Here is a 115,343-nt window from a genome sequence, read left to right on the forward strand (position 1 = left end):
GCTGCGATAAATTTATCAAGATGGGTAAAATAAATGCTTGATAATAGGAGGTAACGATACTGCCTCGTGTGGAGTGTTATACCCCTCGTCCCTTCGGGGTTGCGAGAACACGATGAAGCACTAACTTGTGTAAATTTGATTGAATTGTATAGATTTAGTTAAGTTTATCGTATCGGATTAGCCTTTTAGGAATAGATTCAGTTCAATGTCCAGTAGATATGAGAAGAGAAGTGTGGGCATTGCTAGCAGGTGAGTGGAAAAATTCAGAGCTATTATCTTATACAGAAGAATGTACATTAAAAGAATTAGATGAGAAGTTTGCACTTATACTGCAAGGAAAGTTAAAAGGAAGAACGGTTGTAAAGATGAAATGAAAAAAGAGACGCTTAAATTAGCGTCTCTTTCCTATTATAATGATTGTTTTAAATTTACTTTTCCTTGTTCGCCTAAAACACCATCAGCGATATTTACAGCGTGATCACCGATACGCTCTAAGTTACTTACCATATCAACGTAGATGATGCTTGCATCACCTGAACAGCTACGTTCGTTCAGACGTAACACATGGCGTTTACGTAAAACACGTTCCATTTGGTCAATTTTACGTTCTTTTGCAATAACAGTTTGAGCTAGTTCAGTGTCAAAGTTTGTTAAAGCATTGATTGCATCTTGTAATGTTGAAATTGTTAATTCAAGCATTTCATTTAATTCAGCTAGTGCTTCATCTGATAGTGAAACGCGGTTTGAAATTTGGAAATCTACAAGTTCTACAAGGTTTTCTACATGATCACCGACACGTTCAATATCTCCAACAACACCTGCTAAAACGGAATGTTTTTCAGAGTCTGTAGGTGAAAGTGGTTTTTCTGATAGTAAAACTAAATACTCAATAATTTTTTTATCTAAATTGTTAATAGCTCCTTCTAATTGAGTAGCCATGTCAGCATGTTTTTTATCTTGTGTATTTAAAAATTGGTTTGCTTCTTTTAATCCATGTAATGAAAACTCAGCCATACGAATGATTTCTTTTTGAGCTTCTGTTAAAGCGATAGCTGGAGATTGCTCAATAAAGATTGGATTTAAATGTTGCGGTTTGAAGTTAATAGATGCATCTTCACCACGAATAATTTTTGTTACAATCCAGGCTAATACTGCAATGAATGGGAACTGAATGATTGTATTCGTTACGTTAAACGTCCCGTGTGCAAATGCAATTGTCATTTCTGGATTTAAGTTTAATGACGTTTGGAAATATTGAATTAAACTTGTAAATGGTATTAATATAATCGTAAAGATAATGGTACCGATAATATTAAAGATAACGTGAACTAATGCTGCACGTCTTGCTGCAATTGAAGTACCGATTGCTGCTAATACAGCTGTAATTGTCGTACCGATGTTATCACCGAACAATACAGGAAGAGCAGCTTGTAAATCGATTGCACCTTGACCGAATAGTTCTTGCAAAATACCGATTGTCGCACTTGAACTTTGTACAATTAAAGTGAAGACTGTACCAACAACAATTCCTAAAATTGGATTATCACTCATGCTAACCATTAATTCTTGGAATGACTCTAAAGAACGAAGAGGTTTCATACCTGCGCTCATTAATTCTAAACCGAAGAATAACATACCAAAACCGAATACAACTTGACCTACAGAATGTACTTTTTTATTTTTAAAGAAGAATAGTAAGATTGCTCCAACTGCCATAACTGGGAGAGCGTATTCTCCGATTTTAATCCCGATAATAAATGCAGTAACTGTCGTACCGATGTTCGCACCCATAATAACACCAATTGCTTGTCTTAATGTCATAAATCCGGCACTTACAAGTCCGACTGTTAAAGCGGTTGTTCCTGAACTTGATTGAATTAATACTGTAACTAACATACCTGCTAGTACACCCATAAGAGGGTTTGTTGTAAAACGATCTAGAATATCGCGAAGACGATCTCCAGCTGCTTGTTGCAGTCCATCGCCCATGTATTTAATCCCGAATAAGAAAATACCTAATCCACCAATGAACTGGAAGATCATATCTTGAATATTGTATTCCACGCATTCCACTCCTTAAATTTCATGTACGATGTAATTATTAACTAAACCTTGAGGCACTGTAAACGGTTTATCAGTAAAATTTACACTAAATTTACAAAGGGATAAAAAGTTTACAAATCTTTAAAGAAACACCTGGATTTAATTGGTTTTTTAGATGATATATCTGATCGATTTGTAAAGAAGTCACATTTATCACACTATTTGCGGATAGTAAAAATAGGAGAGGCAAACTATCCAAATTGGATGCGCTAAGTAAAGTGTCACCTTATTTATAATAATGGTTCTTTGTATATTTTTTGATTAAAGTTAGAAAAATATGTAGGGGAAATGAGGAGGTTTGAAATGAATGTATTGAGTGAAAATGAAAAAAGCAGTGTGATTTTTTTAGGAATCCACTGCTTTTTACAAATGTGTATACATGATTTTTTGGTCTAAGTACTTCGAAAAAGAACCAATTAGCATTACCCAACGGCTTTTTCTTTTGTTTTATCCCCCTGTTTTTGCTTCCGTAAGCTTGTGATGTAAATGAAAAGAAAAGCGATAAGTAATAGAGAGGAATATCGATATACAGTTGCATAGTTGGTAAAGTGTGCAATGAATCCAAAAATAATCGCTCCAGCACCAATTCCAAGATCAAATGCTGAGAAGAATGTTGCTGTTGCTACTCCTCTCCGGTGCGGTGCTACTCGGTCAATCATCCATGCTTGTAGTGCCGGTTGAATTGCTCCGAAACCACTGCCGTAGCACGCTGCGGCAATAATTAAACTCGGAATTGTAGTTGTATACGACAGCAAGATAATACCTGTAAACGTAATAATAACTCCTGGAATGATGACGAATGTATGGCCTTTCGTATCATATAATCTTCCAGAAAACGGGCGAGTTACAGCGATTGCAAGTGCGTTAAATAAAAAGAAGAGACTGATATCAACAATCCCGACTTCTGTAGCAAATAATGTGATAAAGCTCCCAATTCCCCCGTACATTAATGTAATACATAATATTAATAATGAAGGAAGTAAAGCTTTACGCTCAATAAATCCATCGAGAAAGGTACCAGATGTTTGCTGTGGTGGTTGCGGCGATTTTTTGATTTGAAGTAGTTTCGTTAATATTAATGAAACTATTGTGCATGAAAGTGCACATAAAAAAAGAATCGTGAAGTTATATGCTTGCATAAGCCAAAGTCCGATAAGCGGACCGAGCGCCATGGCGATAGTTCCAGAAAGACCGAAATATCCCATGCCTTCACCGCGGCGAGCTTGCGGAATTAAATCTGAAACGACAGTTCCGTATGTAGTCGTTGTAATACCAAAACCAGCTCCGTGTAAAATTCGAACGGCAAGCAATAGGAAAACGGTTGAAGCGAAAAGATAACTGCCCATAGCGAGTAAACAAATAGCGGTACCGATCATTAAAATGATTTTTTTGTTGAATTTCTGCAAGGCATTTCCAGTTAGCGGCCTAATAAAAAGTGCTGCAACGGTAAACATGCCGACAACGAATCCGATATTTGAACTTGTGCCTCCAATTTCTTTCACATAAACAGGTAAAGTTGGAATTAACATTTGAAATCCTAAAAACATACATAAGTTTGCTAGAATTAGCGCAATAAACTCTTTCGTCCATAACGGTTCTCGTTTTACGAGTACTGCCTCTCCCATATATTCATCCCCTATATAAAAGTTTTCTCTATTCTTTCGAGTATATGTATTGGTCAACGTAACAGTCAAGGAAGGTGCCTTGAAAACGTATAACAATTTTCGAGGCGAAAAAACTGACAAATTTGTGTAAAAGCTACACAACTATGAAAAAAAGATGTAAAGTATAGATGTATAGACTAGATGTATAGACTAGTAGTTGTTATGAATGATAGAAATTGTTTTTTCTTTAAAGAAAGCGGATTCAAATTGTAGTAGAAGAAAAGGGGATACATACTTTTTCGCTACATATATTTGAAAAGGTTTACAATATGATGAAGAAAGAGGCGTGTACATATGAGACGATTAGGTATTTCTATTTATCCAGAACATTCGACAGTAGAGAAAGATAAAGAGTATGTAACATTAGCGAGTAAATACGGATTTACACGTGTATTCACATGTTTACTATCTGTGGATGGAGAAAAAGAGAAAATTATCGAAGAGTTTAAAGAAACGATCTCTCATGCAAATGCATTAGGGTTCCAAGTATTAGTTGATATTAGTCCGTCTGTCTTTACACAACTAGGTATTTCGTATAACGATTTATCGTTCTTCCATGAACTAGGTGCTTACGGTATTCGTTTAGATGTCGGTTTCTCAGGATTAGAAGAATCGATTATGACGTACAATCCATACGGTTTAAAAATTGAGATTAATATGAGTAACGGTACGAAGTATGTAGATAACATTATGAGTCATAGACCAAATCGTGAAAATTTAATTGGCTGTCATAATTTCTATCCGCATCGTTATTCAGGATTATCATACGATCATTTCATTAAATGCTCGAAACAATTTAAAGATTACGGTATGAGAACAGCTGCTTTTATTTCATCATTCGATGCAACATATGGGCCTTGGCCAGTAACGGAAGGCTTATGTACGTTAGAGCAGCACCGTGAATTACCGATGACAACACAAGCGAAGCATCTATTTGCGACAGAATTAATTGATGATGTTATTATTGCGAACGCGTATGCATCAGAAGAAGAATTACAAGCACTAGGTGCATTAAATAAAGAGAAACAAACATTTGATATAGAGTTATATGATACAACAACAGAATTAGAAAAAATTATCGTATTAGACGAGCCTCATTTTTACCGCGGAGATGTATCTGAATATATGATTCGTTCGACACAAAGTCGTGTGAAATATAAAAAAGAAGAGTTCAAACCGCATAATACACGCGAAATTAAACGCGGTGATCTTTTAATTGATAATGAACAGTATGGTCAATATAAAGGTGAATTACAAATTGCTTTAAAAGATATGGTGAATACAGGAAAAACAAATGTAGTTGGCCGAATTATAGAGGAAGAAATCTTCTTATTAGATTATTTACAAGCTTGGGATAAGTTTGGATTTACGCTAAAGAAATAATGAACGCGGGATAAAAGGGAAAAAACTACTGATTTCAGTGGCTTTTTCCCTTTTATATAAAGAGCGAGAGGAAGAGCTATGACAAAAGTGCATCAGCGATTAATTTCTATTTTAGAGGAGTTTTTAGAAGAGAAATCGATGTTAAATCGAGCTTTTTTAGCGAACCGTTTACATGTATCAACGAAGACGATTCAAAAAGATATAAAATTATTAAATGATATATTGGAAGAAAACGGAGCGAAAATTGAATCGCAAAGAGGGAATGGGTACGAACTAGAAATTATACAAACTAAGAAGTTTGAAGATTTTTGCGTAAATGTATTTCAAAAACAGACAGAAAAGATTCCAACTTCTTATGAAGAAAGAGTAGCCTATATTTTACACCGTATTTTAACGACAGATGGGTATGTGAAGCTTTCACAGCTAGCGGAAGAGATTTATGTGAGTAAATCTACTGTAAACTTAATTATGAAAGATGTTACGGATATTTGTAGTCGCTGTGAGTTACAAATTGAAAAAAGACCATATTATGGTATGCGTATTGTAGGAGAAGAATTTAATATTCGTTCTTGTTTATCACAATATGGTTTGCCACGTTATGACCATACTCCGTTTCATGAGAACTATGAGCAGACGGACACATATTTATCGTTACCCCATATTTCTCTCATCCGCTCAGTTATACTAAAGTATATCGAGGGAGGAACGATATATTTATCAGATATAGAAATTGATAATTTATCAATTCATATTGCGATTGCTTTAAAGAGATGCAGGGATGATCATTACATTCAAGCACTACATGTAGAGGAATCTGAACTTATAATAAAGAAAGAATATAAAATTGCGAAACAGATATTAGGGAATTTAGGGGAAGAGCTAAAACTTCAATTTCCAGAAGAAGAAATTTTATATGTGACGATGCATTTATTAAGTACTGCTGTTACAGCGAGAGATCGCTATGAAAATGTAGAAGAGCTATTAGGGAAAGACGTATATGCATTCATGCAGCATATTCTTTTCAAAGTAGCGGAAGAACGGAATCTTACTTTTTATTACGATGAAGAATTATTATTTGGTTTTGGTGTTCATTTAAAAACGTTATTAAATCGTTTGAGATATAAGTTAAATACGAGAAATCCTCTTTTGGCAGAAGTGAAAAAAAATTATCCATATGCTTTTGAAATTGCAGTTCTCGTTGGAGATATAATTGGTGAATATACGGGTGAATCCATTCCAGAGAGTGAGATTGGTTATATTGCCATTCACTTTGGTGGGGCGATGAGCCGCTTGCAGGAAAATAATCAAAAGAAAAGATGTTTATTAGTTTGTGCAACTGGTCAAGGGAGTGCACAACTACTGAAATATAAAATTCTATCACATTTCCGAGATAAACTAGAGATTGTAGGTATTACAGGGTACTATCAATTGAAAGTGGAAGATCTTTATAAAGATAAAATAGATTGTATTATTAGTACGATTCATATACCGAGTGGTTTGCCTGTTCCGGTTATAAAGGTAAACTCAATATTTGATGATAAAGAGATTAAATCAATTGGTAAGCAGTTATTTACACATGTGAATGATAGTATGCAACAATATATTAAGGAAGATTTGATCTTCTTAAATCGTAGTGCTTCTACGAAAGAAGAGGTTATTCAGTTTTTATGTGAGAAAGCTGCTGAGAAAAACTATGTACCCGCAAACTTTTATGCTTCTGTTATGGAGAGAGAGAACACATCTCTTACAGCGGTTGGAAACTTAGTGGCAATTCCGCATCCGATGCAATTATTAAGCGATACGACATTTTTGATGTTTTGTACACTCGATAAGGCGATTGACTGGGGAGATAAAAAAGTACAAGTTATTATTTTATTTAGTGTGAAGCGCAATAATAATGAAGATTTACAAAAGCTTTATGATTTTTTATATGATATTATGTCTAATCAAACTATAATAGAAAAATTGCATCAGGCTCAAGCTGTTGATGATTTTCAAGAAATCTTACTATCATTATGAAAAAGTATATTAAAACTTCCGTTACATAACGGAAGTTTTTTATGTTTAATTGTATGCGTTTTCATAATAAGATGAAAATATAGAAAAAACATAGCTTGGAGGAATTTAAAATGACTGATATGCAAACTCCATTTGCGTTAATTTTACATGGCGGCAACGCGAGAAGCGCGGCACTTGAAGCAATCGCTTTTGCAAGACAAGGAGATTTTGAGAATGCGAGTGAAAAGATGACACTTGCTAGTGAGGAAATATCATCCGCTCATCGTATTCAAACGGATTTAATTCAAGAAGAAGCAAGAGGCAATCATGCAGAGATAAGTTTATTATTAGTGCATGCACAAGATCATTTAATGAATGCCATTACAGTGAAAGAACTTGCTGAGGAATTTATTACTCTTCATAAACGAGTGGAAGAGAAAGTGACAGTATAATATGTACATTTTATTATGTTGTGCAGCAGGTATGTCAACGAGTATGGTTGTAAGAAAAATGCAAGAAGAGGCAAAGAAACAAGGAAAGGATTATAAAATTAAAGCAGTTGATTCGGAACTTGTGAAACTGGAAATGAAAAATGCTGATGTTGTTTTAATTGGACCACAGGTGAAGTATTTGTTTCCAGCGGTAGAGTTTCTTGCGAAATCATACGATATACCAGTTGCAATTATAGAACAACGAGATTATGGCATGTGTGATGGTGTAAAAGTGCTTAAGCAAGCTGAACAATTAGTTTTAATGTAATTATATTTTTTTAAACATAAACATTATAATGTTATAACTTTTGTTTTCGACAGATTGAACATAGGGAGGGTTATCGATGAATGGTTTTATGAGTTTTATGGAACAGAAGATTATGCCAACAACGCAAAAGATTGCGGGGCAACGACATTTATTAGCAATTCGAAATGGAGTTATTTCTACATTACCGTTAACGATTGTCGGGTCATTTTTCGTTATCTTTTTAAACTTACCAATTGATGCATATATGGAGTGGATTGCACCGTTTCGCCATATTTTAGATATTCCATTCCGATTTACAGTAGGCTTAATGGCGTTATACGCAGCATTCGGGGTAGGGGCTTCACTCGCGAACTTTTATCAGCTCAATCAATTAAGTGCAGGATTATTATCTGTACTCGCCTTTTTACTAGCATCAGTTGAACCAATTCAAATAACAAAAGCTGTACCAGGTGTTATTGATGCAGGTAGATATATTTCAGTAGGAACATTAAGTGCAACTTCTTTATTCGGAGCAATTATGACAGCATTAATTGCAGTAGAAATTTATCACTTTATGATTAAGCATAATATCTCGATTAAATTACCAGATAGTGTACCACCAGCAGTTGCAAACTCGTTTGCAGCATTAATTCCAACTTTAGTAGTTATTCTTTTATTCTGGGGTATTCGTTACGGTTTGAAATTTGATGTAAATACAACGATCACATATTTAATTGCACCATTAAAGTCAGTGTTAGTAGGTAATAATTTATTCGGTGGTTTATTAACAGTATTCCTAATCGTGTTCTTCTGGTCGTTCGGTATACATGGCCCAGCGATTTTAGGACCAATCATCCGTCCGATGTGGGATTCAGCAATTCTTGAAAATATGGAAGTGTTCACGGCTACAGGAAATGCACATCAGTTACCAAACTTATTTACAGAGCAATTTATTCAATGGTTCGTATGGATCGGTGGATCAGGCTCAACGTTAGCTTTAGTAATTATGTTTATGTTCTCTAAATCTAAGTTCTTAAAAGAGTTAGGTAGATTATCATTCGTACCAGGATTATTCAATATTAACGAGCCAATTATTTTCGGGGCACCAATTGTAATGAACCCGATCTTAATTATTCCATTCGTTATTACACCGTTAGTTACAACGACAGTATCATATTTCGCAGTTGTTTCAGGTGTGATTCCGCTCATGATGGCGAAGCTGCCATTTACGATGTTAGCGCCAATTGCAGCGATTATTAGTACGGACTGGACAATTATGGCTGGTGTACTTGTACTTGTTAACTTTGTTATCTCATTCGTTATTTACTATCCATTCTTCAAAATGTATGAGAAGCAACAATTAGCAGGAGAGGAGAAAACAGAATGCTCGGAGCAATTATCATCTTAATTACATTCGTGGCGGGGCAGTGTATTGCACATTATTCAAAGTGGGTACAAAGTAAATCGCTATTAGTTTTACTACTTGTGTCGATATTATTTATTGGATGTTCAATGGGAGCTTATGTGGTATTTAGTTTAGAATCACCGTACTTTATCATCGTACCAACGATTTTATGTGCAACATGTTTATCTGCAAAATATAGATTTACGAGCATGGCATTAATACAACGTGTGAAGGAGATGCAAAAGCATGGAGCGTAAATTAGGAATTTCACTTTATCCAGAGCATTCAACGAAAGAACAAGATATGGCATACATTTCGGCAGCGGCACGCCACGGTTTTTCAAGAATATTTACATGTCTATTATCTGTGAATCGTCCGAAAGAAGAAATTGTAGCTGAATTTAAAGAAATTATTAATCATGCAAAAGATAACAATATGGAAGTTATTTTAGATGTAGCTCCAGCTGTATTCGATCAACTTGGTGTTAGTTATAGTGATCTATCGTTCTTTGCAGAGTTAGGCGCGGATGGAATTCGTTTAGATGTAGGGTTTGACGGGTTAACAGAAGCGAAAATGACGAATAATCCATATGGCTTAAAAATTGAGCTGAATGTAAGTAATGATATTGCCTATTTAGAAAATATCCTTTCGCATCAAGCGAATAAATCAGCTTTAATTGGTTGTCACAATTTTTATCCGCAAAAATTCACTGGTCTTCCGTATGATTATTTCATTCGCTGTAGTGAACGCTTCAAAAAGCATGGTATTCGCAGTGCAGCCTTTATTACATCGCATGCAGCTGACATCGGTCCATGGGATATTAATGACGGATTATGTACGTTAGAACAACATCGTAACTTACCAATTGAAGTACAAGCGAAACATTTATGGGCAACAGGGCTTATTGATGATGTTATTATCGGAAATGCTTATGCGAGTGAAGAAGAGTTAGAGAAACTAGGAAACTTAAATCGTTACATGTTACAGCTAAAGGTACAATTTGTAGACGAAGCGACTGAAGTAGAGAAGAGAGCGACACTGCAAGAATTACACGTAAGACGCGGTGACATAACAGAGTATATGGTACGTTCTACAGAAGTACGTAAAAAGTACAAAGACTATGACTTCCCAGTGCGCGAAAGTGTACGACAGGAAAGAGGGCAAGTTGTAATTGGTAATAACCTATTCGGAAAGTATAAAGGTGAACTACAAATCATTCTGAAAGAAATGCCAATAGATGAACGGAAAAATATTGTCGGTACAATTGCAGAAGAAGAGTTATTCTTACTAGATTATGTAGGAGCTTGGACACAGTTTACTTGTGTGGAATAGGGAAGGTAAGAGAGGATGCTATAGCATCCTCTTTTTTCTGTTGAAATAGTAGTCTATCGTATATAGAATTCAAAGAGATAGATTTAACTTGGACGGGGGAGAAGGAGAAGGAGAAAGAATGTAAGAATCATAAAAAAAGAGTCAGTCTCAACGTTGAGACTGACTCTTTTTTATATAGTAATTAGTTTAAAACTTTCACTGTAACTGTTTTACGTCCCCAGTTACTTGATGTACCTTTATCTGGCATTAAAACATCGATTTTATTTCCTTTAATAGCTCCACCAGTATCACCAGCGATTGCTACTCCGTAACCTTCAACCCATACTTTTGAACCTAATGGAATGACACTTGGATCAACTGCAATTAGTTTCATGTTTGGATTAGCTGTTAAGTTATGACCCATAGCTGATTTTACTTGGTCTCCTGCTTTGTAACCATTTTCAAGTGGATCCGCTGTGTAAGCTGTTGCTTGAACTCTTAATTCACGAGAAGAAGATGGTGCACTTGTTTCAGTTTCTTTTGCAACAGGTTGTTGTGTAGCTGGTTTTTGAGCTTTAGCCGCTTCACGAGCTTTAGCTGCCTCTTGAGCCTTAGCTGCTTCACGAGCTTCAGCTGCTTCTTGAGCCTTAGCTTCAGCTTGAGCTTTAGCCGCTTCACGAGCCTTAGCTGCTTCTTGAGCCTTAGCTTCTGCTTGAGCTTCAGCTTCTGCCTGAGCTTTAGCTTCTGCTTGAGCTGAAGCTGCTTCTTGAGCCTTAGCTTCTGCTTGAGCTTTAGCTGCTTCAGTTGCTTCTTGAGCTTTAGCTGCTTCACGAGCTTTAGCCGCTTCTTGAGCCTTAGCTTCAGCTTGAGTTTCAGCTGCTTCACGAGCTTTAGTTGCTTCTTGAGCCTTAGCTTTTGCTTGAGTTTCAGCTACTTCACGAGCTTTAGTTGCTTCTTGAGCCTTAGCTTTTGCTTGAGTTTCAGCTACTTCCCCGGCTTTAACTGCTTCACGAACTTTAGCTGTATCTTGAACGTTAGTTACTTTTTCAGCTTTAACTACTGGCTGAACTTTAACTGGTGCTTTTCCTGTTAAGTAAGGAATGTGTACATAAGCTGTTTGGCCGTTATATTCAAATTGGATCCAATCATTTTGTACTTGGTGTGTTGTTTCGATTACATCATCTTTTTTCAATTTACCAAGAATCGCTGAATCTGTATTTGCTCCAGCACGTACGTTTAATACGTTTGCTGTTACGTAGTAAGTATCTTTTGTGTAGTCAGCGCTTATGAAAGCCTCTTTACCACTATTTAATTTAACTTTTGACCATCCGTTTTCTGTATGTAAAACGTTAACTTTATATCCATCTAATAACTTTCCGACAACTTGTGATTCAGTAGTTGGGTTTTCTCGTACATTTAGTACATCAGTCGTTACGATTGTTTCTGCTTTAGCAGATGTTGTGAAAATCCCAAGACCAAAAACCGCTGCTGTTGCTATACCCATAAATTTTTTCATAATAGCCTCCATTGCATTTGTTTTCGTTGACCTCATTATAGCAACCATTATTTTCTTATTTGCGGAAAACACAAAACTACAAAGCATTCGTAACGAGGCATTAATATTCTGTAATAATTCCATTAATATCCTGATAGCGTTTTCTTTGCGTTTTTGAGGGGATTAGAACATACGATTCATAAAATCAACACTTTTTTAATTACTAATAGATTAATGATGTATCAGTAGTGTTACTCAAATGTTTCTGTAACGTTACAAAAAAGGGATATTTAACTATTTGAATCGTAATGTAGTTATGAAAATATAATCTTCTTGTGTGTGAAGTCGTATATATAGGGGTGATTTTAATGAAATAGAGATATAATTGTTACAAAATAAGTTGTAGTATGGAAAAAATTACGCCTTGAATTTGTTCTTTTACATATTATTTTTGCAATAATAGGATTGCTTGATAGCTTTCGTGAGAAATGAAAGTTTAAATGATAAAAAGATAATCGCAACATGAAACATATATAATAGAAGAAACATGATTTAAAGGGATGATATCGTTATGAATTGGTTCGCGAGTTGCATTAGAATTATCCCGCTATTTGTGGGCAGTAAAACCCTCACCTCAAAATTCGGCTGAAGCAAAGAAGTTAGGTGGGAGATTAACTGCCCGTAAAAGACCGATTGGTGAAGGCTAATAATCAGTGGGGGATGAACAAAACCCCCACTGATTATAGTTTCACTTTATATAATAGAAGTTAGAGGTTCTTATTTTTGTCAAAACGTCGATGAAATTACATTTGCCTTCAACAAAATAAAAAACGTAGGAGTGTAAACTCCTACGTTTTTTATTTACTCATATCGTAAACATTCAATTGGATCAAGTTTAGCAGCTTTGTTTGCTGGTAGTAAACCGAATGCAATACCGATTAGCATTGAGATACCTACTGAAAGAAGTCCAAGTTCTTTTGAGATAACGAGTGGCCATCCGGCAAAGATTGAGACGATCCAAGCGAAGAAAATACCAAGCATGAATCCGATGAAACCACCGAGTCCTGTTAAAATACAAGATTCAATTAAGAATTGTGTTAATACTTTACCGCGCGTTGCACCAAGTGCTTTACGAATACCGATCTCACGTGTACGTTCTGTTACAGATACAAGCATGATGTTCATTACACCGATACCACCAACAAGTAAGGAGATAGCGGCAATGCCACCGAATACCATTTTCATCATACCGATGGATTCGTCTAATTGCTTCGTAAATTCACCTAAGTCCTGTGCTTCGAATTTGTGCTCGAATTTAGGAGCTTTCATGTCGTTTAAAACAGAAACAGCTTGTTTTTCTACACTTTTACGTTCTGTTGGAGAGGTCATTGTTAATTTTACAGAGTCATACTCATTTACTCCTGAAATGACAGGCGCGTTTTCAAGAGATGTATAACCTTCAGGCATAGCCATTCCAAATTCGTTTTTCGTTTCGTATACACCGACTATTTTATACGGCTTTCCTTTTACATCTGTGTATAGATTTGATTCCCAACCACTAAATAATTTGTTGAAAGCTTCTTCATTTAATATAACAGCAGGAATTGCTTGGTTTAATTCGCTGTCGTTTAATTCACGACCGTGAACTAATTTTATTTTCGAATCTGTCATAAAGGCGCCTGTTCCACCTTTTAAATCAAGAGAGACATCTTTTGAACCAGAAGATGCTTTTACTTTCATACTTACATCTGGATAAACATCTTTAACGCCTGGTACAGTTTGAAGACGTTTTAGCATATCAGGTGTGATTTTGGCACTATCAGTTCCATAATCAGGGTTGTTGTAGTAAATCGTTACTTCAGTATCTTTTCCTTGGCCTAACTCTTTTTTAAACTTTGCATTTGTACCATCACCCATTGAAATGATAGTAATAATGGCGCTAATACCGATAATAATACCTAGCATTGTTAATATAGAACGCATTTTATGAGCAAAGATAGAGGAAAGGGCCATGCGTATATTTTCACTCGTGTTCAAAATTAACCTCTCCAATCTTGGACGATATTTCCGTCACGAATTACAATTTGACGTGCTGCCGCTTCCCCAATTTCACGATCGTGGGTAATCATAATGATTGTTGAGCCTTGTTTGTTTAATTCGTAAAAGAGATCCATAATTTGTGTACTTGTTTTCGTATCAAGTGCACCCGTCGGTTCATCTGCTAAGAGAAATTTCGGGTTATTTACGATTGCACGTGCGACTGCGACACGCTGCTTTTGTCCACCTGACAATTCATTTGGTAAGTGAGTAGCACGATCAGCTAAACTGACTTTTGTTAAAGCTGCTAATGAGCGCTCACGTCTTTCTTTTTTATCGACTCCAGCGTAAATAAGAGGTAGTTCTACATTTTGAAGTGCTGTAAGTCTCGGTAATAACATAAAGTTTTGGAATATGAATCCGATCTCTTTATTACGAACATGTGCAAGTTCTGTTTCAGACATGTTTGAAATGTTTTGACCAGCTAGTTCGTACGCACCTGTCGTTGGTTTATCTAAGCAACCGATAATGTTCATTAATGTTGATTTACCAGAACCAGATGGTCCCATAATAGAAGTGAATTCTCCTTGGTTTAGTGTTACATCAATTCCATGTAATATTTGAACGGACTCTGCACCATTTTGGAAAGATTTCGTGATGCCTTTTAAGTTAATCATTGAGTGACAACCTCCATACCGTCTTTTAAGTCTTTTTCAGGTTTAGAGATAATTTCCTCTCCTTTTTTCACTCCAGAAACTTTTGCTTCGCTATCTGTCTCAAATTCAACAGTAACTGCTTGTTCTTTCGCTTTACCGTCTTTTACAACGAAGACAACATTTTTGTCACCTTTTTTCACAATGCTGCTTTTCGGAACAATCGTACCAGTTGCTTCGCCAGATTTACTTGTTACGTAAACATGGAAGCCGTTTTGTAATTCTTCACTATTATCTAATGTGACAGTGAATTGATAATTAGAAACAGTTTTATTTTCGTCCATGCTCTTTAATGGTGTAGAACCGATTTCTGTTACTTTTCCTGTCCAAGTCTTACCAGCGACAGTTTTTGATGAAACAGTTACTTCTTGCCCAACTTTCATACTAGCAAGTTCATATTCAGAAAGTTGACCTTTTACTTTAAATTGACCAGCGTGACGAAGTGTAATGCCACTCATACCTGTTTTTTCATCAGCAGTTTTTACGATATCATCAATTACACCGTCGGTTGGACTCGTTACAGAAAGTGTGTTTACTTTCTCTTTTGCTGCTTTAATCATTTCATCAGCTTTTTCTACTTCAAACTTTTTCATTTCAAGTTGTGATTCTAATTGTTGCACTTCGACTTCCGATGCCTTTAATGCTTCCTGAGGAAGACCTGCATTTTTATCTTTTTGTAATTTTTGTTTCGCTGCATCAATTTGTTTTTGATATAATGTCACTTCTTTTTGTGCAATTTTCTTTTGCATTTCTGCTTCTGTTACACCTTGTTTAGCAGTAGGGTCATTATATTTAAATAGAAGCTGACCTTTTTTCACTTCATCACCTTTTTTAACAGCTAATTCATACGTACCTTTTGTTGGATCGAATGAAATTGTTTCAATACCATTTGGAATAACTTCGCCGCCAAATTTTTGTGCATTTTCAATTTGTTTTTCCGTAATTTTATAACCGCTATATGCCATCGCTACTTCTGAACTACCGCCAGCAAATGCAAAATATGATCCAGCTGCAATTCCGATCGCTACTACACTAGTAATTAACACTTTATTTTTCTTCTTCATCTATTTATCACCTTTTCGTTCGTTTTAGTATCTACATTAAGTATAAAAGAGGTGAAGAATCTGACAAATCGTTTTAGCTTACAATAACCTTACAGTTTTGTAAGGTATCAATATGTAAATGTAAGGTAGAGGTTGTCCTAGTTTAAGCAAATGAATTGACTCGTTGTTTCTTTCTAACAATAATATTGTATGAAGGAGAGGAGGAAGGAAGATGGAAGCTTATTTTAGTGCGCATCCATTAAAACCATTTATTCCGTACTCGAGGCAACATGTCATTATATTATTTATTATGTTGGTGGGGATATTTTTTCTGTATCAATACCAAGATTTATTGCGTCAAAGTGAGTGGAATATAACGGTTCGATATGCGATTGCATTTCTATTTATAGGAAGTGAGATTGGACTTCATATGTGGGAATGGAAAGCCGGTATTTTTGAGCTAGGCACTTCATTACCATTTGAGTTATGTACGATTAGTTTATTGTTAGCATCGATTATGATTGTAACGAAAAGCTATCGAATATATGAGATTGTGTTTTTTACAGGAATTATCGGTGCATCGCAAGCCATTTTAACGCCGAACGTGCAATACGCTTTTCCGCATTTTCGCTTTATAGAATTCTTCATTGCACATGTATTACTCATTTGGGCACCGCTCTTTATGACGTGGGTAGAAGGATATAGACCTACCTTGCAATCGATTAAGCGTACGATGATATTTTTAAACATAGTAATTCCAATCGTTTCATTTGTTAATTATAAAACGGGTGGCAATTATATGTTTTTAGCTCATAAGCCAGAAACTGCTTCATTACTCGATATGTTAGGGCCGCATCCTTACTATATTATTTCATTAGAGCTAGCTGCGCTTATTGGATGTTTTATTTTGTATATGCCATTTGCGAAAAGAGAAGGGCATGCGCATAAAGAATCACTAGGATCATAACCTAGTGATTTTTTTATCATAAATATTTACAATTCAGAAAATTAAGAATAAAATTAAATAGTAAGTTATATAGAGAGAAGGGGGAAAATGGTAAAGAAAGTTTTTTTGAATGGGATGGAAATGACAATTCAATTTATCATTTCAATTTTGGGTATTATTTTTTTAGGGGCACTGCCGAAATTATTTTATGGATTTGAGCTGAATGTATCAGCGTACATAAAGAGTTTAAAAGAAGTATTTGCGAAATTAATGGATATTTCCAATATGCAATATGCAAGTGATAAATTTTTATTTCCACAGTTGTTTGTTCATTATAAAGAAACAATGGTTATTTTCTTGTCTGCATTTTGCATTTCATTATTTGTAGCATTTTGTATCGTTTATATGATTATGAGTAGTTCACCGCGTATACAACATCGAATTAAATCATTTCTCATCTTCCTAGAATCCATTCCAGACATTCTTCTTATTTTGGGATCACAAATTTTAGTTATATGGTTTTTTAAACAGACAGGTTTTTTACCCTTTCAAATTGCGTCAATCGGAGGCGAGTCTATTAGAGGATTGCCAATATTTTGTTTGAGTATACCGACTACGATTCTGTTTGTAAAACTGTTAGTGCTTCGTTTTGAAAATGAGCTAGAAAAAGATTATGTACTATTTGCTAAGGCGAAAGGGCTGAATCGTTTTCACATTTTAAATCGTCATATTTTACGAAATGTGTTGCTTAGTACACTGTTCTTTGCGAAAACGAATATTTTTTTTATGTTATCTAATTTATATATTATAGAATGGATTTTTAATACGAGAGGTATTTTTATGTTTTTGAAATCATATCCGGATATTAGGGTTGAGGTTTTCATCGTTAGTGTGCTGCTTATTTATATTCCGATTTTTATTTTGTTTAAATTGTTTCATTATCTCATTCCAGCTGCGATGAAGGAGAGGCTATAATATGTGGACGTATATAAAACACGATAAAAGATTTTGGATAAGCATTGGGTTTCTTCTCATATTAGTTCTTTTGAGCATCGGAAATACGATATGGAATGATGGACATATTAGACAAGTTACATTGCAATATGATGCGGATGAAAATCCACAAGTACCACCGTTCTCACCTTCATTACAATTTTTACTTGGGACAGACCGGAAAGGATATGACCTTTTACATTTAGTAATTGAGGGAGCAAAGTGGACGATTGGAATATCGTTTTTAATCGCATTACTTAGAATGGTAATGGGTGTGTTTTTCGGTGTTTTGCTCGGAACATACATAAAAAAAGGCTTTTCAAAGATTGAGGCTTTCTTTGATAGTTTTACAGTCATTCCAACAGTTATGATTGCGTATTTCTTGCTTCGCTCTGTGAATACCTTTGGAAATGGAGAGGAAACAACAACTTTTTTTGAAAGAGCTTCGTTTCAAGTGGTATTACTTGTAATGCTTGCGATGCCGGTTATTGCACTGTATGTTGCGAAGGAAGTTCGTAAATTACAAACGGAAGAATTTATTGATGCCGCGCGCATATTAGGTGGATCGAGAAGACATATTGTTATAAAGCATCTTTTTCCGCATCTTTATATGACGTTTATACTCGTATTTCTTCAACAGTTTACGCAAACTCTTACTATTTTACTGCACTTAGGGCTACTGGAAGTATTCTTTGGCGGAACTGTTAAGTTTTTCGGACCGGTAGAAGAAGTAGACTCTTACACGCATGAATGGTCAGGTTTAATTGGAGTATACTTTAGGTCATTAACAGTGCATCCATGGATTCCTCTCGTCCCAATTACATTTTTCGGGCTTACTATTTTTTCAGGAAATATGATTGTGAAAAGTATAGAAGAAGCGATGACAAAAGTTCGATTAGGGGGAGAGATAAAGAAGACGGATGTAGAAGAGGAACAATCTGCTGTGCAGTCAAAAGAAGAGTTATTTACTTTTAAACATACGATGTGAAGAACCTAGGAAACTAGGTTCTTTTATTTTGTTATATTACAATATCGTAAGAGAGATGTAATGAAAATCGATAGGGGAGAAATACAATTTCGTATACACTTCATGTATAGAGAAATGCGAGAGCAGGTGAAGGTATACGATGGATTTTTTAGAAGTATCAAAACGTAGTATAAAACGAAATATGAAAGATTATTTTCTATACTTTATTTCATTAGTAGGCAGCATTATTATTTATTTTACATTCGTATCGATTAAACGAAATGAAAGTGTAGTAGCTCTTTTAAAAGAATCGGATAAGGTGGAAACGACATTTACGTTTGCACAAATATTGTTGATTATCTTTTTAACGATATTTGTTTTTTATTGTAATAGCTTCTTTTTGCGAAAGAAGAAAAAAGAAATTGCGCTATACAGTTTATTAGGTATCCGTAAAGAAGAAATTGCGAAGTTACTCTTTTATGAAACGTTATTAGTTGGTGGTGCGGCAAGTGTGTTAGGTATTCTTGCTGGTTTATTTATAGCGAATATATGCGCAGGGCTTCTTGTGAAGTTAATGGGAAGTGCGTTTACTTTTACATTTACGATTTCATTTTTATCTATAGTAGAAGTTCTTATAACGATAGGCGCAATTTTCTTTATTGCATCATGGAAAAGTAAAAAGTTAATTTATGAGCATCGTTTAGTTGAATTATTATATGGTGAAAATCAGAGAGAAGAGGCACCCACGTATTCAAGTAAGAAGGCAAAACGAGCGATTGTTTTATTAATTACAGGTTATATCATTGCGCTACTTACACAAGTTTTTGGGTTTGGAGCCATTTTTATTACAGGTCTACTTATTTTTGGTTGTATTGTAAAAGGTACGTTTTTACTATTTGAGCAATATACAGTGAAATCACTCCATAAAATAAAGGGAGATAAAACGAAATATTGGAATGGAACGAACATTTTATCCATTTCTTCATTGTTCTTTAGAATAAAAGGAAACGTAAAGATGCTGGCGCTATTATCTTTATTAAGTGCGGTAACGTTATGTACGATTGGAATTAGTTCTAGTATGTATTATGGAGCGCAGAAGACAGCGGCATTAATGAATCCAGTTAGTTATGAATATGTAACAACTGGAAAAGGATTAGATAAGAAAGTTAGAGAAGAAATTCAAAAGCATGAGTTAGCAATCAAACATGAAACGTCTGTAGTTATGCTCTCTATGCAAGGGAAGATAGATGGAGAACAAATATTAACTGGGTACTTAATAGGTAATGGCAATGTACAAATTATAAAAGTGACAGATTATAATAAATCGGCTTCTATGTTAGGTAATAAACAAGTTATTCTCGGTTCGGAAAAGGAAGCAATTTTATTAGATCCGTATAAATCATATAACATTGAAAAGAATTCGCTTGAAGGAAACAACGTGTCCTTTGAAGGGATGAAGAATGGTATAACAATTGTTGAGCATCGTGAGGAAACAATTGTTAGTGCGAAACTTGCGCCAGTTGGACTTGTTGTTCAAGACTCGTTATTTAATAAGTTGCAGCAAGGAAATGCTGTTTCAACAGTTAGCGGATTTATCGTTGAAGGAAACGGTAGTAGAGAGCTAACGAAAGAGTTAGGGACTATCCTATCTAAGGAAGAAAAATTCCAATCATTTGAACAGGCGAGTCAAGCTGAGTTGCAAGATGGTGCAGTGTTGTTATTTGCAAGTGTATTTTTAGGGATTGTTTTTATTCTTGCTACTGGCTGTATTTTATACTTTAAACAAATAACAGAAGCGCTGGCAGAGCGACCAGCATACGGAATGTTAAAGAAAATCGGACTAACGAAAAGAGAAGCAACAGAGTCTGTAAGAAAACAAGTAGGAGCGATTTTCGTAGTACCATTACTGCTTGCGATTTGTCATACATTCTTTGCATTTTTAAGTTTGATGGGCTTTACAGGAATGTTTGAATATAGTCTTCCGTTACTAGGTAGTATAGGAGTGTATATCATGATTTACTTAGGCTACTATATGTTAACTGTTCGCTCATATACAAATACTGTATTCAGCGATAGAAAATAAAAAGAAGCAAGCATGGATTTCATGCTTGCTTCTTTTCTTTATTTTGTAGAAACTTCACCTGCAGCTTCTGTTTGTGGAATACAGTATCCGATTATACCACCGATTATTGCTGGAACGATCCAGCCGATTCCTAAGTTATAAAAAGGAATTGTGTGTACGATATTAGCGATAAAACTTGGTATCATTCCCACATTATCAAGTGCATGAATACAGCTAATAAGGAATGCCGCAATCATTGCTCCGATATAGACAGAAGGTTTACGTTTCGTATATTTATCAATAAAGGATACGAAAATTAAAATGATTGTAATTGGATATAAAATAATTAATACAGGTAATGTAATTTTGATTAATAAACTTAAACCTAAGTTTGAAATAACGAAACTAAAAATACAAACGTATAGTACAAGCTTCTTGTATGAAACATTTGTTAATACTGTTGTGAAATAGTTGGCGAATGCACTTACAACACCGATTGCAGTCGTTAAACAAGCAAAGATAATTGCGATACTTAATAAAACATTACCGCTTGTCCCAAAAAATTGATACATAATAGTTGCTAATAGTTGACCGCCATTTTCAAATTGTCCTAAGTTTCCGTTTGAAGCGCCGATATAACCTAGTAAGAAGTAAACAATTGTTAAGAAAAGAGCCGCAATGCTTCCGCAAATAATTGTATATTTCGCAATGGATTTCTTATCTTGTATCCCGTTTTGACGAATTGCATTTACAACAATCGTTGATAATACGAGTGCTCCGATTGCATCTAATGTTAAAAAGCCTTCAAGAAATCCTTTGAAAAATGGAATTTCTTTATAGTCACCAACAGGTTCTGCAAATGATCCTGGTGAAAGAATCGCTTTTGTTGCCATAATTGCAATAATTCCAAGCAAAATTGGCGTTAATATTTTTCCGATATGATCTACTAATTTGGATGGATTTAACGATAAGAAGTAGACGACTATAAAGAAAATCGCACTAAAAACTAACATAGAGTACCATTGATCTGGGAAAAGTGGTGCAATCCCAATTTCATAAGATACAGTTCCAGTTCGTGGAATAACAAATAGTGGGCCGATGGAAAGATAAATAATGATAGCGAATACTGCTGCGAATTTTGGGTGAACACGGCTCGCTAAAGTATTAAAACTACCACCAGCAAGGGCAACAGCGACGATAGCTAGTAAAGATAAACCGACATCTGTAATAATAAATCCTGTAATGGAAACCCACATATTTTCTCCGGAAGAAAGACCGAGAAGAGGCGGGAAAATCATATTACCAGCACCGAAGAAAACTGCGAATAGTAATAAACTAATCGAAAGTATTTGCGCTGGTTTTAAAGTTGTACGCATATAAAGAAAAGCCTCCTAATGAGCGTTTTTTTGTCGAAAATTCAAATAATTTGTCGATTGACTGTTATTATTTTAAAGGTCTGATGACTAGAAAGCAAGAGGGAATTTTAAAAATATTTTAAAATAATGCGTAAAATTGAATAAATATACTATTTATATGTTAATGCAGGAAGAATTTCACTTTTAACGTAAAAAAACACATATCGCTAGGATATGTGTATTAAAAATAAATTTGCCTATCACGTTCTTCTTTTAAAATTTCTACAGCCTCTCGGAAACGTTGAGAATGGACAATTTCTCGTTCGCGTAAAAAGCGTAAGCTATCATTTATATCGGGATCGTCTGATAAATCAATTAGCCATTGATAAGTCGCTCGTGCTTTTTCTTCAGCTGCAATATCCTCGTATAAATCTGCGATAGGATCTCCTTTCGCTTGAATGTAAGTGGCAGTAAAAGGAACACCACCTGCATTATGGTAAAACAAGGCGCTATCATGATTCGCATAATGCGCGTCTAATCCGGCAGCTTTCATTTGTTCAGGTGTTGCATCTTTTGTTAATTTATAAATCATTGTAGCAATCATTTCTAAATGTGCGAACTCTTCTGTACCAATATCAGTTAGTAAGCCAACGACTTTATCAGGAATTGTATAACGTTGATTTAAGTAGCGAAGAGCAGCAGCCAGTTCGCCGTCCGCACCGCCATATTGTTCAACTAATAATTTGGCGAGTGCTGGATTACAAGTACTCACTTTAACTGGATATTGTAATTTTTTTTCATAAATCCACATAGTTTCTCTCCTTTATCCCGCTATTTGCTGCCCGTAAACTCCACTTGATTAAAGTTTCATTTTATATTTGCCATGGCCACGGTCCTTGGCTCCATTGCCATGGAGCGTTAGAATAACTATTTCCAAACTGCTGAAGTGGCCCGTATTTTTCTTCAATTTTTTGTTGTAATACTCTTCGTTTATAGGAGAAATCATTGAATTGATTTATAGCTGCAGTATCGTCGGGGTGCGTATCTAAATAGAGGGTAAGTTCAACTAATACAAAGTCTAGTTCTTGTAGTTCTTCAATCCATTTGTAATATTCATCAGGCAATGTTTGTGTCACGTTTTTATTCACCGTCCTTTTTTGTGAGGATTTTCATAAAAATCATAAAAAGCAGGCCATAAAGTCCCTTTTCTTAAAGCTTCGTTTGGTGGGAATTGGGGTAAGTTAGGTGGTTGAAAGCCCATAAATAGGTGTGGGGGAGTTGAGTAGTATTTCTTTCCAATTGGAGGGCAAGGATCATTTGGACCGTGATAAGGTATGTAAGATTTCATGAATTTATCCATGTTACACGCCTCCTTTATAAATGAAATATTCATCACTATGTATTGTATTCGTACATAATTGCAAATTATGACTCATATAGAAAACTAAAAGGGGCAGGGGGAGTGCGGATGGAAAGTGTTACAACATGTATTGTCTTAGAATCTAAAAACTTAAAGGAAACATTATATTTTTATGAAGGAATTCTAGGGTTTAGACCGAGCGAGGAGAGGCCACAAATACGTGTAACAGGTGTGTGGTATGATATTGGTTTAACGAGAATTTGTTTTGTTGTAAACAGGGGACTGGGAGAGTATAGAGAAACTGTAACCTCATCAGTGAAGGAACTATTGTTAAAAACTACAAATATCGAGCGGTTAAAGAAAAAGTTAGCGTTTTATCAAATATCATTTGTAGAAAAGCGCCGCGGTGAAGAAGTTAAAATAATATTTCTTGATCCAGATGGTTATACACTCCAATTTATTTCAATAGAGAACGTGAAAGAGAGCTTTTTGCAATGTAATAATCTGAATGGTGAATGAAAAAAATATTGACAAGCTTAGGTAAATATTTTAATGTGATTGTATAAAACTGTGTATATAAAGGGGAGTAACTTATTACAGTAAAGTCGTCATTACAGGGAGAAACCCTCGGCTTTATTGGCAACGATTCGTTGTTAGTGAGACCTTTACCAGCAATGGTAAAGGCCCCTTATTGTCTTTTTAGGACCCTTACCATATTTGGTAGGGTCCTTTTTGTATACAAAGAGAGGAGCTAGAAAATGAAAAAACTTATTAGTAGATTAAGAGTTGTATTTCATGTCCGCCGTTTTGTTCCATTTCTATTTGACTTTTTTACTTCAAAAGAGGTTTCCATAAAGAAGAAAATCTTATCTATTGCTTTTTTAGTTGGTTATGTAGCGATGCCGCTCGATTTAATTCCAGACTTCTTACCGTTTATCGGTATTTTAGATGATATTGGAATTGTGTTATTTATTTTAAATCGAATTGTAAAAATGGCGCCAGTGCAGTTGCAAGAAAAGCATAACGTAAACGTAGGATAGGAGTTGAAAATATGGAGCAAATTATTTTAGATATAATCGAGTTTTTAAAGCAGTTTTCTTATTTTGGAGTTGTGTTAGCTTTAACTTTTGAGTTTATTCCAGCAGAGGTAGTTTTGCCTATGGTTGGATATTGGGTATACGAGGGTGATATGAATTTTTGGCTAGCTGTATTAGCTGGAACACTAGGGGGAACGACAGGACCATTAACGTTATACGCACTAGGTTATTACGGTGGTCGTCCTCTATTAATAAAATACGGGAAATACTTCTTTATTAAAGAAGAACAAATTCAAAAAGCAGATGATTTCTTTGAGAAATATGGGCCGGTTGTAGCATTTTTAGGACGCTTCATCCCGGGAGTTCGAACGCTTATTTCCGTTCCATGTGGTATGGCGAAAATGAACATATGGAAATTTAGCATATATACATTTGTAGCAATGTTCCCGTTAACGACTTTGTATATTTATTTTGGAATGAAATTAGGTCCGCATTGGGAAAAAGCAGCGGGTGTTGTTGGACAATATATGCTACCGATATTAGCGGTCGTTCTTATTATCGTAGGTGGTATTTTAATCTATAAATTTATGAAAAAACGAAACAGATCGGAATCTATCTAGTCATTGGTAATGGAATTTGCATATTTTTTGAAAATAGATGAATAGTACAGGCAAAAGACTCTGAGGGACATACACATATAGGGAATATAAAAGAGAGAGGGGAAACAACTATGTCTTGTGATTGCTCAGGGTCAGCATTAACTTGCTGTCCAGATAAAAATTATGTGCAAGATAAAGTGTGTAGTCCGTGGTCTGCTACTGTAGTTGCAACAGCAATTGATAATGTTCTTTATACAAATAATATTAACCAAAATGTAGTTGGAACTGGTTTTGTTAAATATGATGTTGGTCCAGGTCCAATTACTGTAGAAGCGCTTGATTCTGCTGGGGCTACAATTGATACACAAACATTAAACCCAGGAACGAGTATCGCTTTTACGTATCGCCGCTTTGCTAGTATACAAGTTGTGTTACCTGCAACACCTGGTGGAACGTATCAGGGAGAATTTTGTATTACAACACGTTATCCACTTTCATAGTAGAATAGGAGAGGATCGAAATGGGAATGAGAAGTTCCGGTTTGTCTTGTTGTTCTAATAAAACACTTGTGCAAGATCAAGTATGTACAGACTGGTCTATTACAGGTGCTGGTACTCAAATTGTATATACGAATAATATTACACAAGAAGTATATGGTTCAGGTTATGTGAAATATGATGTAGGCGCGAATCCCATTACAGTTGATTTTTTAGTCGGTGCTACAGTAGTTGATACAATTACTGTACAACCACAAAGTAGTGGTACTTTCACTGTACGATATTTTACTACTGTCCGAATTACTACGACAGGAACAACTGTTAATCAAGGCGAGTTTTGTATTACAGTACGTTATCCAATTTCATAAAAAAAGCATACCGTAAATGGTATGCTTTTTTAAAATTGAGGAAGTAATAAAATTGGTATTCTATAAGCAACATGTAAATTGGCAACAGTACTTGCCTTCTAAATATAGTGAAGGATTATTTTGTATATTAATAATACTAACGGATTTTAAATCTTTACCTGTGTAAGATATTGTATTGCCAGGAAACACAGTGAAAATATTGGTTACTGCTCCAATGATTTGAATTGTAATTGCTTCAGTGCTGCTAGTACTATTGTAAACCGAGACAGTACCTGATATAAGCAGTATCTCATCACTTTGCCACAGTATCATTGATTGTAGTGCATCTTTGGTAGAGGGAATGGTGTTGTTAGTTATGAGGAAATTCCCTGCAAATTCATTTGTTACTCGCTCACAACTTGGATTTGGAGGAGGGGGCGGTGGACAAGGGTCTGGACAAATGATAGATAAAGGAGCGAAACAGCCAATATTTTTTTTGTTCTTCAATACAACCCCTCCTTTTTAAGTTATCTTTTACTACTATTAAATGTAGAAGCATGGCCGATGTGTTAAGAAAAGAAGAAAATTTTTAAAATTAAGATTGTCTAATAGGCTTACAGCTTAACTTATCATTAATGTTATAGAAAAGATTATATGTGAATAGACATGGGAAAAGAATGATCAGACTCTTTTAGACAAAAGGTGGTTGTATACAATAGTACGAGTAATGTTGGACTTAACGCTTAATTAACTGTATATTTACAAAAATCTAATAAAATTCATTTGTTATTTAAACGATATTAATATGTTTAAGATAAAATAGCCCTTGTAATGAATCAATTATTATGAGGAGGATTCACGTGGAAAGAACTGCTTTACGAAAAGTAAAAGGTCTTATTGGATTATTAATGGTGTTTGTATTGGCATTTGTATCATTACCGTGGAGTACGTCGGTTAAAGCGGAAGAGAAAAAGCAAGAAAAGGCACCAAGTGAGAAGAAAATCGTTTTCCCAGTTGTAAGTGATGTGCATATTAAAGATAGTGGAACAGATGATACGTTCCGCTGGAAAAGAGCGATTGAGCAATTTAATACGCTTGCACCAAAGCAAGATGCGTTTGTCATTGTAGGTGATTTTACTGATTCGGGTTCAGTAAAGCAATATGATCGTTTCATGCAAGTGTATAACGAAAATGCAAATAAAGATGCGGTACGAATGAATTCTCTAGGTAATCATGATTATTGGAACGGCTTATCTGTAGAGGGAGCACAGAAGCGTTTCTTAGAAAAGACAGGAATGGAATCGGTTTATTATCATAAGGTGGTAAAAGGGTATCATTTCCTTGTTATGTCTCCAGAGGATGGGACAACACATGGCTATTATTCGGACAAGCAAATTAATTGGTTAAAAGAAGAAATGGCAAAGGCACAAAAAGATGATCCGGAAAAACCGATTTTTGTGTTTTTACATCAGCATATCAAAGATACAGTGTACGGTAGTCAAGAATGGGGAACGAAAGATAGTGCGAAAATTAATGCGGTATTAAAAGAATATCCACAAGTAATTACGTTTTCAGGTCATTCACATTATCCGTTAGATGATCCAAGATCGATTCATCAAAAAGATTTTACGTCTGTTGGAACATCTTCTGTAAGCTATATGGAAGTTGAAGGCGGTAAAGTACAAGGGAATATCCCGCCAGGAGCTAGCACATTAAGCCAAGGGTTATTAGTAGAAGTGGATGATAAAGAAGTAACGATTAATCGCCGTGATTTCCATACAAATTCTTGGACAGGCGAGCCATGGAAAATTCAGTTGCCATCAAAGAAAGAAACATTTACGCATGTAGAAGATCGTGATAAAGAAAAGCCATCTTTTGCGAAAGATGCGAAATTGTCAGTATCAAATGTAACGGAAAATGCGGCAACAGTAACATTCCCGCAAGCATTGGACAACCTTCTTGTTCATTCTTATCGCTTGCAAGCAAAGGATAAACAAACAGGTGAGATTAAAAATAAGCTATTAGCATTCTCAGAGTTTTATCGAGATCCAGTGCCGAAAGAACTGACATTTACACTTGCAGGACTAGATGGCGGGAAAACATATACACTTGACGTTGTTGCGATTGATTCATTCGGCAATGAAAGTGTACAACCATTAACGGCAGAAATTACTACGAAAAAAGATAATATTGACCCGAATGTGAAAGTACCAAAGGCAGATGTTTTTGATGTAAACTTTGCAGATGGTACATTTAAAGACAGTTCATCATTTGGTACAAAAGGTGATGTTAAGGGCAATGTGACTATTGAATATGATAAAGCATTGAAAAAGAATGTTATGAAGTTAAACGGAAAAGCAAATACATTTGGATACCTTCCATTTTCAGCAGCACAAAAAGAAAAAGTAGCAAATTCATTTACGTTAGAAACTGTATTTTCAATGAATGAAATTCGCGGACAAGGTATTTTGCAAAATACAGAGAGCGGTGGAATTGGTTTTGAGTCTACAGGAAGTGGCTATGTAGAATTATGGGCTCATATTGGTGGAAGCTATAAACGTGTGGGTGTTCAATTAGAAGCAAACAAAACGTATCATTTAACAGGAACATATAACGGCAGTGAAGTAGCAATTTATGTAGATGGTAAAAAAGTAAATAGTCAGCCGGCTCAAGGGAAAGTATATCACCCGAACGTACCATTCGCACTTGGTGCAGATCCTGATAGCAACGGAAATGGCGGTATTCCGTTAAATGGACAAATTGCATTAGCAAAATTATATAGTAAAGCATTAAGTTCTTCAGAAGTAGTAGCGGCATATAACGAGTTTTCTACTCGTACAAAATTAGAGCAAGTAAATACGTTATATGAAGAAATCGGAAAAGTGAAAGAAGTATTGGCAGGTACTTATGAATTTGGTGAAAAGCCAGGTCAGTATTCACAAGCAGCTTTTAACGAATTACAAAGAAGCTATGACAATGCAAAGAAAGTGTTTGAGAATATAGCGAGTACAGGAGAACAAATTGTTCAAACGTATAATGAATTAAAAACAGCAAACCAAACATTTGTACAATCAAAGGTAGCAGAAGAACAGCCAAAAACACCGAAAGAAAAATTACAAGTGAATATTGAATCTGCAAAAGCTTTAGTAAAGAAAGCGCAAGATGGAAATGTAACAGACGGTTCTGTTAAATCATTAAGTCAAAAAATCACAGTTGCAGAAGCTGTGTTAAAAGATAAAAATGTAAAAGATGAGTATGTGGAATCAATGAATCGTACGCTAGAGCACGCTATTTCACTGGTTGAAAAAAGCATCAACAAATAAGGTATAAGAAAAAGAAGCTTATCATGATAGGCTTTTTTTTTGTTATACTAAAAGTAGTATAGAAAAAGGGAGCGAATAATTTGGAAGAGAAAAAGCTAAAAAGAATTCTTGAATATGTATGGATCGCCGTTGTGCTCCTTGTAGGATATTATTTATTAAAAGATAAAAGTATATGGATTCTATTTTTAATGACATTTTTATTAGCGGGATTAGGAACGCTATTTATTAACTTTTTCTTTGATAGTGTAAACGCGTGGAGAAAGAAAAAGAAAGAGACGAAGTAAGGGAGAATAAAGTGAAACTTTAATCAGTGGGAGTCTTACTGCCCGGCAAATAGCGGGATAAGTATACAAAAGTTGATCGGTATATTTTTCGTTTTACAATCGTTAATGAAAATAGCTCGCCTTTATTATAGGCGAGCTATTTTTTATACTTCTTTTTTCTCATCATTTGTTTTTTTAGTAGCTAAATGACTATGTTTTCTAGAGTAGAAGAAGTATACGCATAAACCGACTATAAGCCAAAATGAAAAGCTGATCCATGTCGTTTTGGACAAATTAGTCATTAAATATAAACAACAAAGAATAGCGACAACCGGTAGTGCAGGTACGAGTGGTGTGCGGAAGCCTCGTTTTAAATCAGGATGAGTTTTCCGTAAAATAAGTACAGCAAAGCAAACGAATGTGAAGGCTGTTAACGTACCGATGTTTACTAAATTCGCTAGTAAATGTAGGTCTAAAAGTCCTGCTAATAAAGCTGCAAATACTCCAGTAATCCATGTGTTTAATAAAGGGATTTTTACTTTTTTATTTACGCGTGATAAAGCTTTTGGGAGTAAGCCATCTCGGCTCATTGCATAAGAAACACGAACTTGTCCATACATAACGACTAAAAGAACGGTTGTCATTCCTGTCATCGCACCAACTGCAAGTAGCCCCGCAATAGTATCTTCACCAACGAAATGTAGTGCAAATGCAACTGGATCAGAAACGTCTAATTGCGTATAAGGAACCATGCCTGTTAAAACGAAAGATACGATCATGTATAAAACTGTACAAATAAGAAGGGAACCGATAATGCCAATTGGTAAATCACGCTGCGGTTTTTTCGTTTCCTCTGCCGCGGTTGCGATTGCATCAAAACCTAAAAAGGCGAAGAAGACAGTGGCAGCTCCGGTAATAATACCGTCGTACCCGAATGGAATGAACGGTGTCAAATTTTCAGGCTTTACATATTTTGCGCCTGCTACGATAAAGGCGATAATAACTGCTAATTTTATAAGGACCATAATATTATTAATGCGTGCGCTTTCGCGTATACCAAAACTTAAAAGCCCAGTAATGAGAAGTAAAATACAAACAGCTGGTAAATCAATGAGACCACCTTTTCCTGTACCAGGGGCCGAGGCTATTATGGTGGGCAGATGGATGTTAAATCCTTGTAGTAAAGATTGTAAATAACCAGACCAACCGACAGCTACTGCTGCGACGGCAAGTAAATATTCGAGCATTAAACACCAACCAACGATAAAGGCGACAACTTCTCCGACAGTCATGTATGCATAAGTGTAAACACTGCCTGAGACTGGTATAGAAGAAGCGAATTCGGCATAACAAAAGGCTACACAAGCACAAGTAAATGCAGCAATAAGGAATGATAGCATAATACCAGGGCCAGAATGTTTTGCCGCTACGATACCTGTTAATACAAAAATCCCTGTCCCAATTACGGCGCCGATTCCTAAAAACGTTAAATCGAGTGCTGTTAATGTTCTATCTAGCTGTCGTGGTGATTCAGTACTAAGCGCTTTTTTTCGTAATAATGACTTCACTTTGGACTCTCCTCCCGTTTTTCATCTCCATAACTGCGAATAGTGTGAATCCATTGGAAAAGAGTACGTCAGTGAATAAAGGTACAGTTATGGTATGTAGTTTTTTGAAATTTCTGGATTAATTTTATTATAATTCAGAATATTTTGTCAAATAAAAATGTGACAAATAATATTCGAATGAATAGGGGAAACTACTTGCAGGAATGGACGAGGGTTAACAGAGTGACAAAAACACTCATTAAAGTTTCACTTTATCCCGCATTAACTGCCCGTAAATGCCCGATTGGTTTAACTAATAATCAGTGAGGATGGGGAAATTCCCCACTGATTAAAGATTCACTTTATAAAGTAGGAGAAGATGTTATGTTATTTTATTTTGAACTTGTCGTCATTTTACTTTGTACGAAATTAGCTGGTGATATTAGCGTTAGACTTGGCCAGCCTTCTGTACTCGGTAAATTAATCGTTGGTATTATTATCGGTCCGGCTTTGCTAGGTATTATTAATAGTTCAGAACTTATTGATGAGCTTAGCGAAATTGGTGTTTTGCTACTTATGTTTATGGCAGGACTCGAAACTGATTTAGAAGAGTTAAATCGTAATTTAAAATCTGCATTCGCAGTAGCGATGGGAGGAATTATTTTCCCATTCCTTGGTGGGTATTTAGCAGGACTTGCGTTTGGAATGTTACAGTCGCATGCGATCTTTTTAGGGTTATTACTTTGTGCCACTTCGGTTAGTATTTCTGTTCAAACACTAAGAGATTTAGGGAAAATGAATACGAGAGAAAGTACGACGATTTTAGGTGCAGCTGTATTTGATGATGTAATTGTCGTTATTTTATTAGCATTTGTGATGAGTTTTTTAGGTACACAAGATGTAAATGTAACGCTAGTCATTGCAAAGAAAATTATCTTTTTTGTAAGTATTGTTTTCATCTCTTGGAAAGTTGTTCCATGGATTATGAAAATGCTCGTACCACTTCGCGTAACAGAAGCGTTAATTAGTGCAGCTCTTATTATTTGTTTCTCTTTTTCGTATTACAGTGAAATGATGGGGATTGCAGGTATTATTGGGGCATTTGCAGCAGGAATTGCGATTTCGCAAACAGAGTATAAGCATGAAGTGGAACATAAAATTGAACCGATTGCTTACGCGATATTCGTACCGGTTTTCTTCGTAAGTATTGGAATGGAAATTACATTTCAAGGTATCGGAAGCCAACTTTGGTTCATTATCATTATGACGCTCATCGCAATTTTCACAAAGTTAATCGGATCAGGTTTAGGAGCAAGATTAACAGGGTTTAACTTACAATCTTCTATCAGTATTGGTGCGGGAATGGTGTCGCGCGGGGAAGTAGCGCTTATCATTGCAGCAAATGGACTTGCGGCGAATTTGTTAGCGAAAGAAAATTTCACAGCGATTGTTATTGTTGTTATATTGACGACAATTATTACGCCGCCGCTTTTGAAGAAGTATTTTGTATAGAGAGGAAGGGCTTATCTGATGTAGGTAAGCTCTTTTTTTATTGCAAAATGCAGTGGTCATGTAGCATGAATGGATTGTAATTATGATAAAATCTATGTATGTGATATGACAAGGAGAGGGAAGTGTGAAGATTACAAAGGGGAAAGTTATAGGTGTAATCATACTTATTGCACTATGTATACCATTTACTGCATGGAAAGAGTCAAAAGTGAAAAATTTTCCAGTTTCTATTTTTTCTTCCTATGTAGAAGACGAAAACCCGAAAGACTATAAGTACACTGCTTTTGTACCTGACTTTGCAATTTGGATACATGGATGGGAAAAACAGCGATCTGAAGGTGAAATAATGTCATATAAAAAAGGGGATCGAACTGTAATTGTTCACCATCCACCTGGCAATGATGGTTTTTATCTATATGATACAAATGATATTAGAGAATATACGCAACCGTAAGAAGTGGAGGTTAAATAGTGAAAGCTTCAACATTACTATTTAAAATTGAAAGTAATATGGATCGATTTTCACCAGCTGAAAAGAAGGTTGCCATGTACATAATGGAGAATGCTGAGATTGTTCCGAATTTAACGACGAAAGAAGTGTCAACGAATGCAGGTGCAAGTGAGGCGAGTGTTGTTCGCTTTTGTAAATCGATTGGAATCGGAAGCTTTAAAGCATTTAAGATAGCGCTCGTTCGTGAATTAACGATTGCTGATTATAATATTAATGATTTTTCAGTGATGAATACGGAAGATGGACCGTACGATTTGTTTAATAAAGTTACATATGTGAATAAAGCTGCAATTGAGGCGAGCGTTACTGCGATAGATAAAAAGGAACTTGAGAAAGCTGCAGATCGTATTGTAACTGCGGATAAAATTATATTTTACGGAGTAGGCGGATCGGCTACTCCGGCGATGGACGGGGCTTATAAATTTACAAGGCTCGGATTTACAGCGATGATGCTATCTGATTTTCATATGATGTTGCCACTCGTCACGAATTTAAAAGAGGGAGATATATTTGTGGCGATTTCAACTTCTGGGCGGACGAAAGATGTGCTCGAAATGGCGCAATATGCGAAGAAGCGAGGGGCTACAGTTATTGCGATTACGAAGCTAGACCAATCATCTCCGTTATATAAAGCGGCAGACATTCGCCTTTGTATGCCAGATGTAGAGCAAGACCATCGCATTGCGAGTATTGCTTCGAGAATGACGCAACTGAATATGATTGATGCTTTATACGTGATTACTTTCAATCGAATTGGTAATAAAGTATTAGATCAATTTATGGAGACGAGAGAAGAAGCATTACGGTTACGGAAATTGAAGTAGAAGAAAAGATGGGGAGACTCATCTTTTTTATTATCTTTGACACAAATATGTCATGTTGTGAAATTTTATTTCATAAAATAAGAAAGAGTTATTGATTTTTAGTTTCTTAAAGTTATAATAAAAGTGTGAAATATAATTTCGAAGAGGGTGGCAATATGTTAGAGAATTTATCGACAGAACACCGTAATGAGAAAACGATGAATCTAGATGAGATGAGTATAAAAGAAGTGTTACAAAGTATGAATGAAGAAGATCGAACTGTTGCGTTAGCAGTTGAAAATGAAATAGAAGAAATTGAAAAGGTTGTACAAATTGTTACTAAGTCTTTTGAAGAAGAAGGCCGTTTAATTTATATTGGGGCTGGTACGAGTGGCCGTTTAGGCATTTTAGACGCAGTAGAATGTCCCCCGACATTTGGAACAGATGATAAAATGGTTCAAGGATTTATAGCAGGTGGATTGAAAGCGTTTACTAAGGCGGTGGAAGGTGCCGAAGATCGTGAAGAGTTAGCAAAAGAAGATTTAAAAAGTATTGGATTAAACGAGAAAGATACGGTTATTGGAATTGCAGCAAGTGGTAGAACACCCTATGTAATTGGCGGATTGAAATATGCAAGTAGCGTGGGAGCAAGTACAGCTAGTATTTCCTGTAATAAAAATGCTGAAATAAGTAAATATGCAAAACTAAATGTGGAAGTGGAAACAGGCGCAGAAATATTAACAGGCTCAACACGGTTGAAGGCTGGCACAGCGCAAAAGTTAGTACTCAATATGATTTCTACAGCGTCTATGATTGGTGTAGGGAAAGTATATAAAAACTTAATGGTAGATGTTCAATCTACAAATGAAAAATTGGTAGAACGCTCAAAACGAATTATTGTTGAAGCGACAGGCGCTAGTTATGAAGTAGCTACAGAGTGTTATGAGAAAGCAGATCGAAATGTGAAAGCTGCAATCGTTATGATATTACTACAGTGTGAATATGGGGAAGCACTAGAAAAATTAAAAGGTGCGAAAGGATTTGTGAAGAAAGCACTTTAAACTTTGGGGAGGGGGATTCTATTATGAAGAAAGAAGAGAGAATGGCCAAAGAGATTTCAGAGCAACTTGGGGGAGTAAAAAATATTCGTGGCATTGCTCATTGTATGACGAGACTGCGATTAACGCTTCATGATGAAAGTAAAGTGAATATGGACCTTTTGAAAAAGGTTGAAGGGGTTATGGGCGTTATTGAAGATGAGACGCTTCAAGTTGTTGTTGGACCAGGGACAGTAAATAAAGTAGCAGCTGAGATGGAAGGTTTAACGGGACTGCGAATTGGTGAAGTTGCAGATCATCACCTTGAAGATATCGGTCAAGAGATAAAGTCAGAGATGAAGAAGAAAAATAATACACCAGTGAAGAATTTTTTACGAAAAATAGGTAGCATTTTTATTCCGTTAATACCTGGTCTTGTTGCTTCGGGAATTATAAACGGAGTTGCTAACTTTGCAAAAAACGCAGGTGCTGATCCGAATGCAACATGGCTACAAATGTTACTACTCATTGGCGGCGGTATCTTTACATTCTTAGGAATTTTAGTCGGTTGGAATACAGCGAAAGAATTTGGCGGGACACCAGTTCTTGGGGCGATTGCGGGTATTTTAATTTTCAATCCGGCGATGGCAAATGTGAAATTGTTTGGTGAAGCAATGGTACCTGGGCGGGGCGGCTTGTTTGCAGTTATTTTTGCGGCGTGGCTTATGGTAGTAGTTGAGAAAAGAGTACGAAAAGCAGTGCCGAATGCAGTTGATATTATTGTAACACCGCTTATTACTGTATTAGCTGTAAGTATAGTAACGATGTTAGCGATTCAGCCAGCAGCGGGGTTCTTATCTGATGGTATTACGAGCGGTATTAACGCAATTTTAAATGTTGGTGGGGCATTTGCTGGAGCAGTGCTTGCCGGAACATTTTTACCTCTCGTTATGGTCGGATTACACCACGGTCTAACACCGATTCATATGGAGTTTATTAATCAAACGCACGTAACACCTTTATTACCAGTACTCGCGATGGCTGGCGCTGGGCAAGTAGGAGCAGCAATTGCGATTTATGTGAAAACAAAAAATAAACGCCTTCGTAATGTGATTAAAGGTGGATTACCAGTAGGATTTTTAGGAATTGGCGAACCGCTATTATACGGGGTTACATTGCCACTTGGGAAACCGTTTATTACTGCTTGTTTAGGAGCGGCTGTCGGTGGTGCATTCCAAGCTGTTATGAAAACAGCTTCACTCGGAATAGGTGTATCAGGATTATCATTAATTCCGTTAATTGCTGATAATAAATATTTATTATATTTCCTTGGATTAGTCGTTGCATATACGTTCGGATTCATCTTTACGTACTTCTTCGGCTTTAAAGAAGAAATGGCAGAAAACATATAGAGAAAGGGATTCCTTTCTCTTTTTTTTATATTAATAGAAGGAGAGATTCATATGATAGGAGTTTCAATTTATCTTTCAAAAGAGCGAGTAGAGAAACAAGAAGCATGGTTAAAACTAGTGAAAGAAAACGGATTTTCATCTGTTTTTACATCTCTTCACATTCCAGAAGATGATCCGAATACGTATAAGGAGTTAATTCAAATACTTGGGAAACAAGCCCTCGAAAATGAAATGGAATTAATGGTTGATGTCTCTCCAAAATCGTTAAACCATTTAGGGATGACGTATGCAAATGTGGAAGAGTTATTAGAATTTGGCATTACTGGTTTACGAATGGATTACGGTATTACGCCAAAAGAAATCGCACGTGTATCTCATAAGATGAAGGTAGCTTTAAATGCGAGTACGATTACAGAATCATTTTGGAAAGAGTTACTTGCGGAAAATATACGAGTAGATCGAGTAGAAGCGTGGCATAATTTTTATCCACGTCCAGAAACAGGACTAGCCAAATCATTCTTGCAAAAACAAAATAAATATTTACATGAGTGCGGAATAAAAACGATGGCGTTTATTCCGGGAGATGGTGAAAAACGCGGTCCGTTATATGAAGGTTTACCAACTTTAGAAAAGCACCGCTATATGCGGCCACTTGAAGCGTATTTAGAACTTGTGCAAGAGTGCGATGTTGATAAAGTGCTAATTGGAGATATAAGCGGGAGCCTAGAGAGTGTACAAGAAATCTCGAGTGCGAGTGGTGGGATTATTCCAGTGCGATATGAGTCATTTATAAATGCAAGTGAAGTATTAAAAGTGGTAGAGCAAGTGCATACAAATAGGTTAGATCCGGCTCGTGATGTAATTCGTTCTGTAGAATCGCGCGAAGAAAATAAAGTTGCATTACAACCGATGAATACAATTTCAAGAAAACGAGGCAGTATTACAATTGATAATGAATTGTACGGTAGATATGCTGGTGAAATGCAAATAGTTATAAATGATTTACCTGAAGATAGGAAAGTGAATGTTGTTGGAATGGTGATGGAAGAAGATGTGTCTTTATTGTCTTATATAGGTGCTGGGAAAAATTTTCAACTTTTTTCTAAGTAATAGAGCGAAAGCTTGAATTAGCACTATTTTATAAAAAACATTATCTGCAAAAAGGATAATGTTTTTTGGTTTCTTTAAAAAAGCATTTGACGAATGAAAAGAAATACCGTATTGTTTTGTCTTGTGAATAAATGTTCACCATAACAAAACAAAAAGGAGAGTTCAAAATGAATCAACATATTGGTAATTTAATTATTCGTATCGTATTAGGAGTTACTTTTTTTGCACACGGTTTAGCAAAGTTTCAATCAGGTATAGATAACGTAGCAGGATGGTTTACAAGCATCGGTTTACCAGGTGGTCTTGCATACGGCGTAGCAACAGTTGAATTAGTTGGTGGTATATTATTGATTATCGGTTTAGGCGTGAGGTATGTAGGATTGTTATTCGCTCTTATTTTGGCTGGAGCTATCGTAAAGGTAAATGGAGCAGCAGGCTTATTAGGAGATGGAAAGAATCCGGGATATGAATTAGATCTTGCATTATTATCAATGGGTGCGTATTTATTCGTTGTAAAAGCAGAAGGATATGTAGATCGTTTCTTAAAAGAGAAAGTAATGAAAACGAAGTGAATTTCATTTTTTAAGTGTTGACTTGACGACTTGATGTAACTATAATAGTTACATCAAGTCGATTAGTAATAAAATGATTCATATATTTTTTATCCTAGTTGTAACTAAAAAAGTTACAACTAGGATAAACCTTAAAGAATAAAGGAATATAAAAGAGTAAATAAAAAGTGGAGGAAATAACATGTCAAAATTACATTTAGAGGTTTTTACAGGATCTGAGCAAGCATTTCAAGTTACATCCACAATTGTATACGGAGAAAAAGATGCAATTCTTATCGATGCACAATTTTTATTAAGTGATGCGCACCGTTTAGCAGCTCAAATTATTGAAACAGGAAAGAATTTAACTCATATTTATGTGACTCATTTCCATCCAGATCACTATTTTGGATTAAATGTATTACATGAAGCATTTCCAGAAGCGAAGATTGTTGCATTACGGAATACTGTTGAAGATATTCGTAACACATGTGAGAAGAAAGTGGAACAGTGGAAACCATCTATTGGGCATAATGTTCCTCATCAACCAATTGTTCCAGAGGAATTAACAGAAGAGAAATTGACTTTAGAGGGAAATGATTTAATCATTAAAGGTGGTTTGCAAGGTGATACACCGAATAATAGTTATGTATGGATTCCATCATTAAAAGCCGTTGTTACAGGCGATATCGTTTATAACAATACTTTCGTATGGACGTTAGAAACAGATGCTGAAGCTCGTCATAAATGGTTAGAAACATTAAGTGAACTTGAAAATCTTCACCCTGAAATTGTTGTAGCGGGTCATCGTGATTATGACGTACCAAATACAGCAGACGCGATTAAACATACTCGTAAATATTTAGTTGCATTTGATGAAGTTCTTGCAGGAAATCCTTCAAGTGAAGAAATTCAAACGGCAATAAAGGAACGATTCCCGCGCGTTAAAGCGTTAGAAATTGGACTTATTTTAGCGGCAAACGCGTTTGGGGCGAAAAAATAATGAAGCAAAAAACAAATTTAGAAATTATTCAAAGCACGTATGAAGGATCAGCTTCTTCGAATGCAAAACATTTAGCAGAAGCATTTTCTGAAAAAGTGGAATGGACAGAGGCAGCAGGTTTTCCGTACGGCGGAACGTATATAGGTACAGAAGCTATAATGGAAAATGTATTTAGTCGTTTAGGATCAGAATGGGATGATTATAAAGCGAGTGTAAAGACGTACCATGAAGTAAACGGAAAAGATGTAATTATTGCTGAAGGTGTTTATTCAGGAGTTTATAAAGAGACGGGAAAATCATTTGAGGCGGAATTTGTTCATGTATGGCAACTTGAAAATGGAAAAATCGTGAAATTTAAGCAATATGTGGACAGTTACATTGTACGAGAAGCGATGAAGGCTTAAAATAAAATAAGGAAACAAATGGAATCGACTATGTGCAGGCGATTCCATTTGTTTATGTAATTATTAGGGGGAATGGGGAGTACATAATATGAAAAAATGGATAATAGGGACAATTACAATGATTGTAATTGCGGTAGGAGCTGTATTCGGTGTTACTAAACTTCTTAATTATATAGAGGAGGAGGAGAAGAGTCTTAAAACACAAAAAGTGATGAGCCAACGGGACAAGAAAGTTGCGGAAGAGAAGCCACAATTTAGTGAGGATGAAATTATTTCTACAATGCATAGGATGGTACATCAAAAAGTGAAATCATCTGATAAATGGGGATTTATCGAAATGACAAATAAGGAAATTCGTAGTGCGAAGAACGCAGTAGAAAGCAGTACAAATTTTAAATATAAAGCAAAGCTACTTTCTACTTTGGAGCGTTGGGAGAAAGGAGACTTTTCACAAACGGTTGAGGATCATAACTTTTTGTGGGAAATTCAAGGTGGTGATACCGGAAAGGCAACAGAACGTTTATCGCCAGAAGAAGAAAAGCAGTATGTGAAAGAAATGAAAGGTAAATAAAAACATCGCCACTCTGGTGGCGATGCTTTTTCATTAAGAATGCTTTCGTACTAAAGCTCTAGTCGTCTGAGGAGAAACAGTTTTAAAATGAGAGAATAAATAGCACCCTGTAACGACGATAATTGTCCCGAAAATTTGAATCCATGTTAGTTTTTCTCCAAGGAAAATAAATGCTAAAATAGCTGTGAAAATTGGATTGAAATTTAGAAAAATACCCGATGTAGTAGCGCCTAATTTCTGTACACCAATATTCCAAAACACCATACAAAGTACCGTTGAAATGAGTCCTGTATATAAAAGTGATGTTATGAAGGAAGAGTTGATATTGGAAACAGTGAAGCTACCTATGTTAAATGGAAGCAATAAAATGACACCAAAAATGCCAGAATATAATGTAGCCATTAGCGGTGTAACTGTTTTTGTCGCCCATTTACTACAAACAGAATAAATGCCCCAAATACAAACTGCTGCAATCATCCATAAATCCCCGCTATTAAAATGTAGTGAAAATAAAAGAGCAAAATTTCCTTTTAAAAGGACGAGCATAACCCCGAAAAATGAAAGAATCATAGAAAGAATTTGAAGTGTATTTACTTTTTCTTTTAGAAATAGCACAGAAAATAATGCAATTGAAATAGCGTTCAATGTAGAAATAAGACCTACATTCGTTGCGGATGTTTTTTCTAGTGCTAAAAATTGAAAAATGTTGAAAAGAGCGACGCCTGTAATTCCCATAATTACTAACGGGATTATAGCAGCACGCGGTGGAATAATTTTCTTCTCTTTAAACCATACGAGTGGTAATAAACAAACAATCGCAATCATCCATCTTAAACTTGTCAGTGTCATCGGAGACGCATGATCGACAAGTGATTTCCCAACGACAAAATTTCCTCCCCATAATAAGCTTGTTAATAATAGTAAAAAGACGTAAAAATAAGGCATGCTAAAAACCCCTTTGTTGAAATAAGAATGAACTGTAAATAATTTTAGCATTTTTCTTTATTATCTAATATATTCTTTTGTATAATGGTAAAAACTCGATAAAATGTTTCGTTAGAAATCTTATTTACAGAAAAACATTCAGTTTTATATAAGTTATGAGATGTTTCTTCGAATAATCGTCGGTAAGAAAAAAGGGGGAATTTTGATGGAGTCATCTGTTATTAAAGTGCTTGATGATTTGGATGTGAAAATTTTAGATATATTGCAGAAAGAATCACAAGTAAGTAATGCAGAGCTTGCACGCCGTGTTAATTTATCTCCAGCTGCGATGCATGCACGAATAAAAAGGTTAGATGGGGAAGGTTTTATTGATAAGCAAGTAGCAATTTTAAATCAAGAAAAGCTTGGATTTGATTTATTATGTTTCATTTTTATGAGCACGAATATTCATCAGTATGAAAAGCTTGAAGTGTTAGAACGAGAATTAGAATCTATGCCTGAAGTGTTAGAATGTCACTGTTTAACAGGAGAGTATGATTATTTATTAAAAGTTGCAAATCGTGATCGTAAGGAACTGGAGCATTTTATTAGAAAGCTGAATAAGCTTGGTATTACACGTATACAGACGAGTTTAGCACTTCGTGAAATTAAATATTCGACGGTATTGCCGATACGAAATGAGGAATCAAGCATCGATTAAGTTGCTTGGTTTTTTGTTTATGTAAAGTGAAACTTTAATCAGTGGGGGTTTTGTTCATCCACCACTGATTATTAGCCTTCACCAATCGGGCGTTTAGGGGCAGCCCGACTCCCACCTACCTTCTTTGCTTCAGCCGAATTTTGAGGTGGGAGTCTTACTGCCCATTAATGCGGGATAAAATTCAGAAAAGTAATTGACGGAGAGAAAAGAGAGATGTATTATTATATGAAATTATGAATTAAAATTCATATAATGTTATAAATATTAACACTGGGGGCAAGGGGATATAATATGAAAATCTTTAATGCGGTTACAAGTGATGTGAAAGAAATTTATAATCTCATTGAAATGTATGCAAAAGAAGGAGTTGTTTTGCCGCGTTCTCTTTTGTCTCTCTATCAATATTTACAATGTTTATATGTTATGAAAGAAGGGGAGGAAGTCGTTGGAGTTGCTGGTTTGCATGTGTTAGGAGAGGATCTCGCAGAAGTACGATCGTTAGTAGTTTCGCATACATATGCAGGAAAAGGGATAGGGCGTATGCTCGTGAGTCATGTGATGGAGGAAGCGACGAAAATAAATGTAAAAAGAGTGATTTCTTTAACGTATGAAACAGTATTTTTTCAAAAGTGTGGATTTGATTTTGTAAATAAAGAATTGCTGCCAGAGAAAGTATGGGTTGATTGTAGACATTGTCCAAAAGTTGATTATTGTGATGAGGTGGCGATGATACGGTATGTGGGGTGAAATTTTTAGAGAGAAAAAAGGCCCACTATTATTTAAGAAATAGTGGGTATCTATATTTTAATCAGAAATGAGATGTTGTTAAGAATTTGGATTCGTTTGTCTCACTGCAAAATTAAAAATGGGATTTTTAAGCTCATAGTTATAAGTAGAACCATCGACAAGCCCTACAACTTTATCGCTATCATAAAGGTCGAGCATAAATTGTGCCATTTGTTTTGCAGTGTGGAATTTTGGTACAACATTATCGTATTGGAATTCATCAATATCAAATGAACGTTTTGCGAATTCTGTTTCAGTTGCAGCAGGAGCTAAAACTTTTGCTTGTAGTTTTGCACCTTGTTCTTTCAGTTCGTGAGATAGTCCTTCTGTAAATGCACTTACATAAAATTTCGTAGCGCAATACGTAACAGCATCAGCAACAATCGTATATCCACCGCCTGATGAAACGTTAATAAGCTGTGTTCCTGCGGTCATTGAATAATCTCGAACGAAAAGGGAAGATAGTATTGTTAGTGCTTCTATATTTACATGCAACATCGTTTCTATCTTGTTTAAATTTTGTTCAGCAATTGAGGCGAAATTACCAAAACCTGCGTTGTTAATCCACGTTTCAATTTGAAAACTTTGTAGACCTTCATAAAATTTATAAACTTCTTCAGTGACTGATAAATCAGTTCTTCGAATGACAACATCCAATTCCGGATGCATTTCGTTAATTTTCAATTTTAATTCTTCTAATTCTGCTTGTCTTCGAGCTACAAGTATTAAGTTTTTTCCGCGAGATGCAAAGGCTAAAGCGGATTCATAGCCAATTCCTGAACTAGCACCAGTAATAACAGTATATTTCATATAAAAGCCTCCTAAATTCAAATTAATTTATCATGGTTAGATTGTATTTGTTAGAGTATACTCTAAGTCAAATGTTTTTTATAATTTGGATAAGGCAGTAAAATATATGAGAGTAAATGGCGTGCGGAGGGAGAATGGTTATGTACACAATTAGCGAGGTAGCTAAATTATTAGGAGTGAGCACACATACATTACGTTATTATGAAAAGGAGAACATATTAATTGCAAATCGCGATGCAAATGGGAATAGATTGTATGAAGAGTCACATATAAAGTGGTTGCAGTTTGTAATGAAATTAAAACAAACACAAATGCCGATAGCGAAAATAAGAGAATATGCTAGATTATATTTAGAAGGGGAGCATACAACCGAAGCTCGTTTACAGCTCTTAGAAGATCATAGGAAATCTATTCAGATTCAAAGAGAAAATTTAGAAGTTACAGAGAAGATGCTCGAAAATAAAATTATTGCATACAAAGACTCGTTGAAAAGTAAATAGCGTACAAAATATTTCGTTCTTTGTTGCATGTTGAAAAGGGAGTTCAGGTCTTTGTTTTGGAATGTATCTATGAGTATTTAATTATAATGTGCCGATAAATTAAAAAAGAGCAGTTAGCTAAAAGCAACTGCTCGATTCAAAGGGATCTCCAAGGGGGGAATGGAGAAAATATTATGTTACTACCATTATTGACAGATTATTAAGAAATATTCATGTGGATTTAAGAAATTTAAAATATTTTTTGGTTAATAGAATCCGGGTGTTGACACTTTATCAATTGGTCATGTAAAATGTTTATGAATGACATTCAGTCATTTTTTTCTGTGGAAGGGTGTAGATAAGCAACTTTTATATGTAGTTAGCTTAATAACGGAACAAATATAAGGATAAATGAGGATGATATTGGTTTTTTAAATAGTAGTTAGAGTGAGATTATATTTTTTAAATTAAAAATGACTGACGGTCAGTCAGTAAATAATAGAAGGTGAGAGATATGAAAAATAAAGCTTGGTTATATGTCATATTAACATGTATCTTTGAAATTTTTTGGGTGTTTGGTTTTAATACAGCTCATACTTGGTGGCATTGGGTCATTATTGTAGGAGTTATCGCTGTTGATTTTTATTTTCTTTCTAAAGCATGCGAACATCTTGCGACAGGGACTGTATATGCTGTGTTTGCCGGAGCTGGTACGGTAGGTACTTTCCTAATGGATGTATTCCTTTTCGGCGGCAGTTTCAGTATAGGAAAACTATTCTTTATCGTAATGGTCGTAGCGGGCGTTATCGGTTTAAAATTAGCTGATAATAAAGAAGAAACCGCGGAAGAAACTATGGAAGGAGCTGCTTAAAAATGGGTTGGTTTTTCGTATTTTGTGCTGCAATTAGTGAAATAGTCGGTGTGATAGGCCTTAAAATGTATAGTAAAGATAAGACGTTAGCAAATGGAGCGATTTATATAGGTGGATTTGCAACTTCCTTCGCATTCTTATACACATCTTTCTTGTTCTTACAAGTAAGTGTAGCTTATGCGGTTTGGATTGGCATTGGAACAGCAGGAGCTGTTTTATTAAATATGTTTCTGTTTGGTGAATCAAAAAGTAAGGCACGTTTGATTAGTGTAGCTCTTATCGTATGTGGAGTTACGGGATTAAAGGCTCTTTCATAAGAAAAGGATATTAAAGTTAAATCTCCTAACGATTTGTTGGGAGATTTTTATTATGAAAAGTGCACGATGATTGACAGTACAGCTAGTTATTTTATAAAATGAGTGACAGTCATTCAATACGCGTGTGAAAGGGTTTAGATGATGAATAAAAAAGAAAAAATTGTCTATGCAGCTATTGAAGTGTTTCAGGAAAAGGGCGTTGAAAAAACGAAGATTTCTGATATCGTGAAATTGGCTGGCATTGCACAAGGAACTTTCTATTTATATTTTCCTTCTAAGTTATCTGTTATGCCTGCAATAGCAGAAGTGATGGTTGAGAAGATGATACTTGCAGTGAAAGAAAAAGTACAGAACGATTCACCTTTTTCAAGTAAAGTTGAGCAAGTAATAGATGCAGTATTTACCTTTATAGCTGAATATCGTGAAATACAAGCATTAATGTATGCGGGCCTTGCATCAACTGAACATATAAAAGAATGGGAAGCTGTATATGAGCCTCTTTATATATGGCTAAGTGACTTTTTAAGTGAGGCAAAAGAATCAGGTGAAATTCGTGATTCGGTTCACGCAGAGCGAACAGCGAAGTTATTTATCGCTCTTGTTGAATCAGCAGCGGAACAAGTTTATTTATATGATCATAAAGATGATGAGCAAGTCGAGCTACAAAAGGCAGAAGTACTAGATTTTTTAACACATGCACTACATATAAAGAAGTAGTAAGATGAACCTGTCTGAAAAGGTAGGTTCATTTCTGCGGGAAACTGAATGATAGTCATTCACCCTGTGTTTATGTATGTGTGGAAGGATAGAGTGAAATTCTAATGAGTGGGGACATCTTTACTCAGTGTGAGCCCACAAATAGCAGGATAAAGAAAAAGCTTCTTGGGCATTATTTTTGAGAGGAACTACGGGAAGAGGTGTTAAAAATTGAAGAAACCGATAAAAGAACAAAAGATGGTATTGATCATTCTTTTGAGTAATATATTTATCGCTTTTTTAGGGATTGGATTAATCATTCCGGTTATGCCGTCCTTTATGAATGATATGAATTTAACAGGAAAGACGATGGGTTATCTCGTTGCAGTGTTTGCAATGGCGCAGCTTATTACTTCACCTATTACGGGTCGTTGGGTCGACATTTACGGTAGGAAGAAAATGATAATCATTGGATTATTTATTTTTGGTGTTTCAGAGCTTCTTTTTGGATTAGGTATAGATGTGTGGATGCTTTATGCAGCGAGGGTGTTAGGCGGAATTAGTGCCGCGTTTATTATGCCGGGTGTTACGGCATATGTTGCTGATATTACTTCTATTCAAGAACGTCCAAAGGCGATGGGATATCTTTCAGCGGCTATTAGTACCGGATTTATTATAGGGCCTGGAATCGGCGGGTTTATTGCAGAATACGGTATACGTGTGCCGTTCTTTGTGGCAGCAGTGATTGCCTTTGTTGCATGCGTGATTTCTATATTTATTTTGAAAGAGCCGTTAACGAAAGAAGAACTTGCAGAGATTGCAGCTAATACGAAAGAATCCAGCTTTATCGGAGATTTAAAGAAATCATTAAATCCAATGTATGCAATCGCATTTATTATTGTATTTGTACTCGCATTCGGTTTATCAGCATATGAAACTGTTTTTAGTTTGTTTTCTGATCATAAATTTGGTTTTACACCGAAAGATATTGCTGCAATTATTACGATTAGCTCCATCTTTGGGGTAGTTGTGCAAGTATTTATGTTTGGCAAATTGGTTGACATGTTCGGTGAGAAAGTATTAATTCAAATATGTTTAATTGTAGGTGCAGTATTAGCATTCGTCTCAACTGTAGTCTTTAATTATTGGATTGTACTTCTCGTTACTTGCTTTATTTTCTTAGCATTTGATTTACTTCGTCCAGCTTTAACGACGTTTTTATCAAAAGCAGCTGGAAAAGAGCAAGGATTCGTTGCTGGTATGAACTCAACGTATACGAGTTTAGGAAATATCGCAGGACCAGCGATGGGCGGAATATTATTTGATATAAACATTAATTATCCATATGCATTTTCAGGTGTTGTTTTAATCGTTGGTCTCGGCATTACATTTATGTGGAGAGAGAAACAGCTAGCTCAAAGTTTTGCGAAGTAATGTAGTGAATAACGAAAAGCCTCTTACTATTTTTATGGTAAGGGGCTTTTCGTTTATAAACTTAATCCAAACCGCTTTAATTCAATAAATATCCCCTCTAATTGCTTTCCTTTATCCGTTAACGTGTACTCTACGCGAGGCGGAACTTCTGGGTATACTTTTCGCGTTATAATCCCTTGTGTTTCCAATTCTTTTAGGCGAAGCGATAAAGTTTTCGGACTAATCCCGTCCATTGATTTTTGTAAATCACTAAATCGTAAAGTTCCTTCGATAAGAAGGTCACGAATGATTAAAAACGTCCATTTTGTACTAATTACGTCAAGCGTTTTAGCGATAGGACAAGGTATACCAGGTAAACCTTTCGTTAATACAACTGGATCTATATTGCTCATGGAAATAGCCTCCATAAAAATTTTTTGAATGAATTTGCCTTATCGTATCACAAAACTATCTTTTTGGTAACTATATGAAAAAAATATCACTACTTCCATAAAGGAAGTTAGTGCATATACAATAGCAATACGAAATACAAAGGGTTTGTATGAGGAGGAGGTGATTTCCATGGGTATGAAAAAGTTGTTTATGTTTCTTAGTTTTTTTGTCATTTGTATTGTGCTTGTAGCATGTAGTGGTGAGCAAAAAACTGAAATTCAGTTAGTAAAGGAAATGCCGAAGCCAAAAGCAATGACAATTGATTCTTCATTAAGTAAAAAGGAAGCGACAGAAATCGTGCATGCAGCTCAGCGTTTTTATGCATTTTGGGATACAGGTAAAGAGGAGCTTATTCCGCAGACTGTTACTGAAAATTTTTTCGATAATACACTGCCGAAAGGCCGCCCACAAGGCACCGAAGGATTAAAATTTGCGGCACAAAATTTTCGAAAAGTCGTTCCAAATATACATTGCGAGATTGAAGATTTATTAGTGGTTGGTGATAAAGTAACAGCTCGTCTTTCTTTTACAGGAACTCATAATGATAAGAAAATCAATTTTTTTGCAATTGATATTTTGCATGTGAAGGACGGAAAGGTAACGGAAGATTGGCATTTAGAAGATAATCTTACACTGAAACAACAACTTGGGTTAATAGCTGAAGAGTAGATCATATAGGGGAGAGAAAAGTGATGAAAAATATATTGATTATAAATGGACATGAAAAATATGGTACGAAAGAAGGACGATTAAATAGAACGTTAGTTGATTATATGGTAACTGTATTAAGCGAGAATCATCATGTGAAAACAACAACGATTCAAGATGGCTATAGTATTAAGGACGAACAAGAGAGGTTTTTATGGGCTGATGTTGTAATTTATCAAACACCTATTTACTGGTTTAGTGTACCGGGATTATTTAAAACATATATGGATGAAGTGTATGAATACGGTTTGTTCTTTAAAGGTGCAGATGAATATGGAACAGGTGGTTTATTAAAAGAGAAGCAGTATATGTTCTCTACAACTTGGAACGCACCTGAAAAAGCATTTGGAGATAAGACGAAGTTCTTTGAAGGAGAAAGTTTAGAATCAGCACTTAGTCATTTACATCGTGTGCAGAAGTTTCTTGGTATGAGTCCGTTAAAGAGTTTTGCTTGTTATGATGTGGTGAAAAATCCTACTGTTGAGAATTATCTAGAGAACTTGAAGAACCATTTAGAAGAAGTCATTCAATAATTACAGTCATCCCCGTATTTAATGCGGGGATGGCTGTATCCATAACTTCGCAAAATTCGCCCAACCGAATGAATCAATTGTTACGTTTTTTAAAGAAGAAGGGTATGTTTTTCTTTTTAAAACGTGATAGTTAAATAAAATGATGTTTTCAGCTTGTAAAAACTCTTCAATCTCATACATGAGCTTATACCGTTTTTCTTTATTGTCTTCTAATAAAAAGGTATCAAGTAAACAATTAATTTGTTTTGCATAGTGTGGGTCCATGAATCGATTTACGAAGCAACTTTTATTTTTAAATACATTTAAAAATGCAATTTCATGATCGGTAGCAAATACTTCCCCCATGAAAATAATATCCGCATGTTTATCAATAGAACGATCCATATAATCTGAAACGAGAAATGGGTGAAGTTCTACGTGTACTCCTAATTGTTCGCAGCGTTCTTTTAGGAAATGTGCATCATTTGCACTATCTTTAAATGCGAAGAAATAAATATGTATCGTTTCGCCATTATAGGTGCTCTTTTTTAAATACTCTTTCGCTTTTTCTAAAGAGTAGGACCTGTTAGGAACTTGGCGGCTTCTTTCAGGAAAAAAGCTTGATGCAGCAATTGTTCGTCTGCCCTCTATGCTATGAAGTATCGTTTTAACGTCATATAGTTCTCTCCAAGCTTTTCGAAAGTAAATGTCGTGGTGGGGACCAGGTTTTGTAAAGTTGAAGCTAGCATAAATACAACCTATTTCTTCTATTTGTATATCATGCCTTTCATTTTCCTCTTCATTTGGTAGTTCATAATCAGCATCTATTTGCAAATGATCAGGAATACCCCAAAATTCAATACGGTCTAATAACGCACGCTCTTTAAAATAATGGGTGAACGCTTCGAGCACGATATTGTCTTCAGAGTAATGAGTAAGTTTAAAAGGTCCAGTACCTATGTAGTGATGATTTTGAATAACTGCATCATGCGGTAAAATTGCGAGTTGCATGGAACTCACATAACGTAAGAAAAAAACGTTAGGTTTTGCTAAATGAAATCGTATTTGCAGTGGTGATGGTGTTTCAATTTGAACAATTTCTTCTGTTAACCATTCGAAAGGAGATTGAACTTGTTTTAGTCTTTCAAATGAAAATTGTACATCTTTAGAAGTTAAAACTGTTTCGTTATGAAAATGTATATCCTTTCGTAAATAAAAGGTCCACGTAAGCCCGTCTGAACTTAATTCCCACGTATGTGCAATGTGTGGTTCCATTTTTTCAGTAACATCATTATAAACGACTAACGTATCAAAAATTTGACTCGTAAGATGGCTCTCCGTAGTTACAGCCACAAAAGCCGGATCTAATGGGAATATCTTTCTTGATATAGGAATCTTCAATATGTCGTACATATCATTTGAAGGTTTGTATCCAAAATGATGATGTAGTTTATTTTCTATCTTTTTTTGAAGTGCAAGGGGTAGAGGTTCTTTTAAAAGAAGAAAAACATCCTTTAACTTTTCTTGCGCTAACAGTTCATCTGTATAGGATTCAATTGCTTCTAGGAAACTATGTGTAAATAAAATTTCCGTTTTATTTCCGCGACCACGTCCTGGAGTCCAGTGAATTAATTGTTCCTCGCTCATTTTCTTTAATAAAATTTTTACGTTTTTCGTACTGCAATATAAAACATCCGCTAATTCTTGTAAGCTATTTCGTATATGTTGTTGATCTTGTGCATGTAGCCTTAGTCTAATGTAATAGTCCATAATTTTCATATATACACTTCCTTCTATAATAAAGTGAAACTTTAATCAGTGGGGGTCTTACTGCCCGTTAATGTTTGATAAAAGGGGAAACTCTTTAGAATATTCTAACCTTTTTCTTCCTCTTTTTCAAAGTAAAATGAATAAGCATAAGGAGGGGAAAACAATGGGATTTTGGAGTATGCACCGAAATATAAAAATTAGAATTATAACTTCGTTTTTAACACGCACTGTATCCACAATGATTTTTCCATTTATGGCAATTTACTTTTCAATAAAATTAGGTAGTGCGATTGCTGGTGCTTTATTACTGATCAATGTGCTAGCAGCATTAATTATCGGTTTATATGGTGGGTATGTTGGAGATCGGCTCGGTCGTAAAAAAGTAATGATTATCGGCCAAAGTATACAAGTCGTTTCCATAGCTTGTATGGGAGTTGCGAACTCAGATTATGTAGATTCACCGTGGCTAACATTTGTGTTTATGTTAGTGAATAGTTTAGGATCTGGACTTATGAATCCAGCGACGGAAGCGATGTTAATAGATGTGAGTACACCTGAAAATCGAAAAGTGATGTACAGCATTAACTACTGGGCTATTAACTTATCAATTGCGATTGGAGCAATATTTGGTGGGTTATTATTTGAAAATTATAGATTACAATTGTTTATCGTATTAACGGCTGTTGCGGTCATTACTTTATATGTGATGGCTGTATATATGGAAGAAGTGTATGTGGCACGAAAAACGGTGGAGAAGAAAAATGTATTAAAAGATATGGCAGATAGTTATAAAGTCGTGATGAAAGATAGAGCGTTTTTAATTTTTTGTGCAGCAAGTATATGTACACTATCGTTAGAGTTTCAAATTAATAATTATTTAGGGATACGTTTACAGAAGGAATTTGAAACGGTGCACTTTTTCTTTGGGAATGGTTTTACATTCGATTTAACAGGTATTCGAATGCTCAGCTGGATTTCAGCAGAGAATACAATTTTAGTTGTGTTATGTTCGGCGCTTCTTATTAAAATGCTGAAAAGCTTTAACGATTTAAAAATTTTATATGTAGGCTTATTCATTTATACAATTGGATTTACAATACTCGGAACGAGCAATAGTTTATGGATCTTATTAATCGCAGGGCTTTTCCAAACTGTAGGAGAGATGATGTATGTGCCGGTTCGTCAATCTATTATGGCAGATATGGTGCCGAATGAGGCAAGAGGCTCTTATATGGCGATTAACGGAATGGTCTTTCAAGTTGCGAAAATGAATGGTGCATTAGGTGTTATGCTAGGTTCATTTATTGCATCTTGGGGCATGAGCGCTCTATATTTCATCGTTGGTATGAGCAGTATTTTATTATTTATGAAGGCGATAGGGAAAGAGAAGTATCAGAATGAAGGAAATGTTTCTCAGATTGGATGAAACTATATAAAAGCGAACCAGTTATACTGGGACTCGCTTTTTATATAATTTTTAAAATGGATCAACTTCAGCTAAATCAGGATTGGCGTTAGGGTTTGTTAATAAGGTTTTCAGCTCACCTACTTCTGAGAGAGCGACGAGGATATAACCACTAATAAGGACGATGAGTCCGATGACTCGTAATGTTTGCAATTTAATGTCACGGCTATTTTCTTCTGAGTTGTTTTGGGGCGTTGCAGGCGGATTGTTGTTCATAATAGAGCTCCTATCTTTTTTATTTATATGTGCGAAATCATTATTAACGTATGGATAGGAATTGTATAGTCATTTTCACTATATGAGAAATGCCTATGAAAAGTGATTATAAATTTTAGGACGAGAAAAGAGGCTGTTATGTGCAGCCTCTTTTCTCGTTAAAATGAAGAAATTCGTTTCTTCGTTTTTGGTACAATAATAAACTTTATCCAAAGTACGCCGATTAGCATAATAATCAAAGCATGTAGTAATTGTCCTGTAGCAATGAGTATAATACTTGAAAATACAATGAGTTGAATGCTTAGCAATATAAAGATTAAGCGGAGAAATTGACTCAGTCGTTCTTCAGTATCAATTGGATATAATGCTACGATAATATTTCCCGAAAAATATTTCCACAGAGAACGAAGCTGCATAGAAATCATATATAGGACGATATAAGCGAAAGCACCTTTTACATATATATTCGGAATGAAATATAGAGCGAAAGCACCGATCAACCCTAAGCGAATATATATACCGAAATAATCATTACCGCGTAAAAATGCTAGTGTATGTAAATAGAAGAAAGTTGCTCGTTTTTTATGTAATAAAGGTTCAATCCAATTTGTAAGCCATTTTCTTTTATTTACTTGCTTATTCAGTTGCGGAACATCGGTGAAAATGCTAGCAAATTGATAGAAACGAACGTCCATTTTTTCTTCTTGTTCGATTATGTAATCCCACGGTATTCGTTTTGTAGGTTGTTTCTTCGTGTATAGAAGCAGGAAAGCAAGAAGTAATAGTAAGCCGCCTAGCACAATGATATTTGCAGTATAAAACAGCATGTAAATGATCAGGGCGTTACAAGCAATGCGAATGATAAACCATATGCTTTTTTCATAACTATCACGCCACATCCAATGTATGTATATGTTCCAGCCCTTTAGAATCATTAAAATTATAAAGATTGTACATAAGAAAGGTACGGTTAGTTGTAATGATTGCATGGCAAGCGGTACGATAACAAGGAACGTAAATATAAGCGGGAAAAGCTGAATGATGTAATTATATAGAAGAGATTTTTTAAAATAAGATGTTAATTTCTCTTCTAATGCAAGTAAATAGACAGCGTCCGGTTTTTGAATAAATGTGCGAACTTGGCATCTCGTTACAATGAGTGTAAGTACGATCGTGATGAGTAATAAAGATATTCCTTTAGAAGGATCCGTTTTAAGAAACTTAGCGTAATAATATGCACCTACACATGAGACGAAGATGAAGCTATATAGTAAACCGTTAATCATACGTGCAAAGTATGTGATGGCATTTTGAATATGTTGTTGAAAGCGAGAGCTCCATAGTGATTCGATTGACATGTTTTTCACCTCTTTTTTCTATTATATATGTTTTATAAAGTAAAAAACGAGCAAATTGCGTTACGCAACTTGCTCGTTTTTCTTTTCTTTATTTTTTTTCTGATCACGATTCATTAATGGATAGAAGGCAAAGCCAATTCCGAATAAACCAATTCCGAGAAGAAATGTTTTTATATCGGATGCGCCGGTTTTAATAACCCATAGTGCATAGCAAAGTGCGATAACTGCAACTACACCATCCATAATTCTTGAACCCATTTCATTTTTATATGTTTCACCAGTTGCGACTAGTTTTAACTGGAAGATTGGTGAAACGAGATATGGAATGAGGTAGGCCAGTGTTGATACGGTAATAACGAATGTATAAGCTTCCGCAATTGTTCCTGATAATGTTGAGAATAAGAACACTTGCGACATAATGTTTGTTAATCGTAGTGAATGAATTGGACTTCCTTTTTTATTCGTTTTTGCGAAGAAGGAAGGGAAGAAACCTTCTTTTGCTGCTTGATAAGGTACTTCTGAGCTTAATAAAATCCAGCCTAATATTGAACCGAATAGGGAAGTAAGAGCAAGTAATGCCATAAGTTTCCCGCCGCCATGACCCATTGCAGCGTTTAGCGCATCTGCTAATGGACGTTCAGAAGCTTGTAATTTATCAACGTGAAGTACACCCATTGTTAAAATTGTAATTCCTAAGTAAATTGCAACTGTGATAAGTAATCCTGCAACAGTCGCACGTTTTACCGTTTTGGGAGAAGTCGCTCGGTTTGATAAAAGAACCGCTGATTCAATCCCAATAAATGCCCAAAGTGTTGTAAGAGCAGCTAAGTTTACTTGTGAAAGTAGACCGTGTGATACGCCTTCTTTATCGATCATTGGTGTGTACCATTGTCCAAATTTTGAAGCTTCGAACGCAAATAACGTAACAATGATGAATAGAAGGAATCCAGTTACTTTCGTTGTTGTTGCTAGGAAGTTGAGCTTCCCAGCTCCGCTTACACCGTTTGTTAAAATTAAATGTGTGCCCCATAGTAAGACGGAACAAATAGTAAATGTAATGAGCTTTCCAACTTCTATATCGAACGAGCCGATTGAAAATAATAGTCGCGTATCTTTCATAATCGGGAAGAAGAGTGATAAATATCCCGCGAAAGATGTAATGATGGCAACGTTACTTGCCCAGTTTGCAACCCAATATCCCCACACCATGCTGAAACCAGCCATTTTCTTTCTTTTTGGTGTTGAGAATAAAGCATATGCATGACTTTGTGGTCCTGTCGTTAAATCAGGACGACGAATTGCTAAATTACCGAAAACAAGAGCTAGCATTAAAACACCAAACCCTGTTGTTAACCAAGCTAAAGTGACACCGAGTGGGCTTGCTGTTTGTGCCAACGTACTTGGCACCATGAAAATACCAGCGCCAACCATGTTACCGACAACGAAAGCTGTTAGTACCCAAAAGCCCCATTTTTTTTGTTGCATAGAAAATACCTCCAAAGTTAGTATAACCAAGTCAAGCGAGGAGATATGTATGTCTTCCACGGTAGGGAAGAGAAGGTCCAAACAAAACAAAAAAAGCACGTAATTTGCCGCTACATGCTTTCTATCTTATAAGAAACCCACGACATACCTCTCGATAGCTCTCCACAAACGAAACGTTTGTGACAGTTCTGCACTTATTAAATGCAGACCCAGCAAGCGTGCATGGTGGACACGACTTACTTCGGCAATCATTCCTTTCTCATTTCTTCATCAATGCCACTACATCTCCTGAAATGATACTCTTAATGACTGCAACCTCTACCTCACCGAGATACGAATGAGGATTTATGTATTAAATTAACATGTTTAAGAGTAACAAATGTATTTTTATACGTCAATGGATATAGTAATAATCAGATTATAGAGAAGAATTTGTTATTAGGTCCCGGAGGATTTTAACTAAAAAGCAGCTGACCTAAATATTAGATCAGCTGCTACATATAAGATTAAACTAAGTTTAATACAGTTACTTTTTGACGAGTCATAGACTCAAGGCTCTTACGAATACCTTGTGCGCCCATACCTGAACCTTTTACACCGATGAATGGGAAGTGGTCAGGGCCGCGCTCTGTGCGTCCGTTAATTTGAACAGAACCAGTGTCGATTTTGTTAGCAATTGCAAATGCTTTGTTAATGTCTTTTGTGAAGACACTTGCTTGCAGACCGAACTCTGACTTGTTAGCAATTTCAATCGCTTGTTCGTCAGAAGAAACACGGATGATTGGAAGGATTGGGCCAAATGGCTCTTCCCAAGCAACTTTCATTTCTTCTGTTACGTTGTCGATTAACGTTGGATAAATTAGGTTGCGCTCACGTTTGTTACCGATAACGATTGTTGCACCTTTTTCAGCAGCATCGTCAATTAAACCTTGAACGAAGTCAGCAGATTTGTCGTCGATTAATGGAACGATTGTGCTGTTTTGTTCTGGAGATCCAACTGATAGTTCAGCTACTTGCTCTTTTAATAAGCCAGCTAGTTCGTCTGCTACATTTTCATGTACAAGTACACGCTTAATAGCTGTACAACGTTGACCTGAGTAAGAGAATGCACCGCTTACGATATGCTTTGCAGCTTCTTGTAAGTCTGCATCTTCACAAACGATACCAGGATCTTTACCACCAAGTTCTAATACAAGTGGAATCATCGCAGCTTTTTTCGCTAAATGTTTACCTGTATTTGTACCACCTGTGAACGATACCATATTTACGCCAGGATGTTCTACTAAGTAGTCACCAATTACAGAACCGCGTCCTGTAGCTACATTTACAAGACCTTTTGGAAGGCCAGCTTTATGAAGTGCTTCAACCATTTTAACACCGCTAATTGCACCTTGAGTTGCTGGTTTGAAGATAACAGCGTTACCCATAATAAGTGCTGGTGCAAGTTTTGCAGCAGATAAGTTTACTGGGTAGTTAAATGGTGCAATTGCTAATACAACACCAAGTGGTGCGCGCTGAATAATCGCAAGTTTAGATTTAGATCCACCAGGGAAGCTATCACCCATCATGCTTTCACCATGCATGTGAAGTGCTTCGTCAACTGTGTAACGAATTAAGTCAGCTGTACGAACGACTTCTTTTTGCGCATCTTTATAGCCTTTACCGACTTCTTTCATAATGATATCGGCAATTTCATCTTGCATATTTACGAGCTCATCAGCCCATTTATATAAATATTTTGCGCGATCTTGTAGAGAAGCTTCAGCCCATGATTTTTGAGCTTCTTTTGCAGATGCAATTGCTTCATCTACTTCTCCTTGAGTAATTGCTTGTACTTGACCAATTACTTCGTGTAAGTATGGAGATGGAATGTCGATTGTTTGACCTGAAGAGCTTTCTCTCCATTCTCCGTTTAAATAAAATTTGTACGTATTGCTAGTTGTCATGATTAGTCCTCCTAAAATAGCAACTTGTAAGAGTGAGTATAAGGTGATTGTAGGTGGTTTGATAATATTTTTCAAATGAAATGTTTGTGAAAACGATTTCTTACTATTTTTTTATTTTGTATGCCCTTTCTTACAGAAGATTCTCTTATTTCAAACTGAATTATAAGCAGAATGCATCACTTTCATTTTTTGTGATAAAAGATTATTTTATTCTAAAGCGAAAAAAATAATTGACAGAATACTCAATAAAGTTGTAAGATTATAAATGGAAAATAAATGAAGGGGGTGTGCGTAATGATTGTAATCGTAAATGTAATGGGCTTAGCTCTGTTAAATGGCGGAAAACATTCATATCATTACGCAACCCGTGCGGATATATAGGACCTTTTTGTCTTATGAGAAGCGTACGTTGCGTATATCGTAACGTACGCTTTTATGCATTCTATTGCATATCGTCAAGCGGCGGTATGCTTTTTTTTGTTTATTTTCCTTGTTACTATAAAAAATCAGAATTTGGAAGGTGGAAAAATGTGATGAAATTGTATGGCTTACGAAATGTAAATGTGATGGGTTTGGATAGCGGGTAAAGAAATGTGAATCAAACGGGAACGAGAAAGGGGAGGTTATATTGTTTTCAGTATTACTAAAGTTAAGCTGGTTTTTTAGAGAGCATTGGAAAAGGTATAGTATTGCAATTGGGGTACTTTTAATTGTAAACGTGATAGAGGTAATTCCACCGAAAGTGTTAGGAATTACCATTGATAATATTAAAACGGGAGCCTTAACGAATGAGGCGATTATGCAATATATTTTTATTTTACTTGGGGTAACGATTGGTGGGTATGTGCTTACTTTCATTTGGCAGCACCAACTATTTGGCGGTGCGTTCGTACTTGAGAAAACGATGCGTTCAAAATTTATGGGGCATTTACTTAAGATGACACCGACGTTTTATCAAAAAAATCGTACTGGCGATTTAATGGCGAGAGCGACAAATGATTTAAAAGCAATCTCCATGACAGCTGGCTTTGGTATATTAACGCTCGTTGATTCTAGTCTATATATGCTTACAATCGTTTGTATGATGGGCTTTTCAATTAGTTGGCAGTTAACATTTGCTGCGCTTATACCACTTCCGATTATGGCGTATGCGATGAATAGATACGGAAAGAAATTGCATGAAAGATTTACAGTCGCGCAAGATGCGTTCGGGGATATGAACGATAAAGTACTTGAATCAATTGCGGGTGTACGCGTTATTCGTGCGTATGTACAGGAGAGTGCTGATCAAGGAAGGTTTCATCATTTAGGAGATGACGTATACGAGAAAAATATGAGAGTAGCAAGAATCGATGCATTATTCCAGCCAACTGTAAAAATGCTCGTCGGTCTTAGTTATTTAATTGGTTTAGTGTACGGTGCATATCTCGTATTCCAATCAAAGGTGACACTTGGTGAGCTCGTTTCTTTTAACGTCTATTTAGGGATGATGATTTGGCCGATGTTTGCAATTGGTGAATTGATTAATGTTATGCAAAGAGGAAATGCGTCGCTCGACCGTGTAAATGAAACGTTAGCTTATGAACCAGATGTAAAGAGTCCGAAAGATCCAAAGGTTGTACAAGAGCCAGATTACATTCAATTTGATAACGTTACTTTTTCATATCCTTCATCAATTGAAACAAATTTAAAAAATGTTTCGTTCTCATTAAAACAAGGAGAGACACTTGGAGTTGTTGGGAAAACAGGAAGCGGGAAAACGACGCTCGTTCGTCAGTTTCTTCGTCAATATCCACTTGGAGAAGGGGATATTGCGGTTTCTGATGTGAAGCTAGATAAAATTACGAATGATAACGTACTTAGCTGGATTGGGTATGTACCTCAGGAACACATTTTGTTCTCAAAAACAGCGAAGGAAAATATTTTATTCGGAAATAGAGAAGCGACTGAAGAAGAACTTGAAAAAGCGATTGAAATAGCTGCGTTTAAAAAGGATTTAGAGTTTTTACCGGAAGGTTTAGAAACGCTCGTTGGAGAGAAAGGTGTTTCTTTATCAGGTGGGCAAAAGCAAAGGATTTCGATTGCGAGGGCTGTTATTCAAAATCCGGAAATTTTAATTTTGGACGATTCTTTATCAGCTGTTGATGCTCGTACTGAAGCGGCAATTATTGAAAACATACGAACAGAAAGAAGCGGGAAGACGACGATTATAACAACGCATCGTTTGTCAGCAGTGCAGCATGCTGATTGGATTCTCGTTATGGATAACGGTGAGGTTATTGAAGAAGGTTCGCATGAAGCGCTCGTTCGAAATGGGGGCTGGTATGCAGAGCAGTTCGAAAGACAACAAGGTGAAAGTGAAAGTACGGATAGTGGGGTGAAAATATGAGTGTTTCAAAACGATTGTTTCAATACGCGATGAAAGTAAAAGGGCCGATTTTTGCAGCGATGGCGATGCTATTTGTTTTCGTTATTGCAGAACTCGCTGGTCCTTTCGTCGCAAAAACGATGATCGATGAGCATATCGTTGGAATAGAGAGACCCTGGTATGAAACAGAAAAGAGTGAGGATGCTGTTTCATATAATGGCGCCTTTTATAAGCGAAGTGATCGCTTTGAACAAGGTGAGCAAAAAGGGAAAGAAGTCCGAGTGATTCAAGTTGGCTTTCAGTACTATTTTGTACCGAATAAAATAACGCTTGAAGGAACTCGTTCTGTTAAGGGTGATGTGCTTACAGTACAAAGTGGTAAGGCAGTGCAAGTGTATAAATCGAAAGCCTTAACGAAAGAAGAAGTATTTGCGTTTTATAAACCAGAAATAAATAGGTTATTACTACTTGGCGGTGGATATTTCGCTTTATTAGTAGTCGTATCATTATTTGCATACGGAAAGCAGTTCTTCTTACAGAAGGCGGCAAACAAAATTATTCAAATTATGAGGGAAGACGTCTTTTCCCATATTCAAACGTTGCCAATTCGTTATTTTGACCATTTACCAGCAGGGAAAATTGTATCGCGTGTAACGAATGATACAGAAGCGATTCGTGATTTATATGTAACAGTGCTTGCGACATTCGTCTCTAGTATCATCTATATTATCGGGATTTTCGCTGCGCTATTTTTACTTGATGTAAAACTGGCGGCACTATGCTTACTCATCATCCCAATTTTAATTGTTTGGGCGATTATGTATAGAAAGTATGCGTCTGTATACAATCATAAAATGCGTTCGCGTTTATCGGATATTAACGGAACAGTGAATGAATCAATTCAAGGGATGCCAATTATTCAAGCATTTCGTCAAGAACATGAAACGAAGAAGGAATTTGAAGAGTTAAATGGTGATTATTTTAAATATCAAAATAAAATTTTAAATTTAAATGCAGCAACTTCGCATAATTTAGTGTCTGTATTAAGAAATATCGCTTTTACAGGTGTAATTTGGTATTTCGGTGGTGCTTCATTAAGTGCTTCTGGCCTCCTTTCTCTAGGGATACTGTATGCTTTCGTCGATTATTTAACGAGGTTATTCTCGCCAATTACGAACATGGTGAACCAACTTGCTAACTTAGAGCAATCGCGTGTTGCATCAGAGCGTGTGTTTGAATTGCTAGAGGAAAAGGGAGAGGCAGTAGAAGAAGAACGTATGCCTCGCTTAACCGGAAATGTGAAATTTGATAATGTTTCGTTTTCTTACAATGGAAAAGATGAAGTGTTAAAAAATATTTCTTTTGAAGCGAAACAAGGGGAGACAGTGGCACTTGTCGGTCATACTGGATCAGGAAAAAGTTCCATTATGAATGTGCTCTTTCAGTTTTATGAATTTCAAAAAGGGAAGCTTACGATTGATGGTCATGATGTAACAGAGATGCCGAAACAAGCAACACGTGAACATATGGGAATTGTATTGCAAGATCCGTTTTTATTTAGCGGGACAGTGGCATCCAATGTAAGCTTAGAAAATGAAAAAATTACAAAAGATCGCATCGTAAAGGCGTTACGAGATGTTGGTGCGGAAAGGTTTGCTAACAATATAGATGAAAAAATTACGGAGAAAGGAAGTACACTTTCAACCGGAGAACGTCAGCTTATATCGTTTGCTAGGGCACTTGCTTTTGATCCTGCTATTTTAATTTTAGATGAAGCGACTTCCAGTATTGATACAGAAACAGAAGCGATGATTCAACAAGCGCTAGAAGTTGTGAAGAAAGGACGAACGACGTTTATTATCGCTCATCGTCTTTCAACAATTAAGAGCGCTGATCAAATTATTGTGCTTGATAGAGGAACGATTTTGGAAAAAGGTTCCCATGATGAATTAATGAAAAAGCGCGGGCGTTATTACGATATGTATAAAACGCAAATGGAAGGAAACCAGAGTGCTTAATTTTTAGAAGAACTTGTGATTTTCGCAAGTTCTTTTTTGATCGGATTGTCCGCTTAGAAGTTAATATATTTCACCGGCTGAAAAACTTATAAATAAGTAGGTATTGTTTTACCTTTTTCTTTATAAATGCTATATTAAAAAATGTTACTTATTTTTTGTATGTAGCGCTATTTTTCCATTTTGTTTGATTATGAAGAAAAAGGTTAAACTAAATAAGAACATTTTCATTGAAAAATTGTTCGAAATTGCATACAATCAATATAGTTTTTAAATTCCTATCAGAATACTTGGAGGACTACTATCATGAAAAAATTATTTTCAGTGCTTGCAGTAACTACATTAGCGATTGGGATTGTAGCGGGCTGCGGTAAAGAAGAGAAAAAAGATACAGCTAATCAAGATGCATTACAGAAGATAAAACAAAGCGGTGAGCTTGTAATTGGTACAGAAGGTACATATCCACCATTTACGTTCCACGATACAAACGATAAATTAACTGGGTTTGACGTTGAATTAGCAGAAGAAGTTGCAAAACGTTTAGGTGTAAAGCCTGTATTTAAAGAAACACAATGGGATAGCTTACTTGCAGGAATAGATGCAAAACGTTTCGACATGGTTGCGAACGAAGTTGGTATTCGTGAAGATCGCCAAAAGAAATATGACTTCTCTAGTCCATATATTTCTTCTTCAGCAGCATTAGTTATTGCGAAAGATAAAGATAAACCTGCTACATTTGCTGACGTAAAAGGATTAAAAGCAGCACAATCTTTAACGAGTAACTACGCAGATATTGCTAAGAAAAATGGTGCGGAAATCACAGGTGTAGAAGGATTTAGCCAAGCAGCAGAATTATTAAGTTCTGGCCGCGTTGATTTCACAATCAATGATAAATTATCAGTGTTAAACTATTTAGAAACGAAAAAAGATGCAAAAATTAAAATTGTAGATACAGAAAAAGAAGCGTCACAAAGTGGATTCTTATTCCGTAAAGGTAGCGACAAACTTGTACAAGAAGTAAATAAAGCGTTAGAAGATATGAAAAAAGATGGTACGTACGATAAAATAACGAAAAAATGGTTCGGTGAAAATGTATCTAAGTAGCGCATTGATGTCAGATCGATTGTCTACTTGGATAGATATTATGCAGACTTCCTTCGCGCCTATGCTGAAGGAAGCTGTCTTTACGACAATTCCGTTAACGCTTATTACATTTATTATCGGTATTATACTTGCGACGTTAACCGCGCTCGCACGTATTTCAGGTAGTCGTATTTTACAATGGATTGCTCGTATCTATGTATCTATCATTCGCGGAACGCCACTTCTTGTACAGTTATTTATTATTTTCTATGGTCTTCCAACTCTTAATATTGAAGTTGAGCCATATACAGCAGCAGTTATTGGATTTTCATTAAATGTAGGTGCATATGCATCTGAAATTATTCGTGCTTCTATCCTTTCAATCCCGAAAGGACAGTGGGAAGCAGCTTACACAATTGGGATGACATACCCGCAAGCATTAAAACGTGTTATTTTACCACAAGCAACACGCGTATCAATTCCGCCGCTTTCGAATACATTTATTAGTTTAGTGAAGGATACGTCATTAGCGTCGTTAATTTTAGTAACAGAAATGTTCCGAAAAGCGCAGGAAATTGCGGCAATGAACTATGAGTTTTTAATTGTTTATTTTGAAGCAGGTCTAATTTATTGGGTAATTTGCTTCTTATTATCTATCGTGCAACAAATATTAGAAAAACGTTCAGAACGTTATACTCTAAAATAACCCTTTCATAAAAGGAGTTTTTGTTTTTATGATTTCAATTCAACATTTACAAAAAAGTTTCGGAGATAATACCGTATTAAAACATATAGACCTATCAGTTGAGAAGGGCGAAGTGGTTGTTATTATCGGGCCATCTGGATCTGGTAAAACGACATTCTTGCGTTGTCTCAACGTGTTAGAAACGCCGAACGCTGGTAACATTCGCATCGGCAATAAAGAGCTCGATTTCTCTCAAAAAGTATCGAAGAAAGATATTGTAAATCTTCGTACGCAAACAGGTATGGTATTCCAACACCATAATCTATTTCCTCATTTAACAGCAATTCACAATGTAATGGAAGGGCTCGTTACAGTGAAAAAGATGGGGAAAGAAGAAGCGAAGAAAAAAGCAAACTATTTCCTTGAAAAAGTTGGTCTTGCGGATAAAGTAGACTTATATCCGTTCCAATTATCAGGTGGACAACAACAGCGCGTTGGAATCGCTCGTGCGCTTGCGATGGAGCCGGAAGTTTTACTATTTGATGAGCCAACGTCAGCACTTGATCCTGAGCTAGTTCAAGAAGTTTTAAAGGTTATGAAAGAACTTGCTAAAGAAGGAATGACGATGGTCATTGTAACGCATGAAATGCGCTTTGCTCATCAAATTGCGAACCGTGTTATTTTCATGGATGGCGGTGTCGTTGTCGAACAAGGTACACCGGAAGATGTATTTACAAATCCAAAAGAAGAACGAACGAAGAAGTTTTTACAAATGTTGCAATAAATTAAGGAAGGTCTCAAGGCATATGCCTTGAGACCTTTTTGCCATATATATTTATTTTTGGAATCCGCCAAGGCTTTGCTCAGCCATTGCAACTAGACGTTTTGTAATTTCTCCACCAACAGAACCGTTAGCGCGAGCCGTAGAATCTGCTCCTAATTGTACACCAAATTCTTGAGCGATTTCGTACTTCATTTGATCGATTGCTGCTGTTGCACCTGGTACTACTAATTGATTGTAAGAACTTTGGTTTGCCATAGGAATATATCCTCCTTAGAGTTATAAAAATTTTTTTGGTTGGACTAGCTGGATTTGAACCAGATTATCGCCCCGTTTGGCGCTAATCCATCGGTAATTAAGTTTGTACTCATAGTATGGATGTTACCTAGAAAGATATACAAAAAAAAAATTTGTAAATTTTGTAAAAAATATTTCATCATTTCGTAAATTATGAAATAAGAGTAATCGTTGTATTTTTAAGAAAGAAGGCTAAACTAAGAGCGAAATCATATGCGTTTTTTTCTTTGTATAACCAGCTTGGCTTACTTAACTTATGATTTGTTAAAGTGAGACAAATTCCAGTTTAGTAAAATGAAAATTAAATCGGGAGCAACTACATAGTTCTGTTTTAACCCAGGATGGGGCAGAAAAAGGAACTGACCGCGTCTATGCACGGCTAGATGCTCTCTTCAATCTAAAAAAAGGGCTTTTTAATTGTTTTTAAACGATAACGTATGGAGGAATCATGATGGGAATTTGCCCGCTTTGCAACGCGCTAGAATCACAAACATATTCTTGTCAAAATTGCCAAGGTATACTCCAAGATTATGGGAAAACTGTAGATTACATAGACGATTACAGTGCATATATGGATCAAGAATTATTAAGTGCAGTAGACGGTTTAACACATAATAATTCACAGGAGTATTGCAATCATGTTTTTTATTGCGGAGTATGTAATGTGGAAACAGAAGTTGTAGTGAAGCTCGTTTAAATAAAAAACTTCCACCTTATGAAGGAGGTGGAAGTTTTTGTTTTTGTATTTGTGAGTTAATCATAGGGGAAGGGATGTTTTCGGTATGTGACGAAGGATCTGATTTTATTTGTGACATTTTTTCTTTCTTGTCGCGCAAAGAGTGTTCAGTTAAATAGATGGCATATTCATAAAATAATTGGCGCGTAAGTTCACTTTGTTCTTTTAACTTTTCATCTTGGAATACAGTTCGCCCCGGTTTAGAATTTGCTTCAAATAGCCACGGGTTTTCCGTGGTGTCTAAACCAATGTCAAAACCAATTTCTCCAATGTTCCCGGTTACTTGCCCATCAAGTGCATAACTGATTTGTAAGGCTGTTTGTTTTAGTTTATTTTCAATTTGAACTTGCTTTGTTGAATCAGGAAATAGTTCCTGAAGTAATTTCGTATCACCGCCGCTATTTACATGAGTTGTTAAGCTACCTTTGCCGGCGATTTTTGCGACGATTGCACTGACTACCCAATTACCAAAATGGTTTTTATTTGTATGAATGCGAAAATCGACGGGTTGCCCTTCGAAGCGGAGCAGTGAGATACCTTGTTGTACGATAAACTTTTTTAAATCATGTCCTTTTAACACATGGTTAAGAAGGGCTTCTAATGATTGATACTTTCTTAGTTTGTTTTGTTCATTTTCACGATAACGACAATAGTAGCAATTATCAGTTTGAGAATAGAGTATTTGATGAATATTTCTTCCGAAGCTACCGTGTATTGGTTTCATATAAATGTACTTATACGTACCGAGAAGTCGTTCTACTTGTTCAAAATGTTGAAATACTTCTGTATTTGGTAAGAATGGTTTAATTGAATCTTCTTTCATTAAAAGTTGATGCACTTCCCATTTATTGAAAAATCCCGGATTAAACCACGGAATCGCATAGTCGCTTTCTAAACGTTTTTTTGCTCTTACGATAGGTTTGTAATTTTCTGCTTGCCGATTTGGTAATCGGTCGTAAATGACATTTGGTAAAGGGACTTTGTTTTTTACCCATTTTCCTTCTTGAAAGAAGTACCCTTCAATTGTTTCCTCTTCCCAGTTTATATGTTGAATGCCGAAGACAAATAAAAATGGCTGCAATGTGAATGGTGGTGTTAATAACTCACTGAGAGAGATGGAACGACTTCCTAAAGGAGAATTAGAATCATCGTTAAAGCCAGTTGTGAAAATCCCGATTAATGGGCCGAAAACAATGGTTTGATTGTGTAAGAAGGCATGGATTGTTGCTGAATGCGGTAGTAAAAGATCGGCTGCAATCTGTTCGCCAATAATAATTTCTCGCGTGAATGAATAATGAATTTTAATATTCTCACATGTAATATAACGTAAGCCAAAGAAAAAGGATGTAATTGGTGGTGTAATAGAAAAAACGTAAGGTAAAGTAATACTATTTGGATGCTCATCTGAAATACTTAATGTATATATGTGCTCTTTCAACGGGGATTTCCTCCTTTCGTTATGGTGTAAATCGGCTAAACTTTAATGGACCATGAAAAATTTGTTCAGCCAGTTCGTCGTTGTACCTAGTATAAACATCGTAAGAAGGCATCGTATTGACGTACATAAGCCAAATGGCACCTTTTTGATCCATAATGGTAGAAAGCTCTAGTTCAAATAATGAAGAATAGGACTGATCGAGTGTTTTAAACACTTCATTTACAACATCATGTAAAGCATCTTTTAATAATTGAACGCCAGTTGGAGAAAGTAAATATTTAATTTTAGAAAATGGATGTAACATAGAACGTTCTGTTGCTGAAAGTAAAAATTGTGCTGGGAATGAAGATTTTTGTATAAATTGACCGAGCACTTGCCAATTCTGTTCTTTATTTTTTTGCATAATGGTTCGAATATGAATCGGATATGATAGTTGATTTGGAGGTTGTAACATTGGATGAATCATATAACGGAATGAGTGTATGTTCGATTTGCACCATGATATAAATTTATCTGTTCGTTTGAATTGAGTAGAAGTATGATGTTGTTCATTTATTGTATCGATATGAAATGTTTTATTTTTGTAAGTGGCCCGATATAAATTTTCATTGGAGTGTATATTGATTGGTCTTATAATAATATCTCTTGTTTCTAGTAGTAATTTAAAAATTCCTTGTACTGTTCCTTTTATTATTTTTGGTACGTAAGGGGAAAGACGTTTATTAGTAAGAAAAAGATTGTGTAAATCGCTTGGGTTAATAAGTGTGTTGTTTAAAAAAGTAGTGGAAGAACGTTTGTGTAATGAATGAATAATCGCATTTGCTTGTTGGAATTCCTCATCCTCTTTGAAATGACAACGATCATATATATATGAAGGAATGGGAAAGGTTTGATCTATCCAATTTCCTGTATCTGTATCGTAAATAAGACCAGAAACAAGATCTGTCTTTGAATCAATGCTAAACGGTGTGAATTGGGCAACGACGTTATGATAAAGACGAGCTCGCTTAGCGATTTCGGTGTAATACGTTTGCTCGTGATGGAGCCCGGAAGTTAAAAGACCAAGAACCAACGAAATCACTCCTTTAGTAATAAGATGTTTGCATTATAGGCGAAGCTATATATTGCAAATACGTTTTTATACCATTATACTTTTGTCCGTATGATGATATGCTATAGTTTTGGAGAAGTGAAAGGTTGATTGTGATGAATATATGGTTAAATATGTTAATAACGACAGGGCTCGGGGCAATTATTGGAGGATACACAAATCATTTAGCGATAAAAATGTTATTTCGTCCTCATCGTCCTATTTATATTGGGAAGTTTCAAGTTCCATTTACGCCAGGGTTAATTCCGAAGCGCCGCGATGAGCTTGCTGTTCAATTAGGTAAAATGGTTGTAGACCATTTGTTAACACCAGAAGGAATCGGAAAAAAACTAACAAATAAAGAGTTTCAAACCAGCTTAATTCGCTGGACACAAGTGGAAGTTGATAAAGTAATTACAAATGAACAGTCGTTACGGGATATGTTAGAAAAATGGAATTTAGAACATGTAGAAGAAGAGGCGATCGGGAAAATCGAACATGTTATTACAGAAAAAATTCATGCATTTTTAGCAGAGTACTATACATATACATGGGAACAGGCGTTACCTCATTCTGTTCATGAAAAAGTAGAGAATGCGATTCCGAATGTAGCATCTTTTATTTTAAAAAGAGGAATTAGCTTTTTGGAAAGTGAAGAAGGAAAGGAACGCCTTTCAAAAATGATTGATGACTTTTTCGCTTCCAGGGGAACGCTGCTTAACTTAGTTGGTATGTTTTTAGGGAATGTAAGTTTAGTTGATAGCGTGCAGCCGGAAGTCATTAAGTTTTTAGGACAAGATGGAACAGAGCGTCTGTTAACTGATGTACTGCAAAAAGAGTGGGAAAAGTTAAAAGGAAGAGACGTAAAAGAATTAGAAACGTTCGTAGAGAAAGAAATGATTGTGAACTCCATATTGTCAGCAGTTAAAGTAGAGGAAACAGTGAGTAGATTTTTAAATCAGTCTGTTCAGCAAGTATGTGAGCCAGTTCGAGAAACAATCGTTGAAAAAGTGGTCCCTAGCGCAGTAGAGAAAGGCTTGAAGTGGGGGACAGAAAATGTGGGAAGTATATTGGGAAATCTCCAGCTTGCGGAAATTGTCCAGCAAGAAGTATCTACATTTTCAACAGAGAGACTAGAGGATCTCGTATTGTCCATTACAAAAAATGAGTTAAAAATGATTACATATTTAGGGGCGTTATTAGGAGGAACAATTGGATTTATTCAAGGGTTGTTACTCTTGTTCCTTAAGTAATAAAGATGGGTGCATAGAAATAAAAGTGAAATTTCTTCCCATCTCTTGCATAGTTTGATATGGTAGGAAGAGGTGCGTATGTAAATGCACTTAAAAGGCAGTGCGAGCGAAAAGCGCTAGCCTTCTAAAGGAGGAAAAATAAAATGACAAAAAACATTCATGATGTTGCATATGAATTACAAAAAACAATCGCTGAAAACGAAGATTTCCAAACACTAAAAGCAAGCTACGCAGCAGTACAAGGAGATGCAGAGTCAAAGAACTTATTCGAAGAGTTCCGCACGATGCAACTTGGCTTACAACAAAAAATGATGCAAGGCCAAGAAATCACTGAAGAAGACAATCAAAAAGCACAAGAAGTTGTAGCCCGCATTCAACAAGATGCAAAAATCACAAAGTTAATGGAAACTGAGCAACGTTTAAACATCGTTATCACTGACGTTAACAAAATTATCATGAAGCCACTTGAAGAATTATATAGCGCGCAACAAGCGTAATGATAGAAGACGCTCCTAGTATGGGGGCGTTTTTTTTGTGTAGGAAATTTGATAGTCCTTCCACAAAAAAATCCCCTTCAAAATAGCCATGTGTTAGTGCCTGTTTTGAAGGGGATATATGATGTATCTTTCAATTTCTCTTTTACATATATAATTACTTGTTGAAATACTCAGTTCTAATATTTTTTTCTTTCAAAAACTTTTCAATTTCTTTTTGCTTCCTACCATTAACTTTCTCAAAGCGTTTTGTAAAAGAAAAATCAGTTTTGAATAAGTTACCATCTTGCGCGAGTTTGTCTAATTCGTCCTCTAGTTCTACTGAAAGTGCCGTAGATGCTGAAATAAAATCATGAATTTCCTTCGAAGGCTGTTTGTAATCATTGGGGATCGTATTGTTACTAATAAAAGTATGGAAATTCGCATCATTTTGTTTTGCTAAATCTACTAGTTGCTTTAATTTCTCTCGGTCGGATTCCGTGACATTCTCGTCAGACATAGATGATGAAAGTGGAACGATGTTTTCGTCTAACTCTCCGCTATAATCTAAATAAATTTTTATATTTTGTTTCATTTCGTCTTCGTTAATCGTTTCATTCTTTTTTGAGGAAGTGAATATAGTTTCTGGAATTTTTATCGTTACATCTTTAATAGATTGCACATCGTTTTCTTCCTTAGGTTGTGCACTGTTTGAACAAGCTGATAGAAATAAAATTGTAAGTAACATGAGTAGATATAAAGTATACTTCTTCATTTTAATATCCTTTTATATTCATTATTATCTTTGTAAAATAGCTATATTCCATTTCAAATACTTTACTAAAGTTGCGTATAGATGTTTTACCATTTGGTAAGATATGACGGATATGAGTAAACCGCTGCAAAAAGCGATGAACACATTGTAAACATCGGAATAACTAATTTGATGAAACCCTTTAAAAAATCCTAACCCTATTAATAAAATAGGTGAGATGATTAATAGTGGAGTAGCAATGATAAGTGCTAGAAGAATCGGTAATAAAAAGAGTAGTACGAAAAAGGCGATAATGATAAAGGTAAAGTTTAAAACACTTAAACTCATAACAGAAAATAGTGCGGTTATCATATTTTTAAAGCTTCGTTTATTATCAGCGTTATGTATTGCATAGGAGACATTAAGCTCTTTCGCGATCGTTTTAGGGTTTCCTAGTTTTCTAACAATTTCTTCTTCACATTTCCCATCTTGTTTACCACTGATAAAATGAGTTTCATACTCTGAAATAATATCTTTCTTTTCTAAACTAGGCATATTCCGCAAGGAAGAACTAAGTTGTTCCAAAAATTCATTTTTCTTCATAACAATCACTTTCCTTTATAAAATGATGAATTAAAGCTGAGAATCCTATCTTTTGAAAAGGGGATACGAATTATAAAGTGTGTTCCAATTATTGGTTATTCCAATATTTACAAATATATCATTTAGTAATGTTCTTTGCAAGGTACTATAATCTTATTAATACTGTGATTAGATGTAATTTTTTCGTGCATTTTTAGAGGAGATATAAAAATATTATTTTAGGATAAACAAAGGGTTGTAAGCGTATTCCTTAGAGGTTGTCAAAAAACTGTCAAATTCATATCGTTGGAAAAATAATGCATTTGTAATATAATGATAAACAATACTTCACCACATTAATTAACTAGGTGAAATTAAAAATCTTTATTACACACATTATGAAATAAAGGGATGATTAGTTTGAGTACAGGTGTAAAAGCAAACGACGTGAAAACAAAAACAAAAGGAGCAGATCTTGTTGTTGATTGTTTAATTAAACAAGGTGTTACACATGTTTTCGGTATTCCAGGAGCGAAGATTGACTCTGTATTTGATGTACTGCAAGAAAGAGGACCAGAGTTAATTGTTTGTCGTCATGAACAAAATGCAGCATTTATGGCAGCTGCTATTGGTAGATTAACAGGGAAACCGGGCGTATGTCTTGTAACTTCAGGACCAGGGACATCAAATTTAGCGACAGGTCTTGTTACTGCGAATGCGGAGAGTGATCCCGTTGTTGCTTTAGCTGGTGCAGTTCCGCGTACAGATCGATTAAAACGTACGCATCAATCTATGGATAATGCTGCATTATTCGAACCAATCACTAAATATAGCGTAGAAGTCGAGCATCCTGATAATGTACCAGAAGCACTTACTAATGCATTTCGAAGTGCTACTTCTACAAATCCAGGAGCAACACTTGTAAGTCTTCCGCAAGACGTTATGACTGCGGAAACGACAGTAGAATCTATCGGTGCGCTTTCTAAGCCACAGCTTGGAATCGCTCCCACAAATCATATTGAATACGTAGTAGAAAAAATAAAATCAGCAAAATTACCAGTTATTTTACTCGGTATGAGAGCAAGCACCAATGAAGTAACGAAAGCAGTTCGTGAGTTAATTGCTGGTACAGAACTTCCTGTTGTTGAAACATATCAAGCAGCTGGTGCAATTTCACGTGAGTTAGAAGATCATTTCTTCGGCCGTGTTGGATTATTCCGTAACCAACCAGGTGATATTTTACTAGAAGAAGCAGACCTTGTTATTTCGATCGGTTATGACCCAATTGAGTATGATCCGAAATTCTGGAATAAACTTGGCGATAGAACAATTATTCACCTTGATGATCACCAAGCAGATATCGACCATGATTACCAACCAGAGCGTGAATTAATTGGCGATATCGCTTTAACTGTAAATAGCATTGCGGAGAAATTACCGAAGCTTGTATTAAATACGAAATCAGAAGCAGTTTTAGAACGATTACGCTCGAAATTATCAGAGCAAGCAGAAGTTCCAAATCGTGCTTCAGAAGGTGTTACGCATCCACTTCAAGTCATTCGTACACTTCGTTCTTTAATTAGTGACGATACAACCGTTACATGTGACATCGGTTCCCATTCTATTTGGATGGCGAGATGTTTCCGTTCTTATGAACCACGTAGACTATTATTTAGTAACGGTATGCAAACGTTAGGTGTTGCACTTCCTTGGGCAATTGCTGCTACTTTAGTTGAGCCGGGTAAAAAAGTTGTTTCAGTGTCAGGTGACGGTGGTTTCTTATTCTCTTCGATGGAGTTAGAAACAGCGGTACGTTTAAATGCACCGGTTGTACATCTCGTTTGGAGAGACGGTACATATGATATGGTTGCGTTCCAACAAATGATGAAATACGGTAGAACATCAGCTACAGAGTTTGGCGATGTTGATCTTGTGAAATATGCAGAAAGTTTCGGAGCAATAGGTCTTCGTGTCAATACACCAGACGAATTAGAAGGTGTATTGAGAGAAGCGTTAGAAGCAGAAGGTCCTGTCATTATTGATATTCCAATTGACTACCGTGACAACATTAAATTAAGCGAAAAATTATTACCAAACCAATTAAACTGATGGAGGCATGAGTGAGATGACTGTTGCGCAATTAATTGATATTGATGCAAAAAGAACGAAAATGAGTAATGAAGTATATCAAACATCTACAATGCTTGCGCTATTAGATGGTATATACGATGGTGTTATTAACTTTGAGGAATTGAAAGAACGTGGTGATTTTGGCATCGGTACATTTGATCAATTAGATGGTGAAATGATTGCGTTTGATAATGAGTTTTACCATTTACGTTCAGACGGTTCAGCGGAAAAAGTAGAACCGGAAGAAACAACACCGTTTGCGACTGTAACGTTTTTTGAAAAAGAAATGAGTTATACGGTAGAGCGTCCGATGAATCGTGAAGAAGTGGAAGCATTATTACATGAGTTAATGCCAAGTAAAAACTTATTTTACGGTATTCGAATGGATGGAACGTTCCGTGAAGTAAGAACGAGAACTGTTCCAAGACAAGAAAAACCGTATACGCCGCTCGTTGAAGTGACGAAATCACAACCGATCTTTTCATTTAAAGATACAGAAGGTACGCTAGCTGGATTTTGGACACCAGATTACGCGCAAGGTATTGGTGTAGCTGGTTTCCACTTACATTACATTGATGATGAAAGAAGCGGTGGCGGACATGTTTTCGACTATGTTGTAGAAAACTGTACGATCCAAATTTGTCAAAAAGCTCATATGCATTTAGCACTTCCTGAAACAGCTGATTTTATGGCAGCTGAATTATCAAGAGAAAACTTAGAGAATGATATTGCGACCGCGGAAGGTGCGGAGTAAAAAGGAATCGAAATTATGTATTCTCTATATAAAGAACCGAAGTCTTGTTCAGGCTTCGGTTCTTTTCATTGATTTGCAATCTTCGAGTGAAATTCCCCTATCCAATTTCACTGCACCGCCTCATTATGTTTCTTTTGTAAAATGAAAACTCAATTTTGAAGCAAAAGAAATATAAATTTCTCTCCAAACATATACATCAAAAGGATAGGGGGGATATGATGGAAAACTCCATTACTATTAGTTTATGCATGATTGTAAAAGATGAAGAACAAACTATATCAAAATGCTTAGAATCGGTTAAAAGTGTTGTGGATGAAATTATTATTGTAGATACAGGTTCAACAGATGGTACAAAAGAAATTGTGAAGAAGTACGACGCGAAAGTTTATGATTTTCAATGGATTGAAGATTTTTCAGCGGCACGAAATTTTGCGTTTTCTAAAGCTACAAAAGAATATATTCTTTGGCTAGATGCAGATGACATAATAGATACGGAAGATATAAAGAAATTGTTGCAGTTAAAACATACGTTAGATCGTAGTACGGATGCAGTATCTATGAAATATTATTTAACTTTTGATATAGAAGGAAATCCAACACATTCTTTAAGGAGATATCGATTAGTCAACAGAAGTAAAAATTTTCAATGGTATGGATTTGTTCATGAATATTTAGAGGTGTATGGAAATCTTATAAATAGTGACGTAGGGGTAAGTCATAAAAAAGAAAAAGCATATACTAATCGTAATTTAAAAATATACGAAAAACATCTTGAGGGTGGAAAAGAGTTTAGCCCCCGCGATGTGTACTATTATGCAAATGAATGTAAGGATCACAGATTATTTGATAAGGCTGTTAAGGGGTATTCTAGGTTTTTAGATGAAGAAAAGGGTTGGGTTGAAGATAACATTCAAGCTTGTTTAAAAAGAGCCGAATGTTATTTAGAATTGGGGGACTTAAAAAAATCTATACAGTCTTGTTTGCAATCATTTACGTATGACACGCCTAGAGGAGAACTTTGTTGCCACTTAGGACGTGTATTTTTGCAACAAGGGGAATATTCTAAAGCGATATATTGGTACCATGCAGCAATTGACGGGCCCAGGCCAAAGGATTCGCCGTTTGTCCGAGAAGAGTGTCATACATGGTTGCCGCATATTCAACTATGTATTTGTTATGATCGAATAAAAGAATATGAAAAGGCAATTTATCATAACGAACAAGCTGCACTGTTCATACCTAATAATCCGAGCATTGAATATAATAGAAAATATTTTGATAGTTTATCGGAAAAATAATATTTAATAATACTAGATATCATTTTGGCTGCTGAGAGGAGTTTGATTCATGCTCACAAGTATAATTATATTGACTCATAATCAATTACAGTATACAAAAGAATGCATCCAAAGTATTAGAACTTATACAGTGGAACAAGAGTATGAGTTAATAGTTGTGGACAACGCGTCAACAGATGGTACTGTAGAATGGTTACAAAAACAATCGGATATTATGCTAGTGGAAAATGCGGAGAATATGGGTTTTCCAAAGGGATGCAATCAGGGAATTAAAGAGGCAAAAGGTGACAATATTCTATTATTGAATAATGATGTGGTCGTAACTGAAAATTGGCTAAGTAACTTAATTCGGTGTTTATATGAAAGTAAGGATACTGGAGCGGTAGGGCCCATAACTAATAATGCCGCTTACTATACTGCTATACCAACCTTTTATAAAGATATTGAAGGAATGCAGAAGTTTGCAACTTTATATAATCAAAGTGATAAAAATAAATGGGAAGAACGTATGAAATTAATCGGATTCTGTATGCTTATAAAAAAATCAGTGTTAGATGAAGTTGGATTATTAGATGAACGATTTACACCGGGGAATTATGAAGATGATGATTTGTCACTAAGAATGTTTGAAAAAGGATATAAACTGTATTTATGTAAAGATACATTTATTCATCACTACGGAAGTGTCTCATGGAAAGAAGATAGTATGAAATTTTCTGTAGTTTTACATGCAAATAATATAAAATTGTATGAAAAATGGGGATTTTATGGTGAAAGTTTATACATTCATTATGATTTACTAGCAATTGTAGATCGATTTGCGCCTGATCAAGTGAATATTCTTCATATAGGAGCTGGATGTGGTGCAACTTTATTAGAAATGAAAAGGCGTTACCCGGCAGTTCCCATATTTGGAGCAGAAATTAATGAAAAAGCAGCAGCTCTTGCAAATAGGGTAGCTCCTACAACTTCTGCTGAGTATGACAAGTTACATGAGGTATTTACAGATGAAAAATTCCAGTACATTTTGTTATCACATCCTATTGAGCCAGCGAAATTACCGCAGGTCATACAATCTATGTCACAACTTTTAACGCCAACAGGAACTTTCATTATGTCGAAATTCAATTTGGATAATTATTATGCATTAAAAAAATAATGCTTTTAAGATTTTCTCTTTGGAGATGAGCTGTATTTGGCAATGTTGGAGGAACAACGGTTTCTTTTATAGAAACAAAACCGAAATCCGAGCCCGGATTTCGGATTTTCGGCGTGTGATGAATTACGAAAAAAGAGCTATCCTATAAGTTGGTTTCACTTACTTATAGGATAGCTTCTTTATTTTGAAACAAACGGATGCTTTTCATAATAAAACCGCCATGGATAGTGAACGGCTTCTTCTGCATAATCAATATTAATACGAGGGCCAGCTATTATGTTATGTGTGGATGATAAATGGTCTTCTTCAGGAACTAATTCAATATGTAACGTATCACTTTGAAGTGATACGCCGCGCTCTTCTAAAGTGATTCCGAGCGCGCCGCATAGTTTTCCGGGGCCATTTGTTAAGTTTTTATACTGAGCTTTCGTAATGTCAGTTTTATTGTAGCGCGCTAGTTTCATGTCTTCGATTCCATCTACAGGTTCAAGAGCACGAATGAGAACTCCTTGCGGGGTGCCGATTGGTGCTGTAATTACGTTAAAGCAATGATACATGCCGTAAATTAAATATACGTAAGCATGTCCTGGTGCGCCGAACATTACTTCTGTTCGATTAGTCCGTCTGCCTCCGTAACTATGAGCGGCCTTATCATCTGGACCTTTGTATGCTTCTACTTCTACAATAATTCCGCTCCGCTTTATGCCGTCTACAATATGAACGAGTTTATGTCCGAGTAACTTCTTTGCGACCACTAACGTATCGCCTTCATAAAAAGAAGGTGGTGCCTGCATTGTACTATCTCCTTTGCCAGTTGTATATGTATATAGTAAACCAAATTTTCAGTAGTAATTCTAACTCGTTCTATTTACTACATTTATTTCATAAATTATGGATAGAGTACAACAGCGAAGAGGGGGAGTGCGACATGATTTATCGCTTACTAGCTCTTAATATAGATGGGACACTACTATACAACAACGGAAAAATCGCAAAAGGGTTACGGGAGACAATTGACTTTGTGAAAAGAAAAGATGTATACGTTACATTGTTTACGAATCGTAATTTTCAATCTGCTCATAAAATAGCGAAGGCGTTAAAATTAGATTCTATATTAGTTACACATGGTGGTGCTTTCGTTTCAGCAACGTTAGATAAGCCGTTCGCTCAAAGGAGATTATCTGAAGAGAAAACCTTTAATATCGTGCAAGTGTTAGAGCATTTTGATTGTAATGTTCGCATTTCTCATGAACGATATTCAATTGGGAATCGTGAGAGAAATACACCAAACTTAATTGCGCGTACTGTATTATCAAGCGCAGATCCATTATTTTATCCGGTTCAATTTGTAGATTCGCTAGGGGATGCACTGCGCGATCATCCAGTAGCTGCACCAAAAATTGATATTGTTTTCCATACGAAAGGTGAAAAAGAAAGAGGGATGAATACGTTAAGAAAGGCATTTCAAGATGTGGAGTACGTTGAGTGTGATGAGAGACGTATAGAAATTCTCCCTCAAAATGTATCAAAACTACGTGGTTTACAATTACTTGGGGAGCATTTAAATATTAACCTTAGTGAAATGGTTGCGATTGGAGATAGCGTAGAAGACTTAGAGGTAATTGAAAATGCTGGGCTTGGGGTAGCGATGGGGAACGCTCCTGTAGAATTAAAGAAAGCCGCAGACTGGATTACACGTTCTAATACTGAGAACGGCGTAGAGTATATGATTAAAGAGCATTTTCGTAAGCAATTCCCGCTTCCTTTTTTAAAGAATCATAAGCATACACCGAAACGATGAAAAAAGAAACGTAGCATTTTCGCTACGTTTTTTTGTCGACTTTATTTGAAAAGTTTAAATCAATATTCCAATAGGGAATGAAAGCTTTTCAGGGGATGAATTGTGTCTGGAATCTATACAATTCACTTGAATACTCTAGGAAACTGTTGTAGAGTGGATGATGTTGCCGAAATATTTACACCACATGAAATATTCTTCAGATTAATTTTATTGAGCTCCCGTACGTAAAAACATTTCCGCGTGATAGTTTAGTTCACGTATTATCTCAAAAATGAATTGTAGTAATTTTATTAATTAGTTGTAGAGTTTCTTTGTTTTATTTAAATGGATTATTTTAAATTAATGTGAGTAAGACTTGGTACATATGAAATGTACTTCTTTTGTGGGTTTAGGAAGTTTAAAAGGGGGAATGAATTTCTTGAGGAAATCATTTAATCAAAAAGTAAAAAAAATAAGTAGTAGTTTTATAGTTGTATTACTAATATGTATGAATTTTTTAATCCATTTACCATTTAAAGCAGAGGCAGCTACAACAGAATTAAAAGGTTTAGGTGATGTATCTTATTACAACGCCATCATTTTTGGAGATCATAGTGCAACGAGTGCGGATATTGAGGGTGCGATGGCTGTTCAAAAAAATATGAACGCATCAAGTTATACAGTCCTAGCGGCTGCAACTGGAGCAAACAACTTAGCTGGAGCAACATGGAAAGATGAAGGATATCCATCATTATTACTAGGTGGTCAATTTACGAAAGCGGGAGCAGGACAAGTAATCATCCAAGATGGAACAGTGGCGATGACAAAAGATGGTGACCCAGAAGGTGCAATGAAATCATCTTATGACCGTATCTCTTATAAAGAGCAAGCAGAGATTGATGCCAAGTTCAAAGAATTTAGAAAAGACGTTGATGGTGTAATTGGGGATGCGGGTCAATTGCAAACTGATAAGCCAAAACTTAATATGAGCTTTGGAATCGGTGAAGATGTAAACAACCCTAATATTTACGTTTCTTCAGGCTTAACAGGAAAGAAAATATTTGATGTAAGAGATGTTTATCTTCCGAATGTAAATAACAAAGACTTTATTGTTATTTATTCAGACGCAGAAGAAGTGAATTTTGGTAGCGGTGCAATTTTGTACGATACGAGAAATACTGGGATGGCAACAGACTTAATTAATACATCTCAAGCATATGACCCTAATTCAGCTTTTACTGAGTTAGCTAATAAAGTCATTTGGGTGTTCCCTAATGCTACAAAGATAACAACTAAAGGTTATGGTGTAGTAGGTAGTTTGTTTGCGCCTAATGCTGTTGTAGAGACAAAAGGTGGTTCTATTAACGGACAAGCCTATGTTGGAGGATTACACCAAAGAGATGGATTTGAGGTTCATAACTTTAAATTTAATTGGCCAAAGTGGAATAAGCCAGTAGTTGAAAAAGGAAACTTACAAATTAAAAAAGTTGATGCAAATGATGAAAATATTGTTTTAAAAGACGCAAAGTTTGATGTTATAGACAAAGATAATACTGTTGTGGCTACTGTTACAACGAATGAAAAGGGTATTGCTGAAGTCAAGGATTTACCACTTGGTGATTATTTTGTAAAAGAAATAAGTGCACCAGAAGGATATATAAAAGTTGATACACCAGTAAAAGTAACAATTGATAGTACAAACGTAATTGAAATTGTTATGAAGAATACGAAAAAAGTAGAGAATGGCCAATTTAAATTATTGAAAAAAGATAGTGAATCTGGTCAACTTCTACCAGGTGCAAAATTTGATGTTATAGATAAAGATGGAAATGTTGTTGAAACAATTATTACAGATGGTAAAGGTGCAGCTTTATCAAAACAACTTCCAGTTGGAACATATACATTAAAAGAAGTTGAAGCACCAAAAGGTTATGAGATATCATCTAGCTCAGTTCGTGTTGATGTAGAGGCTAATAAAGTAGTTACTGTAGATGTGTTGAATAAAAAGATCGTTGAAAAAGTAACAGGTCAATTTGAAATCGTAAAAGTAGATGCGAATGATAAAACTAAGCTACTATCGGACGCAGAGTTTGAAGTGTATAAAGATGGTAAAAAAATAGATACATTACGAACAGATAAAACAGGTAAAGTAATCTCTAAGAAATTAGAACCAGGAAAATATACATTAAAAGAAACGAAAGCACCACAAGGATATAAGTTGTTAAAAGAAGAAATTGAAGTCGTTGTGGAAGCAAACAAAGTAGTACAAGTACAAGTAGAAAATGCGAAAGAACTAGGAAGCTTACAAGTAATCAAAAAGGATGCAGAGAGTGGAAAAGTTTTAGAAGGCGCGGAATTCAGACTAAAAAACGAAACTGGTCAAGTAGTTGGAGAAGCGAAAACAACGAATAAAGATGGTGTTGTGACATTCGAAAACTTAGTGCCAGGAAAGTACACGTTAGAAGAAACGAAAGCGCCGGAAGGCTACAAAGCGGTAGAATTAAAAGTGGAAGTAAATGTTGTAGCGAATGAAGTAGTAAAACAAGAAGTTGCGAACGAAAAAGTAACAGGTCAATTTGAAATTGTGAAAGTAGATGCGAAAGATAAAACAAAGCTATTATCAGATGCAGAATTTACTGTGTATAAGGATGGTAAAAAGGTAGCAGAGTTGAAAACTGATGAGAGTGGAAAAGCGATGTCACCGAAATTACCATTAGGTGAATACACAGTGAAAGAAACGAAAGCACCAGCAGGTTACAAGATTTCAAATAAAGAATGGAAAGTAACAATTCAAAATGAGAAAGAAGTAGTAAAAGTAGAGGCAGAAAATGAAAAGCTCTTGGGCTCTCTACAAATTATTAAAACAGATGATAAAGATCAAGCGGAACGTTTAGCAGGCGCAGTATTTACATTGAAAGATGCTAAAGGAAATGTTGTAAAAGAAAAAATTACAACAGATAAGTCTGGAACGGTTAAAGTAGAAGGACTAGTACCGGGTGAGTATACGTTAGAAGAAACAAAAGCACCAGAAGGTTATGAGTTAACAAAACAAGTAATTCATGTAACAGTCGACGGTGAAAAAGTTGTTGATGTAAAAGTAACGAATAGTAAGAGCCTTGGTCAATTTGAAATCGTAAAAGTAGATGCAAACGATAAAACGAAGCTTTTATCAGACGCAGAATTTGAAGTGTATAAAGATGGTAAGAAAGTAGAGATGTTACGAACAGATAAAACAGGTAAAGTAATCTCTAAGAAATTAGAACCAGGAAAATACACGTTAAAAGAAACGAAAGCACCAAAAGGATATAAATTACTAAAAGAAGAAATTGAAGTCGTTGTGGAAGCAAACAAAGTAGTACAAGTACAAGTAGAAAATGCGAAAGAACTAGGAAGCTTACAAGTAATCAAAAAGGATGCAGAGAGTGGAAAAGTTCTAGAAGGCGCAGAATTCAGACTGAAAAACGAAACTGGTCAAGTAGTTGGAGCAGCGAAAACAACGAATAAAGATGGTGTTGTGACATTCGAAAACTTAGTGCCAGGTAAGTACACGTTAGAAGAAACGAAAGCACCAGAAGGCTACAAAGCGGTAGAAGTTACAGTAAAAGTAAGTGTTGTAGCAAATGAAGTAGCAAAACAAGAAGTATTGAATGAAAAAGTGAAAGAAAAAATCACAGGTCAAGTAGAAATTACAAAGATAGATGCTAATGATACAGATAAAAAATTAGAAGGTGCAGTGTTTGAAATTCTGAAAGATGGAATAAAAATAGACACATTAACATCAGATAAAAATGGTAAAGCAACTTCGAAGAAACTGGAACCAGGAGATTACGTTTTAAAAGAAGTCCAGGCTCCAGAAGGATATAATTTATCTGATAAGGGAATTGAATTTACGATTTCTAATGAGAAAGTAGAAGTTATAAAGCTTCAAATTACCAATGAAAAAGAAACAGGAAAAGGTCCAGAGAAACCAGGTGGAGAGACAGAAACACCAGGTGGAGAGACAGAAAAGCCAGGTGAAGAAGTAGAAAAGCCTAACTTACCAGAAAAAGAACAAGGCGGTTCTAATAATCAAAAACTTCCAGCTACAGGGCATAATACGGATTACCTTCCATTTATAGGTGTAATTCTGGTGTTATTAGGAATACGTTTAAGATTTATGACTAAAAATAGTTAATAGATGTATAAAAGGCAAAAGAGATAATATTATCTCTTTTGCCTTTTAGGTTAATACAGAAGGATTAAAGTAAAAACATCTATATTTAGTTATAAATGTTTTTAAGCTTCAATCACGTTAAGCATTCTGTTTATAAATGCAGCTGCGTGAGCACGTTGTGATGGTCCTTTTGGTACGAATTGATTAAATTCGTTACCTTTTACAATTCCATATCCATACACTCTTTGTACTTCTTCTTTAGCGTAAATTAAGTTTTGGTCTACGAATGGTAGTTCAACTGGTTTTGCGAAAATACCAGCGTGTTTTAGAGAACGATCAATCATAATAACAGCTTCTTCGCGTGTAATTGTAGTATTTGGATCAAAGGTATTATCACCACGTCCGCGGATTATGCCTGCGCTTGCTGCACGATTAATACCGTCTCTTAAAGATGGATGTACTTGTTCTAAGTCTGTGAAATTAGCATTTCCACTTGGTAATTGTAAAGCACGAGTAATTAATGTAGCAAATTCAGCACGCGTTACAAGACGTTCTGGGAAGTACTTGCCGTTCCCTTCTCCTTGCATAATGCCTCTAGCTGCTAATTGACGAATGTCTTGTTCATACCATCCACCTGTAATGTCATCAGTTACTGGATCTTTTCGGTTTTCCTTATAGTATGTTTCAGTTCCTTTTAAGAAAGCATCCCATTGTCCGCGTTGAATCATATACGCAGGGCAATTTTTTCCTGACCAAAATTGGTGTTTTTGGACCTTATCTAGAGAAATATTTAATTCGTTCATTAAATAAGCTGCTAATTTACGGGCATTCTCTACCGCTTTTTCATAGTTTCCATCTTGATTAACGGCAATTTCAATTCCGATAGATTCATAGTTTCCAGTTTTATTTCCAGCATGCCATCCAACTTCATTTACTGGAAGATGTTGATAAATTTCTTTATCATCTACTGTGAAATGCCAAGATGCGGCGCGATCAGCTGTTCCGCGTGCTTGACTATCTAAGAATTTTGCGTGATTTAGAGCATTGGCACCTTTCGCTGGATTAGCCGTTTCGTGAATCGTAATATATTTAGGGACCATCGCGTAGCCAGGGCGAATATCGTCATTTCCTTTTGGGACAATCATTTCTTTAAATGTAACGCCATAAATATTGTTTGTTTGTAGAGTAGCTGGAGCTCTCAATAAACTACTTTTAGCAGAACGACCGTTTTTTAATAATGAAGCTTTTGTACCTTCAAATGTAGCAGAAGGTGCATAAATCCATTTTGATGTTTCATTTATTTGGACTTTAAACCAATTTCCTGCTTGTTCAGTAGGAATAATTACTTGAGGCTGTAGTTTACCCTCTTCTTTAAACGTTTGGAATGGTAATGAATGTATGGAAGCTTCTTCTTTCACAATTAATTTTTGATTAGATAGTTTATGAATCTCTTGAACTTCTAAGCTATTATCATTGTTATTTATCCACCCAGCGCCAGCTGGAGTTGTTATGTAGTATGCATTCCCTTTTTTCTTTGTCGCCGTTACGACTTGTTCTGTAATCTCGATATTCGATTTGTTTTTTAAATCATTCGCGGTATATAATGAATGTTTTTTTGATGTGTATAGTAGGAATTGGCCAGTAACCTCGATATCTTCTTCATGAGTACTATGCTCTTTCACATGCTCTTTGATACTTTTAAAAACTTGATCCTCCGTATATACTTCGGCGGATTTTTCAGCACTCTCTGCAAATGAATAAGTAGGTGCAAGAACAGTTTGTAATGCAAGAGAGAGAGTTAAAACACTATAAAATTTCTTTTTCATATTTTTTTTAACACATTAGATTATGGAATCTAGTGTTAACATTCCTCCTTTATGTATTGTATTTTCGATATGTATGGATTTTTGTACTAATAAATTTTAACAAGAGAAAATCATGATGTCTATATACATGAGCGATATTCATAAAAAGAATTATTTGAAAAAATGTAAGAGAAACAGGTAAAACCTTCTGTATTGACCTTCAAACGCCCTTCAAGTAAACTAAAGAGAGTTTGCAAATGAAAAGGTGATAATGTTGTTAATTTCAATTAAAACGTTACAAGATGATCGTTTTTTACGTCCGCTACAAAATATTGGCGGTTTATTTTTTGAAGAGAGCACGATAGGGTTTGAGAAAGAAGAAGCAAATCTTATCGTTGATATACAGATGGAAGGTAATGTGACAGCATCGGCTCGTTTAACAGATGTTGCAACCGGAAATGTATATGAAGAAACATTCGCAAAAGATTTATCTGCTTTCACAGAAGAAAAAGAACGTATGAAGCAAGTGAAACATGTTGTTTCTTACGTATATCTTTCTGTACTTCAACAGCTAACTGGACTTGAACAGAGCTGGGGAATATTAACTGGGGTACGCCCAACGAAACTTCTTCACAAACTGCTTCAAAATGGTATGTCAAAAGAAGAAGCGCATAAAGAACTTCGTGAAAGTTATTTAATTCATGAAGAGAAAATTGAACTTCTTCAGCGTATTGTTGATTGCCAATTAGCGGTTGTTCCGGATTTATACCGTTTGAAAGAAGAAGTAAGTATTTATATCGGTATTCCGTTTTGTCCTACAAAATGTGCGTACTGTACGTTCCCGGCTTATGCAATTAACGGACGCCAAGGATCAGTTGATTCGTTCTTAGGCGGATTACATTATGAAGTTCGTGAAATTGGTAAGTTTTTAAAAGAAAAAGGTGTTACAGTTACGACGATTTATTACGGCGGCGGTACACCGACGAGTATTACAGCAGAAGAAATGGATATGTTGTATGAAGAAATGTACCAAGCTTTCCCTGATGTGAAAGATGTACGTGAAGTAACAGTTGAGGCAGGTCGCCCAGATACGATCACACCAGCAAAGCTAGAAGTGTTAAATAAATGGAATATTGACCGTATTAGTATTAATCCGCAGTCATACCACCAAGAAACACTAAAAGCAATTGGACGTCATCACACTGTAGAAGAAACGATTGAGAAGTATCATTTAGCACGTGAAATGGGAATGAACAATATTAATATGGATTTAATTATTGGTCTTCCTGGTGAAGGATTAGACATCTTTAAGCATACGTTAGATGAAACAGAAAAGTTAATGCCAGAATCGTTAACAGTTCATACGTTATCATTTAAACGTGCTTCTGAAATGACGCAAAACAAACGTAAATATAAAGTAGCAGGTCGCGAAGAAATTACTGCGATGATGCATGAGGCGGAAGAGTGGACGAAGAACCATAATTACGTACCATACTATTTATATCGTCAAAAAAATATTTTAGGTAACTTAGAAAACGTTGGGTATGCAATACCGACGCAAGAAAGTATCTACAATATTGTTATTATGGAAGAAGTACAATCGATTATCGGACTTGGTTGCGGGGCATCAAGTAAATTTGTTCACCCACAAACAGGAGCAATTACACACTTTGCGAATCCGAAAGATCCGAAATCATATAACGATGGCTTCGTGAAATATACAGAAGATAAACTGAAAATTTTAGAAGAGCTATTCGTGTAAGAAGAAGGGGGTTGTTCCGGTTTGGAACAGCCTCTTTTTATATTGTCAGTTTTTGTCGGTAAGTCGATATATTCGAAAAATAGCTGATATAAAATGAGTTGCGTTCGATATATTCAAAAAATCGCCGATATAATTTCATTTACCATCAAACGGTCCATTTGTAAAACTATGTCGATAATAATCAGAAAAATTAGTCAGATTATTAGAGGACAATGTCTACTTATAGACGAAATGATAGATTTATGAAAGAGAAAAGGGGGAAATTGTTGGCATGTACATGACGATAGGGAGAATTTTTGATTTGACAGTTGGCAAATATCCGAATAAAGAGGCGTTAGTAGAACCAGAAAAAAATATTCGTTGGACATATAAACAGTGGGATGAGCAAATAAATAAAACGGCGCAAGCTCTATTGAAAGAAGGAGTAAGAAAGGGAGATTGTGTATCTGTTTACCTATATAACTGCCGTGAATTTGTAAACGTTTACTTAGCCTGTGCGAAAATTGGCGCGATCTTCAATCCAATTAATTTCCGCTTAAAAGCAAAAGAACTATCGTATATCCTCCAAGATGCAGCCTCGAAAGTAGTTGTCTTTGAAAAAGCAGTCGAATCAACAGTTGCTATGATTGAACGAGATTTTCTAAATTCGTCTTTTTGGTACGTGGAAGACGATGCACCTTCCTATGCTAGTTCTTACCATGAAAAAGTAAATGAAGCATCAGCTGAAAAAGTAGATATTGTAGTCGATGAAATGGATTTTTGTTCTATGCTTTATACGAGCGGAACGACGGGTCATCCGAAAGGCGTACTACATCGCCATCGTGATATGGCTGAGCATAGTATGATTTGTACGTATTTCATAAAATATAATAGGGATAGCGCCGGGCTTGTGGTAGCACCTTTATATCATTGCGGCGAGTTAAATGCTGGAATCATACCGCGCATTCAAGTTGGCGGAAAGAATGTTATTTTACATCATTTTGATACGGATAGAGTATTACATACCATTCAAGAAGAGAAGATTACGACGTTTTTTGCAGCACCGACGATGTGGAATATGTTACTGCAAAAAGATCTAACTAAGTATGATTTAACTTCAATGAAAATCGGTGTATACGGCGGAGCTGCAATGGCACCGGCGCTAGTGAAGGAATGTAAAGAGCGCCTTTATATTGATCTTGTTCAAATTTACGGAATGACAGAAATGGGACCAGTTGTTGCGTTTCTCGTAGAAGAGGATCAAATTACGAAAGCTGGTTCAGCAGGAACACCGTGCTTTAGCCATGAAATTCGAATTGTGAAACCGAACGAAGATGGACCAGCAGAGCCAGATGATACGTTGCCTCCTTATGAAGTAGGGGAAATTATTTTGCGCGGTCCAACTATGATGGCTGGTTATCATAATAGAGAAGAAGCAAATGCAAAATCGATGTATAAAGGCTGGTATCATTCTGGTGATTTAGGATACTTCGATAAAGACGGTTATTTATTCGTTGCAGACCGCGTTGATGATATGGTAATTAGCGGTGGCGTAAATATTTATCCTCGCGAAATTGAAGATTTCCTTCATAGTCACCCTGGTGTATTAGATGTTGCGGTACTTGGTGAGCCCGATGAACTATGGGGAGAGCGTGTCGTTGCGGTTGTTGTAAAGAAAGATGAAGCGATTACAGAAGAAGAATTGGAAATATATTGTAAAGAAAGTGATGAATTAGCAGACTATAAACGTCCACGTCACTATTTATTTGTGGATGAACTGCCTCGTAATGCGAGTGGGAAGTTGCAAAAATTTGTGCTGAGAGAGTCGTTAAAAGGTATGAAAAAATAATGAAAAAATGCCTTTCCAAATTCGGAAAGGCATTTTTATTACTTGCGTGAGAAACCTTCTTCATCAAGGTATTCCGCAGCTTCTGGATAAGAGTTGAATGTACCGTCTAAGTTTACGCCAGCGTAAACATTCCACATGTCATCCTCTTGAATAAGAGTTAGGATATGACCGTCTTCGTTCTTCCATTCTTCTTCTGCAGCAGGTTCCATTGGTGCTATAATTTCCTCTGGCTCCTGTGATAGACGTTCAATTACTTTTTCAATTAATGAACGCAGTTCTTCTTCTGAAAACTCACGGATGTTAATCATACCTTTAGCATCTGTTTTATAACCTTTAATGAAGTATGCATATACAAATCCGTTTCCGTTTGGGTGTAAATGATATACAACGTTCTTTTTATCTAAACGACTTTCTTCAAAGTGAAAGTTTACGCGTTTTAATGATACGTTCTTTCTTTCTAATTCCGGGAAAGATTCAATAATTGATAATTTTTCTTCAAAAGTTAGCATAGTGCCTCCAAGTATATAGTAAAAGATTTAATTTGTTCATTATAGCATAGTCAAGTTTGTTTCCAAAGGTAGATTCGTCATATTGCTGTTTTTTAGTTTGACTTGGGAAGGCTATTTATCAATGTAGACGTTTACTTCACGAGACTGTAAAGAGTTTTTTATAAATACGCTAACGAATGATTTGTTTTAGATGTACAATGGAACATGGACTTTATAAGAAGGTGGTTATTTATATGTTTCAAAAAATAGCAAAGGAATGTTTAGCAGGGTTTACTGTTGCGATTGTTGCTTTGCCGCTAGCAATTGCATTTGGTATTGCTGCAACGGGAACGTCTGAGGGAGCACTTGTCGGATTGTATGGTGCAATTTTTGCAGGTTTGTTTGCGGCGTTATTTGGCGGTACACCGGGGCAAGTAACGGGTCCTACTGGGCCGATTACAGTAATTGCAACGGGCGTTATTGCAACTCACGGCTTAGAGGCAAGTTTTATTGCCTTTATGATGGCAGGGTTATTTCAAATTTTATTCGGTGTATGTAAGCTCGGTTCTTACGTTCGATATATTCCGTATCCTGTCGTTTCAGGATTTATGAATGGTATTGCATTAATCATTATTTTAGGTGAAATAAAGCACGTACAAAATAGTTTTCTACTTGTTGTGTTAACGATTATTGTAATGATTGTTTCTGGCAAATGGATTAAGGCGATTCCGTCTAGTTTAGTAGCACTAGTCGGTGTGACAGCTTTGCTTCCTTTATTTTCTTCTCTACTCGAAGGACTTACAGTAAAGTTACCGATTATCGGAAATCTTTCATTAAACAAAGTAATTGAAAAGATTGGAACCATTCCAGAAGCGATGCCTACGCTTCATATTCCATCTTTAAGTGGAACAGGAATAGCAACACTTATTTTACCAGCGCTTAGTATTGCTTTATTAGGATCGATTGACTCGTTGTTAACATCGGTCGTAATGGATAATGTGACAGGTACACGTCATAAAAGTAATAAAGAGCTCATTGGACAAGGTATCGGTAATATGATGAGCGGATTGTTTGGCGGATTAGCAGGTGCAGGTGCGACTGTAAGGTCTATCGTGAATATAAGAAGTGGTGGTAAAACAGCACTTTCGGCATGTATGCATAGTGTTATATTATTTATTTTTATTATGGGTCTTGGTTCGGTCGTACAATACATTCCGCTTGCTGTATTATCAGGTATTTTAATTTTAACTGGTATTGGAATGTTCGATTGGGAAAGCATGAAAAAGATGCATGTCGCTCCTAAAGGTGATGTCGTTGTTATGCTCGTAACGATGATTGTAACGGTGAAGTTCGATTTAATGATTGCTGTTGCATTCGGTATTATTCTTTCGTTCATCATATATATGGTGAAGTGTAAAGAACGTAAAACTTCTATCGTAAAAGAAAGAGAAGAAACGTACACGATTCAAGGGCCGCTCTCTTTCCTATCAGTAGATCGTATTTTCTCTACTTTACAAGATGTGAAGTCACCGGTTGTTTTACGTATGAAAGATGTGCGTTATATGGATGTATCAGGAGCTATGGCATTATTAAATTTTGTTGAGCAATCAAATAAAGTAGGAGCAAGTGTAAAGCTTGAGCAAGTACATCCGAGTATTGAAAAAACAATCGTAGTAATGGCGAACGATGAACAGAAAGAGCAATTGAAAATCTTAAGTGTTTAGATGGTAATTAGAATATCTCACAATCTTACATACATTATAATGTAGAGTTGTGGGATATTCTTATAATGTTTTTAGTAATATGTATCGCATTGATAGAGAAGAAGAGCTTTTTTGAGTAACAGAAACAGTGATAATATGTACATATATAATGGAAAGAATTAGAAAATTAATTGTGAAGAAATAGGCGTGAACTGGTTCTCTTTTCTATTTTGAAAAAAAAACCAAGTATTCAACCTATAATAAATTTGTTATGATAATCAATGGGATAAAGTGAATCCCTATCGTTTAAAACAATATGTTTGAGAGTATATGTATAAAAGAAAAGAGAAAAAATATGAATAAAACATTTGTAAAAGGAGCAGCAATTTTAACCATTACAACTTTTTTGTCGAAATTGCTTGGTAGTTTTTTTCAAATTCCATTACAAAATATTGCAGGAGATGAAGTGCTCGGTATTTTCCGCCTTGTTTTTCCTGTATATATGATTGCTCTTACATTATCGGTAGCCGGAGTTCCGCTTGCAATTTCGAAATTAATTGCAGAGTTGAACGAAAAAAATAAGCAAAAGGAAATTGCGAAATTATTTAAATCAGCGTCAATTATAGGGATAGCATTTGGCGTTTTCGGCTGTTTAGTCATTGTATTATTTTCTATTGAAATTGCAAATATGCTTGGTGGACAAGAAACTAGAATGCCGTTGCTTATTACTTCATTAGCATTACTCATTGCGCCATACATGGCGGTTTATAGAGGGTATTTTCAAGGTTTCGGTGATATGAAACCAACAGGGGTATCACAAGTCATTGAGCAATTTGTACGTGTGTTTTTTATGCTAATAATTGCTTACATACTAGTATCATGGGATAAGAGTAATACTGTTATTACTAGTGGTGCGATGGTTGGCTCTTTTCTTGGAGTCATTAGTTCGCTTATATATTTGCGTATAAAATATAATAGAAGTCCATACTACAATAAAAGCAATTCCTATTCGCTCCGAGATTTAAGAGAACACGGCAAAAAGATATTGCGGATATCGATCCCAATCGCTATCGGAGCTTTATCAATGCCACTTTTAAATTTAGTAGACTCGCTTACAATACCGCATGTATTACAAGGATCATCAACAGAAATTCAAGAACAATTTGGAATATACAGTCGCGGTTTTGCATTCACGCAAATAATTGTTATTTTTGCAAGTGCAATTGTATTTCCGTTAATACCACTCTTAACTTCCGCATTGGCCAAAAGAGATATAAATTTGGCGAAAATAACAATTCAAAATACAAATCGACTAGCGCATGTTTTGACAGCACCGTTAACAATATGGTTGATGGCATTAACAGTACCGTTAAATATCGGATTGTTCACAGACGTAAAAGGCAGTAGTATGTTAACAGTTATGATTGGCAGTTCGTATTTTACTGCGGTTATGGTATTATCAATAGGTGTTTTACAGGGGATTAATCGTTCTGCACAAGCTGCATGGATTGTTATTGGCGCGAGTTTTGTGAAAGTCGTGTTAAACATGATGTTAGTGCAGGAGTTTGGCATAGATGGAGCGGCGTATAGTACATTAATTACTTACGTATTGATTTGTATTGTAAATTATTTGTATATTCGAAGCTACATTGCCTATTCTATTCATTTAAAAAGCTTTTTTGGTGTGCTAGGAATAGCATGTATTTTGGGACTAGGATTGTATGAACTGTGTAATGTGATAGATGTTACATCTTCAAGAATTATGACGTTATTATTCAGTGGTATAGCATTAAGTATTACAACCATTTTGTATGGTGTATGTGCTTTGAAATTAAAATGGATATCAATAAAAAAAATACCATTTTTGAAAAGATAAATATAGAAATTTAATTTTTTATTAAAATTCATATGAGCTGATAAAGAGGAAACTATGTAGGGTATCAAGTGTTTAGGTAAGGAATGGGTACCAGTTTATGTTAAATGAGATAAACTGGTACCCAGTTTTGGAGGAGATTTAGGGTGCGTTTAGTCTTATCAGGATATTATGGTTTTTATAATGTTGGAGACGAGGCGATTCTACAATCAATTATTGAATCGTTAAGTAAAGAGAACCCGGATATAGAACTAGTAGTACTATCAAATGATTCTAAATATACAAAGGAAATGTATGGTGTAGAATCGGTAGATCGCTGGAATATAAAAGCTGTTTATCATGCGATTAAAAACAGTGATGGAGTTATTAGCGGTGGCGGGAGCCTTCTTCAAGATCAGACAAGTACGAAGAGTATTCTATATTATACGGGTATTATGGGACTCGCTCGATTATTAAAAAAGCCGTATTATATTTATTCACAAGGAATAGGGCCAATTACAAAAGGATATAATCGTCTATTAGTAAAATGGAACTTGTCAAAAGCTTCCTATGTATCAGTTCGAGATGAGGATTCGTTTTTATATTTAAAAGGACTTGGTATAAAAAACGATATTGAAATTGTTCCAGACCCTGTTTTAACATGGAAACGAACAAAACAATCGGATTGGTTGCAAAAGCATTCGATACATGGAAAAGTAATCGCGGTTAGTGTACGTTATTGGCATGCAAAAGAAGATTATATAAAAAAATTAGCTATGGCATTAAAAAAATTAAAGCAAGAAGGATACCAAATTTTATTTGTTCCAATGCATGAGCCATTTGATCAAAAAGCTTCGCGTGAAGTAATAGAATTAATGGGAGAAGAGACGTATATGCTTCCATATAAAATGGATATCGACGAGAAAATATTCATTTTATCACAATGTTCATTACTAATTGGTATGCGTCTTCATGCACTTGTTTTTTCTGCAGTAGCCAAAACTCCAATGGTCGGGATTTCGTACGATCCGAAAATTGATTCGTTTTTAAGTCAAGTGAATCAGCCAGTTATAGGAAGTGTGGATGGCGAATGGAGTGCTGAGTATTTATATGAACTTGCAAAAAAGCAATTAATGCAACAAGGAACTGTGCAGCAAGAGTTACAATTAACAATAGATGAACTTCGGTTGCAAGGCAAACAGGCAACAAAGAAACTCATTGATCATATGGAAAAAGACACTTTATTAAAAAAGTAAAGTGTCTTTTATTTTGTTTTTTAATTTAATGAAAATTCTAATTATAAAAACGTTTTATGTTAATTTCTATTTATTATGCTAAAATGATTGCAATTATTATATAATCAAATTTGTGATAATAAATTCGTAGATTACGAGGAGGATAACCTTGAAGACTTTTTCAAAAGGTATAACAGCAGTGGCATTAACGGGATCATTACTTTTAACTCCTATTTCAAGTTATGCGGCAAATGATGATATTACAGGACATATGTTTGAGACGCATATGCGTTCACTTATTACTAAAGGAGTTTTAATGGGGTATGGTGAGAATGTATATGCGCCTGATAAGCTAGTAACAAGAGCAGAGTTTGCTACATTCATAGCAAGGGCTTTAAATTTACCGAAAGCTGATTCGAATTTCGAGGATGTGCCGAAGACTTACGGTTTATATGATGGTGTAAGTAGAGCATATGGAGCGAAAATTATTAATGGTCGTACTAACGAGACATTCTCACCAAATGATGTGATTACACGTGAAGAAATGTCGATAATGGTAAAGAGAGCGTTAGACTATAAAAATATTAAAATAGCTGTAAGTCCGCTTACCTTTACTGATAAAGATAGTATTAACTATAAAGAGCATGTACAAGTTATGGTGGCTACTCAAATTATTAAAGGGTATCCAGAAGATAATACATTTAGACCACATGTATCAGCTACAAGAGGTATGGCTTCAGCTATGTTGGATCGCATGCTTCAGACAATTGAAAAAAACGGAAATAGCAATCCTGTAGAAACTAAGAAATATGTCGTGATAAATGTAAGAGAAAACGGAACAGAGCAAGAAGTAGAGCGCTATAATACGTATAAAGAAGCGGTTACGGCTGCGCAAAATAAAGGTATTAATGCAGTGAAGTATGAAAATGAATTCTTATGGATTAAAGATGGGTTTGCAAGTGCGAAGCGAGTAGAAGGACAAAATATAATTAATGTTTATGGTAACGATTTACAAACAGTTTATACTTATGTTCAGTATGGAACGGAATTTAAAGTGCTAGAAGTTGGCGAAGATCGTGTGAAAGTTCAACTTTCTGATTTAACAGGTTATGTGAAGAAAAATGAAATCACTTTAATTCCTACAAATGAAATGAAGAACTCAACTTATTATGTGAAATCAGATGGATATTTATACCATAAATATTATACATATAATACAAGTTCACCTGGATATACAGAATTTAGATATGGAGCGGCACCTTCTTTCATGAAGCAAGGACAGCAAATGTATAGTGTAGATGGAAAGACGTTTGGAAATGAGACTTTCTATCAATATTTCAATTATTTATCATTGCGTTCTAAAACAGACTATACAGCTGAACAATTAGATAGTTACATAAAATCGGTTAAACCAGATTCTCCACTAATCGGTTTAGGAAAGAAATTTAAAGAAGTAGAAAGTAAGTATAATGTAAATGCATTATTCCTATATTCATTAGCAATTCATGAAAGTTATTATGGAACAAGCGCTCTTGCAAAAGACAAAAATAATTTATTTGGTTTAAAAGCAACAGACGATAGTCCATATGGTAACGGGGAAGCATTTAATTCAAAAGAAGATTGTATTGAACATGCAGCAAAAGTATACATGAATGAAGGATATTTAAATCCAGGACATTGGCGTTATACAGCAACATATACAGGTGATAAAGCTGCTGGTTTAAATGCGAAATATGCATCTGATGCGAATTGGGGTAAAAAAGTAGCGGGGCATATGAGTCGTTTTGATTCGTATTTAGGTAAAAAAGAATACAACAAGTATAAACTTGCTCGTGTGAAGAATGATGTGGAAGTGAAAAAGGATCCGCATAGATCAAATGAACGACTTTATCGCTTAACTACAAATAAAGTTGTAACAGTTACAGGCGAAGAAACGATAAATGGACAAGTGTGGGTTAAAATTATTTCTGATAATCCTGCTGTAAATGAAGCGTATATCGCAAAAGAAAACTTAGAATACGTAAAACACTAATTAAATATAAAAGAGAAAAACTGATTATTTAGATGCATTTTAAAAAAAGGTGCTCAAAAAGCCAGAATAACTGACTTTTTTGAGCACCTTCTTTTTTATTATTCAATTTCAAAATCAACAATTAAGTAAGCGAGTATAACGACGAAGAAAATACTAACGGACGGCGCTGTTAATACGTGGCCGGACATAAAGCCGATTCCGATTGATAGTACAACGGTGCTAGCTAATAGCATATATTTCACAGTTAATATTTTCTTGAAGTTTGTAACGACGTACATGAATAGTTTGATGCCGAAGTAAAGGAATGGTAGTAAATAAAAGAGAAAACCGACGATTCCGAATGCAAAGAATAGATCGTGGAAATCCATTTCGATTAACTTAATTTTATCAGTATAGTTACCAGCATAGCCCATTCCGAATAGTTTTTGTGATAGTGGTGCGTCTTTATAGTATTGTTTGTATACTTTTAAAAATTTATCGCGATCACTGTAAATTAAACTTTTCATTTCAGAGTCTGTTAGTTCACCCTGCTCATGTTTTTCTTCTTTAATTACTTTTCCTTCTTTTCTATCCTTTTCTTCTTGTACTGATTTTTTGTATTCGTATATTTGCATGTGGATGCCCATATTTTTTGCAATAGGAGTATGTGGTGTAAGTACAATTAAACCTCCTAGTACAATAGCGGCAACAACTGTATTTACGAGATATGTGAATCCTTTACCTTCTTTTTTGCGATGCACCATATATTCAATGAATGAGAATAAAAGTGCCACGCCAAGCGTTAGAACAATTGCACCATATCCTACTTTCGTTCCGACCATAATACTTGCATACATCGCAAGTATTGTTGGAATCCAGTAATAGATTTTCGAAAAAGAAGTTGTTTTATGAATCGAATAGAGCACTACGATTGGGAACATAATTGCAAAAATAGAACTTAAATCATTTCCAGCAAAGAACCAACCTCTTGAGCCAATCTTTGAGTGAGGGTAGCTTGGGAAATCTGTACCAGTTTGCATTGCAACAATCAGTGTGATGCTTAAAATTAAAGTTGCATATAAGAAATATGTAATGATTTTATGCAACGTATATTCTTTATTTTTCAACTCTTTAAAGACGATGATATATCCAAACAGTAGCACAATTGGATATATGCTCTTTAAAATAAATTTTACTTCTTCGCCAAATGAAACTGGAGATTTAATCATCATATTATTTGCAAGACCAATTGCTAGTACGATCCCGAGTAGGCATAAATAGAGAATGTACTTTTTCGCTCCAGGTTGTTCTCTATGAAGAAGTAGATAACCTAATGCAAGAAGCATAAAGGCGAAACGGACTACGATTCCAACTGTTGCGCTCATGTGTAATACATAGATTGAAAAAGACGTTAATAAATCTAAAATTGGTTGAAACACAATGAATAGCAATAGGAAATGCGGGAAGTAGTTATCCGTTTGTTTCAACTTATTAACCATATATTCCTCCATTTCTTCATTCCTTTAGTTCAATACCCAAGAGATGGGGATAAAAGCCTTGTTTACATAATAAGGTGAATGAATTTCAATATTTATTTTTTTGCATCAAAATTAAGAATACACCATTTCATTGTAATGGTAAATAGATGAAAAATATTGATAAACCGACTTTAATTTCTATATTTTTTAACGAAATTGGATGTTTTATACGGAGATATATACAAATTACGAGAAAATTAGACAGAAAATTAAGAAAAAAGAAGGATTTTTAACATGCTTTCTATAATTATATAAGTATAATCTTTATGTTGAAAAGAGGGGTATATATAATGGAAGTAACAAGTAAAACAGAATCTGTTGTTGTGAAATATGAAGGGCGCGTAGCAACGGTTATGGTCAATCGCCCAGAGGTTTTAAATGCATTAGATGAACCAACGTTAAAAGAGTTATTACAAAAGTTGAAAGAAGTAGCGGAAAGCTCTGTTCACGTTGTTGTGTTATGCGGAAGTGGCCGTGGTTTTTCTGCGGGTGGAGATATTAAATCAATGCTTTCAAGTAATGATGAAAGTAAGTTTGAAGGCATCATGAATACAATTTCTGAAATCGTTGTGACGTTATATACGATGCCAAAGCTTGTTATTAGTGCAATTCACGGGCCAACTGCTGGACTTGGATTAAGTATTGCATTAACAGCTGATTATGTAATGGCAGATATATCATCAGTTATTGCGATGAATTTTATTGGAATCGCTTTAATTCCAGATGGTGGTGGCCATTTCTTCCTTCAAAAGCGCGTCGGTGAAAATATGACGAAGAAAATCATTTGGGAAGGGAAGAAATTATCAGCGACAGAAGCGCTAGATATCGGTTTAATTGACGAAGTAATCGGTGAGGATTTCCAAACGGCTGTGAAGCAAAAAATTAATGAATGGTTACAACAACCAATCAAGGCGATGATTCAAACGAAACAAATTTTATGTGAAGTAAATCGTTCTAATTTAGAACAAACGCTTCAGCTTGAAAAGCGTGGTCAATATGCGATGAGACAAACAGCGGACCATAAAGAAGGTATTGCTGCTTTTCTAGAAAAACGTTTACCAGCATTTAAAGGGGAATAAAGTGAAACTTTAATCCGTGGGGGGGTGTTTATCCCCCGCGGATTATTAGTCTGACTGCCCGTTAATTCGAGATAAAGGGAAGAAAGTGCTAACACATTTTAGTATAATTGTGTTAGCACTTTTTTTAGGAGTAATAAATGAAGAAAATTATCGGTGTTATCGTTATGATTTTACTTACATATTATGCTTTGCATAGTACACCATCTCTTGCGGTACGGACTGCATTATTCTTTGAGGGACATCCAACTGTTGCTTTCTCTGGTGAAGTGAAGAAAGAACGGGATGTGAAAAAAGAGGCGATTCCTGATGAGTACCAAACCTTATACGGCGATAAGAAAGAAGAACCAGAGCACTATTTCTTTCCGCATGTAAGAGCACATGGATCAGGAATTGATATGATTAGTGCATGTGTGAAGAAGGAATGGTTTTTCTATAAAGCAGAGCTCGGGTGTTATTAAACATAGGAGGATGAATGATGTCAGCATATAACAAGTTAGTAAGAGATCGTGTTCCAGAGAAGATTTTAATGTCTGGAAAAACATATACAGCACAAAAATTAATAGGGCAAGCATACATACAAGCTTTAGCGAAAATTGGAACGGAAGAAATTCGTGAATTTGCTTCGATGAAAGAGCGTGAACATGCGCTAGATTCACTTGCAGATGCACTTGAAATTATTATTTCATTAGCGCGTGCAGAAGGTGCAACAATGGAAGATGTAGAGCTTATTCGTAAACAGAAAGAAGAAGAGCGCGGCGGATTTACAAGAGGGATTTATTTGATGGACGTTTCGGAAGAGTAGTTTTATAGAAAAAGCACAGCTTACTCAGTAGCGCTGTGCTTTTTTCCTACAATTAGGCTAATGATTAAGAAGATAATAGTTAATGCCCAGCCAATTGTAATTGAGGTAGTAGTGTGAACGACATAAGAAACTTGTAAACATAGTAATGATGATAAAAACCAAATAAGTGCAATATGTACATGTTTTTTCGTTACATTCATTTTTGTTATCTCCTTTTCACTTACTAAACTAAATTTTACTATAATTTAGAAAATTGAACTATATGAGTAGAGGTTTTATCGTAATTTCGCTATACTAAATAGTAGAGAGAATGAGGAGGAAACGACAATGGCACATCATGCAAAAGAAACGATGGAATTAATTAAAGAGCTTGTCTCTATTCCAAGTCCATCTGGAAACACTGCGAAAATTATTAATTTTATTGAAAACTATGTAAGTGAGTGGAATGTAGAGACGAAGCGTAATAATAAAGGCGCTCTTATTTTAACGGTTAAAGGGAAGAATGATGAGCAGCACCGTTTATTAACTGCACATGTTGATACGTTAGGCGCAATGGTGAAAGAAATTAAGCCAGACGGTCGTCTTCGACTATCTATGATTGGTGGATTTCGCTGGAACTCTGTAGAAGGGGAATATTGCGAAATTGAAACGTCAAGCGGTAAGACGTATACAGGTACAATTTTAATGCATCAAACCTCTGTCCATGTGTACAAAGATGCAGGGGAAGCGAAGCGCGATGAGAAAAATATTGAAGTGCGTATTGATGAGCGTGTCTTTTCAGCAGATGAAGTACGTGAGTTAGGAATTGAAGTAGGAGACTTCGTTTCATTTGATCCACGCGTTCAAATTACGAAGAGTGGATACATAAAATCACGCCATTTAGACGATAAAGTAAGTGTAGCAATTCTATTAAAATTGATTAAAAGATTGCAAGATGAAAAGGTAAAATTGCCATATACAACACATTTCTTAATTTCTAATAATGAAGAAATTGGATACGGTGGAAACTCAAATATTCCAGAAGAAACGGTAGAATATTTAGCAGTTGATATGGGAGCGTTAGGTGATGGACAAACATCTGATGAATATACAGTATCCATTTGTGCGAAAGACTCTAGCGGTCCATACCATTACGCTTTACGTAAACATTTAGTTGAACTGGCGAAAGCGAACGCTATTGAATATAAAGTGGATATTTATCCATACTACGGATCAGACGCATCAGCTGCGATTCGCGCCGGATTTGATGTGAAACATGCATTAATTGGAGCTGGTATTGATTCTTCTCACGCATTTGAGCGTACGCATGAGAGTTCCATTATGTATACAGAAGCATTAGTGTATGCATATGTAATGTCTAATTTAATTGAGGAATAATTTCATAGCAAATAGAGAGGGCTGATTGAAAATATTATTTTTAATCAGCTTTTCATTAGCGCAAGTTTTTTATATTCATAAAGGAAAAGTACTCGAAGTGAAAATTGGCGAAGGTGACCTAGGTATTGCAGGAACTCGTTTTAAAGCTTTAGATAAAGGGAAGTTCCTTATAAGGAATTATGATAATGGAGAAGGAATATGGTATTTCTCGACTTTCCAAACAAATCTTGAGACGGGAAAAGCAGAAAGGATCGATCAGGTAAAGCTTTCTTTGGAGGAAGGGAATATATATTAAAGAAAATTTTAAATAATACATTAGGAAAAGCGATTAGAGTACTATGTACTAATCGCTTTTTTATATACATTCATTATCAGTTATATATATACGATTTTTGTTATGTGAAGGGAAAACGTATTTACTATAGATATATAATGTTATAAACTATGAAAGGATTAATTATTAGTTAATACTTTATAGTTAGTTTAATGGGAGAAATTGTATAAATATGAAGTTTCGAGAGGAGATTTATTTTTCATGAAGTACAAAGCAATAGCCGCAGGTATATTAGCAGCAAATTTACTAGCACATCCAATTAGTAGTTTAGCAGAAACGAAGAAATTTCCTGATGTTTCAGACGATGCGTGGTCGAAAGACGCGATTTATTATTTAGTAGAGAGAAATGTGATTAATGGTATGCCAGATGGTAACTTTATGCCACAAGGAAATTTAACACGTGCTCAAGCGGCAAAGATTATCGCAACAGCAATTGGCGTTAAAGTGGATCCAAACGCGAAGCCATCTTTTAATGATTCAAAAAATCATTGGGCAGCTCAATATATTGCAGCGATTGAAAAAAAGGATATTATTAAAGGCCGAGGACCGGGAGTATTTGATCCTGAAGGACAAGTAACTCGTGCTGAAATGGCGGCTATGCTTGTAAGGGCATATGAATTGAAAAGCCAAGTAACCGGAACAGCGCCTACAAAATTTGCTGATTTAGAAAATCATTGGGGTAAAGAAGAAGTAAATATTTTAGTAGAATTAAAACTTTCTTTAGGTACAGGTGACGGCTGGAAACCAGATAATTCTATTACGCGTGAACAGGCAGCTCAGCTTACTGCTCAAACAGATAAATTTGGAAAGAATAGTAATCGTCCAGTAGAAACAAAGAAAATATATATCGATAGAAAATTCATTACATATCACGGACCATCATTAACATCTGGGGTTAGTGAAAATCAGCATGATCCACAAATGGTTGAAGTAAAAGAAGAGCGAGATGGATGGATCAAAATTGCAACAAGTAACGGTGATAAATGGACACCTTTAGTAGAGAAAACAGAAGCTATTAAGGAAGGATTCACTACATATGCAGGGGCTTCCCATACTGCTAAAGTACTAGGTACATATGGAGCACAACAAGTAACTGTTATTGAAGAAAGCGGTAGCTGGATTCGCATTCGTACAACTAGTGGTTTCCAATGGGTTGATAAAAATCAATTGAACCCAGTGAAACAAGGGAACTTCTTAGAAGGAAAAGCGATTATTATTGATCCGGGGCATGGCGGGGTTGATCCAGGGCATTCTGGTGTGAAAATGGATGAAAGTGCTATCGTATTAGATACATCTTTACGCGTACAAAAACTATTTGAACAAAAGACACCATTTACTGTTTTATTAACACGTAATGATGATACACGTCCAGGAAATACCTCTGGTGAATCTTTGAAAAAACGTATAGAATTTGCGCAAGAAAATAAAGGTGATATTTTTGTGAGTGTTCATGCAAACGGGTTTAATGAACAAGTAGAAGGAACAGAAACGTTCTACTACAGATCAGCATCAAATCCAAATTCAGAAGAGAGCCGTGTACTAGCAGAAAAAGTACAAAAACGTTTAGTACAAGCACTTCAATCAAATGATAGAGGTGTAAAAACAGAAGACTTCTATGTAGTGAAATACAATACAATGCCTGCTATTTTAGCTGAACTAGGTTTCATCGATGCTAAAGGCGAAGGTGAAAAACTAGCTACTGAACAATGGAGACAACGTGCAGCAGAAGCTATTTATCAAGGTATTTTAGATTACTACGAAGCAATGGGTAACAACGTATCTTCTTTCCGTTAATGAATAAAAGAGATTGCCATAGGCAGTCTCTTTTTATTTATAAAACAAATTATAAAGGTTTCTCTTTATTTCGGGCATATGATATCATTTAATTTTATATGAAAAAGTATTTGAGTAATTTTGATCATAACAATTTTAAACGATAAAGGATGATAATAGATTGAGTAATCATAGTAAAACACCTGCATGTATATATACGTATGCATTTCGTGAGGAGGAGCGTGCTTTATGTTACTTGGAAATGCGCTCGTTCTTTGGAATGGAGTCTCACGTTAATATTTTGAAAAGTGATGTCAAAATTGATCCGAGTAGAAGTGCGTTTATGAAAGAGCGCGTTGAGGTTATGTATGAAGGAGACGACTTAGAAAGTATTTTAAAACAAGTAGAACAAATTGATTTGGCGGGGGCGTCATTTAAAGTTATCTTCGTTAAAATCAATGATCTTGGGAAAGAAAATAAAATTGAATATGGGGAAAGACGTCTCATTGAACGCGACCTCGGTATGCATATTGAAGGAGAAGCGGATGTTCGTAATCCAGAGCGTGTATTCGGGATTGTTCCTCTTGGAGGACGCTGGTACTTCGGACACTATGTAGAAAGTGAGCCAGTTTGGTATCATCACATAAAAAAACCGCATAGTTATTCGACATCTCTTAGCACGCGTGTTGCGAGATCAGTTGCAAATATCGCTGTACCAAATCCAGAGGGAGTACGAGCTATTGATCCTTGCTGCGGCATTGGAACAGTAGTAGTAGAAGCACTTTCTATGGGAATTAACATTGTTGGTAGAGATATAAATCCACTTGTGGTTCTTGGAACGAGGAAAAACATCGCACATTTTGGGTTTGAAGGAACAGTAACAAAAGGTCCAATCGAGGAAATTACTGAGAACTACGACGTTGCAATTATCGATATGCCGTACGACTTATTTACGCATGCAACACCAGAAGACCAGTTCTCAATTCTTTCAAGTGCGCGCCGCATTGCAAAAAAAGTAGTCGTTGTCACGATGGAAACAATGGACGACATGATTCATGAAGCGGGATTTGAAATTACAGACCGCTGTATCACAAGAAAAGGATCATTTTCTAGACAAATTCTTGTTTGTGAATAGGAAAAGTCACCCGTTTATTAAATTAATAAATTACAGGATAGTTAGTCCATTATGAGGCTGATTATCCTTTTTTATTTAACAACAAATACAAAAACTCCATTTTGAATAAAGATTGATCAAAATGGAGTTACCCTTTTTAGCTAAGTATGAGATTTTTATAAAAAAGTTTGATTATTTTACTGAGCCTTAATGAATAACATTTCAAGAATACCAATAAAAAGCATAATCAGTCATAACTGAAGAATCACCCAACTGATGTAACATAGCTGAAATATTCCCTCTATGATAGGTTCCATGATTCACAACGTGTAAGACCATTTCAGATATACTTGTTTCTCTTAATCCTGCCCATGGATTATCCAACATTATTCTCTTTTCCATATCTTCCTGTCTGTTCAAAAAGGTTTTAAACCGGGATGTTAAAGTGTGAAATTCCGTTTCTAAGTCTTCAATGGGCAGTTTCTCAATCTTTTCTTGAATTTGAAATGAAGATTGCATTGCTTCATTCATACTCTGACCCTCAAGGGTATGAAGCCATCCATATTCCACCAAATAGAGATGAGATAAAACCTTTGAAACAGAAGAAAAGACACTTTTCATTTCCTTTTGATATTTCTCAGGAGAAAGTGTCTTAAGATGATCAATAATCCGTTGATTTGCCCATACATGATAGTTATATAGATTTTCTACATGATTTGCCATACAATCGCCTCCTTATCATCACGTTTTTTAATGTTCTTTATCAGAATGAATTATTCCTTTAAATATCATTACTTATTTGATGAGATCTTCAACTAAATGGCCCAATTGTTGAACAAAGGTCAAAGCAATCTTCAATTAACCTGCCCCGTTAGTTGAAGTACATTTCTTCACAATGTTTATCGTTAGATTAACATAAATATCCAACAAGAAAACATCAAACCTCTAAGAAATCTATAGAGGTTTGATGTTTTTAATCAATCTTTTTTACAAAGCTACACTTGTGACAAAAAAGCTTATTTTTTCATTTTGTGGTGATTCTGAATTCTTAAGTTGATGGGCATGCCTGTGTAGGTGATCTTTTTTTGGTTTGTATCAATGTGTGATTAGTTGGTAGTTTAGATGGGAGATTTGACGGGATTTGTTGAATAGACGATATATCTCGAGAGTTGTTTTGTTAGTGAATTACTCTTCTTTCGTTGTCTCTTGTTGTGCGATTAATAAATTGCGTAATACGTGTGCGCGGTAACTTTCTAGTTTTCGTCCTTCATGATAGCGAACACCTAATTTTTTTAGCTCAGCTACGTACCAGCCTTTTGTTCCGTAATACATGAGACCACTTCCTTTTTTCTTTTGAACAGTATATGTGCCTGGGTGAGAGAATTTTCTTTTTTTATTCATGAAATTCGCGGAGTTTAATATTGAATATTCAGTTTATTTTTATTATGATTAACTTATTATCGGATGACAGTGATTAGCCTCGCTGTAAGCCCAGATTTATGTTTGAAAATGAAGAGAGTAACTTCTTTCCACTTGAGCTTCTTTAGCAGAAGTACGAGCTATAAGGATAAGGGTAGTAAAATTCAATGCAAATGTGTACATTGTTTTTCTGGCTCTTAACATAGTAACGGAGGATGAAATATGCGTAAAGGGACTTTTTTTATGGCAGGACATTCGAGACTTCCGAAAGGTATGGCTGTTCGCAGTATGTATGAAACATTAACAATTACAATTGAGGCAGATCATAAATATCATGTCATTATTGAAGCGTCATGTACGCTTGCGACAGAGCATGGTAGAGACTTCGTCGCTCAAATGTTGAGAGGACATAGTTTGCAAGATGGTATTGAGGAAATCGTTCAAGATATTACGGACCATTATCAAGGAAAAGCGCAAAATGCTATCGTCAGTGCGGTGAAAGATTTACATCGCCAATATGTAAGTTATTTAAATGATGAACAGCCCAGGGGAGAGTACGAGGAAACAACACCATAAAAACTATCTAGTTTACAACCATAAACGAGAGCCAGTTGTATTTCTTTTAAAGAGATACGACTGGCTTATTTTATTGAGGAGGCAAGGAATATGAAAAAGTTAAATGAAGTGTAAGTTGTAAAACAAGAGATGAAAAAAAGAGGGTGCGTAGAAAGTAAGGGATTTTTAAAACGTATAAAGTATGTAGAGAAAATAATAAAAAACGAATTGACAGTTAGAAAATTTTGAATTATTATTTAATTAATAAGATCCATACGAGAAATTAGCCTTCTCTATATTCGATCTTGCTTTCCTGTTTTACAAATATTTTCATACAAACTGTCTATTATTATTGTACTTTAAGAGATTAAAGAACACTCGTAATTATGAGCCAGTTGTACGTTTCTACGATTTTATGTCGTGGATGCGTATGACTGGCTTTTTCGATGTTAGGGCAGTAAGACCGAATCTCAGTATAAGAAGATAAGGATAACTGTCTGTAAAAAACGTCAATAAGTTCTTCATATTTAAATTAGGGAGGAATTGAAATGTCGATTATTACAGAACAAAATGCAAAGATGAAATTTGCAAAGAAATATGAGGGGTATGAAATTGCTCCTCATCCAGAGCATAAACGTTTATATCATATTACGCTAAACCAGCAATTGCTTAAGCAGTTTTTTGAAGAGGTAAAAGAGCATTCAGAGCAGTCATTACAATACATTCCTTATTCTCGATTTAATCTTGCGGATGGAATGAGAAAGATTTTTGGGCAATCATTTATGGATAACATTCGCGGCATTGTTCATGACCGTGAAACGGGCGGATTTACAATTGGGGTACAAGGTGAAACGTCAGATCCAGCAGACTACGTGAAATTTGCAACAGCATTAACACATTTAATCGGGGAGCCAAACTTTGATGCAATGACAGGAACGTACTATGCTAGATTTAATGTGAAAGATACGGATAGTAGTGATTCTTACCTTCGTCAAGCGTACCGATTGTTTACACTGCATACAGACGGTACATTCGTTGATGAGCCGACAGATTGGCTTCTTATGATGAAAATTGAAGAGCAAAATGCAGTAGGCGGAGAATCTCGTTTACTACATTTAGATGATTGGGAAGACCTTCATAAATTTAGAAATCATTCGCTCGCATCTGTTAAGGTTACGTATAAAGCGCCACCAAGTAAAAATGCGCAAGAAATCGTCTATCGTGAAACGTTTTTTGATGTGAATAACGCACCATGTATTTGCTTTATTGATCAGTTCGCTTATCCAGATAATATTGAACAAGCAAACTATCTGAAAGACTTATCATATTCTGTTGAAAACTCACCAGCAACACATGCATTGAAATTACCAATTGGTGACTTAGTTCTTTTAAACAACTTATTTTGGATGCACGGAAGAGCTGCATTTGAAAAAAATAAAGATTTATATAGAGAACTAATGCGTCAACGTGGTTGTTTTTCTAAATAAGTTTGTACGGCGGGTCTTAAAAAGGGCCTGCCTTTCATCATATTAAGGGGGAAGTAGGATGTATGACTTTATAATTATTGGCGGAGGAATTGTTGGGCTTTCAACGGGAATGGCTTTAACGAAAAAATTCCCTCGTGCGAAAATCGCGATCATTGAAAAAGAAAAGGAACTTGCACAACATCAAACTGGACATAATAGTGGAGTAATTCACTCTGGAATTTATTATAAACCAGGGAGTTATAAAGCGAAGTTTGCTAAAGAAGGAAACGCAGCTATGGTTCAATTTTGTAAAGAAAATGACATCGCTTATGACATGTGCGGAAAAGTAATTGTCGCTACAGAAAAGGACGAACTTCCTCTTTTACATAACTTATATGAAAGAGGCTTACAAAACGATTTACATATTGAAAAAATAGGTGAGGAAGAATTAGCTGAAATTGAACCTCATGTAAAGGGACTTGGGGCAATCCGTGTTCCTTCTTGCGGAATTGCTGATTATAAAGGAGTAAGTTATGCATTTGCTCGCTTAATTCAAGAAAGCGGGGGAGAAGTACATTTAGGAACAGCGGCGGAGCGTATTACTGAGAAGAAAGACGCTGTAACAATTGAGACAAACAAAGGCACATTTAAAACGAAATTTCTCATTAACTGCGCTGGCTTACATAGTGATCGTATTGCAAAGAAGACAGGCATATTAACGGATATGAAAATTGTTCCGTTTCGTGGTGAATATTACGAACTTGTCCCAGAAAAACGCCATCTCGTAAAACATTTAATCTATCCAGTTCCAAATCCAGAATTCCCATTTCTAGGTGTTCATTTCACAAGAATGATAAACGGAGACGTACATGCAGGACCGAATGCAGTATTAAGCTTCAAACGCGAAGGCTATACGAAAACAGACTTTGATATAAAAGACTTCATGGAAACAATGACATACACAGGCTTTTGGAAAATGGCGATGCCAAATATGAAAGAAGGCATAAAAGAAATGGTGCGCTCATTTAGTAAACAATCATTCCTAAAAAGCTTGCAGCGCCTAATACCAGAACTTACAGAGAAAGATATCGTACCAACCCATGCAGGTGTAAGGGCACAAGCCATTTTATCGAACGGAAATATGGTTGATGACTTCTGCATTATCCCTGGTATCAATTCCCTGCATATTTGCAACGCACCATCCCCGGCCGCAACGGCTAGTATAAAGATTGGTGAGGAGATTGTAAGGCAAGTGCCGGATGTGGTGGCGGTTAGGGTTTGATGGGTCAGGGTGATTTGAGTCATAAATCCGCCTCGTTTTGAAGCGTAATATTACCGTGAATCATGAATTTGAAGAATCCCTTCTCACAAAGTGAAGCTTTAATCAGTGGTAGTTTTTCCTCAGCATTAGGGCTACGAAATTGAAAACTATTTAAAGAAAATACGACATCACTTCTATTTCTAGTTTATTAAAATAGGATTTATAGTAAGAATTTCTAAAAGTATAAAGGAGGGATATGCTTTGTTTCCAGGTACTTTATATGAAACACATGTTAAAACAAAAAATTTAGAAGTGGCAAAAGAGTTTTATACTAAACTTGGATTATTTCATGCTCGCACTATTGAAGAACGCCGTGTAGCTTTCTTTTGGTTTGATAAAGAAAATAAGAAGGAACAAATGCTGGGCATTTGGGAAGTATCGGAAGAAGCATTCCATACAAGTCACTTCGCATTCAAGGTTAACTATGAAGAAATCATTCATGCAAGAGAATGGCTTCTTAATAAAGGAATAAACCCAAGGGCTGCTTTCGGTCTTGAACCTTCCGAGCCTATGGTTCAAACTTGGACACCGACTGCAAATCTTTATTTTTACGATCCTGACGGCAATTCTTTAGAATTTCTATGTTTACTTCCTGAAAAGAAAAAAGTAAAACAAGACGTCATGTATTTGAGTGAGTGGGAAAGCTTGGGGAGTGAAGAATAAATTTGATTTTTAACTCGAATTTCGCAAAGCTATTTTAAAGGGAACCATAACCTTATCTAAGTGGCAAAGTTATGGTTTAAATCACCCCCTGAGTTTTCGGGGGATCTTTTTGTTTTGGGGCTAATAATCACCTACTGTATAAAAAAATAGACAGTAGTATGTATTTTTCAAAAAATGTATACAGATTTATCCCGCATTAACTGCCCGTAAAAGCCCGATTGGTGTGGGCTAATAATCAGTGGGGGATGAAGCCCCTCCCACTGATTAAAGTTTCACTTTATACTCTATGCGTTGGCATGATACTTGCAATGAAAATAGTATCAACATATAGGGGAGAGATAGAAATGAAGGTTAGTAAAATATACACAACAATTGATGCTCACGTAGCTGGGGAACCGCTTCGAATTATTACGGGCGGAGTACCAGAGGTGAAGGGAGAAACGCAATTAGAAAGACGCGCATACTGCATGGAACATTTGGATCATCTTCGCGAGGTTCTTATGTATGAACCGAGAGGACATCACGGCATGTACGGTTGTATCATTACTCCGCCCGCAAGTCCTCATGCTGATTTTGGCGTATTATTTATGCACAATGAAGGCTGGAGTACGATGTGTGGTCACGGAATTATCGCTGTTATTACAGTTGGAATTGAAACAGGTATGTTTGAAGTGACAGGGGAAAAACAAAAATTCATTATTGATAGCCCTGCCGGGGAAGTTATTGCGTACGCAACATTTAACGGGAGCGAAGTAGAGTCAGTATCATTTGAAAACGTTCCTTCGTTCGTATACAAGAAAGACGTTCCTATCAAAATAGATGACTATGACTTTCAAGTAGATATCGCGTTTGGCGGAGCATTCTACGCTGTAGTGGATAGTAAAGAGTTTGGTTTGAAAGTCGATTTTAAAGATTTAGCTGCAATTCAAACGTGGGGCGGTAAAATTAAACACTACATTGAAAGTCAAGTGGAAGTAAAACATCCACTTGAAGAAGATTTAAAAGGAATATACGGAGTTATTTTCTCAGATGAACCGAAAGGAAAAGACGCTACTTTACGAAATGTAACGATCTTTGCTGATGGGCAAGTAGACCGTTCCCCTTGCGGTACAGGAACTTCCGCAAGAATCGCAACTCTTTTTGAAAAAGCTGCGTTACAAAAGGGAGAAATTTTCGTCCACGAATGCATTACTAACGGGAAATTCGAGGGGGAAGTATTGTCGGTAACCGCAGTAGATACATATGAAGCTGTCGTTCCGAAAGTAACGGGGAATGCATTTATTACAGGATTTCATCAGTTTGTTGTAGACCCGAGAGATGATTTGAATAGGGGATTTTTGTTAGAGTAGAAGGAGGAGGTGGAAAGATATGCTAGTCATAAGCGCGAACGAACAACGAAACTTAGTAAATATGAACGAAGTCATTGAATACGCGGCGCTTGCTTTAAAAGAATTTTCAGCAGAAAGAACGATCACACCAATTCGCGGCTCATTACCATTTGCGAACGGGCAAAATACCGCATTAATTATGCCTTCAGTAGCGGAAGGACTCGAAGCGCTCGGTTTAAAAGTAGTAACGGTAGCTCCGCATAATAAAAAGATAGGAAAGAAAACGATAAACGGGATTGTGATGCTATCAGACTTTCAAACGGGAGAACCGCTTGCGCTTTTAGAAGGATCGTACTTAACGATGATTCGAACAGGCGCCTTATCAGGAGTAGCGACAAAACATTTAGCTCGTCATAATGCAAAAACCTTATGCATTATCGGTACTGGTGAACAAGCGAAAGGAATTGCAGAAGCTGTACTTGCAGTTAGAGACATCGAAAAAGTCATCCTATATAACCGAACGGAAGAAAAAGCGTATGCATTCGCGCAATATATCCAGGAGACATTTAACAAACCGGCTTACGTCTACAGGGATCCAAATGAAGCAATAAGCGAAGCGGACATCATCGTCACAACAACGAATGCATCCACACCAGTCTTCTCAGAAAAACTACAAAAAGGTGTCCACATAAACGCCGTCGGTTCATTCAGACCGAGCATGCAAGAACTACCATCTCACGCCATCGCGGGCGCTGACAAAGTAGTAGTCGAATCAAAAGAAGCAGCACTCGAAGAAACGGGTGACCTTCAAGTTCCTATAAAAGAAGGATTATTTGAAGCGAGCGACATCCACGCCGAACTTGGTCAGATTATAAGCGGGGAAAAAGCTGGTAGAGAGAATGATGAAGAGATTACTATTTTCAAATCGGTTGGTTTAGCAGTAGTAGATATAATTGTTGCGAAGTATTTGTATGAAAAAGCGGTGGAGAATGGAATGGGTACTATGATTCAGTTGTGAGGCTGCCTTTTGGTGGTCTTTTTAATTTGGTTTGAAAGTTACTCTATTTGGTGCTTCATATATTTTTGTATATGAAAGTGTATTGAGATTGTGGTGTTCTTTTTGTTTATAATGCGTGTGCACATATCAAATGCAATGCAAAAGCTAGGGTTAAAGGACGTTCACAAGCAGTTGTTGAGCTTCTTCGCATGGGAGAGATCGAATTATAAGAAAGCAGCCGACTTTTTATACAAAGAGTTGGCTGTTTTTTGTTTCATGCTCTATATGAATGATAATAATGTCTCGTACATAAATAGGTAGTGAGGAAGGGATATGTTTAAAGTGTTTCAAAGTTCAATTGAAGAAATTATTGTTCATCCTGAGGGGACGATTGATATAACATACACCGAAGTAATGGCTGAATGTCTTTGTATGGTTTATATAAAAAGTCATCAAGTTTGACTATTGTTTGTTATAGTTAATATAAAAAGGGGTTAAGGATATGAAGTGGATAATTTCAGCAAATCCGAAAAAATATGACGTAGTAAGTGCTTTTAATCAATATGATTATATTGATTGGAGCCAAAGTGCAAATCACGAAATTGGGGATGTTATTTACATTTATTGTTCGGCTTTTATAGGGAAAATAAAATTTAAGTGTATTGTGGAAGATGTAAATATACCATGGGGAAAAGTTAACGGTGATGATGGGTTTTGGATAGATAAAGAAGATTATCAAAAGGCAAAAACAAAAAAATTTATGCGCTTGTGTTTACAACAACAGATTGAGTCTGATGACTTAGCTTTTGAAAAGTTAAGGGAAAACGGATTGTTAGGTAATATTCAAGGTCCAATGAAATTAGAGTCAAAAGTCGATTTACTAAGCTATATTGAACGGTGCTTTAATGAAGATTGTTCAAAATCAGTTTATCCAGATGAAGTGCCAGAACAATTAGCTATTATGGAAGGACATCGAAAAACAGTAGTCGTTAATCAGTACGAACGTAGTGCTGTAGCAAGAAAGAAATGTATTGAACACCATGGTTGTTATTGTCATGTTTGTCATATAGATTTTGAAAAACAATACGGTTCTTTAGGCAAGGGATTCATTCATGTTCATCATAAAATACCACTTAGTGAAATAGGGAATGAGTATGAGGTGGATTATGTGAATGATTTGATACCAGTTTGTCCTAATTGCCATGCTATGCTTCATAGAAAAAGTATGAATGGTTCCTTTTTAACGCCTGAAGAATTGAAAGTGTTAATTAATAAGTAATTTAAGCTGGGGGAATTGTAGATGTTATTTGAAGGGGAAGTAATTGAGTTTGTATGTAATTATTTAGCTGAGCATGATTTTGAAATCATCCAAAAATTAAGTACGAAAGAACAAGGTGATGATATCGTTGCGTTGAAATCAGGGATGAAGTTAATAATTGAAGCGAAGGGTGAATCAAGTTCTAACAAGAATTCGAATCGTTATGGGCAACCATTTAATTATAATCAAGTAAAGACGCATGTTGGGGCAGCCGTGTATAAAATATTGGAGATTTTAACAAGGGAGATGAATGATGGTAATGCCGTGGTTGTTGGGATAGCATTACCAAATAATGAAAATCATAGAAAATGCGTTGCTAAAATCTCGTTAGCCATTAAGCCGTTAAATATAGTTTTGTTTTGGGTTAATGAAGATGGAAGTGTTGATATTGAAGGGGATTTAATTTGATATTAGAGAACGACTAGATTAGATACTGAATAATTTGATATATAAGAAAGTAGCCGACTTTTATACAAAGAGTCGGCTATTTTTCTGTTTATTTAATACTCTAAAGATATAAATATTAAAGAATATAAGATATTTATGTTCAAAACACCTTGGTAATTGATTAGAGAAAGGAGTTTTGAAAATAGATTAATTTTAGTTAGAGAAGAAGAACTTAGAAAAATATTGGTATTTGATTCTATTGGAGTTGTCTTTGTTTGTCCCTTATTTTCCAATTGGAGAATAAGGGACAAAGTTTTATGAAGGAGTAAATTTAGACATCAAGTATGCAGCTTTTTTACCACTCCCGCCATTCTTCTGTAATATCTTCTTCGGATTCTAAGCCAGCTATTTGTGCTCCTGCATCGATAAATTCATAGAGATCTTCTCTTTCCATTGTTTCGATAAAATGGTCATGTTCGATATTTAATTCATTTATTTTAATAACTACCTCTTTAACGACTTTCATTATTTCGACTTCGGTTGGATTCTCCCCTAATTGCTGTAAATTGTTAATGTAAGTGTCGAGAACTTTATTTGTTGCACTTATATTTTCTTCAGTGAAAAATTCCCCATCTTCATCATGCTCAGCCCATGGGGTTGTTGGTTTGTTTTTTTTCAATTCATCAAACGTCATGATAACCTCCTAAAAATGTTTTTTTATCTTTAATCTCATTCTACATTTTCAATTATATATAACAACCATTTCAGAGAAACTTTCTGTAGGCTGCTAGTTTTTCAACGCATTTTACGAGGCAACCTATTCGTGGTCTTTTTATTTTACCCCCCGCATAAATATATTTTATCCCGCATTAACGGGCAGTAAGACTCCCACCTCAAAATTCGGCGAATGCGGAGGAGTTAGGTGGGAGATCAACTGCCCGTAAAAGCCCGATTGGTGAAGGCTAATAATCAGCGGGGGATGGACAAAACCCCCACTGATTAAAGTTTCACTTTATCGCAAGAATTCATTAATAGATTTCAAACTGTCTATCTTTGCGAAAAAGTTTGACAATACATAAGGGTAGTGGTAATTTAAAACCTATAAGAAAACTCGGTATTAATTCCGAGTTTTCTTATAGGTGTAAATAGTCGAGAGGGGTCGAAATATGAAGAAGAAGTTGTTTGCATTACCATTTGTCCTACTATTACTTATTGCATTAGCGGCTTGCTCAGGGGAGAAAGATTCTTCGAAGCAAGCGAACACTAGTAAATCAGGGACTCCGAAAGATGGAGGAACGTTAACGGTTGGTGTTAGTGATAATCCAGATACGATGAACCCGCTTTATGCAAATGATCGAGTGTCATTAACGATACAGCAAGCTTTATATGCACCGCTGTATCATATGGAAGACGGTAAGAAAAAATTTGTTCTTGCTGAGAGCTTTACGCCTTCAGAGGATCAATTAACATGGACTTTAAAATTAAAGGATAATTTGAAATGGCATGATGGTAAGAAAATTACATCAGATGATATTGTATTTACATTCAAATCTATTCTAGATGAGAAGCAAAATAGTTCAAGCCGTGAAAACTTTATTTTTAAAGGAAAGCCGCTTGAGGTGAAAAAAGTGGATGAGCTAACGACTCAATTTGTATTACCACAAGTAAGTGCATCTTTCGAAGGGGTTATGAACGATTTCTTCCCAATTCCGAAACATGTATTTGAAGGTGAAGCAGATTTAGTGAAGAGTAAGAAAAACCTACAACCTGTAGGATCAGGTCCATTTAAGTTAAAAGAGTTTAAATCAGATGAATATGTTGCGTTAGAGCGATTCGATGATTATTTTGCTGGTAAATCGAAATTAGATTCTGTCGTGTACCGCGTTGTAAAAGACCGTAATACAGCAAACGTTTCATTGCAAAATGGTCAAATTAATATGAAGATGATCGAACCGCAAGACTTTAAGAAATTAGATAGCACTGGGAACTTCTCAATGGTCACATTCCCTGAAGGTAGATTATTCTACTTAGCTTATAACTTTAATACAGATCTTATGAAGAAAAAAGAAGTGCGCCAAGCAATTGCGCATGCATTAGATAAGAAAGAAATGATTAACTCAGCGTTCGTTTCTAGTCAATTTGCAGAACCGGCAAATTCAATCTTAACGCCAGACACTATGTATTATGCGAAAGATATTAAAGAGTATAAGTATGATCAAAAAGAAGCGAAAGATTTATTAGCAAAAGCTGGTGTGAAAGATAAAGAAAAAATCCGCGTTATGTATGTAACGAATAATAAAATCATGGAAAGTCTAGCACTTTATACACAGCAAAAATTACAAGAAGTTGGCTTACAAGTTGAACTGAATGCATTAGATGCTAGTGCAGCAAGTGAAAAAGGCTTAGATAAAGAGAATAAAGAATATGACATTACATTCGGTGGTTACATAATGGGACCAGAGCCTGATTCATATAAGAGCTTATTCTTAAGTAATGCAGAATACAATTATGCACGTTATAAAAATGCTGACTTCGATAAGTTATGGGAAGAAGCTGCAGTTGAAACAGATAAAACAAAACGCGCAGAGCTATACCATAAAATCCAAGATACAGCGAGAGAAGACTTACCTTATCTTCCAATCGCATATCCGAAAGCAGTTATTGCAGTAGATAAAAAGTTTGATGGGTTAAAAGAAGCAAAAGCGATTCCAGTTACAATGTTTGAAGATCTATCGAAAATTTATGAAGTGAAATAAGAAACTGTAAAGAAGCTGGTGAAAATCAGCTTCTTTATCCCGCTTTAATGGGCAGTAAGACTCCCACCTCAAAATCCGGCGAATGCGAGGAAGTTAGGCGGGAGTAGGGCTGATTAAAGTTTCACTTTATCCCGCATTAACGGGCAGTAAGACTCCCACCTCGAAAGTCAACTGAGGCAAAGAAGTGAGGTGGGAGATCAACTGCCCGTAAATGCCCGATTGGTTCGGGCTAATAATCAGTGGGGATGAACACCCCCACTGATCAAAGTTTCACTTTATCTTGAGGGGGGAAGTTTGTGTATAAAGTAATTGCAAAGAGGCTTTTAAATGCAATTCCGCTTTTATTTGTTATTTCTATTATTTCTTTTCTATTAATAAAACTAGCGCCGGGCGATCCCGTTCGAAACTTTGTAACGCCGAATATGAGTCCAATTGATGTCGAGCGTATTCGCAAAAGTTTAGGGCTAGATCAACCAATTTACGTGCAATATTTTTTATGGTTAAAAAATATTTTAACAGGGAATTTTGGATACTCACTTCAAAACCATCGTCCTGTTTTAGAACTTATTACAG

General features: G+C 35.7%; 108 protein-coding genes, 3 pseudogenes and 1 riboswitch (1 of these 112 running past the window's edge). Of the genes and pseudogenes, 78 read left to right on the top strand and 33 right to left on the bottom strand.

All coding sequences use genetic code 11. The annotated features are described in order from the left end of the window. Nucleotides 1–176 precede the first annotated feature (176 nt). Nucleotides 177–374, top strand: a pseudogene (locus MR066_RS18065) (oxidoreductase); the annotation flags it as partial. Between the two features lie 34 nt (nucleotides 375–408). On the opposite strand, the gene MR066_RS18070 reads toward MR066_RS18065, so the two are convergent. Both MR066_RS18070 and MR066_RS18075 read right to left on the bottom strand, forming a co-directional pair. Next, nucleotides 409–2,064 (bottom strand): Na/Pi cotransporter family protein, encoded by a 1,656-nt coding sequence (locus tag MR066_RS18070; RefSeq protein ID WP_242248042.1) that lies wholly within the window; start codon nucleotides 2,062–2,064, stop codon nucleotides 409–411. A 461-nt stretch (nucleotides 2,065–2,525) separates the two neighbouring features. Then, nucleotides 2,526–3,728: an MFS transporter gene (locus tag MR066_RS18075; protein ID WP_002140467.1), complete on the bottom strand. Its 1,203-nt coding sequence runs from the start codon at nucleotides 3,726–3,728 to the stop codon at nucleotides 2,526–2,528. Between the two features lie 333 nt (nucleotides 3,729–4,061). Between MR066_RS18075 and MR066_RS18080 the strand changes: the two genes are divergently transcribed. From MR066_RS18080 to MR066_RS18110, 7 genes are all read left to right on the top strand, one after another. Continuing rightward, nucleotides 4,062–5,150: a DUF871 domain-containing protein gene (locus tag MR066_RS18080; RefSeq protein WP_242248043.1), complete on the top strand. Its 1,089-nt coding sequence runs from the start codon at nucleotides 4,062–4,064 to the stop codon at nucleotides 5,148–5,150. A gap of 78 nt (nucleotides 5,151–5,228) precedes the next feature. Beyond that, nucleotides 5,229–7,169 carry a BglG family transcription antiterminator gene (locus MR066_RS18085; protein WP_242248044.1) on the top strand — a complete coding sequence of 647 codons (1,941 nt, stop codon included), beginning with the start codon at nucleotides 5,229–5,231 and terminating at the stop codon, nucleotides 7,167–7,169. A 110-nt stretch (nucleotides 7,170–7,279) separates the two neighbouring features. Beyond that, the gene (locus tag MR066_RS18090; RefSeq protein WP_002087442.1) at nucleotides 7,280–7,600 is read left to right on the top strand and encodes a PTS lactose/cellobiose transporter subunit IIA; all 321 of its coding nucleotides are present in this window, start codon (nucleotides 7,280–7,282) and stop codon (nucleotides 7,598–7,600) included. 1 nt (nucleotide 7,601) lies between these two features. Next, on the top strand, nucleotides 7,602–7,907 hold the full coding sequence (locus tag MR066_RS18095) for a PTS sugar transporter subunit IIB (RefSeq protein ID WP_016101755.1): 306 nt from the start codon (nucleotides 7,602–7,604) through the stop codon (nucleotides 7,905–7,907). Between the two features lie 76 nt (nucleotides 7,908–7,983). Continuing rightward, nucleotides 7,984–9,294, top strand: coding sequence for a PTS sugar transporter subunit IIC (locus MR066_RS18100; RefSeq protein WP_242248047.1), 1,311 nt, complete (start codon nucleotides 7,984–7,986; stop codon nucleotides 9,292–9,294). Further along, nucleotides 9,270–9,548, top strand: coding sequence for a hypothetical protein (locus MR066_RS18105; protein WP_061675597.1), 279 nt, complete (start codon nucleotides 9,270–9,272; stop codon nucleotides 9,546–9,548). The genes MR066_RS18100 and MR066_RS18105 overlap by 25 nt, the downstream gene beginning before the upstream one ends. Continuing rightward, the gene (locus MR066_RS18110; protein WP_060750007.1) at nucleotides 9,538–10,623 is read left to right on the top strand and encodes a DUF871 domain-containing protein; all 1,086 of its coding nucleotides are present in this window, start codon (nucleotides 9,538–9,540) and stop codon (nucleotides 10,621–10,623) included. Before MR066_RS18105 ends, MR066_RS18110 begins: the two co-directional genes overlap by 11 nt. Nucleotides 10,624–10,804: 181 nt before the next feature. Here the strand turns inward: MR066_RS18110 and entC are convergent, their stop codons facing one another. The 4 genes from entC to MR066_RS18130 form a co-directional block, all read right to left on the bottom strand. Further along, on the bottom strand, nucleotides 10,805–12,241 hold the full coding sequence (entC, locus tag MR066_RS18115; protein ID WP_242248051.1) for a cell wall-binding protein EntC: 1,437 nt from the start codon (nucleotides 12,239–12,241) through the stop codon (nucleotides 10,805–10,807). 717 nt (nucleotides 12,242–12,958) lie between these two features. After that, the gene (locus MR066_RS18120; protein WP_002029935.1) at nucleotides 12,959–14,110 is read right to left on the bottom strand and encodes an ABC transporter permease; all 1,152 of its coding nucleotides are present in this window, start codon (nucleotides 14,108–14,110) and stop codon (nucleotides 12,959–12,961) included. 26 nt (nucleotides 14,111–14,136) lie between these two features. Continuing rightward, on the bottom strand, nucleotides 14,137–14,811 hold the full coding sequence (locus MR066_RS18125) for an ABC transporter ATP-binding protein (RefSeq protein WP_002087431.1): 675 nt from the start codon (nucleotides 14,809–14,811) through the stop codon (nucleotides 14,137–14,139). Next, nucleotides 14,808–15,911, bottom strand: a complete 1,104-nt coding sequence (locus MR066_RS18130) for an efflux RND transporter periplasmic adaptor subunit (RefSeq protein ID WP_199663007.1) — start codon at nucleotides 15,909–15,911, stop codon at nucleotides 14,808–14,810. Before MR066_RS18130 ends, MR066_RS18125 begins: the two co-directional genes overlap by 4 nt. A 211-nt stretch (nucleotides 15,912–16,122) precedes the next feature. On the opposite strand from MR066_RS18130, the gene MR066_RS18135 reads away from it, so the two are divergent. From MR066_RS18135 to MR066_RS18150, 4 genes are all read left to right on the top strand, one after another. After that, nucleotides 16,123–16,857 (top strand): YwaF family protein, encoded by a 735-nt coding sequence (locus tag MR066_RS18135; RefSeq protein WP_215590766.1) that lies wholly within the window; start codon nucleotides 16,123–16,125, stop codon nucleotides 16,855–16,857. A gap of 87 nt (nucleotides 16,858–16,944) precedes the next feature. Continuing rightward, nucleotides 16,945–17,811, top strand: a complete 867-nt coding sequence (locus MR066_RS18140; protein ID WP_242248053.1) for an ABC transporter permease subunit — start codon at nucleotides 16,945–16,947, stop codon at nucleotides 17,809–17,811. Between the two features lies 1 nt (nucleotide 17,812). Continuing rightward, nucleotides 17,813–18,817, top strand: a complete 1,005-nt coding sequence (locus MR066_RS18145) for an ABC transporter permease (RefSeq protein WP_088038539.1) — start codon at nucleotides 17,813–17,815, stop codon at nucleotides 18,815–18,817. Between the two features lie 139 nt (nucleotides 18,818–18,956). After that, complete coding sequence (locus MR066_RS18150) at nucleotides 18,957–20,879, top strand: FtsX-like permease family protein (protein ID WP_242248055.1); 1,923 nt, start codon at nucleotides 18,957–18,959, stop codon at nucleotides 20,877–20,879. Between the two features lie 38 nt (nucleotides 20,880–20,917). Here MR066_RS18150 and brnQ2 read toward each other — a convergent pair whose 3' ends face one another. From brnQ2 to MR066_RS18170, 4 genes are all read right to left on the bottom strand, one after another. Continuing rightward, nucleotides 20,918–22,234: a branched-chain amino acid transport system II carrier protein BrnQ2 gene (gene brnQ2 / locus MR066_RS18155; RefSeq protein ID WP_242248056.1), complete on the bottom strand. Its 1,317-nt coding sequence runs from the start codon at nucleotides 22,232–22,234 to the stop codon at nucleotides 20,918–20,920. Between the two features lie 220 nt (nucleotides 22,235–22,454). Further along, nucleotides 22,455–23,024, bottom strand: a complete 570-nt coding sequence (cotJC, locus tag MR066_RS18160; protein ID WP_002010774.1) for a spore coat protein CotJC — start codon at nucleotides 23,022–23,024, stop codon at nucleotides 22,455–22,457. Between the two features lie 61 nt (nucleotides 23,025–23,085). After that, complete coding sequence (locus tag MR066_RS18165) at nucleotides 23,086–23,349, bottom strand: spore coat protein CotJB (protein ID WP_000194953.1); 264 nt, start codon at nucleotides 23,347–23,349, stop codon at nucleotides 23,086–23,088. An 8-nt stretch (nucleotides 23,350–23,357) separates the two neighbouring features. Further along, entirely contained in the window at nucleotides 23,358–23,573 is a 216-nt protein-coding gene (locus MR066_RS18170) for a spore coat associated protein CotJA (RefSeq protein ID WP_002193326.1), read from the bottom strand. Nucleotides 23,574–23,681: 108 nt separating this feature from the next. Between MR066_RS18170 and MR066_RS18175 the strand changes: the two genes are divergently transcribed. The 5 genes from MR066_RS18175 (at nucleotide 23,682) to MR066_RS18195 (ending at nucleotide 26,074) form a co-directional block, all read left to right on the top strand. Continuing rightward, nucleotides 23,682–24,092, top strand: a complete 411-nt coding sequence (locus MR066_RS18175; RefSeq protein WP_061689684.1) for a VOC family protein — start codon at nucleotides 23,682–23,684, stop codon at nucleotides 24,090–24,092. Nucleotides 24,093–24,331: 239 nt separating this feature from the next. Next, nucleotides 24,332–24,613 carry a YkvA family protein gene (locus MR066_RS18180; protein WP_000733844.1) on the top strand — a complete coding sequence of 94 codons (282 nt, stop codon included), beginning with the start codon at nucleotides 24,332–24,334 and terminating at the stop codon, nucleotides 24,611–24,613. 11 nt (nucleotides 24,614–24,624) lie between these two features. Beyond that, a complete protein-coding gene (locus tag MR066_RS18185; RefSeq protein WP_002134575.1) occupies nucleotides 24,625–25,230 on the top strand; it encodes a DedA family protein in 606 nt (201 codons plus the stop codon). Nucleotides 25,231–25,340: 110 nt separating this feature from the next. Beyond that, entirely contained in the window at nucleotides 25,341–25,709 is a 369-nt protein-coding gene (locus MR066_RS18190) for a DUF3992 domain-containing protein (RefSeq protein WP_242248057.1), read from the top strand. 20 nt (nucleotides 25,710–25,729) lie between these two features. Beyond that, the gene (locus MR066_RS18195; RefSeq protein ID WP_000525803.1) at nucleotides 25,730–26,074 is read left to right on the top strand and encodes a DUF3992 domain-containing protein; all 345 of its coding nucleotides are present in this window, start codon (nucleotides 25,730–25,732) and stop codon (nucleotides 26,072–26,074) included. A 60-nt stretch (nucleotides 26,075–26,134) separates the two neighbouring features. On the opposite strand, the gene MR066_RS18200 is transcribed toward MR066_RS18195, so the two are convergent. Beyond that, entirely contained in the window at nucleotides 26,135–26,560 is a 426-nt protein-coding gene (locus tag MR066_RS18200) for an S-Ena type endospore appendage (protein WP_061689685.1), read from the bottom strand. A gap of 353 nt (nucleotides 26,561–26,913) precedes the next feature. On the opposite strand from MR066_RS18200, the gene MR066_RS18205 reads away from it, so the two are divergent. Together MR066_RS18205 and MR066_RS18210 are read left to right on the top strand one after the other, a co-directional pair. Then, the gene (locus MR066_RS18205) at nucleotides 26,914–29,376 is read left to right on the top strand and encodes a LamG-like jellyroll fold domain-containing protein (protein ID WP_242248059.1); all 2,463 of its coding nucleotides are present in this window, start codon (nucleotides 26,914–26,916) and stop codon (nucleotides 29,374–29,376) included. A gap of 80 nt (nucleotides 29,377–29,456) precedes the next feature. Next, nucleotides 29,457–29,660 carry a hypothetical protein gene (locus MR066_RS18210; protein ID WP_000391506.1) on the top strand — a complete coding sequence of 68 codons (204 nt, stop codon included), beginning with the start codon at nucleotides 29,457–29,459 and terminating at the stop codon, nucleotides 29,658–29,660. A gap of 143 nt (nucleotides 29,661–29,803) precedes the next feature. Here the strand turns inward: MR066_RS18210 and MR066_RS18215 are convergent, their stop codons facing one another. After that, the gene (locus tag MR066_RS18215) at nucleotides 29,804–31,207 is read right to left on the bottom strand and encodes a branched-chain amino acid transporter BcaP (RefSeq protein WP_242248061.1); all 1,404 of its coding nucleotides are present in this window, start codon (nucleotides 31,205–31,207) and stop codon (nucleotides 29,804–29,806) included. Between the two features lie 363 nt (nucleotides 31,208–31,570). Between MR066_RS18215 and MR066_RS18220 the strand changes: the two genes are divergently transcribed. The 10 genes from MR066_RS18220 (at nucleotide 31,571) to MR066_RS18265 (ending at nucleotide 40,100) form a co-directional block, all read left to right on the top strand. Further along, entirely contained in the window at nucleotides 31,571–32,698 is a 1,128-nt protein-coding gene (locus MR066_RS18220; RefSeq protein WP_000899801.1) for a cation:proton antiporter, read from the top strand. 124 nt (nucleotides 32,699–32,822) lie between these two features. Continuing rightward, nucleotides 32,823–33,152, top strand: a complete 330-nt coding sequence (locus tag MR066_RS18225; RefSeq protein ID WP_242248062.1) for an outer surface protein — start codon at nucleotides 32,823–32,825, stop codon at nucleotides 33,150–33,152. A gap of 17 nt (nucleotides 33,153–33,169) precedes the next feature. Further along, nucleotides 33,170–34,033 (top strand): MurR/RpiR family transcriptional regulator, encoded by an 864-nt coding sequence (locus MR066_RS18230; RefSeq protein ID WP_242248063.1) that lies wholly within the window; start codon nucleotides 33,170–33,172, stop codon nucleotides 34,031–34,033. A 155-nt stretch (nucleotides 34,034–34,188) separates the two neighbouring features. Further along, nucleotides 34,189–35,073 carry an N-acetylmuramic acid 6-phosphate etherase gene (murQ, locus tag MR066_RS18235; RefSeq protein ID WP_002140489.1) on the top strand — a complete coding sequence of 295 codons (885 nt, stop codon included), beginning with the start codon at nucleotides 34,189–34,191 and terminating at the stop codon, nucleotides 35,071–35,073. A 23-nt stretch (nucleotides 35,074–35,096) separates the two neighbouring features. Further along, nucleotides 35,097–36,461: a PTS transporter subunit EIIC gene (locus tag MR066_RS18240; protein WP_242248064.1), complete on the top strand. Its 1,365-nt coding sequence runs from the start codon at nucleotides 35,097–35,099 to the stop codon at nucleotides 36,459–36,461. A 51-nt stretch (nucleotides 36,462–36,512) separates the two neighbouring features. Beyond that, nucleotides 36,513–37,571 carry a DUF871 domain-containing protein gene (locus MR066_RS18245; RefSeq protein WP_242248065.1) on the top strand — a complete coding sequence of 353 codons (1,059 nt, stop codon included), beginning with the start codon at nucleotides 36,513–36,515 and terminating at the stop codon, nucleotides 37,569–37,571. Nucleotides 37,572–37,738: 167 nt separating this feature from the next. Beyond that, a complete protein-coding gene (locus tag MR066_RS18250; protein WP_001071547.1) occupies nucleotides 37,739–38,143 on the top strand; it encodes a DoxX family protein in 405 nt (134 codons plus the stop codon). A gap of 181 nt (nucleotides 38,144–38,324) precedes the next feature. Next, entirely contained in the window at nucleotides 38,325–39,125 is an 801-nt protein-coding gene (locus MR066_RS18255; protein WP_242248066.1) for an MBL fold metallo-hydrolase, read from the top strand. Beyond that, on the top strand, nucleotides 39,125–39,529 hold the full coding sequence (locus MR066_RS18260; protein ID WP_242248067.1) for a nuclear transport factor 2 family protein: 405 nt from the start codon (nucleotides 39,125–39,127) through the stop codon (nucleotides 39,527–39,529). Before MR066_RS18255 ends, MR066_RS18260 begins: the two co-directional genes overlap by 1 nt. 88 nt (nucleotides 39,530–39,617) lie before the next feature. Continuing rightward, nucleotides 39,618–40,100, top strand: coding sequence for a PRK06770 family protein (locus MR066_RS18265; RefSeq protein WP_088035222.1), 483 nt, complete (start codon nucleotides 39,618–39,620; stop codon nucleotides 40,098–40,100). Between the two features lie 33 nt (nucleotides 40,101–40,133). On the opposite strand, the gene MR066_RS18270 is transcribed toward MR066_RS18265, so the two are convergent. Then, on the bottom strand, nucleotides 40,134–41,045 hold the full coding sequence (locus tag MR066_RS18270; protein ID WP_242248068.1) for a DMT family transporter: 912 nt from the start codon (nucleotides 41,043–41,045) through the stop codon (nucleotides 40,134–40,136). Between the two features lie 205 nt (nucleotides 41,046–41,250). Between MR066_RS18270 and MR066_RS18275 the strand changes: the two genes are divergently transcribed. After that, on the top strand, nucleotides 41,251–41,745 hold the full coding sequence (locus MR066_RS18275; protein WP_002029975.1) for an Lrp/AsnC family transcriptional regulator: 495 nt from the start codon (nucleotides 41,251–41,253) through the stop codon (nucleotides 41,743–41,745). Nucleotides 41,746–42,036: 291 nt separating this feature from the next. After that, on the top strand, nucleotides 42,037–42,492 hold the full coding sequence (locus tag MR066_RS18280) for an N-acetyltransferase (RefSeq protein WP_242248071.1): 456 nt from the start codon (nucleotides 42,037–42,039) through the stop codon (nucleotides 42,490–42,492). Nucleotides 42,493–42,570: 78 nt separating this feature from the next. Here MR066_RS18280 and MR066_RS18285 read toward each other — a convergent pair whose 3' ends face one another. Next, nucleotides 42,571–43,341 (bottom strand): SDR family NAD(P)-dependent oxidoreductase, encoded by a 771-nt coding sequence (locus MR066_RS18285; protein ID WP_242248072.1) that lies wholly within the window; start codon nucleotides 43,339–43,341, stop codon nucleotides 42,571–42,573. 140 nt (nucleotides 43,342–43,481) lie between these two features. On the opposite strand from MR066_RS18285, the gene MR066_RS18290 reads away from it, so the two are divergent. The 5 genes from MR066_RS18290 (at nucleotide 43,482) to MR066_RS18310 (ending at nucleotide 47,138) form a co-directional block, all read left to right on the top strand. Then, complete coding sequence (locus tag MR066_RS18290) at nucleotides 43,482–43,841, top strand: MerR family transcriptional regulator (RefSeq protein WP_002188427.1); 360 nt, start codon at nucleotides 43,482–43,484, stop codon at nucleotides 43,839–43,841. Between the two features lie 493 nt (nucleotides 43,842–44,334). Further along, nucleotides 44,335–44,691: a DMT family transporter gene (locus MR066_RS18295; RefSeq protein ID WP_242248074.1), complete on the top strand. Its 357-nt coding sequence runs from the start codon at nucleotides 44,335–44,337 to the stop codon at nucleotides 44,689–44,691. 2 nt (nucleotides 44,692–44,693) lie between these two features. Then, the gene (locus MR066_RS18300) at nucleotides 44,694–45,008 is read left to right on the top strand and encodes a DMT family transporter (protein WP_000539672.1); all 315 of its coding nucleotides are present in this window, start codon (nucleotides 44,694–44,696) and stop codon (nucleotides 45,006–45,008) included. Between the two features lie 138 nt (nucleotides 45,009–45,146). Then, complete coding sequence (locus tag MR066_RS18305) at nucleotides 45,147–45,725, top strand: TetR/AcrR family transcriptional regulator (RefSeq protein ID WP_002063960.1); 579 nt, start codon at nucleotides 45,147–45,149, stop codon at nucleotides 45,723–45,725. A 210-nt stretch (nucleotides 45,726–45,935) separates the two neighbouring features. After that, nucleotides 45,936–47,138 carry an MFS transporter gene (locus MR066_RS18310; protein ID WP_242248075.1) on the top strand — a complete coding sequence of 401 codons (1,203 nt, stop codon included), beginning with the start codon at nucleotides 45,936–45,938 and terminating at the stop codon, nucleotides 47,136–47,138. Between the two features lie 53 nt (nucleotides 47,139–47,191). Here the strand turns inward: MR066_RS18310 and MR066_RS18315 are convergent, their stop codons facing one another. Beyond that, nucleotides 47,192–47,530, bottom strand: coding sequence for a winged helix-turn-helix transcriptional regulator (locus tag MR066_RS18315; protein ID WP_002188429.1), 339 nt, complete (start codon nucleotides 47,528–47,530; stop codon nucleotides 47,192–47,194). Nucleotides 47,531–47,699: 169 nt separating this feature from the next. Here MR066_RS18315 and MR066_RS18320 point away from each other — a divergent pair, with 169 nt between their 5' ends. Both MR066_RS18320 and MR066_RS18325 read left to right on the top strand, forming a co-directional pair. Next, nucleotides 47,700–48,239, top strand: a complete 540-nt coding sequence (locus tag MR066_RS18320; RefSeq protein WP_242248077.1) for an ester cyclase — start codon at nucleotides 47,700–47,702, stop codon at nucleotides 48,237–48,239. Nucleotides 48,240–48,262: 23 nt separating this feature from the next. Further along, nucleotides 48,263–48,811 (top strand): NAD(P)H-dependent oxidoreductase, encoded by a 549-nt coding sequence (locus tag MR066_RS18325; RefSeq protein ID WP_242248079.1) that lies wholly within the window; start codon nucleotides 48,263–48,265, stop codon nucleotides 48,809–48,811. Between the two features lie 18 nt (nucleotides 48,812–48,829). Here the strand turns inward: MR066_RS18325 and MR066_RS18330 are convergent, their stop codons facing one another. Then, entirely contained in the window at nucleotides 48,830–50,569 is a 1,740-nt protein-coding gene (locus MR066_RS18330) for an SgrR family transcriptional regulator (protein ID WP_242248080.1), read from the bottom strand. 154 nt (nucleotides 50,570–50,723) lie between these two features. Here MR066_RS18330 and MR066_RS18335 point away from each other — a divergent pair, with 154 nt between their 5' ends. Beyond that, the gene (locus MR066_RS18335; protein ID WP_242248081.1) at nucleotides 50,724–51,986 is read left to right on the top strand and encodes an MDR family MFS transporter; all 1,263 of its coding nucleotides are present in this window, start codon (nucleotides 50,724–50,726) and stop codon (nucleotides 51,984–51,986) included. 51 nt (nucleotides 51,987–52,037) lie between these two features. Here MR066_RS18335 and MR066_RS18340 read toward each other — a convergent pair whose 3' ends face one another. The 4 genes from MR066_RS18340 to gapN form a co-directional block, all read right to left on the bottom strand. Then, nucleotides 52,038–52,241, bottom strand: coding sequence for a hypothetical protein (locus MR066_RS18340; RefSeq protein WP_002010828.1), 204 nt, complete (start codon nucleotides 52,239–52,241; stop codon nucleotides 52,038–52,040). 158 nt (nucleotides 52,242–52,399) lie between these two features. Further along, entirely contained in the window at nucleotides 52,400–53,599 is a 1,200-nt protein-coding gene (locus MR066_RS18345) for an ABC transporter permease (RefSeq protein WP_242248082.1), read from the bottom strand. 60 nt (nucleotides 53,600–53,659) lie between these two features. After that, nucleotides 53,660–55,084: an amino acid permease gene (locus MR066_RS18350; protein WP_002087377.1), complete on the bottom strand. Its 1,425-nt coding sequence runs from the start codon at nucleotides 55,082–55,084 to the stop codon at nucleotides 53,660–53,662. A gap of 147 nt (nucleotides 55,085–55,231) precedes the next feature. Continuing rightward, nucleotides 55,232–55,413: riboswitch (Lysine riboswitch) on the bottom strand. Between the two features lie 177 nt (nucleotides 55,414–55,590). Then, complete coding sequence (gene gapN / locus MR066_RS18355) at nucleotides 55,591–57,030, bottom strand: NADP-dependent glyceraldehyde-3-phosphate dehydrogenase (protein WP_002010835.1); 1,440 nt, start codon at nucleotides 57,028–57,030, stop codon at nucleotides 55,591–55,593. Nucleotides 57,031–57,658: 628 nt separating this feature from the next. On the opposite strand from gapN, the gene MR066_RS18360 reads away from it, so the two are divergent. The 5 genes from MR066_RS18360 (at nucleotide 57,659) to MR066_RS18380 (ending at nucleotide 63,965) form a co-directional block, all read left to right on the top strand. Beyond that, entirely contained in the window at nucleotides 57,659–59,419 is a 1,761-nt protein-coding gene (locus MR066_RS18360) for an ABC transporter ATP-binding protein (protein ID WP_242248089.1), read from the top strand. Then, nucleotides 59,416–61,416: an ABC transporter ATP-binding protein gene (locus tag MR066_RS18365; RefSeq protein ID WP_219301326.1), complete on the top strand. Its 2,001-nt coding sequence runs from the start codon at nucleotides 59,416–59,418 to the stop codon at nucleotides 61,414–61,416. The genes MR066_RS18360 and MR066_RS18365 overlap by 4 nt, the downstream gene beginning before the upstream one ends. A 303-nt stretch (nucleotides 61,417–61,719) precedes the next feature. Further along, the gene (locus tag MR066_RS18370; RefSeq protein ID WP_002030008.1) at nucleotides 61,720–62,517 is read left to right on the top strand and encodes an amino acid ABC transporter substrate-binding protein; all 798 of its coding nucleotides are present in this window, start codon (nucleotides 61,720–61,722) and stop codon (nucleotides 62,515–62,517) included. Further along, nucleotides 62,504–63,202, top strand: coding sequence for an amino acid ABC transporter permease (locus tag MR066_RS18375; protein ID WP_033706449.1), 699 nt, complete (start codon nucleotides 62,504–62,506; stop codon nucleotides 63,200–63,202). Before MR066_RS18370 ends, MR066_RS18375 begins: the two co-directional genes overlap by 14 nt. 28 nt (nucleotides 63,203–63,230) lie before the next feature. Beyond that, nucleotides 63,231–63,965, top strand: coding sequence for an amino acid ABC transporter ATP-binding protein (locus MR066_RS18380; protein WP_002010843.1), 735 nt, complete (start codon nucleotides 63,231–63,233; stop codon nucleotides 63,963–63,965). A gap of 51 nt (nucleotides 63,966–64,016) precedes the next feature. On the opposite strand, the gene sasP is transcribed toward MR066_RS18380, so the two are convergent. Continuing rightward, nucleotides 64,017–64,220 (bottom strand): small acid-soluble spore protein, SasP family, encoded by a 204-nt coding sequence (sasP, locus tag MR066_RS18385; protein ID WP_000013349.1) that lies wholly within the window; start codon nucleotides 64,218–64,220, stop codon nucleotides 64,017–64,019. Nucleotides 64,221–64,710: 490 nt separating this feature from the next. Here sasP and MR066_RS18390 point away from each other — a divergent pair, with 490 nt between their 5' ends. Next, nucleotides 64,711–64,956 carry a hypothetical protein gene (locus MR066_RS18390; RefSeq protein ID WP_002087367.1) on the top strand — a complete coding sequence of 82 codons (246 nt, stop codon included), beginning with the start codon at nucleotides 64,711–64,713 and terminating at the stop codon, nucleotides 64,954–64,956. A gap of 16 nt (nucleotides 64,957–64,972) precedes the next feature. Here the strand turns inward: MR066_RS18390 and MR066_RS18395 are convergent, their stop codons facing one another. Both MR066_RS18395 and MR066_RS18400 read right to left on the bottom strand, forming a co-directional pair. Next, nucleotides 64,973–66,433, bottom strand: coding sequence for a YheC/YheD family endospore coat-associated protein (locus MR066_RS18395; protein WP_242248091.1), 1,461 nt, complete (start codon nucleotides 66,431–66,433; stop codon nucleotides 64,973–64,975). A 19-nt stretch (nucleotides 66,434–66,452) separates the two neighbouring features. After that, nucleotides 66,453–67,505 (bottom strand): YheC/YheD family protein, encoded by a 1,053-nt coding sequence (locus tag MR066_RS18400; RefSeq protein WP_002140521.1) that lies wholly within the window; start codon nucleotides 67,503–67,505, stop codon nucleotides 66,453–66,455. Between the two features lie 125 nt (nucleotides 67,506–67,630). Here MR066_RS18400 and MR066_RS18405 point away from each other — a divergent pair, with 125 nt between their 5' ends. Together MR066_RS18405 and MR066_RS18410 are read left to right on the top strand one after the other, a co-directional pair. Continuing rightward, entirely contained in the window at nucleotides 67,631–68,776 is a 1,146-nt protein-coding gene (locus MR066_RS18405; RefSeq protein ID WP_242248092.1) for a DUF445 domain-containing protein, read from the top strand. A gap of 143 nt (nucleotides 68,777–68,919) precedes the next feature. Then, a complete protein-coding gene (locus MR066_RS18410; protein ID WP_002030016.1) occupies nucleotides 68,920–69,273 on the top strand; it encodes a YlbF/YmcA family competence regulator in 354 nt (117 codons plus the stop codon). A 154-nt stretch (nucleotides 69,274–69,427) separates the two neighbouring features. Here the strand turns inward: MR066_RS18410 and MR066_RS18415 are convergent, their stop codons facing one another. Beyond that, nucleotides 69,428–70,024 (bottom strand): NDxxF motif lipoprotein, encoded by a 597-nt coding sequence (locus tag MR066_RS18415; protein WP_242248094.1) that lies wholly within the window; start codon nucleotides 70,022–70,024, stop codon nucleotides 69,428–69,430. 24 nt (nucleotides 70,025–70,048) lie between these two features. Beyond that, nucleotides 70,049–70,606 carry an HAAS signaling domain-containing protein gene (locus MR066_RS18420; protein ID WP_242248096.1) on the bottom strand — a complete coding sequence of 186 codons (558 nt, stop codon included), beginning with the start codon at nucleotides 70,604–70,606 and terminating at the stop codon, nucleotides 70,049–70,051. Nucleotides 70,607–71,005: 399 nt separating this feature from the next. Between MR066_RS18420 and alsS the strand changes: the two genes are divergently transcribed. The 4 genes from alsS (at nucleotide 71,006) to MR066_RS18440 (ending at nucleotide 75,926) form a co-directional block, all read left to right on the top strand. Beyond that, entirely contained in the window at nucleotides 71,006–72,694 is a 1,689-nt protein-coding gene (gene alsS, locus MR066_RS18425) for an acetolactate synthase AlsS (RefSeq protein ID WP_242248098.1), read from the top strand. Nucleotides 72,695–72,710: 16 nt separating this feature from the next. After that, entirely contained in the window at nucleotides 72,711–73,469 is a 759-nt protein-coding gene (alsD, locus tag MR066_RS18430; RefSeq protein ID WP_002030021.1) for an alpha-acetolactate decarboxylase, read from the top strand. Nucleotides 73,470–73,687: 218 nt separating this feature from the next. Next, entirely contained in the window at nucleotides 73,688–74,767 is a 1,080-nt protein-coding gene (locus MR066_RS18435) for a glycosyltransferase (protein ID WP_242248100.1), read from the top strand. Nucleotides 74,768–74,816: 49 nt separating this feature from the next. Continuing rightward, nucleotides 74,817–75,926: a glycosyltransferase gene (locus MR066_RS18440; protein WP_002169077.1), complete on the top strand. Its 1,110-nt coding sequence runs from the start codon at nucleotides 74,817–74,819 to the stop codon at nucleotides 75,924–75,926. Nucleotides 75,927–76,105: 179 nt separating this feature from the next. Here the strand turns inward: MR066_RS18440 and MR066_RS18445 are convergent, their stop codons facing one another. Beyond that, nucleotides 76,106–76,720, bottom strand: a complete 615-nt coding sequence (locus tag MR066_RS18445; protein WP_219301337.1) for a DNA-3-methyladenine glycosylase — start codon at nucleotides 76,718–76,720, stop codon at nucleotides 76,106–76,108. Between the two features lie 134 nt (nucleotides 76,721–76,854). Between MR066_RS18445 and MR066_RS18450 the strand changes: the two genes are divergently transcribed. Further along, nucleotides 76,855–77,727, top strand: a complete 873-nt coding sequence (locus MR066_RS18450) for a Cof-type HAD-IIB family hydrolase (RefSeq protein ID WP_242248102.1) — start codon at nucleotides 76,855–76,857, stop codon at nucleotides 77,725–77,727. Between the two features lie 418 nt (nucleotides 77,728–78,145). Further along, a complete protein-coding gene (locus MR066_RS18455) occupies nucleotides 78,146–81,880 on the top strand; it encodes an MSCRAMM family protein (RefSeq protein WP_242248103.1) in 3,735 nt (1,244 codons plus the stop codon). Between the two features lie 101 nt (nucleotides 81,881–81,981). Here MR066_RS18455 and MR066_RS18460 read toward each other — a convergent pair whose 3' ends face one another. Further along, entirely contained in the window at nucleotides 81,982–83,685 is a 1,704-nt protein-coding gene (locus MR066_RS18460; RefSeq protein ID WP_012260394.1) for an S-layer homology domain-containing protein, read from the bottom strand. A gap of 250 nt (nucleotides 83,686–83,935) precedes the next feature. On the opposite strand from MR066_RS18460, the gene MR066_RS18465 reads away from it, so the two are divergent. After that, nucleotides 83,936–85,426 (top strand): coproporphyrinogen III oxidase, encoded by a 1,491-nt coding sequence (locus MR066_RS18465; protein ID WP_242248104.1) that lies wholly within the window; start codon nucleotides 83,936–83,938, stop codon nucleotides 85,424–85,426. 271 nt (nucleotides 85,427–85,697) lie between these two features. After that, nucleotides 85,698–87,254, top strand: a complete 1,557-nt coding sequence (locus MR066_RS18470) for a fatty acid--CoA ligase (RefSeq protein WP_242248106.1) — start codon at nucleotides 85,698–85,700, stop codon at nucleotides 87,252–87,254. A gap of 38 nt (nucleotides 87,255–87,292) precedes the next feature. Here MR066_RS18470 and MR066_RS18475 read toward each other — a convergent pair whose 3' ends face one another. Beyond that, nucleotides 87,293–87,763, bottom strand: coding sequence for a hypothetical protein (locus MR066_RS18475; RefSeq protein ID WP_002087340.1), 471 nt, complete (start codon nucleotides 87,761–87,763; stop codon nucleotides 87,293–87,295). 233 nt (nucleotides 87,764–87,996) lie between these two features. Here MR066_RS18475 and MR066_RS18480 point away from each other — a divergent pair, with 233 nt between their 5' ends. The 4 genes from MR066_RS18480 (at nucleotide 87,997) to MR066_RS18495 (ending at nucleotide 94,564) form a co-directional block, all read left to right on the top strand. Continuing rightward, nucleotides 87,997–89,466 carry a SulP family inorganic anion transporter gene (locus tag MR066_RS18480; RefSeq protein ID WP_012260397.1) on the top strand — a complete coding sequence of 490 codons (1,470 nt, stop codon included), beginning with the start codon at nucleotides 87,997–87,999 and terminating at the stop codon, nucleotides 89,464–89,466. A 334-nt stretch (nucleotides 89,467–89,800) separates the two neighbouring features. Then, nucleotides 89,801–91,321, top strand: coding sequence for a putative polysaccharide biosynthesis protein (locus MR066_RS18485; protein ID WP_242248108.1), 1,521 nt, complete (start codon nucleotides 89,801–89,803; stop codon nucleotides 91,319–91,321). 143 nt (nucleotides 91,322–91,464) lie between these two features. Next, nucleotides 91,465–92,553 (top strand): polysaccharide pyruvyl transferase CsaB, encoded by a 1,089-nt coding sequence (gene csaB / locus MR066_RS18490; protein ID WP_002087333.1) that lies wholly within the window; start codon nucleotides 91,465–91,467, stop codon nucleotides 92,551–92,553. Nucleotides 92,554–92,701: 148 nt separating this feature from the next. Beyond that, complete coding sequence (locus MR066_RS18495) at nucleotides 92,702–94,564, top strand: S-layer homology domain-containing protein (protein WP_242248110.1); 1,863 nt, start codon at nucleotides 92,702–92,704, stop codon at nucleotides 94,562–94,564. Nucleotides 94,565–94,662: 98 nt separating this feature from the next. Here MR066_RS18495 and MR066_RS18500 read toward each other — a convergent pair whose 3' ends face one another. After that, nucleotides 94,663–96,042, bottom strand: coding sequence for an O-antigen ligase family protein (locus tag MR066_RS18500; RefSeq protein WP_242248112.1), 1,380 nt, complete (start codon nucleotides 96,040–96,042; stop codon nucleotides 94,663–94,665). Between the two features lie 329 nt (nucleotides 96,043–96,371). Here MR066_RS18500 and MR066_RS18505 point away from each other — a divergent pair, with 329 nt between their 5' ends. The 3 genes from MR066_RS18505 to MR066_RS18515 all read left to right on the top strand — a co-directional run bounded on the left by MR066_RS18505 (nucleotide 96,372) and on the right by MR066_RS18515 (nucleotide 97,962). Then, on the top strand, nucleotides 96,372–97,160 hold the full coding sequence (locus MR066_RS18505) for an enoyl-CoA hydratase (protein ID WP_002087329.1): 789 nt from the start codon (nucleotides 96,372–96,374) through the stop codon (nucleotides 97,158–97,160). 137 nt (nucleotides 97,161–97,297) lie between these two features. After that, the gene (locus tag MR066_RS18510) at nucleotides 97,298–97,618 is read left to right on the top strand and encodes a hypothetical protein (protein WP_002087328.1); all 321 of its coding nucleotides are present in this window, start codon (nucleotides 97,298–97,300) and stop codon (nucleotides 97,616–97,618) included. Nucleotides 97,619–97,635: 17 nt separating this feature from the next. Continuing rightward, the gene (locus tag MR066_RS18515) at nucleotides 97,636–97,962 is read left to right on the top strand and encodes a nucleoside triphosphate pyrophosphohydrolase (protein ID WP_242248114.1); all 327 of its coding nucleotides are present in this window, start codon (nucleotides 97,636–97,638) and stop codon (nucleotides 97,960–97,962) included. A gap of 20 nt (nucleotides 97,963–97,982) precedes the next feature. Here the strand turns inward: MR066_RS18515 and MR066_RS18520 are convergent, their stop codons facing one another. Further along, nucleotides 97,983–98,162: a hypothetical protein gene (locus MR066_RS18520; protein ID WP_012260403.1), complete on the bottom strand. Its 180-nt coding sequence runs from the start codon at nucleotides 98,160–98,162 to the stop codon at nucleotides 97,983–97,985. A 127-nt stretch (nucleotides 98,163–98,289) separates the two neighbouring features. Here MR066_RS18520 and MR066_RS18525 point away from each other — a divergent pair, with 127 nt between their 5' ends. From MR066_RS18525 to MR066_RS18540, 4 genes and pseudogenes are all read left to right on the top strand, one after another. Beyond that, nucleotides 98,290–99,339, top strand: coding sequence for a M42 family metallopeptidase (locus MR066_RS18525; protein ID WP_242248116.1), 1,050 nt, complete (start codon nucleotides 98,290–98,292; stop codon nucleotides 99,337–99,339). Between the two features lie 58 nt (nucleotides 99,340–99,397). Continuing rightward, nucleotides 99,398–99,650, top strand: a pseudogene (locus MR066_RS18530) (hypothetical protein); the annotation flags it as partial. Between the two features lie 224 nt (nucleotides 99,651–99,874). After that, nucleotides 99,875–101,467, top strand: a complete 1,593-nt coding sequence (locus tag MR066_RS18535) for an N-acetylmuramoyl-L-alanine amidase (RefSeq protein WP_242248119.1) — start codon at nucleotides 99,875–99,877, stop codon at nucleotides 101,465–101,467. A gap of 160 nt (nucleotides 101,468–101,627) precedes the next feature. After that, nucleotides 101,628–102,581 (top strand): TRM11 family SAM-dependent methyltransferase, encoded by a 954-nt coding sequence (locus MR066_RS18540; protein ID WP_012260407.1) that lies wholly within the window; start codon nucleotides 101,628–101,630, stop codon nucleotides 102,579–102,581. Between the two features lie 201 nt (nucleotides 102,582–102,782). Here MR066_RS18540 and MR066_RS18545 read toward each other — a convergent pair whose 3' ends face one another. Beyond that, nucleotides 102,783–103,283: a DinB family protein gene (locus tag MR066_RS18545; RefSeq protein WP_001273686.1), complete on the bottom strand. Its 501-nt coding sequence runs from the start codon at nucleotides 103,281–103,283 to the stop codon at nucleotides 102,783–102,785. 462 nt (nucleotides 103,284–103,745) lie between these two features. After that, nucleotides 103,746–103,961, bottom strand: a complete 216-nt coding sequence (locus MR066_RS18550; protein WP_002030060.1) for a YflJ family protein — start codon at nucleotides 103,959–103,961, stop codon at nucleotides 103,746–103,748. Between the two features lie 240 nt (nucleotides 103,962–104,201). Between MR066_RS18550 and MR066_RS18555 the strand changes: the two genes are divergently transcribed. The 10 genes and pseudogenes from MR066_RS18555 to MR066_RS18595 all read left to right on the top strand — a co-directional run bounded on the left by MR066_RS18555 (nucleotide 104,202) and on the right by MR066_RS18595 (nucleotide 112,035). Then, nucleotides 104,202–104,555, top strand: a complete 354-nt coding sequence (locus MR066_RS18555) for a DUF3870 domain-containing protein (protein WP_001225455.1) — start codon at nucleotides 104,202–104,204, stop codon at nucleotides 104,553–104,555. A 527-nt stretch (nucleotides 104,556–105,082) separates the two neighbouring features. Further along, nucleotides 105,083–106,021, top strand: a complete 939-nt coding sequence (glaH, locus tag MR066_RS18560) for a glutarate dioxygenase GlaH (protein ID WP_242248120.1) — start codon at nucleotides 105,083–105,085, stop codon at nucleotides 106,019–106,021. 58 nt (nucleotides 106,022–106,079) lie between these two features. Then, nucleotides 106,080–107,282 carry an L-2-hydroxyglutarate oxidase gene (lhgO, locus tag MR066_RS18565; RefSeq protein ID WP_242248121.1) on the top strand — a complete coding sequence of 401 codons (1,203 nt, stop codon included), beginning with the start codon at nucleotides 106,080–106,082 and terminating at the stop codon, nucleotides 107,280–107,282. A 240-nt stretch (nucleotides 107,283–107,522) separates the two neighbouring features. Then, nucleotides 107,523–107,984, top strand: coding sequence for a VOC family protein (locus tag MR066_RS18570; protein ID WP_242248123.1), 462 nt, complete (start codon nucleotides 107,523–107,525; stop codon nucleotides 107,982–107,984). A gap of 296 nt (nucleotides 107,985–108,280) precedes the next feature. Beyond that, nucleotides 108,281–109,333, top strand: a complete 1,053-nt coding sequence (locus MR066_RS18575; RefSeq protein WP_242248213.1) for a proline racemase family protein — start codon at nucleotides 108,281–108,283, stop codon at nucleotides 109,331–109,333. A 19-nt stretch (nucleotides 109,334–109,352) separates the two neighbouring features. Next, the gene (locus tag MR066_RS18580; RefSeq protein WP_242248125.1) at nucleotides 109,353–110,330 is read left to right on the top strand and encodes an ornithine cyclodeaminase family protein; all 978 of its coding nucleotides are present in this window, start codon (nucleotides 109,353–109,355) and stop codon (nucleotides 110,328–110,330) included. A gap of 111 nt (nucleotides 110,331–110,441) precedes the next feature. Further along, nucleotides 110,442–110,539 (top strand): annotated as a pseudogene (locus tag MR066_RS18585) (hypothetical protein); the annotation flags it as partial. A gap of 103 nt (nucleotides 110,540–110,642) precedes the next feature. Then, nucleotides 110,643–110,771, top strand: a complete 129-nt coding sequence (locus tag MR066_RS27220; protein WP_277929049.1) for a hypothetical protein — start codon at nucleotides 110,643–110,645, stop codon at nucleotides 110,769–110,771. A 40-nt stretch (nucleotides 110,772–110,811) separates the two neighbouring features. Next, on the top strand, nucleotides 110,812–111,588 hold the full coding sequence (locus MR066_RS18590; protein ID WP_242248127.1) for an HNH endonuclease: 777 nt from the start codon (nucleotides 110,812–110,814) through the stop codon (nucleotides 111,586–111,588). 21 nt (nucleotides 111,589–111,609) lie between these two features. Continuing rightward, entirely contained in the window at nucleotides 111,610–112,035 is a 426-nt protein-coding gene (locus tag MR066_RS18595; RefSeq protein ID WP_002087308.1) for a hypothetical protein, read from the top strand. Between the two features lie 334 nt (nucleotides 112,036–112,369). On the opposite strand, the gene MR066_RS18600 is transcribed toward MR066_RS18595, so the two are convergent. After that, entirely contained in the window at nucleotides 112,370–112,708 is a 339-nt protein-coding gene (locus MR066_RS18600; RefSeq protein WP_242248129.1) for a hypothetical protein, read from the bottom strand. Nucleotides 112,709–113,180: 472 nt separating this feature from the next. On the opposite strand from MR066_RS18600, the gene MR066_RS18605 reads away from it, so the two are divergent. Beyond that, the gene (locus MR066_RS18605) at nucleotides 113,181–114,770 is read left to right on the top strand and encodes an ABC transporter substrate-binding protein (RefSeq protein WP_242248131.1); all 1,590 of its coding nucleotides are present in this window, start codon (nucleotides 113,181–113,183) and stop codon (nucleotides 114,768–114,770) included. A 296-nt stretch (nucleotides 114,771–115,066) separates the two neighbouring features. Continuing rightward, nucleotides 115,067–115,343 carry the start of an ABC transporter permease gene (locus MR066_RS18610; RefSeq protein WP_002035186.1) on the top strand. The gene runs 674 nt beyond the window's last position, so the window shows 277 of its 951 coding nt (coding positions 1–277); the start codon lies at nucleotides 115,067–115,069; the stop codon falls past the right edge of the window.

Origin of the sequence: Bacillus cereus group sp. BfR-BA-01523 (assembly GCF_022662615.1) — a bacterium.
Lineage (GTDB): Bacteria > Bacillota > Bacilli > Bacillales > Bacillaceae_G > Bacillus_A > Bacillus_A mycoides.

Bases quoted from the DNA above. Each gene is read 5' to 3' on its own strand.
- MR066_RS18075 (WP_002140467.1), bottom strand. From the start codon at position 3,728: ATGGGAGAGGCAGTACTCGTAAAACGAGAACCGTTATGGACGAAAGAG.
- MR066_RS18080 (WP_242248043.1), top strand. From the start codon at position 4,062: ATGAGACGATTAGGTATTTCTATTTATCCAGAACATTCGACAGTAGAG.
- MR066_RS18085 (WP_242248044.1), top strand. From the start codon at position 5,229: ATGACAAAAGTGCATCAGCGATTAATTTCTATTTTAGAGGAGTTTTTA.
- MR066_RS18090 (WP_002087442.1), top strand. From the start codon at position 7,280: ATGACTGATATGCAAACTCCATTTGCGTTAATTTTACATGGCGGCAAC.
- MR066_RS18095 (WP_016101755.1), top strand. From the start codon at position 7,602: ATGTACATTTTATTATGTTGTGCAGCAGGTATGTCAACGAGTATGGTT.
- MR066_RS18100 (WP_242248047.1), top strand. From the start codon at position 7,984: ATGAATGGTTTTATGAGTTTTATGGAACAGAAGATTATGCCAACAACG.
- MR066_RS18105 (WP_061675597.1), top strand. From the start codon at position 9,270: ATGCTCGGAGCAATTATCATCTTAATTACATTCGTGGCGGGGCAGTGT.
- MR066_RS18110 (WP_060750007.1), top strand. From the start codon at position 9,538: ATGGAGCGTAAATTAGGAATTTCACTTTATCCAGAGCATTCAACGAAA.
- entC (WP_242248051.1), bottom strand. From the start codon at position 12,241: ATGGAATTATTACAGAATATTAATGCCTCGTTACGAATGCTTTGTAGT.
- MR066_RS18120 (WP_002029935.1), bottom strand. From the start codon at position 14,110: ATGGCCCTTTCCTCTATCTTTGCTCATAAAATGCGTTCTATATTAACA.
- MR066_RS18125 (WP_002087431.1), bottom strand. From the start codon at position 14,811: ATGATTAACTTAAAAGGCATCACGAAATCTTTCCAAAATGGTGCAGAG.
- MR066_RS18130 (WP_199663007.1), bottom strand. From the start codon at position 15,911: ATGAAGAAGAAAAATAAAGTGTTAATTACTAGTGTAGTAGCGATCGGA.
- MR066_RS18135 (WP_215590766.1), top strand. From the start codon at position 16,123: ATGGAAGCTTATTTTAGTGCGCATCCATTAAAACCATTTATTCCGTAC.
- MR066_RS18140 (WP_242248053.1), top strand. From the start codon at position 16,945: ATGGTAAAGAAAGTTTTTTTGAATGGGATGGAAATGACAATTCAATTT.
- MR066_RS18145 (WP_088038539.1), top strand. From the start codon at position 17,813: ATGTGGACGTATATAAAACACGATAAAAGATTTTGGATAAGCATTGGG.
- MR066_RS18150 (WP_242248055.1), top strand. From the start codon at position 18,957: ATGGATTTTTTAGAAGTATCAAAACGTAGTATAAAACGAAATATGAAA.
- brnQ2 (WP_242248056.1), bottom strand. From the start codon at position 22,234: ATGCGTACAACTTTAAAACCAGCGCAAATACTTTCGATTAGTTTATTA.
- cotJC (WP_002010774.1), bottom strand. From the start codon at position 23,024: ATGTGGATTTATGAAAAAAAATTACAATATCCAGTTAAAGTGAGTACT.
- MR066_RS18170 (WP_002193326.1), bottom strand. From the start codon at position 23,573: ATGGATAAATTCATGAAATCTTACATACCTTATCACGGTCCAAATGAT.
- MR066_RS18175 (WP_061689684.1), top strand. From the start codon at position 23,682: ATGGAAAGTGTTACAACATGTATTGTCTTAGAATCTAAAAACTTAAAG.
- MR066_RS18180 (WP_000733844.1), top strand. From the start codon at position 24,332: ATGAAAAAACTTATTAGTAGATTAAGAGTTGTATTTCATGTCCGCCGT.
- MR066_RS18185 (WP_002134575.1), top strand. From the start codon at position 24,625: ATGGAGCAAATTATTTTAGATATAATCGAGTTTTTAAAGCAGTTTTCT.
- MR066_RS18190 (WP_242248057.1), top strand. From the start codon at position 25,341: ATGTCTTGTGATTGCTCAGGGTCAGCATTAACTTGCTGTCCAGATAAA.
- MR066_RS18195 (WP_000525803.1), top strand. From the start codon at position 25,730: ATGGGAATGAGAAGTTCCGGTTTGTCTTGTTGTTCTAATAAAACACTT.
- MR066_RS18220 (WP_000899801.1), top strand. From the start codon at position 31,571: ATGTTATTTTATTTTGAACTTGTCGTCATTTTACTTTGTACGAAATTA.
- murQ (WP_002140489.1), top strand. From the start codon at position 34,189: ATGTTAGAGAATTTATCGACAGAACACCGTAATGAGAAAACGATGAAT.
- MR066_RS18240 (WP_242248064.1), top strand. From the start codon at position 35,097: ATGAAGAAAGAAGAGAGAATGGCCAAAGAGATTTCAGAGCAACTTGGG.
- MR066_RS18245 (WP_242248065.1), top strand. From the start codon at position 36,513: ATGATAGGAGTTTCAATTTATCTTTCAAAAGAGCGAGTAGAGAAACAA.
- MR066_RS18250 (WP_001071547.1), top strand. From the start codon at position 37,739: ATGAATCAACATATTGGTAATTTAATTATTCGTATCGTATTAGGAGTT.
- MR066_RS18255 (WP_242248066.1), top strand. From the start codon at position 38,325: ATGTCAAAATTACATTTAGAGGTTTTTACAGGATCTGAGCAAGCATTT.
- MR066_RS18260 (WP_242248067.1), top strand. From the start codon at position 39,125: ATGAAGCAAAAAACAAATTTAGAAATTATTCAAAGCACGTATGAAGGA.
- MR066_RS18265 (WP_088035222.1), top strand. From the start codon at position 39,618: ATGAAAAAATGGATAATAGGGACAATTACAATGATTGTAATTGCGGTA.
- MR066_RS18270 (WP_242248068.1), bottom strand. From the start codon at position 41,045: ATGCCTTATTTTTACGTCTTTTTACTATTATTAACAAGCTTATTATGG.
- MR066_RS18275 (WP_002029975.1), top strand. From the start codon at position 41,251: ATGGAGTCATCTGTTATTAAAGTGCTTGATGATTTGGATGTGAAAATT.
- MR066_RS18280 (WP_242248071.1), top strand. From the start codon at position 42,037: ATGAAAATCTTTAATGCGGTTACAAGTGATGTGAAAGAAATTTATAAT.
- MR066_RS18285 (WP_242248072.1), bottom strand. From the start codon at position 43,341: ATGAAATATACTGTTATTACTGGTGCTAGTTCAGGAATTGGCTATGAA.
- MR066_RS18290 (WP_002188427.1), top strand. From the start codon at position 43,482: ATGTACACAATTAGCGAGGTAGCTAAATTATTAGGAGTGAGCACACAT.
- MR066_RS18295 (WP_242248074.1), top strand. From the start codon at position 44,335: ATGAAAAATAAAGCTTGGTTATATGTCATATTAACATGTATCTTTGAA.
- MR066_RS18300 (WP_000539672.1), top strand. From the start codon at position 44,694: ATGGGTTGGTTTTTCGTATTTTGTGCTGCAATTAGTGAAATAGTCGGT.
- MR066_RS18305 (WP_002063960.1), top strand. From the start codon at position 45,147: ATGATGAATAAAAAAGAAAAAATTGTCTATGCAGCTATTGAAGTGTTT.
- MR066_RS18315 (WP_002188429.1), bottom strand. From the start codon at position 47,530: ATGAGCAATATAGATCCAGTTGTATTAACGAAAGGTTTACCTGGTATA.
- MR066_RS18320 (WP_242248077.1), top strand. From the start codon at position 47,700: ATGGGTATGAAAAAGTTGTTTATGTTTCTTAGTTTTTTTGTCATTTGT.
- MR066_RS18325 (WP_242248079.1), top strand. From the start codon at position 48,263: ATGAAAAATATATTGATTATAAATGGACATGAAAAATATGGTACGAAA.
- MR066_RS18330 (WP_242248080.1), bottom strand. From the start codon at position 50,569: ATGAAAATTATGGACTATTACATTAGACTAAGGCTACATGCACAAGAT.
- MR066_RS18335 (WP_242248081.1), top strand. From the start codon at position 50,724: ATGGGATTTTGGAGTATGCACCGAAATATAAAAATTAGAATTATAACT.
- MR066_RS18340 (WP_002010828.1), bottom strand. From the start codon at position 52,241: ATGAACAACAATCCGCCTGCAACGCCCCAAAACAACTCAGAAGAAAAT.
- MR066_RS18345 (WP_242248082.1), bottom strand. From the start codon at position 53,599: ATGTCAATCGAATCACTATGGAGCTCTCGCTTTCAACAACATATTCAA.
- MR066_RS18350 (WP_002087377.1), bottom strand. From the start codon at position 55,084: ATGCAACAAAAAAAATGGGGCTTTTGGGTACTAACAGCTTTCGTTGTC.
- gapN (WP_002010835.1), bottom strand. From the start codon at position 57,030: ATGACAACTAGCAATACGTACAAATTTTATTTAAACGGAGAATGGAGA.
- MR066_RS18365 (WP_219301326.1), top strand. From the start codon at position 59,416: ATGAGTGTTTCAAAACGATTGTTTCAATACGCGATGAAAGTAAAAGGG.
- MR066_RS18370 (WP_002030008.1), top strand. From the start codon at position 61,720: ATGAAAAAATTATTTTCAGTGCTTGCAGTAACTACATTAGCGATTGGG.
- MR066_RS18375 (WP_033706449.1), top strand. From the start codon at position 62,504: ATGTATCTAAGTAGCGCATTGATGTCAGATCGATTGTCTACTTGGATA.
- MR066_RS18380 (WP_002010843.1), top strand. From the start codon at position 63,231: ATGATTTCAATTCAACATTTACAAAAAAGTTTCGGAGATAATACCGTA.
- sasP (WP_000013349.1), bottom strand. From the start codon at position 64,220: ATGGCAAACCAAAGTTCTTACAATCAATTAGTAGTACCAGGTGCAACA.
- MR066_RS18390 (WP_002087367.1), top strand. From the start codon at position 64,711: ATGGGAATTTGCCCGCTTTGCAACGCGCTAGAATCACAAACATATTCT.
- MR066_RS18410 (WP_002030016.1), top strand. From the start codon at position 68,920: ATGACAAAAAACATTCATGATGTTGCATATGAATTACAAAAAACAATC.
- MR066_RS18415 (WP_242248094.1), bottom strand. From the start codon at position 70,024: ATGAAGAAGTATACTTTATATCTACTCATGTTACTTACAATTTTATTT.
- MR066_RS18420 (WP_242248096.1), bottom strand. From the start codon at position 70,606: ATGAAGAAAAATGAATTTTTGGAACAACTTAGTTCTTCCTTGCGGAAT.
- alsD (WP_002030021.1), top strand. From the start codon at position 72,711: ATGACTGTTGCGCAATTAATTGATATTGATGCAAAAAGAACGAAAATG.
- MR066_RS18435 (WP_242248100.1), top strand. From the start codon at position 73,688: ATGGAAAACTCCATTACTATTAGTTTATGCATGATTGTAAAAGATGAA.
- MR066_RS18440 (WP_002169077.1), top strand. From the start codon at position 74,817: ATGCTCACAAGTATAATTATATTGACTCATAATCAATTACAGTATACA.
- MR066_RS18445 (WP_219301337.1), bottom strand. From the start codon at position 76,720: ATGCAGGCACCACCTTCTTTTTATGAAGGCGATACGTTAGTGGTCGCA.
- MR066_RS18450 (WP_242248102.1), top strand. From the start codon at position 76,855: ATGATTTATCGCTTACTAGCTCTTAATATAGATGGGACACTACTATAC.
- MR066_RS18460 (WP_012260394.1), bottom strand. From the start codon at position 83,685: ATGAAAAAGAAATTTTATAGTGTTTTAACTCTCTCTCTTGCATTACAA.
- MR066_RS18465 (WP_242248104.1), top strand. From the start codon at position 83,936: ATGTTGTTAATTTCAATTAAAACGTTACAAGATGATCGTTTTTTACGT.
- MR066_RS18470 (WP_242248106.1), top strand. From the start codon at position 85,698: ATGTACATGACGATAGGGAGAATTTTTGATTTGACAGTTGGCAAATAT.
- MR066_RS18475 (WP_002087340.1), bottom strand. From the start codon at position 87,763: ATGCTAACTTTTGAAGAAAAATTATCAATTATTGAATCTTTCCCGGAA.
- MR066_RS18480 (WP_012260397.1), top strand. From the start codon at position 87,997: ATGTTTCAAAAAATAGCAAAGGAATGTTTAGCAGGGTTTACTGTTGCG.
- MR066_RS18485 (WP_242248108.1), top strand. From the start codon at position 89,801: ATGAATAAAACATTTGTAAAAGGAGCAGCAATTTTAACCATTACAACT.
- MR066_RS18500 (WP_242248112.1), bottom strand. From the start codon at position 96,042: ATGGTTAATAAGTTGAAACAAACGGATAACTACTTCCCGCATTTCCTA.
- MR066_RS18505 (WP_002087329.1), top strand. From the start codon at position 96,372: ATGGAAGTAACAAGTAAAACAGAATCTGTTGTTGTGAAATATGAAGGG.
- MR066_RS18510 (WP_002087328.1), top strand. From the start codon at position 97,298: ATGAAGAAAATTATCGGTGTTATCGTTATGATTTTACTTACATATTAT.
- MR066_RS18515 (WP_242248114.1), top strand. From the start codon at position 97,636: ATGTCAGCATATAACAAGTTAGTAAGAGATCGTGTTCCAGAGAAGATT.
- MR066_RS18520 (WP_012260403.1), bottom strand. From the start codon at position 98,162: ATGAATGTAACGAAAAAACATGTACATATTGCACTTATTTGGTTTTTA.
- MR066_RS18525 (WP_242248116.1), top strand. From the start codon at position 98,290: ATGGCACATCATGCAAAAGAAACGATGGAATTAATTAAAGAGCTTGTC.
- MR066_RS18535 (WP_242248119.1), top strand. From the start codon at position 99,875: ATGAAGTACAAAGCAATAGCCGCAGGTATATTAGCAGCAAATTTACTA.
- MR066_RS18545 (WP_001273686.1), bottom strand. From the start codon at position 103,283: ATGGCAAATCATGTAGAAAATCTATATAACTATCATGTATGGGCAAAT.
- MR066_RS18550 (WP_002030060.1), bottom strand. From the start codon at position 103,961: ATGAATAAAAAAAGAAAATTCTCTCACCCAGGCACATATACTGTTCAA.
- MR066_RS18555 (WP_001225455.1), top strand. From the start codon at position 104,202: ATGCGTAAAGGGACTTTTTTTATGGCAGGACATTCGAGACTTCCGAAA.
- glaH (WP_242248120.1), top strand. From the start codon at position 105,083: ATGTCGATTATTACAGAACAAAATGCAAAGATGAAATTTGCAAAGAAA.
- lhgO (WP_242248121.1), top strand. From the start codon at position 106,080: ATGTATGACTTTATAATTATTGGCGGAGGAATTGTTGGGCTTTCAACG.
- MR066_RS18575 (WP_242248213.1), top strand. From the start codon at position 108,281: ATGATACTTGCAATGAAAATAGTATCAACATATAGGGGAGAGATAGAA.
- MR066_RS18580 (WP_242248125.1), top strand. From the start codon at position 109,353: ATGCTAGTCATAAGCGCGAACGAACAACGAAACTTAGTAAATATGAAC.
- MR066_RS27220 (WP_277929049.1), top strand. From the start codon at position 110,643: ATGTTTAAAGTGTTTCAAAGTTCAATTGAAGAAATTATTGTTCATCCT.
- MR066_RS18590 (WP_242248127.1), top strand. From the start codon at position 110,812: ATGAAGTGGATAATTTCAGCAAATCCGAAAAAATATGACGTAGTAAGT.
- MR066_RS18595 (WP_002087308.1), top strand. From the start codon at position 111,610: ATGTTATTTGAAGGGGAAGTAATTGAGTTTGTATGTAATTATTTAGCT.
- MR066_RS18600 (WP_242248129.1), bottom strand. From the start codon at position 112,708: ATGACGTTTGATGAATTGAAAAAAAACAAACCAACAACCCCATGGGCT.
- MR066_RS18605 (WP_242248131.1), top strand. From the start codon at position 113,181: ATGAAGAAGAAGTTGTTTGCATTACCATTTGTCCTACTATTACTTATT.